Raw genomic sequence first — 115343 nt, forward strand, 5'->3', positions numbered from 1 at the left:
TATTCTGAAGGTTGATGTTGGTCAATTGCTGCAACTTCTCCGTAGAGGATGTCCGGTGCACTTGAGCCGACGATCCAACACTTGTAAACTGACTCAAATCATACGTCACCGTTGTATCACTCGAATCCGAATTGGTAGTCACCAGCACCACTTTACCTGAAGCAGCATCATAGGCGGCAAGTGTATTGGCATCACTCATACCAATGATCTTGAATCCAGGACGAATAAACTTGCTGTAGTTGCCCATGACATAATATTTCTGATTCACGGTGTAGCTGGTCGTTTGCGTGTTATTCAGTACGTTTTTGAAAAATCCCCAGCCATCCGCACTATCTACGGCCTGCCAGTACACCCATGCACTCGCCCCCATGTTGCGTATATCCTTAAGGATCGTGCGTGACATCGTTAGTCCGCTGGCATCTCCGTCTCCATATTCTGAGGTCCAGAGATGTTTCCCCGCAGAAGTCGCTGTATTCCGCAACGATGCACGGTTGCTTCCGCCATAGGTATGTGTGTTAATCTGACTGATCGCAGACTTCACTGCACTGCTGTAACTGTTGAAGGAAGTGGTTGTGTCATCCAGACTGTATTCTTCTGGCGCGCTCAGCTTTGTGGATAATCCCTTTGCATTGAGCGAGGCTTGCAGCTGACTCAGAATCGTGTTCTGGTCTGCCCGATCAAAGTGCATGCCCTCCTGATCGTTGCCCTGCTTCCACCAAGTGGAGATGGGTTCATTGAGCGGCGTTACGGTGTCGAACGTGATGCCCCAGTTATCTCTGAAATGCTTCACGACCTCTGTGAGATAATCAGCAAAATCATCATAGTAATCAGGCTTGAGATTGTTGCCACCATTCGCGGCACCGGACACATTTCCACTAATGGTCATCCAGTAAGGTGCCGAGTTCGCAAAGGCTTCAAAGACGTTGACTCCATATGATTTGGCGGCTTGGAGCATATAACGCTGATTGGCATCTGCATTCCAGTCATACACACCCGGGGAAGGCTGATATCCCGGCACGGCTTTGCGATATTCCAGAATATTCGATGAAGGATTATCGCCGCCTCCAATGTTGTAACGCAGGACGTTTAGACCTAGTCCGGTTGTTGGGCTAAACATCTTTTCCACATATTCATCCCGGTTGGAGTACTCTCCGACCACTTTCCCCCACCAGGCAAGGGACGTTCCCCAACCTTCGATGGTCTGATATTGCTTCGAGGGATCAGCGGTGGCTGTATAAGAACCCGCAGCGGAAACTTCTGAGCCAAGACCCAGACTGCCTGTCAGCAACCCTCCTGCCAGCAGCAGGGTGCCCAATCGTTTCAACCAGTTCATTCGATTCACTCCTTATGAATTTACACTTGCACTCCGATGTCAGAACAACTTTCCCCGGATTTTCCCTTTTAAATAATATTAAAAAATCTGGGGCCTACGCTTCCGATGCAGCTTTCTTTTAGAAAGCTTTTAGGCGCACGCTTCGCTTCTTCAAGTTATTTCTGACCTCTCCGTTATCGTGTAAATAGTGTAAAAAGTTTAACTTATTTATATCTCCTTAAACACGAACACCAATTATGGTGCAACCTCTCGGAAGGTCGCGTCTGACTTATCGAGTGCGGTAACGACAGCTTCCAATTTCAGCACATTATTGTAATGTCTAAGATACAAATTCGGGTTGCTGAAAGAAGCGTAAGATGTCCAGCTGGCGTTTGCGAGTCCACTCACTCGTTTGAACGTGGCATCATTGCGGAAGGCTGCGCTGCCGTCATTTTTCACCAGCACGATTGCACCGTTATTGTTGCGCAGATAATAACCCGGATAATTCATGGCCTCAAACGAAATTCCTGCGTTATTCGACAGACCGGGCACGATTCGGAACTGTGCGTCCTCTGCGGGACTGACACTGGCATCGATTCGGGCCACATAGTTGTAATGGCGAATGAAGCTGCCTGGCACATTATAGGACTCCAGCTTGCGGATATCGCCAGGCTGTCCGGTTTCTTTCAGGACGGTCATATGCCGGACGAGTCCAGTCAGACCGGCAAGCTCCTGCTTTGCACTCCAGGTCTGAAACCCGTCGGCAGAGTCGCTGTAATAATATTTTTGTGCAGAGTAACCATCAAAATAGATTCGCCAGGAACCGTTATCCAGCTGGACAAGCGCAGGTCCCTCTACCCAGGAGCCCCAGCCTGCCCAATCCCCTGTCCCTTTGAACGTGTAAGGTCCGGTGAGGGAAGCAGCTGTAGCATATTCGATATACTTGGTGGTCTCATTCTTGGTGAAAGCGTGATAGGTTGAGCCGGTCTTGACGATGAAGGTATCGATGTAGTTGGGTGCAATGCCTGCAAGCTCTGTGGCAGCAGACCATGTTGTGGAAGACAGGGTTGAATTGGTCGCCGTGATGACATAAGGTTTGAAGTTTTCATAGTTGCCTGGGGAGATGGACACGATGATGTTCAGACTGCCGTTGCTGTCTTTGAACCATTCCGGTGCCCAGGTATGTGCAATCGTGGTGGGTGCAGATAGGGTAATATTGCGGACAAACGTCCAATTCACCTTATCTGTACTGGATGCGATGCCGATCGTATTGCCTGACCAGTTCGTGGTATAAACGACATAATACAGCCCATCCGTATGCTTCATGATGCTGGGATCACGGATCAGATTGGCCGGGGGTGTATAGGCAGGCCCTTTAAGCAAACCGTAATTAGTCGCATTGTAGGATTCGTAGATATACAAATTGGATTCGCTCGTATTGGTAAAAGCCGAAATCGTGTAAACACTTGTTGCTGCTCTGGCTGTATTCGGGAACAACGTGATGAAGAGAAGCAATGCTCCAAGCAGCATGATCATGCCAGACTTACAAGTTTTGAATAATCTTGTGCTCCACCTTTTCCTTGTGTACATGGGTCATCTCCTTATCCAAAATGTGTGACAGGCATACCTTTTTGCCAAACATCACCCCTCTCACAGATCACGTAGCCATATAACACCTTCGTTATGTAAACGGTTTCAACAAACGATACAAGCTATCCTCGTCGTCCATTCCCCGTGCAAGAGCTGCCCGGAGGTTCAGAATCTATAGATTCAATCAACCGAGCAGCCTCCACAAGGAGAACAAATACGACGAGCTAGAACAGGACACGACTGATCAGAACAAACTATTTTCCATTATACAGGTACAATTAAAGGCGAACTATTCGACCACAACCCATGGATACTGGGACAGGTTATCATACAAGAAATGCACCCGTTCTGGCGTTCGGCCTTCCTCATCAAATAACAGCAATTCATTCTCATCCTGCAGCCAGGATACCGGAATTTTGTAATCCTCTTGCGGACCGATCTGCCAATAACGGCCCAGATGGTGCCCGTTCAGATGAAGTGTTCCCTTGCTCATCCCGGTAAGACGAAGCATCAGGTTCACTCGGAAGTGTTCCAGCACAGCTGACTTGGAGAAGCGCCACCGGTACCAGACGGGTTGACCGTACGAATCATTTCCCACAGAGATGGCATTCCAATTGCCACTATAATCCGCATCCTGCCGATAGGTATGGAGATGACCTGAATTGTTCGGTGGCTCATATAATCCCCATTGTCGTGGAAGCAAAGCATCCGTACCTGCCATGCGCCAATCCTGCAGCTCATCTTCACTCCGGTACAGGATCAGTTCCAGCCGGTTCAGCGGCGTTCTGCTATAAGGCATCTCCAGTGTATTGATCTCTCCAGGCCGCAAGTAAAGGGAAAGATCCAACGTGTTGAACGAAAACCAGTCCTGATACCCTTCCATTGGCACATCCATGCCATTCATGCGCAATCCCTGGCTCACCGCTCCAACGAGAATCGCACGGTTCATGCCATCCAGCGTAAAGCTTCTGCTCAGAAGCGGGGCCTCCTCAAGATGATTCACTTCATCGAGATGCACCACCCCATGCTCCGCATGCCAATTCCGGCGTATGTCCTGAGCGGAACCACCGATGTACACAGATCCTGTCAGACCTTTGCTTTCACCCAAATATGGAGAAAAATTCAGCCTGCCCATATGCTGTACCAGCACCTGAAGTGTATTCTTTCCTTTCGTCGTCTGCACCTGAACACCCGCTGCACCAACTTGACGAACCAATGCCTGTTCCACACGATTGACATATATTCTGGCCGTGTCCTGGAGATCCGGCAGAATAAGGGTGGTGATTCCATCCACCGAACGGTCGAAATCGCACTCGTATAACAGATACCCGAAATCCTGTCCGTACTGGGAAAAATGCTCTGGTTGACCACTCGAAGTACGCTGTTCCGCTGTTAATGTCACACGAGACAACTCTGGGGAATCCGACAGTTTCGGTGGCATAGGCAGCGTGGTGAACAGATCATGCTGAATTGCTGCGGATGACTTCTGAACATGTTCATCCTCTATACCGCCCTGTGAATCGTTTGCTTCTCCGTATATGAACTCACGTCCAGTCAACGACCGTTCACCATCCGCCCAGCTGCCGAGAAGCAAAATATTCCGATTTGGATCAGAGATCATACCGGTGACCTGCCCGGATAGAGAGACATCTAGATCATCGAATCCGATTGCGTAACGCAGCTGATACGGCCCTCCCTTTCCATCGATTCTCCACGTGCGATCCATCGTTTCCTTGTCCAGAACCACGAACCGAATAGGGACACCACTCGCCTCCAGATGAATGATGCCTGGTTCACGGAAATGTACCAGTTCGAAGCGATAGGCTCCATTTAACGGATCACGTTCAACCCGTACTTGCATGCTGCTGCCTTGTACATTCAAGACGTTCGTCTCCAGTTCAACAACCGAACGCTGTCCCGACTCCGCAACAATGAACAGGGTCAATTCTCCATTTACCACTTCATTGCCCGTAATCATCGCGCTACCTGTCAGGTATACATTCTCGGCAATCTCTACCCTGTCCAGTACCGGAATAATCTGTCCCGGGTTCAGGGCAACGGGAAGTGTCCGGCCTTCCTCCAGCGTGACGTGAAACGTCTCCCGCTCATCCTTGTGACTCTCCAAGAACCATATCTTCTCGCTGCCTTTAGATCTGCCTCGTACAGAGATGCCTTGTGGATGACGTACCTTGATCTGCTCTGATGGTACTTCCTCCGTCTCCATCAGCAATGCGCCAAATGCATGGACAAAATAGGATAACGTCTTCGATACAGCATACTTGGCCGTTGCCCGCCCGTACTCGTTAAGCGGCGCATCATAATCGTAGGAGGTAATCATGAAAATATCGCTGCTGCCCACGGTTCTGCCACCGTATCCGCCAAAGTTGGTTCCGCCGTAGAACATGTAATGACTGATTCCGGTATAACCGGTGCGAAGAATTTCCATCATACGTTTCTCAAACAGTGACGCCGTCTTCTGAATGGCAGAAGGGCCACCCCAATTCTCAAACCATCCCGTCCAAAATTCCGTAACGAGCTTCGGTGTATCCGGCTGCTTCTCCCGAAGCTTCGCATAATGCCCGTCAGCCCCTGACCAGAAGTTGGCCCCTTCAATCGTGCCCTCCGCACCACCTACACAGGTGATAAGCGGAACGTCGATCCCTCGCTGAAGCAGGCTGTCCCGAAGATGGTTCATATGGGCACTTGCTGCTGCATCATCCATCAGATACCCGTATTCGTTCTCGACCTGTACAAGAATAACAGTGCCTCCGGCAGATAGCTGGCGCTCACGAATGATTGGAATGATCCGGTCAAAATACAGCTCTACAAAATGCAGATAGACTTCATTATTTTGTCGGAACTTGATTCCCTGCTTCGTCTCCAGCCAATACGGAAAGCCGCCGAAATCCCACTCTGCGCAAATAAACGGACCCGGCCTCGTGATTACATACATGCCCAACTCTGCACACAGGTCCAGAAAGGCTCCACAATCATTGTCTCCTTCAAACGACCATTGCCCTTCCTCCGGCTCATGCACGTTCCAGGCAAAATAGGTATCAATGCAATTCATGCCAGCCAGCTTTGCCTTCATTAGAACCTCCCGCCATTCCTCCCTTGGCATACGGAAATAATGAATGGTGGCACTGTTCAGAAATACTCGCTCTCCATTCATGATGAAGCTGCGCTGATCGTAAGTCAGTTCAGAACGAACGCCGTGCTCAGCCCTCGTCTGTGTATTCTTCTCCTGCTCCTGAAGCAAAAGGGATGTTTTCTCTGTCAAAGATAAGCCCTCCTTCTCTGTGTTTGAGTTCATCACTGCGTTGACAGAACAACCTTCCAATCGCTGTTATCCCCAGATTTTTTTGATTCCTATTTCAACAGGCCCTCAGTTCGCCTGCAACGTTACACCTTCCAATACTACGGTGGTGATGGAATTGTCCGCAGTCGATACTTCCAATCCATTGGCATACACCGGAACATCTTCAAGCTGCTCCATATTGCGATCCGGCGACGTCTGATAAACCTGTGCTGTAAAAGTACTGCTGTGGTCAAACGCCTCCAGTTCAAATGCTGTAGTTCCGGCAGATAACTCATTGCGAATAACCAGTACCAGTCTTTGATTAGCTGCATCATAGGCAGCCAGTGTTCGCCCATCATCTGTTGGAATAATCGTTGCGCCTGGACGGATGAACTTCGTAAACTGGGCCATGCCATAATACTGTTTGGTCATCTCGTACTGCTCTTCTCCATTAAAATTGGCATGAATGAAGCCCCAGTTATTGTTGGCACCTTCATCTTCAACGGCCTGCCAATACACCCAGGCAGAAGGCTGCATGATTTTCAGATCGAACATGATGCGCTCCGCGAGCTCCTGCACGGAAGTCATATCTTCATGATTATGCGGTTCACTGCCACCTGTCCCATACTCGGACATCCACAGTTTCTTGCCATATCGCTCGGCTAACGTGCGAAGCTCTTCCATTTTGCTACCATTATAGGAGTGGGTGTTAATCTGGTCGATCACATCGAGCGTATCCTGATCATAGAGGCTGAAATTGTGCACCGTCTCGTCAATGCTATTATCGTCCGCAGCACTGATGACCGTACCGTCCAGCCCTTTACTTTTGAGCGATGCCGCAACCTTCTTGATAATCTCGGCCTGTTTCTCATTGGTAAAATGACTGCCTTCCTGCATGTTGCCTTTCTTCCACCAATCAGAGGAAGGTTCATTAAGTGGGTCAAGTGTACGGAACGTAATGCCCCACTCATCGCGATAATGCTTCACTACTTCGGTCAGATAATCGGCAAACGCGTCGTAATGATCCTCTCGCAGATTGTTGCTGCCATCTACAGCACCCGTGACCGAGCCGCTGATCGTCATCCAGTAAGGGGGTGAATTGGAGAACGCTTCAGCAATGTTGACCCCACGTTCCAGAGAGCCCTGTAATACAGCTCGCTGTCCTGCATCTGCCTCCCAGTCCCACACGCCGGGTTCAGGCTGGAAGCCGGGAACATCTCCTCCGGGCCGAAGCGCCTTCATGTCGGGGTTCTCCTCACCACCAATATTGTAGCGAACAATGTTCAGGCCTAGTCCTTTCTGAGCATCAAACACCAGATCCATGACTTCACTGACCTTTGCTTGATCCTTCCACCCTCCAAGATCGTTGGCCCACCACGCGAGCGACGTGCCCCAGCCTTCAAAATGATCATAGGATTGCTCCAGCTTCAGATGTACCGGCTCACCTTGGAATGCAAGTGTTTTGGATGATTCATTGGCAAAATGATTGATGATAATTCCTCCTCCCACGAGCAGCGCGGCCAGGGCCACACCCATCAGGATGTAGCTCCGGCTGCGCCACCTGCGCTGCTTGTGATGATTGTTGTCATTGTTGTCATGGTTGAAATGATCCTTGTTGTTATTCATAATTCATGCAGCCCTTTACCGATGTGCGATGTAGACGGTTCTTGGTTTTCACAACTGGCTTCAACACTGCGTTCACCTCCCGTTACTTGATCCCGCTGCTGCCACCACTGATATTCGCTTCATAGACATAACGCTGTCCGAACAGATATACCAATACCATCGGAATAGTCAGGAACAGAGAAGCAATCATAACGAGGTTCCATGGCGGCATCTGTCCGCCACCAACCGTGGTCAGAAGCTGTACACCGAGCGCCAGTGGCATTTTCTCCGGATCATTGATGTAAATGAGCGGCCCCATGAAGTTCCCCCAGTTATAGGAAAACGAGAAAATGGCGATGGCGGCAAGTATCGGATAGGTGAGCGGCATAATGATCTTCCAGTAGATTCCCGGATGTCCCATGCCGTCGATCATGGCAGCTTCATCAAGCGACTTTGGAATGCTCATGACGAACTGCCGAATGAGAAATACGTTGAAGGCTCCAGCGAAAAAACTTGGCACAATCAGTGGATAGAATGTATTGATCCAGTCCAGATGACGGAAGATGATAAACTGCGGCACCATCGTCACCTCACCCGGAATCATCATCGTACTAAGCAGTACAATGAACAGGAACCGACTGCCTCTCGCCTTGATCCGAGCGAAGCCGTAAGATACGACCGATGCTGACAACACCGATCCGATAATGGTAATGACAGTAATAATGACTGAATTTTTCAGATAAGTACCCAGATTATTATTCGTGAAGATCGTGTAGAAATTGGACCATTGGAATTCGAGCGGTATGAAGGTAAAGGCTGATTTTACGGTTGTAGCGTCACTCGCCAGTGCGATGGAGATCATGTACAGGAAAGGGGAAGCAAGCAGCACCCCGACCAGAATCAGAAAAATGTAAGATATCGTTTTCTCCACAGTGGATGGATTACTCATTTGCTTTTCCCTCCTCGTAATGCACCCATAGCGCCGACGAACGGAACACAACCAGGGTCAACGCCATGATGATGATGAACAGAACCCAGGCAATGGCCGATGCATATCCCATTTTGTAGAACTGGAACGCATTTTGGAACAGGTAAGGAACAACCATCTGGCTGGCATTATCCGGTCCACCCGCTGTAACGATGAATACCTGTGCGAACGTCTGGAGCGCCCCGATCATCCCGGTGACGAGATTGAAGAAGATGACGGGAGTCAGCATTGGAAATGTAATGTGGAAGAACGATTGCGAGCTCTTCGCCCCATCAATGGCGGCGGCCTCGTACAGCTCCTGAGGAATACCTTTCATACCCGCCAGCAGTAGTACCACGCCACCCCCGACGCCCCATAGCGACATGAGGATCAAGGCTGGTTTAACCCAGTTCGGATCAAGCAGCCAGGCAGGACCTTGAATGCCGAAGATGGCAAGTGCCTGGTTGATCAAGCCTTCCGTTGGAGCTAGCAGATGGATAAAGAGCAGTGAGCTTGCAACTACCGGAACCACAGATGGCAGATAGAACAGGATGCGGAAGAAGGTGATACCTTTGATTTTTTTGTTGAGGTAATACGCAATCCAGAGCGAGATGGACATGCCCAGCGGAATCGATATTAATGCGTAGAAGAAGGTATTGCCTACGGATTTCCAGAAGATCGGGTCATCGGTCAACAGGTTTTTGTAATTGTCTATACCGATGAATTCAGGAGACTGGAACAGATCCCAATTGGTGAAGCTCATGTAGATGGAAAACAGGATCGGACCCAGGGTAAGTCCAAGGAATCCAATCAGCCAAGGCGAGATGAAGATATAAAACCATTTCCCGTCCTTTTTTCTCACGTTAAGCCCTCCCATAACGAAGCGAGCAGACGAAACCCGGATTCATTCATGCCGAATTCCGTCTGTCCCCTGTCGATGCTATTTATGCATGTGAACAACCTCTATTTGTAGATTCTTTCCAGTCCGCTCTGAATTTCAGTCACGGTATCATCCAGTGAGGCTTTATTGTTGAAGTAGACACCCAGCTTGTCGTTAATGAGCTTCATCATTTCATTCCATTGCGGATTGAACGGCTCGGCGTAGATGGTGGACTCGCTGAAAGCAGCCATGTTGATTTTCTTACCGCCATATTCCGCATTCAGGAACTCATCACTGGACAGACCTGCCTTCGTTGCCGGAGCATCCTGACCAGCCTTGATCATCGGTAATTGTGCTTCTGGTGTAGTCAGCGCTTCTATGATTTTGAATGCCTCTTCCTTATGTTTGGAAGCGTTCGTAATTGTGAAGCCATTGAAGAACGCGTTGGTCTCTCCCCATATCGGAGAAATGTCCCAATTGATACCTTCCACCTTGGCAAGTGAACCGATATTCCAGAATCCCGTCGTCTCCATGGCAATCTTGCCTTGGGCGAACAATGGGTCAGCACCGATATTTCCCATGTCGGCAATCTCGGTTGGTGTTGGTCCCACACCATGGGTGAAGGTCAAATCATTCATGAATTGCAATGCTTTACGTACTGGCTCGGTATTAAAAGTAGGTTTGCCGCTCTCATCGAACAGGGAACCACCGTTTTGGTAGATCAACTGCATCCATTGCGGCCACCAGCTGCCTGGGTAGTACCCCCATTGAACCGTTTTGCCGTTCTCCTTCACCGTCAGCTTCTGAGCTGCAGCGAGCAGGTCTTCCTGAGTCCATTCCTTGGTCGGATATTCCACCCCAGCCTTGTCGAACAGATCCTTGTTATAGAAGAGCACCATTGCGCCTGCGCGGTCAGGCATTCCGAACTGTTTACCATCGAATTTCATCAGGTTGGCGATGTCGTCAGAATAACGCTCTGACATGTTCACATTGTTGGCCTGGATCATATCATCCAGCGGAACAATTTGGTTTTTGGAGGCGTACGCCTGATAGTTCTCGGCAATCATCATGATGTCCGGTGCGGTTCCTCCGGCGATCATCGTCTGAACCTTTTGGTCATAGTCTCCGGCAACGACGTTCAGTTTCACATTAATATCAGGATAAGTCTGCTTCACAATGTCGAGTCTCTCCTGATAAATCTTCTTCTCGTCCTCCGAGCCCCAGATCGTCATGCTCAGATCAACCTTGCCGCCAGCTGCACCGCTGTCACCCTTGCTGCAGGCTGTCAGACCCATTACCATGACCAGCATCATTAACGAAATGACCTTTAAACTTTTTCTCATACCGTGCGCCCCCTTGAAATATGAATGGAAGATCAGATAACTGAAACCCGTTTCATGAAATGGGTTTCATAAAGTTTAAAATTAAAACCCGTTCCAGTTTATGAAAGGGGTTTCATTTACGACCTCATTATATTTCACCCTCCGAAGGAATGTCAACGCTTTCTTTTTCAAACATTCCCCATTTATCTTGGTGCGGGTCCAGTACTCTGGCGGATAACAAGCTCTGGTTGCAAAATGGTCTGTTTCTTCGGGTTACCTTGATTAATCAATTCATGCAGCTTGTCCACAGCCAGCTTACCCAGCTGATACGTATTCTGGGACACAGTCGTCAGTTCCGGTATAACGGCACTGGCGAGCGGCGTATCATCAAAACCGACAATGGAAATGTCCTTCGGAATCGATAAGCCATGCTCAATGGTCGCCTTAATCGCACCAATCGCCGTGTAGTCGTTCACACAGATCACCGCAGTTGGAGGATTTCCACGGTCCAGCAGCTTAGACATCTCCCGTTTGCCGTCTTCAATGGAGAAGCTGCCAAGCAGTTGACGCTCTTTCGGAATTTCGAGTCCATGCTCACGCAGTTTTTTCTGAATGGCCTTGACCTTAACCATCGTGGTGGACAACTCCTTCAAACCGCCCACAAAAGCAATATCCCGATGTCCCAGTTCGAGCAAATGTTCAGCAGCCAAAACGGCTCCTGCTCCTTCATCCGTGTACACCCGATGGAATCCGCCTTTGGCAATGTTGCCATTGACCAGCACGATTGGCATACGTTTGCCCATATCAATCAATTCCTGAGCCATATCATCCGGACAGACCTGCATGTTGATTCGTCCACCGAGAAAAATAATGCCATCTACCCGCTTCTCGCGCAAAATGGACAAATACTCGGACTCCCGGCTGTAATCCCCGGCCGTATTGCACAGGAAGAACGTATATCCCAATCCACGTGCCTCGTTCTCAGCCCCCCAGAACACTTCCGGGAAGAACGGATTTGTAATGTCTGGCAGGATGATCGCAATGGTTCCCGTCTCTTTCTTGATCAGACTGCGCGCCTGCGCGTTGGGTTGGAACTGGTGTTTTTCAATGATGGACATGATCTTCTCTCTTGTGCTTGCACGCACAGGTGCCGTATCATTCAGCACTCGGGAGACCGTGGATACGGATACGTTAGCTTCTTTGGCTATGTCATATATGGTAATCGGTGTCATATGTGGAACCATCCTTTTTCTCTAATATTCCTGCTTATCATACCAGATAAGGAATCGGGATGAAATGGGTTTCATTCCGAGGCACCATCACAGCGTCTCCGCGATGATATTCAGGTAATTGAACCGTTCGGTCGGATGGTCCACCAAAGTTATAATTTTCATCGGATTCAGCCTGCTTTCCCTTCTATTTCACACCTTTGTTCCATATATTAGATTGTAAGCGAATTCTTAAGGTGATTAGAGGAGTGTGAACGACGTTATGATCATTCAGGTCAGTCCGCTGGCAGAATCAAGACTTAACGCGATGCTGGGAGATCGGCCGGGCTATTTCAAGCTGTTTTATGACACCGATGGATGCGGATGTGATGGTACTGCTGTGCTTCTGATCGTTAACGAGCCGGACAGTGATGACATTCGGATTGAATCCGATTCGCTTCCTTTCCTTATCAACAAACAGCAGCAGATCTATTTCGAGCCTTGCCTTCGCCTGCAATCAGAGAACAGTTTCCCTTCCTACCGATTGAGCAGTGATTCCATGATCTACGGCAATCATGTCAAGGTCCATGATCTTCGGGATACCGCAGACACTTCGCCGCAGCCGCTCAGTTGGTTCGTACGATAACCTCACTGATCTTGAAACTACACATAGGACAAAAGCCGGAACCCATAAGGGTTGACCGGCTTTTGTTGTGGATTTCTCATTATAATATCTTTCATGGAATTGATATTTGCCCCGCCCAATCCAAGGCATAGGTAGCAGAATCGTAAGCTAAGACTCCTATGGTGTAGTTACCCGTTGCAGTTGGCTTAAAACTGATCGTTTCCTGAGGAAGATCTCCTGCACTACTTTGGATAGCCAAATCTAGTCTTAGTTGACCATTCTGAATAGGCTCAACTCCCGGTTTCCATATAAACAAATCCAAATCTGCACCATTTTCATTATTAATAATCAACGTGTTGGCGAAATAAGCGTCTGTGCTGTTAACCTTAATATTATATAAATTAATGTTGCTCGCTGCTATATTGGTCTGTGCTCTAATATGATTACGATAGTTATCAAAGGAACCTGTTGAAGAACCAGAAGCAGCTTTAATAGTTTGATGTCCTAGGATGAGTCCATTGCCATATACTTTATCATATCCTGACATCCCATAATCTTCTATCTTAAAATCATAATTAAGACTCCCATTACTAGCTTGAAGCATAAGTGCTGCTAATCCGGCAATCATAGGAGACGCCATTGAAGTTCCAGAGTAGGTAATATATTCGCTAGTAGAGTTCGCCTTAGCCGCACGGATAGAAGTTCCAGGTGCTGCAAGTGTAGGACCTACCGATCCTGTTCCCCGGTTGGAGGAAGGATTTAGATACCAGCCTCCTTCGTAAGGGTCAGCCACATTTGCAACGGACAACACGTCTGAACATTTGGCAAAAAGATTAAGTGAGCCATAGTCAGATCCTCCTGATGTATTCCCGGCAGCAACTACTGTAAGTATTCCATTATTTGCTGCACTAGACACCTTATTGCAGAAACTTGCATTAGCCGAGCCTGAACTGCCTATACTCATATTAATGATATCAATTCCATATGTGTCCTTATTAGCAATAACCCAATCCATCGCATTCAGTATGTTCTGGGTAGAACAATTCGTATTACTAGAGCATACCTTGATTCCTACTAGAGCTGCTCCTGGGGCCACTCCGGTTTCTACTCCGGGATCTCCTGCTCCCGTTCCAGCTGCGATACTGGCAACGTGTGTTCCGTGACCCAGATCATCATAAGCTGTAGTTGAGGATGTATTCACAAAGTCCTTCCAGCCTAAAATTTTTCCTCCACTCAAATCAATATGACCACCATCAATACCCGTATCAATTACTGCAATAACTGAATCATTTTTGGAATATGACGCCTTTCCATCACGATTACCTGTTACGCCATAGTCACTTCTTCCCTTTTTGATTCCAGTCATCTCGGTCGCACCATTCAAATAGACCTCTGATTGATGTTCATCCGGCTCACCATATACAGAAACTACATCGTCCGGGGTTGAAAGGGATGCTATTTCCTCTAAGTGAACCAGTTGTTCAATTTCGTCTGTTGTTAATGCGGCAAAAAAACTGTAACCACCAAAACCATTCAAATCTGTGATATTACCATTGAATATTTCCCATTCTCTTTCTATGAATTCTTCCTTCGTTACAACTGCATCATATTTGAGCATGATACTTACTTCAATTTTTTCTTGTGCATATAATGCTTTAGACTGAAGTCTTTCTTTCAATTTGTCCAGAATTTTTGAAGGAACTGCCAAGGTGTTATATTCCATCCTATTAAGGTTGATAGACAGACTAGTCTCCGTCAGATCGGATTCAGAATCCATTAGATTGACTTGTACTTCAGGAGTGGGCAGAGATTTGATAAAGGGAAAATGATCTGGAGTAATTTGAACCCCATTCGCACTAACAGTTGCAGGCAAAACAAGAAGACAGGATAAGATGCAAAGACTAATACGCTTAACAAATTTCTTTGAATTCATGGACTGGACTCCTCCTTACTAAACATTTTGGAATTCAAGTACTATTTCGAAATAAAAACTAGAAAACCAGGGTTCCCTCCTTTCTTGTAAATGAGTTCAGTAATGATTTCCGTTCGATTAGATGTGTAATTAATTTTTTACAAAACAAGCATACATTAGATTTTTACTTTTAAATCTCACAATTTGTTTAGGTTATCAACAATTCTACATATCCTTCCTAAAATTCGTCAAACAAGGTCTTTCCAATCTAAATTCTATCATCTATAATACACTTATGGAAAATAATGTTTATAGATTATAACGAGGTGAACAATGGATATTTTATCGACCAAGCCCATAATCCTTGATAATCACTGTTATATTGATATCGATCAATCTATTCTCATGAAAAACGGTCTTCCTTTCTCCCTTTCCAGACTAGAACTCCGTCTTCTCCAACGTCTCGCTTATAACCTTGATGAAACAGTCCCCTTGCTTTCGATTTATAAGTTCATGTGGCTCTCAGAGGAAAATATAGATCTTCATCTGCTCTATGTATACATAAACCGAGTTCGTAAAAAAATTGAGGACCATCCAAGAAAACCTCGATTTATTATCTCTGTCAGAGGAACTGGATATATGCTGCGCTCCTATAGTTCTGAAAAATCATAAAAGAAGCCCTTAACTCCGCCAAATCCCCTAGAATCAGCGTAATAAGGGCTTCTCAACCTAATTAATAGATGGACACCGTGTCTGATGGGAGTGAAATGGTAGAGATCGCATCCCATTTACTCACTTCCTCTATTTCGGTGATCGTCAACTTGGCAAAAAAACTGTATCCTCCGAATCCCTCCCTGTCAGTGACAGCGTCCTTGAACGCAGAGAACTTCGTTTTCAAAAATTTTTGTTTGGAGATGTTCAGATCATATCTAAGCATAATACTCACTTCAATCTTTTCTTCTGTTTTATTCAGTTTATATTCGTCTATGAGCGTTTGAAGTGGTTCAAGGATCACTATGTCTTTCACGGTTCTATCTCCATCTTCTTTTTGTTTCTCACTTTTCACCTTATTTGAAGGGCAGTTTTTTTTCACTTTCACCGCTTTGACCACGGGTGCCCTCAGTTGATCTTCTTGAGCTGAAGCTACTGAAGGAATGAATAAGAGACAAGCGATGAAGCCAATGAATACTTTTCTTCGTGTTTGCATCAAGTTCCCACCTTTTCGCTCTAAATTTACAATACTTTCCTATTTAGACGTAGATATAACAGTAAATGTTTCGTTGTTAACCTCACTTTTCCCATAATAATTTTTCCTAATTGATGTCATTGGGTCTCTATTTTATAAAAAAAATAAAACCTCCTCGCCCTTAACTAAACAGGCTTGGAGGTTGAGTTGTATTCTGGTTCAAACTGAACCAAAATCGTTACGCTTTTATTATGCCTTCATGTCAAATGACATCATGCGCTTATTTACTTTGTTTTGAACCGGGAGGATGCTTCAGCAAGCTGTTTGGTCAACCCATCGATGGTCTGTACCATCTCTGCCAGATGCTCGGTCATGCCTGACTGTTCCTCCATCGTCGCGGTTACTTCCTCCACGGATGCGGACACTTCTTCACCCGAAGCAGACAAGTTCTGCGCAGCTCCAATGACGTCATCCTTATCGCGTTCAATGGATTCAATCTCGGAGGCAATGGCCTGAACCTGGTCCATCATTTCATTCATATTTTGGGTAACAAAATTGAACGTTTCCTTGGTCTGGCCTACACTGCTCTTATGCTGTTCAGCAATCGCCTCAATGGCTTGTACACTCCGGTTATTCTGCTCGACATGATCAATCGTCTGCATCACAATCCGCTTGATATCCTCCGATTGGGCTGTAGTCTGCTCCGCCAGTTTGCGGATCTCCGATGCAACGACGGCGAAGCCACGTCCATGCTCACCCGCCCTAGCGGCTTCAATGGAGGCATTGAGTGCAAGCAGTTTCGTCTGATTCGCAATCTCGGTTATCGTACCTGTAATTTGGTGAATGCCGGAGGAACTTTCAGCGAGCTGTACTGTGATTTTGGAAATGTTGGCTACTTCGGTCTCATTCTGTCCGTTTACCGCAATCAACGCATCAATGACCTCATGGTTGCTCCTGAATGCATCCGTGATTTCATCTGCCTTGACCTTCACCGACTGTGACATCTCATTGACGTTCTCAATTTTATTGCCCACATTCATGAACTTATCCACGATCGCTTCCGTATCATTGGCCTGCGACTCCATGGCTCGTGAAATTTCAAACGCCGTTGTCGTGGTTTCGGCAATAGAAGTCGAGGTCTGCTGGGTGGAGTGATCCAGTTCGGTTGTACTTGTTTTCAGCACACTGATGGAATGGTTCATGCTGGAAATCAGTTGTTGGTTGCCCGCCGCCATCGTATTAAAGCTGTCCACCAGTTGTTTGAATTCTCCGCTATATTTGCCCTTAGCCTGCACCGTCAAATCCCCGTCTGCAAGTTGTCTGAACAATGCTGTCAGTCTTGTAATGGGTTTGGTAACTAGCAAAGAGATCAGTATTCCTGCAATGACAGACACCGCTATCGCGCTGAACAGGACGATATACATCTGTTTCGCCATTGCCCCTAACGGCTTCTGCACATCACTTAGTTTATCTTCAACAATGATGGTCCAATCCGATCTTGGAATTTTGGAATAAAAGACGACTTTGTCCTCTGTGCTAACATCGCCTTGCTGCAACTGCTTGTTAGAGGGCAGATCAATCAGGGACTGATATTCATTAGACTCAAGCTTCTGCCCCGCCATCTTCTCATCCGCCGAATTGAACATCACTGTACCTACGCGGTCCAGAATAATGACTTTCCCTTCTTCATTAATGTTGATATTCTGAAGCTGGTCAACGAAAAATGAAGTCGAGGCAGTAGACGCGAGCACGCCTTCCACTTCCTTGTTATCATTGTAGATTGGCATTGCAAAGACCGTTCCCAGCGTCCCCAAAGATTCAGAGACTATACCCTCACTGATGACATTCTGTCCTTGCATTGCCTGTTGAAAATACGCACGGCCGGCGCGTTCTCCACCGACCACTTCGGGATTATTCGCTGCAACAACAACGCCGTTCCGGTCCAAGAGAATTAGAACGCTGTTGCCTTCCATCCCTGCGAGGCTGTCTGCCAATATCCCATTGGCTTTATCCGCGAGTTCACTATTTTCCGAGAAAAAAACATCATCATTCTGTCCTTCGCTATTTCGAATCTCCAGCAGGTCCTGGAATGTGCGATGTTTTGTAATTAGGAATGTGGACTGTTCTTCTAACGTCAATGAGGTGAACAAGCCCGCACCAATCCGGTCAGAAGTTGCTTTAATCTCATCCTTGCTTTTGTCGAGGGTAATCACTGCTGCTACAGTGTAAGATAATACCGCAGTTACCGCCAATACGAGGGTTACCAGTAAACTGATCATTAGCGGCAATTTGACTCTGAACGACATGTTGATCATGCGTTCTCTCGCCTTCGCGAATACCAAATGAATCCACCTTCCATTTCATCCTTGATTATGTCCAATATTGTTTGGGTTAACTTTATATCGGTAGATATCAAATATTCCATCAGCAAGGAAAGCGATTTCAAAAAAATATTATTCATGTAAATGGTAAGGTGTATATGTTATGTTTATATATTGATTCTCTCCCAATTTAGGCAAAGTGAAATTTTAAAAAAAGAGCATCTTATCGTAGCTTTATCGTGAACAGGTGAAAAGGATGATGAGTTATGAAGGAACGTTTTCCGATTCAAAAATGTATTCCAGTCTTCATTACTCTGCTTCTCTTCATTACGGGATGTAGTTCAGGAAAAGAAGCCCATGAATATCTTTCAATAACGAACACGGAATATGTTAATGGAACAGATCCCGAAGAGGGTATGATCATGCGAGTATACACATACGACATCCAAACGAAGGCTCTAGATAAAATGGCTGATTTGCCTTATAACTCTCAATATCCCTTAACTGTATCTTCCTTAGCAGATGACATCATCTATTATTCAGGAGCAGGAAAAGATAAGGGTAACGAGTTGTTTTCCTATGATATTCAGGCACAAACCACTCAACAATTAAGCTCAGGCTTATTTGCAATTAATTCAATGATTCCGAATACCGTCGATCATACTTTGGTTATGGCTGCTGTTAAAAAGGGGGAACGTCCCGTCAAAGTCATTTTCTTTGATCAGAAAACGCAAGAAATGAACATCTTGAACGATGATGATTCGGATACAACTACATGGGACATATCTTATAACCCAGATACGAATAAAACCTATGCCATCCAATATTCCGAAGAAGAGCAATATATTCATATGGAGCAGTCCAATAAGGCCCAAACACCGATGGTTCCTCCAAACCATACCATCATTGAAATAGATCCTATTTCCATGCAGACGCGTAAGGTCATTGAACTGGATGAGGAACAAATCTTAACTCTGTCCGCGCGTGCAGATCAGATCATGATTGCCACGGCAAAACATATCAATAAATATCCCATTGAATACAGTATGGTGAATATCAGAACAGGGGAAAGAACGAATATTCCCCTTCCTATCAAGGCCAGCAGTGAATTGTACTTGTCCAAAGATGGGCGAGGTTTTTATTTCCTTGGGCAATATGTAGATGCAAACGTCAAACATGAACGAGGAATCTATTACTATGATTTGAAAACGCAAGAAGTCGAAGCTATATTTCTTCAAAAAGAGGGATTCATTAATAATTTTATGCTTCTATCGAAGCCATAACCATTCTGTAATTAGGTTTTTACCAGAAAACACTAGTAAAATAGGGACGTGGGGCGTTCCTGAAAAATACAAGCCCCCCCTCGTTGAATAGATTCACCAATAAAGTGAATGTTCCAATTGTAATTGCAGCGAAGCTCGGTAAACTAATCAACTAATAGGCGTGAAGGAGATAACAGATGAGTAAGGAATCTATCACAGTACAACAATTAATAGAACAGACCATTAATCAGTATGTATCCTCGGATGCTCACATCCTAAACATGGAAAGTAACCCTATCCAATTGGGACTCCAGGCCGTGGAATTGCTTCGACATCATATCGAATTCCTAGTAAATGGAGTACAAAAGGACATTTCTCTCATTACGAAGAAGGCTACGTTCATTGAACGCTCTACATTGTCCAGATTATTTTCACAGGGCGCCAATGTGCCCTTTAGCCTATCAAACGAACCTCCTACTGAAGATCGCAGCTTGATCTGCATTCAGGATGTGGATTACCAAACCGATTATAGCCATCTGGATATGGATCTGCTTCACAATAAAGAATTACGAGCGCTGGCTTACATACATGGAACGAATATGGGGTTAAAAAAAGAAATGCCCTGGATACCCACTGTGGATCTGAATCATATCATCGACATGATGGAAAACCGTTGGAGACCTTCGTGGAACGCCGCCATAGAAAGCCCAGCGTTCATCGAGGAATTTGGATTACCGATCATATCGGAAATTGAAGCTGTAGCCAGTAGCATCTTAGATGATCTTGAAGTTCTAATCAGAGATGAACATATGCATACGATGATCCATAATGATCTGAATCCAGGAAACGTACTGGTACATAACAATGAGGATGTCTATTTTATTGATTGGGAGGAAGCAAGGTACGGTTCCTTGTTCTTCGATATTCCTCTACGCTGTAGCCATATGAGACAAGTAGATATCTATCGGGAGGCCCTAAGTTCCCACGGATACGATATTCCACAATATCAATTCGAAAACTATTTCTCCCTGGCATCCCGATACCTCGGCATCCGCTATATGAGTTGGAACCTTGGGGTATGGGAACAACACTCATATGCAAAAGATGACTTAAAAAAGTATATGAAGATGGTAACTCAACCTTTGTTTTCCTGATCCCCTCCTCATTCCAGGTTAAGCATAAGATGAATTCACTGTTTTGCTGGACAAAAAAGCTCCTGCCACCAGAAGTGACAGGAGCTTACAGGATAGGGATTCAGCATTAACATTGAACATCTATGTTTCCATGACCTACATGGCATACATTTTTCACAGATAATAATGAACTGATGCTTAACCCAGATTTGCAATTCGCTGTTTAATGCGCGGAAATAAACCAAAAGCATTCTCGTAGAATACCTTCTCATGATGCTGTTCCGGCACAAGTCGGCGGACGAATTCTGCATACAGATCGATCGGCGCAAGCGGCCAGTCGGTTCCGAACAGCATTTTCTCGTAATGATCCGAATACACCAGCGCCCGGCGGAAATGATCCATGAACAAGGGCTCGTTCATAAATCGTTCAAAATGGGGCCGATCACCAACAACAAGGCCTGACAAATCTGCGTAAACGTTAGGATTCTTCGCTACGACTTCAGCGGCATCCATCACCCAAGGATCACCCAAATGACAGATCATAAAATTCACACCGCGCTGTTGAAAGGCTAATTCGTCCACGGTCAGCGGATGTGCATACTTGAGCAATCCATTCATCGAATACGTATCCCCTGTATGAATGACCACCGGCACGTTATACTTGGCTGCGAGTTCATAGACTGGTGTGTAGATTTTGTCATACACGTAGTGATGATAGTACCCCGCATATAGTTTAATTCCGGCTACCTCAGGAGCTTGTAATCGTGCTTCAATCCGGTCCAGTTCGTCCTGAGCGTGTTCACCGCCAAGGTGGTTTGGATTAATGCCGACGCATTCCATGAGGAATGAAGGAACCTTTTCTTCCAAATCAAGTCCCATCGGGTTGGGAGAACTGGAATCCGGGAATGCTCCCTTCGTCTGCTCCGTAACCCCCATACCAATGCCAAGAATCACGTCGTTCTTATCAAACTCCGCCTTGAGGCCAGCGGCAGAGTAATCCACTTTCGATAAATCTATTGCCGTTCGATGAAAGCTGTCGATATCCGACAGATGAATGTGAATATCAATAATCGACATGTTAAGCCTCCTTTTTACCTTTTGAAGTTGCAAAGTCTAGCTGCAGAAGGCCGCGTACATCCTCTGGATTCAGAGGCATTTGCCCCAAGATTAGATAGGTCGGCTCTGTCCAGACTGTTTCCCCGTTCAGCAGTGGCAGATTTTGATACACATTGTGACCAAGCACCACATTGTTCACAAACCCCCCAGCGTTCTGATTAGGGTAACGATTCACTGCATGCAGCATGTCTTTACGCGAAACTGCACCCATTCGCAAGAAACCCTTGGCCTGAAAATATCCGTCTACCTTTCCGAGAGGGTACCGCCCTTGCTCGGGGTGTTCCAGCCAACCATCGGCAAAGACAGGCGAGGGTTTGAAGAAATGTTCCTCGGCTAGCGAGTAATCCAGCGCCAATCCACTTTCGTTCGTAACCGAGTGCAGCTCACAAAGAACAGGAACGCCGGGCAGCATGAGGTAATGCTGCTGTATGGTGATTCCCCGATTCGCTTCATGCTTCTCGATACGGGTCGTGAGCTGAATTCCTTTCCAGACGTTACCGAATTCATCCTTTCGCTCCGTCCATGCCGCGCTTCTTTGTTCCAACTGACGGCTGAAACCGTTCATACCTGGGATACCTACACCAAGTCCGCCGTACCACGGATTCCACCAGGAACGCGGGGCTGCTTCCGGATACGTGCTGTCCAGCCATTCTTGACCCTGGTACTTCAAGGAATGCACGACACTTCCGAAGCCGGGGGCAGCTGCCATCGAAAGAACTCCGTTGCTCACCGTGTACACAGGGCCTGCTGGACCTTCTTCAATCACGCAATCAACGGCTGTTCCTGTCTGAGGATACCAGAGGGCGGTACGTTCATGAATCCGATCCTCTCCTCGATATACGGCCCGAACCTTCCAGCCAAATTCACGTTCTTCTGTCGAATCCTTTTCCTCAGGGGAGAATTCCAATTTAGCGGAGCGCAGGTCCTGCTCTCGATTTAATTCCATATCAGCAGCTACGTGCTCTGGTGTGCCACCATTCTGCACGTACAGTTCCAGGTTTCCAGCGAGCGGAACCATTTTCCGTTCAATCAGTTCTGCTGTCAGCACATCCTGGGCGAACGGATTGCCACCACCCAATGCCAGCTCAAGATGGTTGTCCAGCTTCGGTACAATCGGGCTATGCCGTTTTTGGGCGAAAGATCGGAAATCCTGCCATTTGGCAAAGGTATTCAGAGCAAATACGGTCGCCTTCGTTTGCACAACGGCTCCTGCTGGAATACGGCCTAGCTCATGCTGTAACCCCAGCGTGTGTTCCGGACGAAGCAGCTTCAGGGAAGGGTCCCAATAGATACCGCAAGCACCGTACTCTTCCTTACAGAACAACCAGTTCTCTGTAATTTGGGCGCTGTCCCAGTGGCTCGGATCGCCAGAGTACGCATCGCCCATATCTACATAACGGCCTTGGTAAGGGAGAATAAGCCGATTGCCGAAGAAACCAAAGTTCGTCATCAAGAACATATTCTCTTCCAGTTCCGCACTGCGCTTATTCCCAATTTCATGGTGGAATTCCGCAATTCCGTTGGCAAACAGCTTGACGACGGTCTTGATCTCTATACCAGGGAAGTCTTCCGATTCATACAGTGCTTCGAGAACCTGGTTTTCTCCCTCCGGATAGATGTTGACTTCCTTGGCTTGTTTCTTGGAAAACTCTTCTGCAAATGGCTTACCCAGCTTCGGATAGGTCCACCAGAACGTGTGAACCGAGCCAGGGTATTCAATCCACATGTTGTTCTCTTGCTTGCTCATATGGAGGGAGAATGCACCGTTCACGGCCACCCACTGTTCCCCGTTTTCCCCACCATAACGTCCTTGTGTTCCCTTCATTAGAACAGACAGCTTGGTTGTAAAAGATACCGCTTGTCTATCCGTCGGAACAGCCGTTACCTCTACTTCTCGCGAATAGAGACCATACGAACGCAAGGTAAAGGCTACCGGTACAGAGGCTTTCCCTTTTGCAGGAACCGTGAAGCGCACCGAACGTTCTGCCCACTCCAGGAATTCTTCTTCTGGCAGGTCAAAAGTGAACTCTGCTTCGGCATCAAAATTATTCTCCACGTTCAGGTATAACTCAGCAGGAGTGCCTGTATAGAGCTCTCTTACGGGCAACACCGTGTTGATCTTGGCCGGGAATTTCGGGGCAACCCCCATACGAAACTCGGCTTTTCTGCCACCGATCAGCCATGTGCTTGTGACAACGGGATGGGTCTTATTCTGACTTTGCTCCTCTTGAACAGGATCAAGATGGAATTCGCCCTCCACGATTACCGTTTCTCCCGGAGCAACCGCTCTTGCAGCGTCCAGCGCAAAACGAATATTTTTGTTGTCCTGACCCTTGATCTCGAACTTCAGCTCGGATGCTGAACGGTTCGTGATCCGGTAGCGAACCTTGTATGCGGAACCAAATACGAGATCATGATCGTCGATCTCTGTGGAAATCTCGTAATCCGGTGTTTCGAGAGCTGTCAGCCCGCGACCCGATTTCTCGAATTCGGCTCGCAAGGAGATATCTCCCTTTTGCCAGGAATAATCAAAGAAATCGAAACCACGCTCCCGTCGGCCATCCGGCTCGATGAGGAGTTCGCGGGTGCTGTCTGCGTACCAATCCAGCTCCTCCAAATAAGGAGCAAGCGCTTCCGTCTGCAAGATGGTCGGGATGAAGTTCATCAGATGCACATTATCATCTTTTTTCTCCCAGAAGAATCCGCATTTCTTGTACATCGGTACAGCCTTGGTGTTACCTGCCCAAGTGAACAGATCCAGGCGAGGCCATCCCGCTTCCACGGTCTTGCGAACGGCATTCAGGATCAGATTACGTCCGACCTTATAGCCATGATAATCGGGACGAACATTCAAAAGCGGCACATACAGGGCATTCTCGTCATAGCGGTAGTGGGCAAAACTGCAGAAGCCAACAACCTCTTTCTCATGAACGGCCAGAAATACATGAAGATTGGACGAAGTCTCCATCTCCCGGCGAACGGTATCCTCCGTTCTCTGGTTGGTGCCACCTCCCCAACTTTCATTGCTGCGGTTCCACATATCAGCAAGTGCGGCAGCGTAGGAGGGATCGTATTCGATAATGCGGATTTGTTCGATAATCGAAGTTATAGTCATATTTGGATCTCCTTATCTTTATCTATAGGATGGTCTTCGTGGTCATTCGATATGGCCTTTGCCCGATAGCCGCAGAGATAATACAGGCCATGTTTGAAGAAGCTGGCGATAGTCTTATCATACTATAAATGGAAAGATTTTCAGAGGATTAAAAATCTTTCTTTCCAACTTATCAGTGCCTTTTGGAAGCTCTTGTTCGAAGCGTCAAGAATGGACGAATCTATTTAGGTATGAAAGAAAAAATCCACGTCTTTTAGTTAGACGTGGATTTAGGAATATGATCAGCTACTAATTTTCAATTATGCCAATATAGAACGGACATTGCGTAGAACTGATTTCATAAATTCAGAGGTTGATTCGGCATGCCCCGCAATTTGGATACGTCGTTGCCGCACATCAAGACTCTTCAACTGATCCGTCAAAACAACACCTGAAAATGGCAGGTCTTCTGGTAGTGTAACTTCAAAAGGATAATCCTTGGCTTGGCTCGTTATGGGACATACAACGGCAAAACCCGTTATTTCATTGAATTCAAGTTCTGATAGAACAATAGCCGGTCGTCTCCCGGCTTGCTCATGACCCGCTTGAGGATCAAAGTCAAGCCATATCAGATCGCCTCGCTTGGGAATAATCAAAGTAACTCGTTCCCTTCAGTGCCAAAGTCTATTTCTTCATGTCTTGTATCCTGTTTCACTTTAGAGAGCAAAGTCTTTAGATGGTTACGTAGTTCCTCATTGGACTCTACAGGCTTGGTTTTTGGACGCAACAACAATTCATTATCTTCTGTCACCAAAATCTCAATTTCCGAGCCTTCTTCCAGATTAAGACGTTTAAGCAATTGGTTAGGAATGCGAATTGCACTGCTATTTCCCCATTTGCTAAGTGTGGCTGTAGTCATGGCAATCCCACGCCTTTCGTTTGATTGATGCTCCAATTATACCTCACCTCCCTACAGTTGTATATCTATATGATATACATAAAACAATAAAAGGATACATTGTATTCAACCATAAAATAATGATTGTACAGCCTATGATTACGAATAGATATACCATTGCTATAAAGCAAAATGAGCATATACAAACCCTCGTTTGGTCGAAACGAGGGTTCCCAGTCAGATCATCCCCAACAATGAAAAACAGTTGTAAGCCTTAGACGAAAAAAATGAAGTCCAGACTGCCCCTGTTTTATGGAGCTATGTCCCTCGGTAGCTTACCCTTGTATAATGTGAATTCAATATAGGGTTAGTCACAGTCAATGTAGTGTGCTCAGGTACGTCAGAAACACCAAAAACGGCTCTTTCCGCCATATCGGACGGAAAGAGCCATTTTGATAATACCGGGGTACTTTGCCATCAGCTCGCCTTCGCGAGTTTCGTGCCGCGAATCGATGCCGTAGCGTATACGACGAGCGCTGTCCAGATGAGCGCAAAGCCAACGAGCAGAACCGGCGAGACCGATTCCTTGAATACGAATATGCTCAGTAACAACATGATCGTCGGCCCGATGTATTGAACGAAGCCGAGCGTTGAAAGCGACATCCGGGCGGCTGCTCGCGCAAAAAAGAGCAGCGGCAGCGCCGTGACTACACCGGAAAGAAGCAGTTCGATGAAGGTCGGCGCAGGCAGCGTCCATGCCGTCGTTTTCCCCGCAACTGCCAAATAGATCCAGTAGCCGAGCGCGACAGGCAGGACTACAGCCGTCTCCGAGAATAAGCCTATAGAAGCGTCCTGCTTGATCTTCTTCTTCGCCAGGCCGTATAAGCCAAATGACGCAGCCAGCGAGATTGCGACCCACGGAAACCGTCCATAGTCAATCGCGATGATAAGCACCGCTACGCCAGCAATGGCAATCGCGAGCCATTGACCGCGGTTTGGCTTCTCCCGAAGGAAGACGACCGCTAACAAGACGTTCAGCAACGGATTCAAATAATAGCCGAGACTTGTCTCGACGACATGGCCGTTGTTGACCGCCCAGATGAAGATGAGCCAATTGGAAGCGATTAGCAGTCCGCTCGCAGCGAGCGACAGCAAAAGTGAACGGCTAGTCGCAATCTTCTTTATATCACCCCAGCGTCGCTGGGCGGCGACCAGAATACCCATGAAAACGAACGACCACACAACCCGATGCGACAGAATCTCGCCTGCCGGCACTTCGCTAAACAACTTCCAATAGAGCGGGAGAACCCCCCACATGATATACGCAATAATAGCGTTGACCAACCCACTATTCATAACCTAATTTCCCCTCTTCTTGCTCTGATGTCTGAACTCGGATTATACGTCTTGATCCCTCTCAAGTAAAGGGAATATTGATTAGTTTGATTTAATTATTACTTATACTTATTAGTCAAGATTAATAATCTTATCAAAGCAGTATGAATCTTTGTCATACCCATTATGCTCATAGAAAGCATGAGCGTCGGTTCGCTTGAATCCGCTGCACAAAATAATACTAGATATTCCGAGTTCTTTAGCATAATTTTCAGTATGTCTTAATAGTTTTGTGCCTACGCCATGATGCTGAAATTCCTTTTTTACGGCCAGAGCTTGTATATGTAAATAACCAATCGTTACCCCTACAGATAATGCCTGAACTATCGTTACAAAACCAACCACATCATTTTCAAATAATGCAACAAATGTTTTGTAATTCCCGTCCTCAATCATTTTTTCTGTAGTAACTCGAAAGTTTTCATCATTAACATTGCGAATCTCAAGGACATCGTTCCATAAAAAAACAACTTCAGTATAGAAACTCCTTTCCCCATACTCTTATAGAATCGATGATACTCGACAATTTATTTCCTTGTTCAGTGAGGGAGTATTCTACTTTGGGTGGCACAGTGTCATCTACTATCCTCTTCACAATTCCATCCGCCTCGAGTTCCCTGAGTTGTAAAGTCAACATCCGTTGTGAAATCCCTGGTATTAATCGTTTAAGTTCATTAAATCTGACTGATTTTTCGGATAAAATGTCGACTATCCTCCCTGTTTATTGAACAAAGAAGCCGATCGTTTGATCAGCTGCTTTCTTTGTTTTATAACGCTATTATTTTCCTTTAGTTGAATTAGCTTGAAGCGTAGCGCTCCTGATACTATTTAAGTCTTTTTTGGGTAATCCATATGTGTTAATATCAAAAAATTGTTTTTTTCAATAAAAATGCTCCTTCTCCTTATATTCTCTGTATTATTCATCAACATATTTGTGGTTGAACTTTATATGGACTTTGCGATAGCTTCGCATTTTTGTATAGCCCAAATGTAATGATTTGAAGTGTTTGCTGCAAAATAGCTGTATAAATTACTTGTTTTGGTCCATTTATAGTATTTCTTTGTCATGATTTCTTCATTTGTATGTAATTTAATTAATTCCATCACTCTTTCATGGCTTAATTTCAATTTTTTTATAGCTTGATTCAATGTTACATCTTGATATTTTTCCCATATTTTCATATTAAGTATTTTAATCGCACTCCATTTATAACCAGCTGCCGGCATAAAAGGAATATCACCGTCCATACCTTCTCTATACCACCTCTCAAGCATGGCATGCCATTCATATAGATGCATCAATACATCCCGAAAATTCTTATCTCTCTCCTCAGTTTCAACAGAACTACTCCTTTTGCTTCTGGGTACAGATTCGATTATTGCAAGCATTGATTTAAAATTCATGTCGCTATTTAATAATAAAGTTTCTTTTTCATTTTGAGTCACTGTTACAAATACCTCCTTTTATCCGGTATATTAACATATGAATATTCATTCTGATACGTATCATTTTATAAACTGTTTTTACGCTAACCTGCCCGTTAGTTCAATAAGATAGAGGAGCAGTATCCGGGTCTGAACCAGCTGATCCCCATACTTCCCCCTCAACCCTATAACCGCCACCGCTCCATTGAAGCAAGTAGTCTCCAGTACGCATGCCTTGCGTGAAACCTTCATTAATATTTATCCAATCTAGAGATTCCCCGACAGCAATCGTTCTAGCGAAATACACTGTACTAGTATCTAAGTGCGTTAAACTAACATTGACTTCGTGTCTACTATTGTTCTTCATTAGAAGTTTTATATGTACAAATTCCGGATTTATTGAAAAGGGTTGCTGTACCGTTGCGCCCCCAGAAGCAATATAGTGGGAGGGTTTATCCTCTTCTTCACTTAAAGATAATAATACCAAAATTAAGATCCAACTACTCATGTTTGTCACATCATATCACCTCTCTCATACTACAACGGATTTATATCGAATTTGTTGCTCTATTTCAAGGATATAAGTCATTCCGCTTTCATAGTCTACTTAAAGTCAAATATAAAATAGGCCCCCATGTAAGGTGGCAGCCCTAATTGCTTTCGTTTTCCGTTAGTTTGAATTTTCGATTCCATTTATGTTAATTTTCTCTCCACGTTCATTAAATATAAATCCTCTTATTTCCACCTCTAATGTACTTTTCATCAGCCTCATGCGTGCAGAATTGATCACCGGGCTAGCGATTTGCATTGGCAATATTTACTCATTAAACTGTGTTCTCATCTTTGTTAAAGTGGATAAGCATTATGAACACAAAGACGGGAGCTTTAATAGACATGAATGTTCTTACCAAATCCATCATTGGTCTGCTCTGCGCGACGACATTAGCTGGCACGTATTTCAGTTATACGGAGCATCAGAATAATCGACAATGGGAGCAGCAACAACAGCGCAATACGCAATACTGGTCGCATATGCAATCGATCTACTTGCGCAATTTCGACTATGCGCTTGCGGAGTCCCTTGCGGCACCTAAGTTTGCAGATCGGCAAGTAGCACTTCAATCTGCGATTGAAAATGCCAATCTTATATTGCAATTAGTAAGGAGTGCATCCGCTACAACGAACTTTCAATCTTGGCCAGCGTACGAATCGTTTATCACGAACGGCAGCCGCTACTTGGCCTATCCCGCCAACGAGAAGGAAATTTCGCTCAACCCGGATCAATTAGACCAAATTCAGCGTCTGAGAAAGTTCGCGAGGACCGCCCTACCATATCTTGATCTGATGAGAGAGAAAGGCGATGGTACTTCTTTATCGGATATAGAACGGATCTCGACCGAAATGGAAGAGGCCTTGTCTCAACTCGACTCGGTCTCCACGTACGGCAATAAAGCCTTTAACGAGTTCGTGTACAATCAGAATCCTTACGCACCTCCGAAGCCAGGAACCGTTTTCGCCGGTGAACCCACTTATAAGGCTACGGAGCTTGCGGCCAAAGCGAAAATCTTCATGGGCGAAGCTTGGAATACAGGAGCAGGTAAGCAAATCGTCAACATGGTCTCAGGCGGGAGCAGCCCCCAATTAGGAGAAGTCATGGATTTTAAGTTATCAGACACCGCTGGAAGACCAACCAGCTCCTATATTGCAACACTGAGTAAAAGCGGACACGTGCTCCAAGTGACACGCGACGGCTCGACCTCCGAAGAAGAGGCTGTGGAGCAATCTATGGACTTAAAGCAGGCTATCACGGTTGCAGACACCTGGATGGCGCGTTGGTCTGACGAACGTCTGACAATAGTAGCAAAAGAAATAAAAGGTACCTCAATTCATATCACTTATATACCGGTTCGGGAGCAAGTTTCCATTCCGCAAATGCAAGTCTTATGGGAGTTTGATCGCCGTACTGGTGCGTTAAAGACCTTTAATGCGTATAATTATTTTTACAATTACAATAAAACCTTTCCACTTCACCCGAAACTGACAGCGCAGCAAGCCTCTGAAAATCTCGGACCAAAAGTAATCGTCTCGGGTAAGCCAAAGCTGGAGATCTACAACAGCAAGCTTGTATACGCATTTTCTGTCACTGGAATCGAAGGCGTTTCTCACGTGTACATAAACGCCCTCACAGGCGCTTACGAAGGCATCAATTACCGCTTGTAACCACAACAAAACTAGGCAACCCCACGACCACCTCGCTGCAGGTAGCCTTCTCAATGTACCACTTAATTCAACTATTTTGTCCGTTAGTTGAACAAAAAGCAGCCGATCACGTGAACTGCACCCCAATTGTTAGACACCATCTAACAATTGGAGGTGCAGTTTTTTTGTCAAAATTTAATTCAGACTTGAAAATAGAAGCTATTCATCAATATTTATCAGGAAATGAAGGGATTAAAAGCATTGCGAAATCCTTAGGAATTAATCATGAAATCCTGCGTATGTGGATCAAGCAATACGAATATCACGGTTTAAAAGCTTTTGAAAAAACCTATACAGCTTACTCTCTAACCTATAAACTAGACGTACTCAACTATATGAACGAAAATGGGACGTCTCCAAATGAAGCTGCGGTCATTTTCAATATCTCTTCTCCAGGGGTTATTCGAAGGTGGCGCAGTCAGTTCAATGAAAATGGGATCGACGCCCTAAAACCAAAGATAAAGGGGCGTCATTGTATGACGGATAAGAATAAAAAAGGACTTCAAAAGCAAGAACCTGCTGAGGGATCGACTGAAGCTCTACAAGCTGAATTAGAACGTTTGCGTATGGAAAACGCCTACTTAAAAAAGTTGAATGCCTTAGTTCAAAACAAGGAAAAATCACCAAACAAGACAAAGCGCAAGTCGTCTATGAATTAAGGCTTGAATTCCCGGTGGTTGCATTATTAGCGTTCGCTGAAGTCCCACGTAGTACCTTCTATTACTGGGTGAAGCAGTTTGACAAGCCCGATCTAGACGCAGACCTGAAACTCCTTATTCAATCCATTTATGAGGAACATCACGGGCGTTATGGATATCGTCGTATCTGTGATGAACTAGTTAATCGTGGACATCGAGTTAACCATAAAAAAGTACTGCGTATCATGAAAGAATTAGGCTTGAAATCAGTGGTGCGTATGAAGAAATATCGTTCCTATAAAGGAACTGTAGGTAAAATTGCACCCAACGTACTGGATCGTAATTTTCTAGCAAAAAAACCAAATGAGAAATGGGTTACGGATATTACAGAGTTCAAGTTGTTTGGAGAAAAGATGTATTTATCACCTGTTCTGGACTTGTATAACGGTGAGATTATTACGTACACAGTAGGGTCTCGCCCTACGTATTCCTTAGTCTCCGAGATGCTAAATAAAGCCTTTAAACGCTTGTCCAACGAGGATAAACTCCTCCTGCACTCGGATCAAGGCTGGCACTACCAGATGAAACAGTATCGACAGGCTTTAAAGGGACAAGCGATTACCCAGAGCATGTCACGCAAAGGGAATTGTTATGATAACGCAGTAATGGAGAACTTCTTTGGCATTATGAAGTCAGAGTTTTTTTATCTTCATGAATTTGAAAGTGTAGATCACTTCAAACAAGAGCTAGCACGATACATGGATTACTACAATCACAAACGCATCAAGTCAAAATTAAAAGGCATGAGTCCGGTACAATACCGGGCTCATGCCCAACAAATTGCATAAAATATTTGTCTAACTTTAAGGGGTCACTTCAACGTTGGTCAGCTGCTTTCTTGGTTTTATTAAGCTATCATTACCGTTAGCTCAATGAGTATCCCCCCATTTTAGTGGTTCATAACTCATCGATCAACGAGATACCTTTAGTAATCCTCATTCTACTATCCTGCAAGAAATCGCGGGTCCAATCATCTGGTTTGCTTAAATCCCAGCTCCGATGCATACCGACAACCACAATGATTTCGCGAAGTCTAAGGAAAAGCTTCAACAAATCCTTCCAGTTGTCTGGCATTCTTCGGCCATCCTCTGTATAGCCTAACTCGAAGTGCTTTATGAAAAGTTCATACTGTTCCTTTCGTTCGAACTTCGAATCTTCTCCGAATACATATAGCAAGTAATACAGCTGGATAGCAATATCCTCGACATACCAACTGTACTGGCACTCGTCGAAGTCAAAGAGAGTTAATCCCCCAGCTTCATCGATCGTGAAGTTTCCTACATTAATATCTCCGTGGATCAAACCAAAATTATCCGCATTAACAGGCAGACTCGCCAATTGTCCTTTAAGTTCATCAAGAGCAATAAGGATTGGTCGAAATTCTGACGGCAAATAATCCTCGGCTCGTAAAAGGTATTCATTAAACTCCCAAGTGTGCCTTTTGGCTTTGGTAGGCTTGTAAAGCTCCGCTAATTTATGAAGACGGCCCGTTATACGTCCACACTCTTCATAAAGTATAGAATTACCTAGACATTCTGGATATCCGATTTTACGGCCTGGTGCATATTTAAAGGAGGTTACGTAAAAATCAATTGAATTTCCTTGAATTAATTCGTAATACTCTCCATTAATTGAAGAAATCGGTTCTGACACTGATATACCACTCTCTGAAAGATAACGAATCCAATCTATTTCTGCTACTAGTACTTCCGATGTGCGAAGAGTGCTTGGAGTGAAACGGAGAATATATTTCAATTCATCGCGATTATAGGAATAAATAAAGTTTTGAAAACCTCCAATGAAAGTGAGTTCCTCTTGGCTGACCCCATAACGCGCGGCGCCTTCTGAGGCATGTTCGTCCAAGAACAATAATTTTATTTTGGGGTCCATTAGTTCTCCTTAGTAATAAAGATTAATTTATGGCCTAACTCGCTTAATAAAATGACAATAAAAGTTCAATGCCAATCTCATTCCAAGTAATAGTGAAGATTAGGCCCCGTTAGAGCCTCGCGAACGTGATGTAATCGACTTGGACAGGCTCTATCGATTCGATCCGAAGTGCCCGATTGATCTGTCCCCGGTGATATTGCCCATGTAAGAGGACCTGCAACAGGATGTCCCGGACGGATGTTCGGTATGAAACCCCGCTCTGATTCGCGTAGTCGATTATTTCGTTCAACTCAGATTCCTCAAGCCCTTCGATATAGACGCGATATTGCTCAGCGTTTTCTTTGAACATCGTCCGGATCGCCGTCAGCTCTTCCGCTTCCTCCCACAACGAATACTGCGCACTGCCCTTGCCCTGCAATCGAGACAGCCAGACTCGTTCCGCGACCGCAACGTGCCGAACGAGTTTCAGAAGGTCCATATTCTTCGTCTCACTCTCTTCCAGCGCGTCCAAGATGCGTCCGTCTGCCCAGTAAAGGTGGTCCATCATACACTTGATCGTCTTCATTTCGATTTCCCCCTCTTCGTCTCGTTGATTAATTTAACCTGTTGCCATCTGATAGTTTCATCAATGAAGCTTTTAATTTGTTTCGCATAAGCATAGTGCCGTGAACTAGCCTGCCCGTTAGTTGAATAATTTAGTTAGTTACATCAATGGGAATTGAACCATCATTATAACGATAAGAGAAGAAATACAGCTTAGTATTGCAATCAAAATATGAAGACAACTGAATGAGATTTTTTCTATAAAAATTCTTTCTTTTCTTTGAATGAAGCACGAGTAAATTAACACAGTGATCACAATGGGCAAATATTGATGAAGATTCGGTCCATCCTTACTCGGTAATACTTCATGAATATATCCACCTATAGTTTCATCAATGATCATAAATGTATATATAACTCCGATTAACGCCGAAATAAAAAACTGAGATGCTAACTGAACTAGATTCTTCTTTAAAAGGAAAGGACCCATTTTTCGGTATAGATCATTGACCATTATGTATTGGTTGCCTCCTCATTTTTTCTCGTTTCCCGTTAGTTCAATACACGATCCCTCGTACAACTAAACACTCCTTTGAAGCTTGACATTAAATTCTGTCGTTGACGCAGTGACATACTCCATATAATTCACAGAGCCATTAAAGTTCAAATAAGCTTCATAACGCATGCGGATTCCAGGTAAAGTAATCAAATCCAGAACATGTTCCTTTGGAACCCACCTGCATTCGCTCGTTTCATTAGAAGTAGCTAACGCTCCACCCACAGCTTTACATACGAAATCAAACATGACCTTGGTAGGGACATCAGTCACACCGTCATACCACTTATGGATTGCTGTATTCGAAACAACACTAATTAAATGGCTAACCGTGGCGTCTATTCCACTTTCCTCTTTGATTTCACGAATGACACCATCAATCAGATTTTCTCCAACTTCAGTTATCCCACCAGGATACACCCAACCGTCGTCATGGGCTTTTACTAAAAGGATATTTCCAGTTCCATCTTCTACAATTCCGCCTGCAGATACAATATGTGTCGGGAACCCCATTTTACAACCTCCAAATAAGATAAAGTTGTATATTTATTCCACATGATTCCCGTACTTCCCTGCCTTTGTATCATTCGGAATTAATTCATACAAGGCACGAACATCACAACCGATGGAAGCAGCGATTGATATGGCAATTTTGAGTGGCATTACTCTTTTGTTTTCAATAAAGTCGTAAACTCGTTCCGGTTTAAAAAGTAATTCTTTTGCCAGCCATTCCGCTGACTTTCCGGATTCCTTCAATCGTTCATTCAGTAAGCAACGCCCTAATTCAAATTTCAAGAAACGATGACCTCCCTTATAAGAACATATTTAACCTTAAGCGTAATCCATTGCCAGCGTGAATATACTTCCTTTTTTTACAATGAAAAGTGATTCTCAATCTGGTCTATATCATCTTTTTCTAATTCCCATCCTAAGGCATTTAGATTATCAACAATGTGTTTCTTGTTCGCAGCTTTTGGGATCGTAACTAATCCTTGCTGTCTTAACACCCAGTTTAATGCAACCTGATATGCTGTTTTACCGTACTTGTCCCCTATGGTGTCGAGTATATTTCTTTCTATTGAGCCCACTTCAGGAAAACCTTTCATACCAAATGAATGTAAATGAGGAGCAAATCCAAATGGTGAATATCCCATAATTGTGATCCCATTCTCTTCTGCAAAGGGTAAAATCTGATTCTCTATGCTTCTATCGTTTAAATGGTACGGTACTTGATTACATATCAAAGGCACATTTCCTAAATGGTACTGAGCTTCTTTCATTAATTGAATGCTAAAGTTACTCACCCCGACATATTTGACTAATCCCTTATTAACTAATTCAGTCATGGCCCCCATCGTCTCTGAAACATCATGTTGTTGACTAGGCCAATGCTGTAAATACAAATCAATATGACTTGTTTTTAAACGTTCTAAACTTGCCTCTGCCGCTCTAAGGACACCTTTGTAAGAACAATTTTTTGCAGAGACTTTAGTCACAAGAAAAACATCATCTCTAATACCATGGATGGCTTGACCAACAATTTTCTCTGCTCCACCATTCCCATATTCTTCGGCAGTGTCAATCAGAGTAAGTCCATTCCTAATACCAAAATGCAACGCCTCTACTTCCTCTTTTTCTTTCTGCTTATCTTCACCATATTTCCATGTCCCTTGGCCTATAACAGGAATGCTTACTTCCGTGTTACCTAGCTTACGATATAGCATCTACTAACCTCCTAACAATAATGAAAACTTATTCGCATAATAATATTCTTTGTTCACCGATCACAATGAATGCTTGGGCTGGAAGAGAGCCTGAAGATAAGTTAACCCTCATGCATCCTGAAAAGGAGCATTGAGGGTTAACTTAGTTTTATGACGTTTAAATTAAGCGCTGCTTGGGCAAATGCAAAATAACGTTGAATTGATCGCCATGAATTTCAATTTTGATCTCACCGCCGTGCAGCTCAACGATGCTTTTCACAATGGACAGCCCTAGTCCGGAGCCTTCTGTCTGGCGGGATACGTCTGCTCTTTTGAAACGTTCGAACAATTCTTCCGCAGCAAAATCAATTTCATAAGCAGCTGTGTTTTGAATTTTGAATAATACCAGATCATCAGACTCGTCCAAATAAATATAAATTCTGGTTCCTGGAAGCGAATATTTCTGCGCGTTGCCAATTAAATTTTCGAAGACACGCCAAATTTTATTGCCGTCCAAATGTGCATGGATCGGGAATTTCGCGATCCTCTCCCGAATCACGAGCGACGCTTGTCCCATACTGGTATTGGACTCGGCAATCGCCTGTGTTAACAAGGTTGCGACATCGACGTACTCCATATCCAGCTCTACTGTACCGCTGGCCATCTTTGAGATTTCGAACAGGTCTTCTATCAACAGCTTCAGCCGTAGCGCCTTCCGGTCCAGGGTTTCAATATAGGCTCGGGTTGTCTCCGTAGACAGATCTTCTTTTTTTAATAAATCGACATAGTTGATAATAGAAGTAAGCGGGGTCTTCAAATCATGCGATACGTTGGTAATCAGTTCAGTTTTTAACCGTTCGCTTTTCATTTGCTTCTCCAGCGCGCTTTGATATCCGGCTTTCATATTGTTAATATAGCCAGCAAGTTCAGATAGGGCGTCTTTCCCGGTATCTTGAATTGCATTTTGAATATTCCCTTCGGCAATTTCTTTGCTCCCGTTGATGATCGCGATAAAGCGTCTAATCTTGGAAAGTATATACGGAACCAGGAAAAGCACATACAGCAATACATAAAGTATGTGCCAGTCACGTTCGTAGTAATATGTGGCTGCCTGCCAAACATAAATACCCGCTATCGCGGTTAGCAGAAGCATAACGATGAGGCCTAACGTTAGTCTCCAGTTCTGCAGACTGGCTCTAAGACCAGTTCTCCAAAAATGAAAGTAATCCATCAGCACACTGCCATGCCAGAAGGAACGCCTACTAAGGGGTGCCTTAAAATAAAGAAACAGTCTGCTCACCAGCAAGCAAAGAATCGTAAAGGCAAGCAGTGCCTGGATGAAACTTGAAGTTGAATAGCTCAGACTCAACCCCACGTATGAATACTCGCTTATGAGTATGAGGCTCCATAAGATCGCGGCAACAATTATGACAATAAGGTCGATTCCAACCTTTCGATCTGCTTTACTTTTTCTCGATTTTGTATCCAATTCCCCATACCACCTTTAAATATTTTGGGTCTTTGGGATTGATCTCAATTTTTTCACGAATATTTCTCACATGTACGGCAACCGTATTCTCTGAAGCGAAGATCGGTTCATTCCACACGCGCTCATAAATCTCTTCAATTGAAAAAACTCTACCCTTGTTCTCCAACAACAGCTCCAAAATTTTGTATTCCTTCGCGGTCAGTCTGACGTCCTCTCCATCCACTTCAACAGTCTTCGAGCTTTTGTTCAGCACGAGTCCTCTTACTTGAATGATCTCTTCCCCGTTTGACTGGAAGGAACCTAAATTCGTAAACCGACGCAGCTGAGATCGGACTCTAGCGATCAGCTCTAGCGGATTGAACGGCTTCGTAATATAGTCATCGGCCCCAACGTTGAGTCCCAAAATCTTGTCGCTATCTTCCGATTTGGCGGAAAGCATAATGATCGGTATATTTTTGTTTTCACGAATTTTAAATGTCGTTTTAATTCCATCGAGCTGTGGCATCATGTTGTCCATGATAATAAGATGAATTGTTTCTTGTTCTAGGATTTCCAGCGCCTCCAATCCGTTAGAGGCCGTTAATACATCCACATCATCGCTTTTCAAGTAAATAACGAGCGCTTCTCGAATTTCCGGTTCATCGTCTACAACAAGAATGTTATTTATAGCCATTATTTCTCACCTTCATCACAATATTTCTTATACTTGCCCATCCGGAACTCATGTATCCCGGAAAATCAACATGGCCGGAGGGAACGTCTGCAAGCATCAGCTCTTCCGGTGATTCTTCCTGATCCGTGTAAAATCCATGCACCCCGAATCTGTCCAGAATCTGCATAACCGGTCTGCGATTGACGGTGTGAACATAGCTTTTAACCCCAAACTTATTTAGTGCTGGAACTAGATTGGGGTTGAGATACACACGGTATACGGGCATGGCAACCGCTGTCAAATGTTTGTCCCTTACGAATTCTACAATACTTTCGGCAGAGGCGCCAGTTTTGTAAAGTGAATACATTTTGTTTGGAAAGGGGTAGATTCCCATAACCGTGTCATACATTTCCGGGCTGAAAATTTCAGGTATAATCCGGTTGAGCAGTGCAGGATCCGTTCGGTGCGCCTCATTGACTAGATGCGCAAACTGCTGCTGAATTTGCTCTTTACTGCCTGCTTTCGTATCCACGATTAAGTCAAAATCAGGATATTGCTGCATCAGCTGCAGTATGTCCTGCAGTGTAAGCGGGTGGAATCTGCCCATGATAAGCGAGTTTGCAAACTGAAGCGTTGTTACGTTTTGTCCGCGATGAGCGGCCAAATCCGGCTGTAGCCTGTCAGACCAATCATGTCTGGCTACAAGCTCCCTGTCCGTCGTCTGCACAAGATCAACCTCGAACAAACGGTACCCTCTATTGTAATTGGTTATAAATGCCTCATAAGAATTTGTGTAGCTAGCGCCGTTGACTCCACCAAATGCATGCGCAATAAGCCTATTTCCCTGCCAGCCGCTGGTGCCAGCTGTAGAGGCAGGCTGATTCTGACCTGACCAAACAAAGCCCCAGCTGCACCAGATTATTCCAGCCGTAATGACTATGAATAAGCTTAACATAATCGTTTTCTTCATTCGTTCTGCCCCTTTGTTATCCCGATGTAAGTCATACTACAAGACTCAAATGAAGAAGGACTGGTATAAAAACGAATGAATTTATGAAGTTTGTATACATTGAAATCCATATAAAAAAAGAATCCCCGTTTGCCAAAACGAGGATTCCCATACCATCTTGCGCTATTCATATCCATTAGAATGATAACTAAATCAGTTCCTGCTTCCGCTTCAAATACACATACAACACTACGCCAGATACCGCACAGATCACTGCACATAAACCAATGAATCCATATCCCGCCTGAAGTCCGCGCAGCAGCCCTAACTGAGTGGTTGCCCCATACATATTCTTCACACCTTCAATCACCCAGCCGATCACATAGTTACCGATGACACTACCAACTCCCATCAGGGTAACCGTGAAAGTAATCGCGGTGTCACTGCCGTTTGGATATCTGCGTGCGATAAACGCCATAACTGTAGGATAGATCATCGCTATGCCCGCGCCAGATATCGCAAAGAAAATCGCAAGACGCTCTCCCCCTGCAAGCGCCACGAACGTACACACTCCCGAGAAAGCCGAGAACAGAATCAGCGACAATACAAATCCGATCCGGTCCGTCAATGGTCCAAGCAGCAGGCGGCCCAGCGAGAACGTGAGGAAGAACGCAGATAATAACCCGGAGGCTTTGACCGTGTCCCACGTATAGGCTTTCTCCAGGAAGTTAACGAGCCAACCCCCAACCGCCAGCTCCGATACCACGCCAAAAGAAAGAATGAGCACCATCAACCAAAGGGCAGGATCACGTGTTAACGTCTTCAGTGAAGTCCGATCTTCATGAGGAAGATCGTCCCCCGGAAACTTGCTGCGCAGTGCTGCAATAATCGGCAGCAGGCAGAGTGACAACATCACCAGATACATGCCGCGCCAGTCCAGCTCGTGTCCAAACACGCTCAACGACATGACACCAGTCGCCAGCAAAGGTGCTACCGTTGAACTCAGCCCATAGAAGAAATGGGACAGGTTCATCATCGTACCTGTGTTCTTCACAAAGATCCGCGCACCCAGAATCGCCAATGCAATCTCCAGCATGCCGTTACCGATGTACATGAAGAAGTACGATGAAGCAAAGAGTGGATAGGTATGAGACACATAAATGAACACACCCGAGAGGATCATCGAGGCAAACGAGATGATGCTAACCGCCTTGATGCCCCATTTGCGAACCAGAATAGCTGTGAAGGAGCAAGCGATCAGATAACCCAGTGCGTTTAGGGACAGTAACGTCCCGAGCTGTTTCTCATCCAGATTAAAGTCGAATTGAATGCGCGGAATGGCCGGCCCTTTAATATTTTCCGATATGCCAAATACGATAAATCCCAGAAAGATCGTTGCCAGTTGCATGGCGTACAGCTTGTTGAACTTTCGTTTGTTGCCTTGCGTACCTGCTTGCTGATTCAAAATAAGTTCCTCCATTGTGTTCAGGAAAATGATTGCACGTTATAACTACGATTGCAGTACCATCTTCCGACCGCTGTTATCCCTGTATTTTTTTGAATCGTTCCTAAAGGTGAAAATACAGTGATAAAGGCGTTCTTCAGATTGGTTCTGCCCTCTCCGTTATCGCATCAATGATTTGTACATTTGAAATAGGTAACATGGTTAAGCTTTATTCCTAAAAATAGAATACTCGTAAAAGCTCCTTTTTCCTTTACCACTGCTTCTCAACCACCTGAATGCGGTAGGTCAGGCTCTCTAGCGTTACCGCGACTAGCCCAGTCACATATTCGCGCCGAGTGTCTCTTTGGATGATTAACTCCGGCATATGCTCCTGTGGGATCAGGTGATCCAGACAGCCTTGTAACAGGTCATCCCGCATAGCCGGGTCCATTGTATCGCCCGTAACAACAATCGCTGCCGGGTTAATAATTGCAATGATGGAGATCAGCGTCTTTGTGACGAGTTCCTGCAACCCTTCCGTCGATTTCAACATTCGCAGCTGCTCTTCCCGTGACACGCCAAAAGGTAAGAAGGACACCTCGCCCCCAAATTGCGTATTCCCGGTCAGCGGCCGACCATCAATGATAAATCCTGCACCCGGAAAATGGTTCTCTGGAAACGTCACCACCGCAAAGTTCTTCTCTTCCTCAAATTGCTGCTGGTTATACAGTCCATAGACCGTGAGGTTCATGTCGTTGCCAATGACCACTTCCACGTCTTCATATTGTTCCTTGAGCCTTGGCCCGAGTGGCTGATACATCAGCTCCGGTAAATCGCAAATCCCAATAACGCCGTTGTGTGCCACACCAGGTATGCCGATACCAATCGCCTGCACATTGTGGTGTTTTTCAATCAGGTTTGCAATTAGATCCTCTACCACCGGGACATTAATCTCATCCAAAAAGAGTGTCTGTTCGTCCGCCATCTCTCCGTTCAGATTGGCATATGTATGTGTGATTGAGTGAATGCCGCCCTCTGTTCGAATAATCAGGCAAAGTACGCTGGCGTAGTCTGCATTAAACTGATACCTACTCGCCGGTCTTCCACCGCTCGATTCATCTGGACCCAAGTCGATAATCTCACCCGTTTGGAGTAATTCGTTCAGGATCGTGCCGCATGTCGCTACGCTAAGTTTGGTCAGGTTCGCGATGGAAGCCTTCGTGCCTACGCCCATGGATCGGAGCGTGTTCTTGACCAGTTCAACGTTAATGCGCTTCACCTGCTGGGTGTTGTGTGATGTGGGTAACATGGTAAGTTATATGCCTCCTTTCGTTCATTTCGAACCATTCAATGAATGTTTTTAAAAGTATTTTAATAATTGAAGTGTAGGGGGATTTGGGAGGAAAGTCAATGCTTAATTGGGAGAGGAAAACGTTTGGATGGGAAGGCAAAAGGACAGTAGAAGATCATTGGTTACGATCCTGCGCTGTCCTTTGGTTAAGGTGGTTTTATGTAGACTGGCTTAGTTGATGGGCCAAGATGCTCTTCTCCAGCCGGACTTTAAATAACTTTCGGTTCAGATCCTGTTCCATGGAATGAAGGTGATATGCTGCTTGCTTCACGGTACTCATGTCTAGCACACCTGCCTGCTTTGCGATGATGTCCATGGCGTCCAATATGAGTTTGTTGCATGTGACCAGTTGATCGACGTAATCGTCTTCTTGTTTGATGAGTTGTGCGTACTGCGAATTCAGGTCTTCGCTGTTTGTACTTGTCATGTCACCACTCTCCTTTGTTAAGGAGAGGGTAACATAACTATAGAACAGATGTGGTACGCGTAAACGTACCAGTATATTCCTATTCACATCATTGTTTATTAAAATAATCATCTATTTGACTGAATTTATAGTAATCTTTAAGTTTTGCCTGCTACACATGCGGCTTTATGAAGTATTATTAAAAATCATTAATTAAATTTTTTTATATAAAAATGTTAAACATTTCTATAAGTTCCACCGTCTAATTATTGGAAAGTACATAAATTTAGATTGGAGGTTAGCTTTATGAATAAAAAATTAGTTTTTTCAACAGTCATACTCTCTTTAATGGCAGGTGGAATGATTTACTCAGGTACACTTGATCAAAGGAATTCAGGATCAGTCGTTAATGGGGATGCCCAGACTTCAGGACCTATTAATAATCAAGAAACGGATGAAAAGAAAACCTTCAAAGGTCAACTAGAGGTTTTTCCCTTCGAGGATGGGGTTATACAAGCAGATTTAATTGTCAAAGTAGTATTACGTGAAAACCTTGGTGAACTTACCGAACCCGTGCCTAAAAGTATATTTAATGCTCAAATTCTAAGTACACAAAAAAGTGACCCTACACTAGTATCAGAAACTATTAGTATCATGCAACAAGGTAATAGTGAAGTCTTGTTTAATGATAATCCGTTATTCCAAGAAAATGAAGAATATATTCTATTCTTGAAAAAAGCTGTTGGTTCTGTGGCAGAAGAATATCCAAACCTTTATTGGATACTGGGTGAAGATACTAATATGTATAAAAATATTAGAAATAACACTGTTGAAAAATTAGGGTATATTGACAAAGAACTTTATGATGTTGAGAACAACCATACTTTAAATCTCAATGAAACGACTAACACTCAAGTGCTCAACGAAGAAGCATTCATTAAGAGAATAGAATCAATAACTAAATAATTATTAACAAAGAGAAAGAAATGGGTTATAGATTATGATAAAATTCCTAGTAAAGTTGTCGATAACTTCTCTTCTTTTATCAACTCTTGTTCCTATAAATGCATATGCACATAAGTCTCCTAATACTTGTCACTCGAATGGAGAATCTTCTGGATACTCTGTTGATTGTAACAATCATCAAGGTTCTTCAAGTTTCACTTATAAAGCTGCTTAATTTTTCTTGTATTCGAGTCCGACAATATAAAAAATATCCACTTAGCTACAACTTAGATAGCATATTTGTTACATTATTGTTGGCATTTCCTCCCCTATTTGACACCCACCTCAAAAAGGTCTATCCTAATAACGAATAATCCATTCACTATTAAGGAGTCGTTCCCGATGGTGCAAGCCAAGAAAGACGAAGTCAGGAAAGAGATTGAATACGCCGGCACTCAAAGTCTTTTTTGAAAAGGGCTATGTGGATGCCAAGATGAGCGATATCGCGAATGAAATCAATATTTCCGTGGGCAATATCTATACTTATTTTAAGAACAAGAAAGAACTATTCTACGCCGTCGTGCCGCCGGATCTAGTGGATTATCTGAAAAATGTGCTGGTGGAGACGATTCACTTTGATAACCAGACCTTGTTCGAGGAAACGGATAGCGAGCGAAAGTCGGCGCTGTTGCAGGAACAGGTGGACGTATTACGGAAATACCGGAATCAGATTGTCATCATCTTTGAAAAGAATAAAGGCACCATCTACACCAACGCCAAGAACGAGCTTGTCGAGCTGATGATCGAAACCAAGAAGGCCTATCTCAAGAATCAATATAAACGGTATGAGATTGGCACCGAGGAGAACTTGATCTTACTGAACATCCTCGCATACAACGTGATCGACATGAACCTGGATCTATTGAAGCGGGATATGAGTGAAGACAGCCGGAAGCAAATTTTCGAAGCTTTGTATGTATACAGACTGTATGGTATGAAGAGTCTCAACGAATAACACTCCATCTCATCATTTATGCCGGATAGACAAAGCGTGCAGATCAGATCAACTTCACTTGGTTTGCACGCAAAAAACTTCATCATAGATCAGCCTATTTTTTTAACCTAAAAATGAATTAATTATTCACTATTGAAAAGAGTATCTTTTTTACCCCAACTACTCACCTCACCCACATTCTAAGGAGGAACATACATGAACACCGCTTACGCATTGAAAAATGTCAATCTGATTCACGGCGACTCCAGCCGCAATCTGCAAAAAAACATGACCATTCTCGTCAATGAGCAAGGTCTCATTCAGGATATCGGCCGAGATCATGAGTTGCATATCCCAAGTCACTACACAACCATCGACCTCGCTGGTAAATACGTAATGCCTGGACTGATTAATGCTCACGTGCACCTCTTTGCAGATGGTAAACCATTCAGTCTTTCGGTCAGTGAAGGTTTGTTGCAGTTTGCCTATGATCGGATATTGAACACGAAGTTCGGCAGAAACGTTTTGAAAAAACGCATGAAACGCAACGCGCTGACCGCACTCCATGCGGGTGTAACGACGATGCGCAGTGTAGGGGAATTCTTTTACACGGACGTCCAGCTGCGGGATGAGATTAATAACGGCGACTTTGTCGGCCCTAATCTGCTTGTCTCCGGGTTTTTCCTAAGTGTCACAGGCGGACATGGTGCTCCATTCCTCACTCTGATGGGCGACTCTCCGTGGGAAGCACGAAAAAATGTACGCATCAACGTGAAACACGGTGTGGATTTGATCAAAATCTGTGTGACGGGAGGCGTGACGGATGCGAAAATGGTGGGCGAAGCTGGACGTTTACAGATGACGGTGGAGGAAGTTGCGGCGATCTGCGATGAAGCGCATAAGATTGGCCTGCGGGTGGCAGCCCATGTGGAGAGCACGGAAGGAGTAAGAGTTGCGTTACAAGGTGGCGTCGATACCATCGAGCACGGTTCGGAGATGGATGACGAAATCATTCGTTTGTACAAAAATAATCCCAATGCCCTGAATGGCTATACCGCACTTATCCCCACCCTGCAAGCCGATTATCCATCCGCCACACTGGATACCAGCATAACGAAGGTAAGTGCAACGGTAAAAGAGAATTCCAGACTCGTCTACGATTCCATGCTCAAAGGCGTGAAGCAAGCGATCGAAAACGACATCACCGTTGGTATAGGCACTGATGCCGCCATGCCTTACGTGACTCACTATGATATGTGGAGAGAGATGGACCACTACATGAGACAGGCCAACCTGAACAACAAACAGGTCATCGACATGGTGACCCGAACCAATGCGAAGATCTTAGGCGTTGATGATGTTACAGGGACGGTGGATATCGGGAAACATGCTGATCTGATTATGATGGAGCAAAATCCGCTGGAACATATCGAAGCCTTGTCTGACATCTCTATGGTCATGGTCAAGGGAAATCTAATTCAAACACCATCTGTCACAAGAATCAAAGAAGTCGACGATGTTCTAAACTCAGTTTGGTGAATTCAGAAGTGAAATCATGCTTGGTATACTGATCAATTGTTTTTCCATTATATGTGCGGGAGTACCCTTGGGGCCATCTCCAAAAAGTTCATGAATGACGGTTATAAATCCATACTCAATCAAGTGATTGGGATCAGCGCACTCATCATAGGCATGAGTACAACCATGAGCAGCATATCCACCAGCCAATATCAGATTATGTTTATCATCTTCCTCACCTTAGACGGGATCATTGGGCAACTGATTAATTTCGAGAACATCTTGTCCAACATCATGACCAAATTCTCGTCGGCTTAAATGAATGATTAACGGTTGCCATCTCGTTGTTGTGCGTAGGATCGATCCCGATTCTGGGGCCACTACAAAGTGCATTACAGGGGGATAATACCTTTTTGCAAATTAATACGATTTTCTCGGGCATTACGTCATTGATTCTGGCATCCACCTTCGGGATCGGCATCATCTTCTCAGCGTTCATTCTATTGGTCATCGAAGTGCTGGTCTTCTTCTCGGCTGATTTCTTATCCGTTTTCATGACAACGAACATCATGAATGAAATCACTCTGATTGGCGGCATCCTGGCGCTTTGCACGGGGTTAAACATCTTGAAGATTACGAAAAGATCAAAGTATTGAATCTGCTGCCTGCCTTATTTATTCCGATATTTTTGCTATAAGTTCGGGTTGAGAATGATATGTAAGAACAAAATTAACTTTTTCGTGTCTGTAGCTTAAGACAAACTATCACAGAAATATATAAAAGTCGACAACATTTAATTGTCGACTTTTTACGATAATTATGATTGGGTAATTCCACTGTATGAATGCTTATTAATGCAGTTAATGGTGACTTTCCCGTTCTCAACATGAATATATTTGGCTAAAACAGCTACTTTGGTTTCCCTATTTAAGGTATTCCAATAAAAATCAAGCGTTTCGTTGATATCGTCAAAGACGCTGACTATAAACGGCTCGCCCTCAAAAGAAGGAATCGGGTCTCCATTTGCCGCATAGGTTGTTATACAGTGGCCAAGCCCAGGAATGGCTTTTTCGTAATTATAGATATTTCTTATACAGTATTGCGGATCATTATAAAACGATTTTAATATGGATAACTTATAACGAGGTACGGCTGTTCCGATTTGCAACAATCCAGATATTCTCGGAGTAAAATTAGGTGGGTCCGGCTCAAACTCTCGTTCATCCAGGGCATTCTCGAAAGTTTTCCCTGCACTCAGAGCATGATAAATGGTTTCTGTCTGATCTCCATTCGATATAATATGATGATCTTCATAGAATTTTATCGGAGAATAAATAATTAATGATGGATCTGTCAGTTTGGAGGAATCAAAAGCCTCCGTCCGAACGAACCCATTTTCCTCCACGAATATACGATTCTGGCTGTTCTCGCTTCTCCCCATTATCCAATAAATCTGAACGTAATGCAGCTGATCAGGCGTAAGACCGATGACGATACCTCTTCCAGGATATTGGTTTTCTCTAAGATTGTTTAAATTACGTTCCAAAACTTCATTAACATGACTACTCATTTCTGATCTCCTTTCGAACGTATGTTAAGGCAAGAATGTAAATTGATAATTAGACAAACTTGTATAAGCTTCTTTCAGTTGCTTGTCCGGACTAAACGTATACGAAAAAGTCCCTTGATCCAAATTAAATATCTTAGCTCCCTTTTGCAATGTTTTACCTCGGATAAACAACGTTATGCAATGCTCATCATCGCTATCATTAATAGTTTGATGTGCGTAATCAAGCAATCCCGAATTGGTATCCCCTGTATTTAACATATATTGATCTAACAGTTCCAATTTTGCTTCCATCGTATCTTCATTGGTTTCAAGAACTTTCCACAGTTTTTCTCTGTACGAACCGGCAAGAATGATGGTTGAATAGATCCACTTATGACTGTGTACTTTAGGGACAGACTCTCCATTATGCTTTTTGGATTTGAACCTGTGCAGTCTCACACGAAAGCGATCTTCAGTATCCATATGCAACATGAATTTATCCATCGTTATCCGTGGATATTGATTATGGGGTTTATAATCGTTAAAGAGTTCTTCATTCGTTGCAATTTCCCGACAACGTTGCTGAATTTCCTCAGGATATTTAATGATTTTTTTTAAAGCTTCTTCCACTTTTAAGCACTGCTCTTGCGTAGGTTCATCCCAATTAATCTCCGTTTCCAGATAGGCGATAAATTCATTCCAAGTTGTCAACTTCATCGTCTCCTTTACAAATGAACTGGATTTGCCCTGATTAGTTATTTTTAACATCCATTTTTTTGGATAAAACCGCATGACTTCCCATTCCAAAATACTTAAGTATCGGATGGTAACTAAACCTGTCCAATTTTCTCATTAAAGGCAACCAAGCATTAAACCATGGCAGTGGAATCGCATCCGGACCAAATTGGACAATTTCAAACCCGCCCTCTTTCAGGCTCTTTCTCATCTTCCATGGAAATCTCCACAAATGCTTGTTAACCCTCCCGAATTCCTCCATGTCTTCCGCCACCCCCTCGTCACCTTTTACCGCATGGTATAACAATCTCCATGAACCATAAATTAACGAGAAGGGGCTCTTCCAGGAAAACTCGAAATAATGGGCACCACCGAGTCGTGATATTGCACAGAAATTCAAACATGTTGGAAGCGCAACGATAGCTTTGTTTTGACTGACCCTTCTTATTTCTTCCAGACCTTGTTTGAAGTCGGGGAGGTGTTCCAAAATATGCAATGCAATTACGTTTTGAAACGATTGATCCTTAAAAGGAAGTTCAAAAGGTAACGCTTCCACAAATGTGATTTGTTCTTTCACACCTTGAATCTCTGCAAATTTTTGAATCACTTTCAGATTTTTCTCCGACACATTACTTATGGTCACATTCAATCCTTTTTTGGCTGCTAATACGCCAAGTATACCATCTACAGAGCCGCCTCTCCCAATATCAAGCAGACTCTCTCCAGTTGTTAGGTGAGATAGTAACTTGTCAAATTTAGCTCGATGAATATATTTTTTCAACTCATGGTTTGAATTCCACCTACTGTCCAATCGCTCATACAAGCTTTCGAAACTGATATTGTCGAATACTCTTAAATCCACAACATGTGCAACTCCTTTTCTTATCGTGTATTGAAGATGGGTCTATCTGCGTTAATTTCATCGACCCATGACAGTATTTTCTCAATATCACTGTCCGTATTATCTTCAATATATAAAATGTGCTCCGAATCTCTTAAGCCGGAAAAGAATTGGCATATATTTTCTATGAACTCATAGGAGTCCTCACTCAAAAATACGTCGTCCCTTGTTTTTCTTGTTCCCTCTTTTCGTCTTCCATCGAGCCTTCCAGCCACCACTTCAGGTGGCGGATTTAACACAATGGTATACGGTTGATAACCACTATGCTCAAGAATGAACTTCAGTCTCTCAAAATGTTGCTCTTCGAACCAGTTTAATTTCCGATAAGTCGATATATAAGCAGCTGAATCATAAATTCCCCGAGATGTAATGATTACGTTTTCAGGTTTGGAGGCAGCTAATGTGTCTGCATAATTAGTCAGGTAGATTCTGTGGTAAAGTCTGATTAAGCAACGCTCAAAATCAGACAAATTCCTGATGTTGGGAAACTCTTTGAGAAAATCAATGTCAAAATCGTTTTCGTAGAAAATATCATGTTTTTCATTTAATTTGTTTAACAACGTCGTTTTGCCTGACCCGTGCGGACCTGATAAAAAAATGGGATGCTTCATTTTCGCCTCAAACCTCCAGTGTAGATTCTCTTATAAAATTTCATTCAATATGTCGATCTTGTTGAATTCAGCAGAGTTTGGTCGTGATCTTTGAACAAATTCAAACTTTCTGTCCCCAGATGGAACCATGTCTGAGCCAATCACTTCAAACAGATCATTTGCCGTAAGAACCAAAGCATCAACCACCTTAATTTGGTTGTTATCCGAAGGTTTCATTTTTGATGTATATCCGTTATATTCAATTTCAAATTGGTACTGAAATTGATTGTATGCTTCGCAGATTGTTACTGCCAATGAATATATCCTTCCATCCGTTGTATTGAGCAAAAAATCTTTGATACGCCTCTTTGTCATACACCCCATATAGTGAACATGGTTTTTCTCCAATTCCGATTTGATAGCATTTAAGTCATATAGAAATGTCTCATCATTACAATAGACCTGGAACGATTGCAAATGTAACACTTCGTGTCTCTTTTTCTTTAACATCAACCTGTTTTCATATTCAAAGATGGAGTACTCTACGTCGTTATCAGAAAAAAAATGCGTTGTCATTGTGCTTCGTACTTGGACGGGATCAATTACATATCGACCACTTCCTTTAAGTGCATTCTCTATAAGCGCTAAATAATGAGATAATTCCAAACCCTTTTGCTGAAATTCAAACTTAATCTCAAATTCCCTGTCGGGGAATTCTCTTCCAATTCGTTGGCAAGACAAAAAATCTTTTTCTTTTTCCAAATCATCACCTCAGGAAATTATTATTTTGATTACATTTTCAGATTCATCCCTCCTTCATATAATCAACACTGGTAAACAATATCAATAAAATAAAAATTGCTACTAACGTGTCTCTCTAGATGGTGTTCAACAAACAGAATGATATGATCATAATGATTACTCATTAGGTCAGGAATATCCTCTTGGCTGATTTTGAATTCCACAGCATATCCTCTATCCGTCCGATCATATTTGACAACATCCCTAGAAAAATATGCAAATTTGTTTCTCGTCAGCGTTTTTCTAAACTTCCCTATTTGGATATGAATAACATCATCGTCTATGTCTGAGTCCGTATTCACATGTACAGTGACGGATAATATATCTTTCATTAGGACTTCCATCTCTATCTCAGGTGATTCCCCGCCATTATTTTTCTCAATTCCCAATAATGGATATTTTATACTCTTATTGGAATATACATTACGTGCATGACATGAGACCTTAGCCTTCGAAGAATCCATAACCCTGAAGATAGGGTCTAACTTATCTGTCACTGTAATATCCTGAATTCTTTCAGGAATAAACCATGTGTTAAATTGCCAGAAAAATATTTGTGGGTATTTTGAGTAAGTTCTTAACCCATCCATATAAACTAGCTCCATGCCGAATAATTCCTGGGTGATATAATTAGTGAAAGACACAGCATCTTGAGCCCCATAAAGATTAACCAACTGTGCAAAAACACCTCTGTTAAAATTCTGATGATCTATTAACTCGATAACTTCAATGACCTCGATCAGCTTCATGGATGGAGCTTTGGCGAAACCCGTCACATAATCATTGAATATATTAATGCAAGCGATTAAAGCTGACATCGTTACTGTAGGAATCAGACAATCCGGCAATTCTACCGTATGATGAATGATCGAATCGTAATCCAAATAATTTACGAACTGCAATGGTTCATTCGTAGTTAATTCTTTGTTCAACTCCCTCTGCCCCAGATCTCTCGGATATGAAGCAATCGGAAAATGCCGATGCAAATCAATTTCAATAGAATCTTTAGTTAGCATGGAATATTCATGCGGATTGGGTGACTTTATTTCATTGAAACCATCCTCCAACAGAATCCTGACAAATTCGGAAGGATCTTGCGCAAAAACATCAACATCCTTGCTTTTCCTTAATAAAGCGGTATTCCCGGTCAAGTAAAACGCTGTAAACCCCTTGATAACTAATGGTTTTATTCCTTGTCTTGAATGAACTCTTTTCAAAAAAGCTAATTTATCCTCATTCAACTTCTTGATGTTATACAGATCAATTTGTAACTCTTCTGTAAAATCACCATCGAATCGATCACTAACGAAACTCTCTAATCGATGTTGCCTGACAAATTGGATGGCCCCCATTTTGTCCGTTTGAGGTATAAGATTCGAGATGGCCTCCTTTATTTGTTCCACAGACTTAACCTCCTGCACCTTGATATTTATTCACGCTGAGCATCCACAGACGGTAACCGAGTAAATAAACCAGAGGACCTATCACAGGTACAATCCACATGCTCCATGATGACAACAGCGCTGTGCCTTTGGTAAGCAAGAATGCAGCTGGATAGAAATTGATGAACGCAAATGGAATGACAAACGTTAAAAGTACTTGTATGAATGTGCCAAATACAGGGAGTGGATACGATATGAACTCCTTAAATTTAAAAAATAAGGTGAACAAAAAATTTGTTCTAATCCAAATAAAAGATACGGCTCCGATTACCGACATGAATCCAGCCTGAATCATGGCCCCGCCAATAATACAGAGAATAAGGTACAGCACTTCAACCTCGGATAAATTCAGATTTAACTTAAAAAGTGCCCAGAGCAGCACAGACCCGGATATCGCCACATGTGCAAGGTATCCCAAGTTGAATCCCCTGCATACCAAGTATAGGTATGGATTAACGGGTTTGATCAATATGGAATCAAATGTCCCATTCTTCACTTGATTCTCAAGATCCCGCATTTGCACAAATGAAAAAGAGGCTCCTAGTGCATATGTGAACAGCCCCAGACTGTACAACAACGCAATTTCAGGCCAAGACCAACCTGCCAGAGTATCAAACTTTCTTAGGAAAAGCCAAATAATAATATAATCTCCGGTATAATTAATGATTTGAGCGATAACTGCAAGGAGGAAGTCCCCGCGATATTCCATTCTTTCTTTGGTTAACAAAAAGACTAATTTTCCGAAAAGTTTTAATGTCATTTAGTTCAACCTCTCTACAGCTACATTATCCACCTTGGACCACCAGACGTTTGATCGCCCTATTCCATAACCAGCACACCAGAAGAGTCAGCCCCGCAGTCCATGCTAAACCTGTGAGAATAAAAGTTCCTATCTCCTGAACCTTGATTGTTCCTAAATAGATTGCAGCAGGAAGATATCCCAGGTACAGGAAAGGAAGCATTTTGGTTATGGTCACCCACGATTCCGGAAAAAACCATAAGGGTAAAAACGAACCAGAGAAAATCGTGATGAATCCGCCCAACATCCAATTTAATGCAAAGTGATTCATGAGCCAAAAAGCCAGTAAAGATATAAGGTACCCCAACAAAAACGAAATGGCCAATGCCAGGATTAAAGCAATCAAAAAAAACAGAAAATGAGTTGCCGAAGCTGGAGGAAGAAAACCAAAGAAAATCCATGCGATGAATAAGGAAGGAATAGAAGTAAACACCAACTGATAGAATGAATTCCCTAGTCCCTCAGATAATAGGTGAAGAGGATAAGAAAGAGGTTTAATAAGTTCCGAAGCGATGGAACCTGTTTTGAGGCTGTTATCCACTTTTGTACTAATTCCGGTAAGTAACAGGGCAGCAAGCAACGTGTTGATAATGCTATATGTAATCATTTGCTCTACACCTACGCCTTCAATCTCTCCATTCCCTAGAACTGCTCTCCAGATCTCAGTCAGAATCAAAATAGCCACAAAATTCCCCAATAATCTTAGCCATACTTCAGAACGATATGAAAGTTGATTCGAGAATGTTTTTACACCGAACATAATATACGTTTTCAACTCAGGCCCTCCTTTCACAACTCATTCGTTCTATTATCTTCGTCCAATTTTCTATAGAGTTTCCGAATGACTGTATCTATGTCTGCGCTTTCAATAGAAACATCTTCAATCAAATGTTCACTGGCGATCTGATTTACGCAATCAAATACGGTCCTGTCGCTTTTTTCAAATAGGTACGTTTTCCTTAGCCCTTCGTCCTTTATAAGTTTAATCCCTGGTATTTCAATCACTTTTGGCTCTTCCCGGAAGTAAATGATCACCTGCCGCTGATCACCCAACGTTGTTCGAAGTTGTTCGACAGATCCGTCATAAACCATATTGCCTTTGTTCACAACAATCATTCGATGGCAAATTTCTTCAATATCCTTCATGTCATGAGTCGTCAGAACAATGGAGACTTTCTTCTCACGATTAATCATCCGAAGAAATTCCCTAATCTGTTCTTTGGCAATGACATCTAGACCAATCGTTGGTTCGTCTAGAAACAAAATTTTGGGATCATGCAGTAAGGCCATTGCGATTTCCACTCGCATTCTTTGACCCAAACTTAATTGTCTAACAGGCTTTTCAATAAATGAGGATAACGCTAGGAGGTTGGAATAATAGTTCAGATTTTTTTGATATGTAGAGTCTGAGAGCTTATATATGTATTTATGAAGATCGAACGAATCACGGACAGGAAGGTCCCACCATAACTGACTCCTTTGTCCAAAAACAACACCAATATGTTGAGAATTGTGCTGCCTGGCTTCATGCGGGGTCAAACCAAGAACCCTCAGCTCTCCAGAAGTTGGAACCAGTATTCCCGTCATCATCTTAATCATGGTGGATTTGCCCGCACCGTTTGGACCTAGATAACCCACTGCTTCTCCTTCCTTTATCGAAAAAGTAATATCACGTACCGCTACTTCCTCCGTATACTGCCTAGTAACTAGACTTCTCAGAGAGCCAACTAATCCCGGAAATCTTTTGTATTGCCGATAAACCTTTGTGATACCGTTTACATCAATGATGCTCATCAATCACACCTCGTCCACTTCATTTAATGTAACACAACACAATTTATTACAATTTCCACCATTCTTTTTAACATATTACCTTTTTGTAAAATGAAAAAATACCATGTTTATTAGATATTTTTCCATATAATAATTAGATGTATTTTATGTGTGCAATTTTTATTGTAAATATAATATATATATCTACTCACTTTTTGTGCTATCCTTCAACTCAGATTGCGTTCGCCTTCACCAAAGTCATCTCGTTAAAGCTAATAACGCTATAAGGTCGAAGTTTACCTAGAAATCCCCATTTGACACCCATCTCAAAAAAGCCTATTCTAATAACGAACCAATTATTCACTATTAAGGAGTCGTTCCCGATGGTGCAAGCCAAGAAAGACGAAGTCAGGAAAGAGATTGAATACGCGGCGCTCAAGGTCTTTTTTGAAAAAGGCTATGTGGATGCCAAGATGAGCGATATCGCGGATGAGATTAATATTTCTGTGGGCAATATCTATACTTATTTTAAGAACAAGAAAGAACTATTCTACGCCGTCGTGCCGCCGGATCTAGTGGATTATCTGAAAAATGTGCTGGTGGAAACGATTCACTTCGATAACCAGACCTTGTTCGAGGAAACGGATAGCGAGCGAAAGTCGGCGCTGTTACAGGAACAGGTCGATGTCCTACGTAAATACCGGAATCAGATTGTCATCATCTTTGAAAAGAATAAAGGCACCATCTACACCAACGCCAAGAACGAGCTTGTCGAGCTGATGATCGAAACCAAGAAGGCCTATCTCAAGAATCAATATAAACGGTATGAGATTGGCACCGAGGAGAATTTGATCTTGCTGAACATCCTCGCACACAACGTGATCGACATGAACCTGGATCTATTGAAGCGGGATATGAGTGAAGACAGCCGGAAGCAAATTTTCGAAGCTTTGTATGTATACAGACTGTATGGTATGAAGAGTCTCAACGAATAACACTCCATCTCATCACTTATGCCGGATAGACAAAGCGTGCAGATCAGATCAACTTCACTTGGTTTGCACGCAAAAAACTTCATCATAGATCAGCCTATTTTTTTAACCTAAAAATGAATTAATTATTCACTATTGAAAAGAGTATCTTTTTTACCCCAACTACTCACCTCACCCACATTCTAAGGAGGAACACAACATGAACACCGCTTACGCATTAAAAAACGTCAATCTGATTCACGGCGACTCCAGCCGCAATCTGCAAAAAAACATGACCATTCTCGTCAATGAGCAAGGTCTCATTCAGGATATCGGCCGAGATCATGAGTTGCATATCCCAAGTCACTACACAACCATCGACCTCGCTTGTAAATACGTAATGCCTGGACTGATTAATGCTCACGTGCACCTCTTTGCAGATGGTAAACCATTCAGTCTTTCGGTCAGTGAAGGTTTGTTGCAGTTTGCCTATGATCGGATATTGAACACGAAGTTCGGCAGAAACGTTTTGAAAAAACGCATGAAACGCAACGCGCTGACCGCACTCCATGCAGGTGTAACAACGATGCGCAGTGTGGGGGAATTCTTTTACACGGACGTCCAGCTGCGGGATGAGATTAATAACGGCGACTTTGTCGGCCCTAATCTGCTTGTCTCCGGGTTTTTCCTAAGTGTCACAGGCGGACATGGCGCTCCATTCCTGGCTCTGGAGGGCGACTCTCCATGGGAAGCACGAAAAAATGTACGCATCAATGTGAAACACGGCGTGGATCTGATCAAAATCTGTGTGACGGGCGGCGTGACGGATGCGAAAATGGTGGGCGAAGCTGGACGTTTACAGATGACGGTGGAGGAAGTTGCGGCGATCTGCGATGAAGCGCATAAGATTGGCCTGCGGGTGGCAGCCCATGTGGAGAGCACGGAAGGCGTAAGAGTTGCGTTACAAGGTGGCGTCGATACCATCGAGCACGGTTCGGAGATGGATGACGAAATCATTCGTTTGTACAAAAATAATCCCAATGCCCTGAATGGCTATACCGCACTCATCCCCACCCTGCAAGCCGCTTATCCATCCGCCTCACTGGATACCAGCGTAACGAAGGTAAGTGCAACGGTAAAAGAGAATTCCAGACTCGTCTACGATTCCATGCTCCAAGGCGTCAAGCAAGCGATCGAAAACGACATCACCGTTGGTATAGGCACTGATGCCGCCATGCCTTACGTGACTCACTATGATATGTGGAGAGAGATGGACCACTACATGAGACAGGCCAACCTGAACAACAAACAGGTCATCGACATGGTGACCCGAACCAATGCGAAGATCTTAGGCGTTGATGATGTTACAGGGACGGTGGATATCGGGAAACATGCTGATCTGATTATGATGGAGCAAAATCCGCTGGAACATATCGAAGCCTTGTCTGACATCTCTATGGTCATGGTCAAGGGAAATCTAATTCAAACACCATCTGTCACAAGAATCAAAGAAGTCGACGATGTTCTAAACTCAGTTTGGTGAATTCAGAAGTGAAATCATGCTTGGTATACTGATCAATTGTTTTTCCATTATATGCGGGAGTACCCTTGGGGCCATCTCCAAAAACTTCATGAATGACGGTTACAAGTCCAGACTCAATCAAGTGATTGGGATCAGCGCACTCATCATAGGCATTAGTGAGGTCTTTTATGTCCAACCTGAGACTGAGAACAAATTCAATCTGGCGTACGATTGGAATCAATGACGAGTCAAGTAAGATAGAGTTATGAGTTTATGAACAATAATCACTTCAAGACATTGAACCAGAGGAGACATATCCTATGAACAAAATGAAAAAAACAGGTTTGTGGCTTGGCATTACGACTCTAACCCTATCACTCGCAGTTCTTCACTTTCCAACATGGACGCCAAAAATAAAAGGAACAAACCCTATTCATGTATTGGAACAAGTTAAAATCAACGGTACGGGACATGAAATCATGATCAGAGGGCAGGATCTAGACAACCCAGTTATCCTTTATTTACACGGTGGACCCGGTGCATCTGAACTTCCGTACGCCAAAAAGGTCCAAGATTTATTAGAATCTCAATTTACGATTGTGAACTATGATCAGAGAGCAAGCGGCAAATCCTATCATTTTTTCGAGGATTATTCCAATCTCTCAGCTAACTTGCTAGTTGAAGATGCACTGGCCGTCACGGATTATATTACTCAACGTCTGGGGAAGAAAAAGGTGATCCTGATGGGTCATTCGTACGGAACATACATAGGAACTCTTGCTGCGCATCGAGCACCCGATAAATATGAAGCCTACATTGGGATCGGGCAGATGGCAGATACACAACAGAGCGAGATGGATGGATGGAATTACGTTATGGAGCAAGCCCAGTTGGCTGATAATCATGAAGACGTAGACCAGTTGGCTGATAATCATGAAGACGTAGACCAGTTGGAGCAGATCTATGAACCGATCAAACAAGGACAGGCATTCACGCCGCGAGATATCGTTAAACGTTATGGGGGCACATCAAGGTTGATGGACAGCCCTGACACCAGCTTTCTGGGAATGACGTTCAGTCATGAATATAATATGCTGGATGCCATTCGTTATAATAAAGGAATCATTTATTCGCAAGAAATACTGATAAGTGAAGCCATGAGCCGTCCTTTGCCTTCCTTGATTACGAAGCTGGACCTTCCCTTTTATTTTGTCATGGGAGATTACGATTTAATGACTTCATCCCATGCCGCCAAGGTGTTTTTTGACCAGATTGAAGGAAATCAAAAGCAATTCATTGCCTATAATAACTCGGCCCATTACCCACATTATGAAGAGAAGCAAAGATTTTTGGATTGGATGGTAGATACCTTTATCAAGTGAACCGAGGTGATCAAAGGACTTTCATTGGGAATCCAGCGTCTTCGAAAATGTAATATCAACGGTGGAGGATTTGATTATCCGTAAAACCACTACTGAAAGGTGTATGTCAGTAGTGGCTCAAGATATTTTTGGCTACTTCCTGCATTCGGAAGCGTAAAGACTCCGGCTCCAAGACCTCGATATCCCCACCCCAGCCAAGTAAATAATGCAATATTTCCTCCGGATAACGGACACGAAAATGAAAAACAACACCTTCCTCCCGCTCCTCAAATGCATCCATATAAAAATGAACTGCCTCCATAACTTTGTCAGCAATTTCAGGTTTAGCCCTGATTAATACTTGTTCGTTACGGTCGTCAGGAGGTCGATAACTATTTAGATCAAAATCCGGCGGCAAAAGGAACTGATCCTCCAGCACGGAAAGTTCAGTCATGCGTGACAAACGAAAATGACGGATGTCTTGTCGCATATCACAACGTGCAATCAACATCCAATTCTCCTGAACAAGTGAGAGTCCATAGGGAGAAACCTCACGCATGTTATATCGATTGCCATCCGTTCCTGGCATTTTTTTCAGGTACATGAAGCTGATTTTACGTTGCTCCAAAATGGCATTACGTATTTGGTTAAGGTATGTTTTCACGCTCGCTCTGGTTAAAGGTTCAGCCGCATGAAGCAGTCGCATCGTTTCACGAACACGTGTTGATTCGTTACGAACGACTTCAGGTAAAATCGCTTCAATCTTTCGTTGAGCGGACTTAGCCTGCATAGCATATTCTGTATCCAATCTCTGTTCGATAAAATCGGATCCCATGAGCAGGGACACAGCTTCTTCTGCCGTGAAGCTTACCGGGGGTAAGAAATATCCTTCCATTAGAGAATAACCATGACCCGGAGCTCCCATAATCGGAACACCAGCCTCACTTAATGCCTGGATATCGCGATATATTGTACGTACACTTGTCTCAAATTGAGATGCCAGATCCTCAGCTCTGATCATCTTACTTCTCTGCAATTCAAGCGTAATAGCAAGCTGCCGCTCCGTTTTGTTCATGTTCTAAGCCCCCACCATTCATCATCCAAACCTAACTCATTCTATCACAGTAACTGGTCCTTTAGTTTCGTGAATTCAAGCAATGGAATGTCTTAAATGTCACCCGAAGATGAGAAAGTCTTAATCCCCCAAAAAAACTGATATCCCCAAAAGGATATCAGTTTTTTATCTACTTTATATACGGTTAATTCTCTTCTTCACTTCTAGATCATTGTCGCAGCTTCCGCAGGGGTAGTCATATTCCCTGAACGAACTGTATTGTCCGTATATCCGCTCACAATTTTGGCCTGAACGGCTGTATTCAGTGCATCTTGCTCCCAAGCCGGAGTTTGCGACTCGTCAGTGAAGTTTGGTTTAATGGACGTATTGTCAGACATTCGGCTGCATGGCAGCGGCCATTCCTTTTTACCCAGTCTGGCAGACTACTGACATCCGTGTGTACAGCTCTTAAACTGGGTTTGGACCATTGTAAAATATAGATACAATTCTCTATCTGTATAAAAATAGTAGATTAACAATAATTAGAATCTAACTAATTTATCGATTTTATATACAAAAACACTTTAACTCCGACTTAAAAGAAGGTAATATATTCACATATAGGAACTAGCGTTCCCTTTTTTGGCGAAATTGGTTTCAAATTCTTTAGATATAGTTCCTAGATATTAGGTATCATTACACTGCACATGAAAGGGGGAGAATCCAATGAACGAAGTACAAATTAAAGAAATAATTGATGTCGAACTCCAGCGGATGGCATGGAGACTCCAGTATCACGGTAGGAAAGCAGCGAAGCAATATCCCTTCACTTTTGATTTCACAAGACAAGAATCCTTTGAAGATGAAATTATTGATGAGTTAAACGTCAAAGATATATTAAGCTTGATCGATAAAGAGAGTGGAAGAAAGATAATACATTCACTTTACGTGGAGGACAAAAGTGCTAAGAAAGTCTCGGTTGAAATGAATATTAGTGTTCAGGGGGTGAATAAATGGAAAAGAAAAACACTAGAGGATCTACGAAAGAAGATCTCACCCAACTACTTTTCCAAGCTAGAGCTGGAGAAGAACAGGCGATACTTAAAATATTAGAACTTTATCACCCAGAAATGGAGAAATTAGCAGAAACCATTAGAATGCCAAAAGAAGATACCATACAAAGCTTACGGCTCGAACTAATCGAGTTTATTAAAATTTTTCCAACTCAATAAAATTCAAGAAAACAATACTATGGATATTTTTAGCCATAGCTTCTTTTTTTGTAACTTTTTTAATTATTGGACGTCTACATACTATAGTACATTGAGGAAGGATGAAAAATTTGAAAGCAAAAAAAAAATGGCCCTTCGTCGTAATAAGCAGCTTTGTCGTAATACTTCTGGTAATCGTCTATTTCGTTTTCTTTTCGGATTATATGAAAGGATGGTCTTCACCAGCAAAGGAACAGCAATATTACACTGGCACCATCGTTGAAATAAAAGAGCAAAACAGTAAAGTAGACGGAGACAAGGTACTTTACTCAATCGTACTGGATAATGGAGAATATCTGAATGTAACGAAAAATTCGAGGTTTTATGTTACTTCTAGTGATTTTTATCAAGCAGATGCAAAATTTAGTAAAATGCGAATCGAGGCTGATTTCGATGAAGTTAATGTAGGTGATAAAATTGAAAGTTGGACGAGACAAGTAAATAATCATTTATTTGAAATATATGAGTTAACTATCAAATAAACCATATTCCATACATATCTTCCCGGGCTCGGATCTGTACCATCTGCTTTGATCAGCTCACCATTAGCGTACACTTGCATCTGAACGGAACCATCACCATCCAAGAAAACAGCGTTATTACAACCAAGATCATCTTTAAAGAAATCTCTTAAATTGTACAGGGTTTTCCATACTGTTGATGTCACTAAGTATGCATACACACCATTGCTTTCATTTTTAAAGCCTAGTCCAGCCCGTCTTGTTGCAGCAATACCAGCGTGTACGTTCCACACTTCATCTTCGTGGATGGTCTTAAACTGGTCTTCTGTTCCAGTTAGATGAAGGCTTCCCCCACCAATAATTGTTTTGAACTGTAAATTACCAACTTGTTGCTTCAAATTTGGAATAGTTGTACAGCGGGTAATTCCTGCTTTAGTAACACCATTATCGAGGTAAGTAAAAAACGTACCACGATTCCGTGTCCCCCCAGCATTGCTTCCAGGATCTTGGGTTGCGCCATCATAACTGATTGAGAGACCGCCAGTTGGAGGCGCAGTATATAGATTTGATGCAAAAAACCCCCCATTAATACCATAATTGTTTGTAGAACAAACGGGTTTCTTAATAACTTCTGAGACAATATTACTAACATGAGTCTTGATTACACGATATCCACTACTTTCAAAATAAGTATAGTTAATAGCCATTTTCTTATCCCTCATTCTTAATTTAGTAAAGACGGGGAGCAAGAGGAAACGACCGTCCCAAGCCTTTCTATCCTCTTCGTCTTTCACTAACTAAGGAGTTTTTACTGTGTAATTTGAAACCTATACTCAACTTTTTTTTAATTAATAGACTGTACTAAACGTTGGAATAAACAGAGACCATCCCTCTCAGGATGGCCTTTCATTCATTCTATTGAGATTAAATGTACATTGCGAGCAGCAGCTTATAGATCATTGCCGCGGCTTCCGCACGGGTCGTCATATTCCCTGCACGAACCGTATTGTCCGTATATCCGTTCACAATTTTGGCCTGAACGGCTGTATTCAGTGCATCTTGTGCCCAAGCCGGAGTTTGCGATGCGTCAGTGAAGCTTGGTTTTACAGCATCATTGCTCGTTCCCGACTGTACATCTGTACTTAACTTCAATGTATTTGCCATCATTACAGCCATCTCGGCACGAGTGATTGTTTGATTAGGTTTGAACGTGTTGTCTCCATAGCCCTTCACGATTCCGGCTTGCATGGCTGCGGCAATATCACCTTTCGCCCAGTCTGGCAGACTGCCTTGATCTGCAAACGTCGTATCCGACTGCACGGACTTCAAGGCCAGTGCCTTACTGATCAACGTAACAAACTCTGCTCGTGTAATCTTCTTGGATGGTTGGAATGTATTATCTGTATAGCCCTGGATAACGTCCATGCCAATCAAGCGGTCTGCATAGTCGGATGCCCAGTGTCCGTTCAGATCGGACAGATTTGCTGGTGTGTAACTGGACACAACAAAGGTACCCAGATGATTCACATTTGCCGATACTGTTCCTGCTGCATTCATCTTGCCACCGATGAATACCCAGCTCTGACGGGCTTCATTATAATAGTAGATTGCTGGCTGTGTTCCTTGAGGCAGCTTGGAAGCGTCATATTGCAGGATCAGTGCTACCTGATCGTTCAATGTCCGTCCTCCGCTGCGAGTAATCTGTACGGCTTGACCCAGTACATTCAGCGAAACTGCATTCTGCAATTGGTTCTGGGATACAACAGACAGTTGCAATGTATCTTTTTCTCCAATGGCTCCAGCTGGAGCGTTGAATTGCACGATGTCTTTCAGACCCGTTTGTACTGGCTGATTCGCTTCGACCCCTACCTTCACTTCAGTCGTTGAATCTGATCCCGCATCCGGGTTGGTTGGTGTGGTTGGAACGGTAGGCGTTGTTGGCACGCTTGGTGTGCTTCCACCGGAATTCCCTCCAGCGTTGCCTCCATCACTGCCTGAGCCCCCGCCGCCATTGACCGAACGGGCTTGTACGGTAACCGTACGTGTGACTTCCTGTGCAGCATTGCCGGCAATATCTTTCACATTATAACGAAGGGTGTAGATCCCCGCTGATTGTGTGTTCACTGTCCCGTCCATCTGCACGGAACCACGGATGCCCACATTATCGGTAGCCTGTGCTCCAGGCTCGTTATACGTATCTCCCACGGTTAATGTCATCTGGCTGCTGCCTTGCAGGGTGATGACAGGAATTTCGCGGTCTATTTTGACCAACAAAGGTAAAGTATACGTTTGTTCCAGATCGTCTGTCGCTCTGAATAAAAGGTTGTGCTCTCCCGGCTCCGTTACCTCCAGAGGTGTATTCTCCGTATATGGTTCGTACGTTTGTCCTCCATCACGGGATAACTCAATCGTCGCCGAAGTGGCTGGCGCGTATACTGCGCCGGTTACACTAACCGTTACGGACTGATTCGTCCATGTATCCGTATGATACGGCTGGCTGTCAGCAGTGGTCATGTTGCCTTTTAACACCAATACCTGATTATTCGTTCCTTCCACAATGACAGTGAACGTTCTGGTATCCGTTTCGCTGCCACGTTGTACCGTTGCCGTCAATTCCAGTCGCTCATTATTCTCAGGCTGTGTAAGAAGTTTCCCCTGTGCATCCATCAATTCCGGGTTGGAGCTGGACCAGCTAATCGTGGCTCCATGTTTCCCTTCCACAGGAAGGGTAAGGTCGGAAGTGACCGTGTTCAGATTACCCAGATCAATTGCTTGAAGCGTATCTTTTACCGCCTGTGCATCACTGTAAGGTGTGGCACTCACGAAGATCGGATTGGAGTAGAACCACAGATCGCCATAGTTCTTGTCATTGATCTCATTGAAGCGAGTCGTTGCATCAGCTGTTGTAATTTTCGGATCAAGCTGTGGTTCACCATTTACGGTTTCACCTGTAACGTTCATACCCAGATTCGTACCGCGCAGACGGAAATACTTATCCTGGTCTGTGGCTTTGATCTTGTACGTAATAACATTGTAACCTTCGGCGTCTGTCGTCCAATCGTTGGACGTGAAGGTAGCCAGCACTTGGGTGGAGTCGTTGGTGTCTTTGTTATATGCGGGTGTGCCCTTCTCAGCCTTGCCCGTCACATCTCCGGCGATGAGATCTACGTGATCCACCACTGGAACTTGTCCAGCAGACGTGCCGCTGTTGATTGGTTTTTCATAATTGTTGCTCGTGGTTGGACTCTTGAAACGGATTTTCAGTTCCACTTCGTCACCTTGGGTCACACCCAGGTCTCCGCCCATTTCAGCCTGATTACCCGCTCCGGAAGCCGTGAAGTCCAGTGCGTTGATCAGATCACCGAATACGGAAAATGATTTCCCCGAACGCAGTCCTTCCAGCACGGCTTGCATTCCTGTACCATCAACCCACGAATAGGTCTTGGCATATTCGCCCGGAAAATAACCGCTGGAATTCGTGTCAATCGTCTTGAAATGGTAATCCGAATTACCATAGTTCCAGAAGTGACGCCCTTCTCCCAACAATGCATCCCACAGACCGCCCACCTTGGCGACCATATAGTCCACACCGCCGTATGTACGATATTTGTATCCATCATCTGCGGTCGGATTGGCTACGTTGTAGCTTGTGTTATACCCGCCACGATCCGGTTCCATCTGGTTGCCCAGCATACCTTCGATACCAAAAACAACTTGTGGAGCCAGATCGTTGAACTCCCGGAAGTCCGCGATGGTATATTTGTTTTTGCCTCGTGAAGGGTGATTGATCATTGCATAACTCGTCGTTGGATACTTGGTTGCCAGCCAATTGATAGCAGCTAGTGCATCCTGATGAGTTGTATAGGCACGTCCACCGGTCTGATCCCAATTCGCTACGTCAGCCGCATTGAACAGGTTCGCTGCGCGATTCGTAAAACGATATTCAAATTCGTTCGCAGCTTCCAGCGCTTCGGTCGAATTCGGCTCATCTGTGAGAATCCCTACCCCAACGTGTTCATGTGTCGGCATGTCCCATTCGAAACCGGAGAAAATCGTTTTGCCTGCGTATTTGCCTGCTTCCTGAAGGGCCTTGATCTGTGGCACCTGATATTCGTTCATCCCTTTGGACATCGGAATCGATCCGCCTGGAATGTCTACTCCGTTGTGATCCCGCTTGGATAACCGCAAATGATCCGTAAGCGCGATCCAGTCCAAACCATACTTCGTCAGTCCCGCGTCAAGTACATTTTCAAGCGAATTCTGCGCATCATCGGACTCAAACGTATGTACGTGCAGATCGCCCGTTTGCCATGAACCTGTTGCCGAGCTGTTGGTTGGTGTATTATTTCCCGCATCCGCATAGGTTACCGCAGCAGGGAAAGCTCCCATGACAAGGCCCGTAGCCAGTGGTATAAGCGTAAGCATAGCAAGCATTTTCTTTCCTTTATCGTTGAACAAAATCATCCCACCACCGTTCTGAGTTGTTGTGTCGGGAGTAAATATAAGAAACTTTGAGGGCAGGGTCAACGCAATGAAAGCGCCTATTAAAAATTTGACATATCCCTGCATTGCTTTACATTTCGTTAACGATTTCGTTTACTGTGTCTATAAAGATCATGCTCTATCTTCCTCCATATTGAGATGCTGAAAAGGACTAGAGAACGGTTGCAAGAGGGTGAAGAAAAATTCAGATTTTGTTCACCATTCAGGAAAGTTCCACCATAGCTAGTGGAGCATTAGGAAGAGAATTAGCATAACAGGGGTGATAAAGAAGTATAAATGAAGGTCTTTGTAAACATCTGAGGACGGAACATTTGCCGAATATAGAAAAAAGAACCCACGAATGCACAGGCGTAAGCGCCCTGAATCCGCAGGTACTCTGGGCTTGACTGGGTTTTGATTTAGCTTTTACATGTTTACTTTTGTGAAGGGGAAGTTAACGGGTTGTGAAATGGCATCTCTCCCTAACCATTAAACCCATTAAACCGCCGAAGCATAGTGGTGAAACGTTCCAGTTCCTCATCATTCCATCTCGATATGCGTTCATAAAAAGTTGACTCCTTCTCCTTGAGCGCACCCACCGTCGATTGTTGACCAAGCTCCGTCAAAGACAACAAAACGCCGCGTCGATCTTCGGGGTCCGGCTCCTTGCTTACATACCCTGCCTTCTCAAGTTGTTTAATCAGACGGCTTACCGAACTGCGGTCCATAGCCGTCGCTTCTGCCAAAGCTGCTGCGCTTGTAGGACCGTAAGAGTACAACCACCGCACCAGATGAAAAGCGGCAGGCTGCATAGTCGCATCAAAACGCTCGGCAGATCGGACATTAAGCGCATGCGAGGCACTAATTAGTGCATGGATCTGCTCACCAAGTGCCAGTTCCAGAGTTTCTCTATCTTTGGTTTTAACCGGGTTTTCACTCATTATTGTTGTTCCCCCTCTCCTCGATACATCAAAACAGGATTTTGAATATATAGTTGACAAATATCAATTAAATTATATAGTTGATTTATGTCCATTATATAATTCGACCCTATTCGTGTCAAAAGGAGACCTCATTATGAAAACAACACAACCCATTATTGTAATTACCGGAGCAACAAGTGGACTAGGGCAGCTTGCCGCCATTGAACTTGCCAAACGCGGTGCACATCTTGTGCTCACAGCCAGAAGCGAAGAACGCGCCGAGACGACCAGAAACAAAATCAGGGAGATCGCACCATCCACCAAGATCCGTGTTTTCTTCGGAGACCTATCCTTACTGAGCGATGTCAAACGTATGGGGCTTGAAATTGCAGCTGCTTATCCGCGTATCGATGTTCTTTTGAATAACGCGGGACTTCATGCTTTTGAACAGAGAGTCACTTCCGAAGGGTTTGCCGAGATGATGACCGTAAACTATTTGGCACCTTGGCTGCTAACACACACATTGCATTCTTCCCTGATTCGGGCAGGCCACGCCCGAGTCGTCAATGTTGCCTCTGAAGCCTCGCGGAATCACGGCAAACTGGTGCTGCCCGATGATTTGACGGATACCGATCCCTTTACTGCACGCGGCTCCTCTGCCATCTATGGCAAAACTAAACTGCTCAATATTATGTTTACTGGCGAACTTGCCCGTAAATGGGAAGGAACAGGAATCCGAGTGAATGCTTTGAATCCAGGTTTTAATGTTACGGGTCTTGGTCGGAAGTTGTGGTTTGCGAGTGTGCTTGAGCGCATTTTAACCTTTTTACACATCGGCGACCCACGGCGGGGTGCGGACATTATGACCCGGTTGGCTGTGGAGCCGAATTTCGGAGAAGTTACGGGAGGGTATTTCAATGTTGGAAGCGGGGCTTCCATTACTCCTGTGTATCCGGGTGGGGATGCTGGAATGGAAAACAAGCTGTGGAAGGTTACGACACAATTACTGGAGCAACGCAGTCTGTTGAAATAATCGAAAATAGAAAAAGCCTTTCAGATCATATCTGAAAGACTTCCACCTCTTGCCGATCCACCCTCAACCAAACCGACCACTGATATAATCCTGCGTACGCGAATCGACGGGCTCGGCAAACATATCTTGGGTCGCAGAGTATTCCACGACCTCTCCATTCAGGAAAAACACCGTCTGCTGGGAGACCCGAGCGGCTTGCTGCATATTGTGTGTGACCATCACAATGGTATAACGTTCCTTCAACTCATGAGCCAACTCTTCGATCTTGAAGGTGGAGACGGGATCAAGCGATGCCGTAGCCTCATCCATCAGCAGAATGTCCGGCTCCACTGCCAGTGCCCGTGCGATGCAGAGGCGCTGCTGTTGTCCTCCGGACAGACTTAACGCGGAACGCTTCAGGTTATCCTTTACTTCATCCCACAGGACAGCAGAACGCAGGCTCTGTTCCACGACTTCATCCAGCTTCTTTTTGCCATGAATGCCATGTTGTCGTGGGCCGAAGGCCACATTATCGTAGATGGATTTCGGAAAGGGATTTGGCTGCTGAAAAACCATACCGATCTTCTTGCGAATGGTCTCCACATGCACTTCGCCGCTGTAGATATCCGTCCCCCATACGGCCACTTTACCATCGATGCGTGTTCCGGGTATCCGGTCATTCATGCGGTTGAGGGTCCGCAGCAGCGTCGATTTCCCACAGCCGGACGGTCCGATAAAAGCAGTAATGGCCCGCTCCGGAATTTCAATGGAAACATCCTTAAGCGCCTGAAACTGACCGTAATATAAATTCAATTGGTTGATCTCAATGATTGGCTGCACAATAGTTCCTCCCGGTGTTGAAATTGATCTTGTTACTGGATCATTCTGATCTATCAGGCTCGATTTTTGCGTGCATTCAGCCACAGTGGCACACGGAACAGAACATTAATGAGCAAGGCCACAAAGATCAGTACAGCCGTTGTCTTTTGCGCAATCTCCTCGGCATCTGGAACAATCGCTTCGGATTGGATGTACCACAGATGTACCGCAAGGGTTCCTCCCGGCGATAGCAAATTGAAGTCCCACATTTCCCCGGAAGTAGACACCCCTGCGGTCAGAATAATGACGGCACTCTCACCAAATGCCCGACCTGCTGTGAGGCAAATACCTGTCATGATTCCGTTTATAGCTACCGGCAGCAATACATTACGGATCGTCTGCAAATGGGTAGAGCCAAGGGCAAAGGACGCATTACGAAGTTCAACGGGAACCGCCCGTACTGATTCCTCGGTTACCCTAGTCAGCACAGGCAGATTCAGAAAGGCAAGGCTGACGGCGGCTCCCAGAATGGTAAGACCAATTTCGAAGAACTCCACAAACAAGGCAATACCAAACAATCCAAAGATGAGGGATGGAACAGATGACAGTCCCTCCACGCAAATTCGTACGATCTCCATAAGTTTGTTGTTTGGAGCAAATTCCGCCAGATAAATCCCGGCCGCCATGCCAATGGGAATGGAGATCAGGAGGGATAGGATTAGCACATAGAACGAGTTGAACAGCGCCGGCCCAATCCCTCCTCCTTCTTCAATCTCGCTTGGAACACCATATAGAAAGTCCCAGCTCAGCAAGGGCAGCCCTTTTTCCAGAAGAAGAAATAACAGTCCAACAATGAATAAAATGACGACAATCCCTACACCCCATACCATGCCCGTAAAAATCCGGTCCATCAGCGTGGATGCACCTCTGCGTTTGCCGAACGAATAGGCGGGGACAGCGTTCGCCTGCTTCTTCATACTCATGAGTAGCGTCCCCCTTTCTTCTGAAGCATTCTTACAGCTACAATCATCAAGATGGAAATGGCAAGCAGGATAAAGCCCATCATGTATAGCCCGTGATTCCAGGTGGAATCGAATTCGACACTTGAGATTTGCATAACGATATTACTTGTCAGCACCGCTGTTGGCGTAAACAGACTGTTAGCGAGCTGCGCCGTATTGCCGATGACCATCACCACCGCCATCGTTTCTCCAATGGCACGAGTCATCCCGAGAATGACGGCGTACATGATTCCGCCTCTTGCAGCAGGCAAGACCACACGAGTTATGGTTTGGAATCGGTTTGTACCCAGCGCATAAGCTGCATCCCGGTATTTGTTCGGCACAGCAGATATGGCATCATCACTGATCCGGCTAATGGTAGGCAGCACCATAATCGTCAGAACGATGGACGCTGCGAGCAAACCGTCCGCCAGATCATGTCCACTGATATCCCTAAGCCAGGGGATGAGAATCGTCAGTCCCAAGAAACCGTATACCACAGAAGGAATCCCCACCAATAGATCCAATACGGGTCGCAAAATATGGCGAAGCCATTTTGGCGTCATTTCGGCCAGAAACACGGCAATAATGACGGAGATTGGAATAGAAAACAGCATCGTGAGCCCCGTCAGTGCCAGCGTTCCCAGAATAAAGGTCAGTGCACCGTAATGCTCATTTTCCGGGTCCCAGTTGGTAGAGAAAAAGAATTCGCTGAGCGAAACATCCGCAAAGGTCAGAACGCCCGTACGAAGCATAAGGACCAGAATGCATAACAGAACGAGACAAACGAACAATGTACTGCCAATACAGACCATGCGAAACAGTTTATTGGACCATCTTAAACGCGCCTTACGGTCAAACCGGGTTCCCGATCCGGGAGCCTTGCCGATGCTTGAACCAAGCTCACTCGGAGCAGGGCTGTTCGAAGATGGATTCAAATCGATCATGAAGGGCTCTTCCTTTCACATAGAGAAGCCAGCTTGGCGACCGTGCGCAGAAGCTGGCTATCCCTTTCCTTATGAAATGCGAGAATGATAAACGTTCGCAGCTTTCGTTATTTAACGGCAGCAAGCGGAATGAATTTCAGTTTTTTCAGGGAACCGTTCTGGAACTTGCTGCTTTGGATATACTCGATGAACGCTTTGGTTGCTCCCGTAGGCTGACCTTTGGTCATGTAATATCCAATGCCCCATACTTTGTATGTTTTGTTCAGGACGTTTTTCTCTGTTGGTGCCACGCCATTGATGGATACAGCCTTCATTTTGCTAGTCACGTACGGAAGGTCAATATAACCAATTGCATTTGGTGTTGTTTCAATGGTTGTTTTCATATCACCGCTGGAGCCAACCTCTTTGTAGTTGTCCCCTTTGCTCATGAAATCCTTGCCATCCAGAGCTTTTTGTTGGAAGTTAACCCGTGTACCGGAACCAAATTTACGGTTAACCACAACGATGTTGGCATCCGATCCGCCGACTTCCTTCCAGTTGGTCACTTTGCCGGAGAAGATGTCCTGCAGTTGTTTTGTTGTCAGATTGCTTACACCCACATTGGTATTAACGACAGCCGTGAAGACTGTTACAGCTACCGGATTGGCTACCAAGCCATCAAATTTTTTGAAGCCAGGTACATCTTTGGATGCATCCCAGTCTACAGCGCCAATGTCCGCGATCCCTTTACGAACGGATTGAGGACCTGTGATGGAACCTGCTGCAGAAGCCGAGATTTTAACTTTTGGATTATCTTTTTTGAATTCGCTGGCAGCTTGAAGTGTCAGCGGAAGCAATGCCGAGGAACCGTTAATGACAATTTTACCTTTCTCTGTGCTCTTGGCAGCTGATGCTGTCGTTGCGCCACCAAGTCCACCAATCAGAGATACAGCCATAAGCATTGCTGTGAAGGGTTTGATCCATTTTTTCATGTTAATTAAACTCCTCTCGAATTAAAAAGCTTGTGATCATATTTGATATCAAATATTACTTTGTAACGGCTCTCCAGCTTCCGCCAGCTTGTACCAGAACACGGCCGTTCTCAACCACAGAGATTTGTGATCCGGCAACCGCGATGGATGATACATCGGAAGATACCGTGTACAGCTTGGTTTGTTTTCCGGTTACCGGGTCGATTGAAAGGATCACGCTGTTGCTGTCATCCTGAGCCGCCAGTACATACAATATGCCACCCGACAGAATAGCTTGTTCTACATCGTACTCGGTGTACACCGGCGTAGACTTTTGGGATGAATCCACAGACAGCAATGATGCTTTACCGTCTTCGGAAGGTACACTCACGTAGTAGGCTTTTTGTCCATCAGCAGACCATACAAATACCTTGTCGTCGGTTGAAGTTGTGAGCTTCACAGCCTCTGGTTTTGAATCTGCTGTGTTATACGAAAATATTTGCTGTTGATTGGATGAGAAATCAATGGAGACATTGTCTTCATCCACATTCGTTGTATCCGAAGTTACGGTACCAAGGGTGGTTACGGTATAGATGAATTTCTTGCCGTCAGCAGAGACATTCAGGTTTTCCTTATAGTCCACCTTGTCTTCGACCACTTTCGTAATCGCGCCATCTGCCAGATTCAGCTTGGCAATCACGGACCCTTTATCCCCTTGCAGGAAGTAGATTGCACTCCCGTCAGCAGACCATACCAATTCAGGCTTGATGCTGTTGTCGCTCGTGATCAGTTTGGAAGCCTTGGTCTTCAGATCAATAACATAAACGGCTCCTTCGGCATTCGTGTAAGCCGCTTGATCACCACTTGGCGAAATAACGAGATCCGATCCACCGTCTGTCGTTAACAACAACTCATATTTGCCGCTTGTTGTATTCACGAGATAATCGTTTCTGCCATTGTTGTCACTCTTGGAGACAATCAGCTTATCCGCTCCGGCAAAACGAGGATTCTCGACTTCATCGATCAAGGATACCGTACTGATCTCAAGCAGTCCGTTTCGCTTGACAATCGTACCGCCAACGCCCGACACCAGTGGACGAAGAGCGATGTAACTTGTACCACCGATGATGGTGACCGGTTGATTCAAATTCACTTTGACGTCATCTACAACGATTTGTTTGCTATTGTTTTGGAGCGTCACGCTGTGATCATTCAGCTTGATCACCGTCGTTCCGCTATGTACTTCGGCTTGTGCACCGATGGCTTTGATCACATCACGAAGGGAAACGAGTGTCTCGCCATTTTTAACGATGGAACGAACGACGACGCTGTTACCGTTTATTGTAAGCGTGGAATTTTGCACCTGAGCTGCATTAGCCGCAGGTTTCACTGCAGGAGCAGCCGATACTGCACTAACCACAGAAGTACCTAACACTGTTGCTACCATGGACACCACTAACACCTTTTTCATTGACATTGGCTCTTGTCACCCTTCTCTGTTCCATTTAGATTGCCTTGTTTTGTCATGCCCTGCTGTCTGGTATTCTGCATGTATCGTCTTTATGAGAGCTTGTCCGGCTCATCCCCCCAAACTTCCACGTTCATAGTAAAAATGACCTATCACGATTGTAATTATAGGAGTGATTTGTAAACGGGAAATCCTGGAATTGTTAACGAATTGTCAATGTTTTCATAAACACAAAAAGAGTCGATGGAATATGATCCATGACTCGTTTTTTTGAGAGTTAAAATGCGGCTCCAGTATCAGAACATTTCCATTCTTCAGACCTCAATCTGTTCATATAACTGTCTCGTGACAAGGGAGGGCTGAATGTTAAGCTCGGTCAATCTTTCTTTGAGATTGCGATAGATCCGCAACACATGATCGTGTTTGCCCATGTACAAGTACGCCTGCATGGCACGACGATAGGCTTCTTCTTCATATGGCGATTGACTGATTGCACGTTCTGCTGCCTCTGCTGCTTTTCTGCCGTTATGGGAATCCAGATATTTCTCGGAAAGCTTCAGATTAAGCTCCAGTGAAAATTGCTCCAGCCGATGACTTAGCTCCACTATCCATGGGTAATCCTCCTGAGGTAACAGTTCGTCTTGATACAAATGTAAGGTTTGCTCGATTAGAGATATCGGCATATCTACTTCCTGCTCCATCCTGAACGAAATGTCCAGAAAATCATATACGTCTGCTCTGATCCGTTCCTTATCCAGGATATAGTGCTCACTTTTATATCTCAACAAATGTTCAATACCCATGTTACGTAAGTTTTTCCGTAACAGGCTCACACAGGTGTGCAAATAAATTTTGGCTTTCTCATAAGGTTCATCAGGCCATAACTTCTCGATAATGCGATCCCGGTGAACTGCACTTGTCGCAGGGTTATTCAGCAGCAAATAGGCAAAAAGCTCCTTCTCTTTGGCTGTTCGCCACATCATCGTCTTTCCATTAGTAATTGCAACACGGAAAGTTCCAAGCAATTGGACAAATAACTTGTCCGTATTATCCGTGTTGACGACAACGGGCTCCGAGGGTCTGTTCTTTTCCTTTGTCAATCGCTCAATGGTCCGTGACAAGCGCTCCATCTCGATCGGTTTGAGCAGGTAATCCAATGCTTCATGTTCGAAAGCGGCCACAGCATACTGATCATAGGCAGTCGTGAACACGATCAAGGCATCCGGTTCCACCTCGTGTATGTTTGCCGCCAACTCCAATCCGCTCATTCCTGGCATCTCAATATCCAGAAACCAGATGTCCGGGTGAATGTTCCGAAGTGCAGCAAGCGCATCGAAGCCATTTGCCGCACGCCCTGCGACGTGTACTTTACCTGTTCGGGCAAGGAACATTTCGAGCATATTCAAAGCATGCGGCTCGTCGTCCACCAAATAGGCCTGCAACACGGTACGTCCCCCTCTGTTTTAGTTATCAGCATTGTGCATAATTCGTAATTCGATTCCTACCGCTCTCGGGTAAAAAATAGAGACGAACAAAATCATTTCGATCTATATCTTTCTGATTGGAAGACGCTAGGGGATTGATGCAAAATGCTCTCAATATTGATATGGAAATCTAATGGTCACCTTGGTACCTACACCTTGTTCACTCTCGATCACAGGCGCTTGTCCATTCATATGTTTCAGTCGTCTCTGTACATTTTGCAGGCCAATGCCTTGTTCTGCATGACTTCTGTTCATCATAAAAGCAACCTGCTTACCAGACATGCCAACACCATCATCCTCAACCACCACCTGAACGCTATCCTCATATCTTCGAATGAACAAGTGGACGGTTCCGCCGTCAATCTTCTTGGATACGCCATGTCGAATGGCGTTTTCCACCAGCGGTTCGATCAGGAGCGGCATGACTTTACAGGAAGATAACGAGCTGTCCACGTCCAGTTTAACCTGAAGTCGTGAACCAAATCGCTCCTGCTCTATCTCCACATAGGCTCGAATTAACTCCATCTCTTTACTAAGCGGAATCAACTCCTCCGTGTTATCCAGATGGAAGAGTATACGCAGATAACGACTGAAGCTGCCTAGCAATTCCCCGGCTCTCGGTCCATCCGTAAAACATAACGACATGATGGTGCCTAGTGCATTATATAGAAAATGCGGCTTAATCTGTGAACGCAGAAAGGCCATCTCGTTATTCGCCGCTTCTTTCACCAGTTGCTTCATGCCAAGCAAGGTATGTATCCGGACAAGAATTTCGCCAGCATCCAGTGGACGGGTAATAAAATCATTGCCGCCGGCCTGAATGCACGCCTCGATATCTGCTGGTGTACTGCGCATGTTAATAAACAGAATTGGTAAATCTACCTGACTGAACTCCATCCGAACCTGCTTGCACAGCTCATACCCGGTCACCTCAGGCAGCATGGCGTCGACAATCACAAGATCGGGCAACTTCCCACCAGCCAGAGCAGTCCGAACCTTGACATCAGAGTCTGCGAAGCTCAGATGAAAGCCTTCTGTAGTAAGCAATGTATTTAATTGTTCCATATCTACGAGATCAGATGTCGCAATTAATACGTGGGCTGAAATCACGCTTCCCACCTTTTTCTCCTCCTTCCCATCAGTCTCCTGTGTTGCGGCTATCTCCGCCAAATTTTCCATATTGGTGCTAGCTGCACAAGGAAGCTCAATCATGATTGATGCAGCTTCATCGTTCATCACGAGTTTCCCTCTCATTGCACCGACCATTTCCGCTGCAACAGCAACCCCCGCTGCAAGCTCATCCGCTTGCTGTAGACCAGGGTCTGCACCCTGACTATGTCCAGTACTCCGATCTGAATCGGCTTCCATACGAAGAATAATTCGCACATGATCCAGATGCCTTTCGCACGCCAGTACCAGCTTACCATTATGATGTTGTCCCATCATGTGGTAGACCAGGTTATACAGCACTTGCAGCAGCCTGCTCTCATCCGCCATGACGTAGCGTGCTTCAGGCTCCAGCCTGCGAATCATAACAATGCTTTTGCCAGAAGCCAAAAATCCTAGCACTTCCGTAACCAGTGAAAGGCAGGATACCAAATCAACGCTCCCCATGGAGAGCTTTATGCTGCCATCCCTGAATCTGGATATATCGATCAGATCATTGACCAGATTGGACATCCGGTAAGCCGTATTGCGGATAAGCTGAAGCTTGCCCCGGATCTCCGATTCATTGGTACGTCTCAGTGACGTTGTCAGAAGGGAACGGGACAGATGAATAATGCTATGGAGCGGCGAGTTTAACTCATGCGAAGTCAGCAGCAAGAACTCATCCTTGGCTTTGTCCGACAGTTGAAGTTGATGGGTCAGTTGCTGCATTGAAGCATATGCCTGCGTGTATTGATAGATCAGTAACATGGCAAAGACACACAAAATCACAAGTGTAGTACAGTTCAGCAGCACCTGGCTGATCGGGTACCATGTCACAATGATTCCAAGCACATAATTGACCAGCATAAGCCAGATGCAGATGATCAGCAATTGCGCCTGGGAGCGCCTCCGGTTACCGTACCTTGCCCGAACATACTGATGTATAATAACCATGAAAGCCACTGCATAGGCACACAGATTAATCGCGTACATACTCTCCTGAATATAGGAGTAGACACGAAATGGTGCCAGCGCAATAAATGCCAGATAGACAGTCAGTACCATGCTGGGTACCTGAAGCCACCTTTTTAACACGGGCGCGAGATCAGGAGTAAGTCTCCAGGTAATCATGCTGACAATCACAGACACTCCGTATACCGATATGTATTTCAATTTATACGCCAACTCAAAAGGAATGTCTGGCAGCAGCTGCAACAGCAAACGCTCCCCATTGGTCACTACCGTCAAGGCAAAACCGATGAAGAACAGCGCATACAACAGCTGATTTCCATCCCGATGCAGGCGAACATACAGATACAGAAACAACAATCCAAAGATCACCACAACGCCTATAATCAATAGCTCAAGTCCGGATTGAATGATCGTTCTTGCTTCCATGTGACTGCCTGCTCCCAGATCCATCGAATTATAGATGCCGCCACTACGAAAATCAAAATTGGCTACCTGCAGCACAACTTCAATCTCTGTACGTTCAGGGTGAAAATAGATCGTATAAGGTTCATTGCGCGGTACGTACGATGTGGCAGATGTTCCCGGCTGACCGGAACGACTCATCAACTTGCCATCCACATACATCGCATCCGCGAAGCGAACATAACGTTTGGCAATGGCCAGCATTTCATCTTGCGGCACATTTCGCACAATCAAGCGGTAGGTTCCATAACTTTTGCCTTTCATGGGATATCCATGACTGTTTCTCTCGTCGTCCCAATTACCTGGCACTTGCATCATGACAGGTTTATTATGCGTGCTATGAATCTGCTGTGGTGAGAGCAACTGTTCCGGATAGAACTCCCACTCTCCATCCAGCGGTATGACGGATTGGCTCGTCCACTCCATACCTGCCAAGTCCAGAATGCCCTGCCTGGCCACAGGCTTTTCGTGTCCACCTGAGATCTTCCATGTAACCACTAGCGCAAGCAGCAGGGTCATGAGTCCGATCCCTAACATAAATCGATCCGTTCTGATGACTGTCATCTCTCTTTCTCCAGTAAACGTCTGTCTTGCAGCATAGCGTTATTTTCCCACTCACACCTGAAGCTGTCCATCCTTTTTGCAAACCACAATGTAACGATGAAAAAAAGGCATCCGCAGATGCCTCCTGGACTTCATCTGATGCTGCTTGTCCCCAGTTGAAGAGGGGCAAGCAGCATCAGCACTCACCATTTTAATTCTGAGATGCAGCCTGAATTGCGCCGTAAGCCCAATGACCCACAGGTACATCCTTCCATCTCGATGCACCGGACAGATCAGGCTCGATCTTCACCAAACGATTCAGCAAAGTAACGGCCTCCGCTCGTGTCACAGCATCGTTCGGACGGAATGCTCCGTCTTGCGACACACTCATGATCCCTGCTGCCAATACACGCTGAACTGCTTCGCGTGCCCAGTGCTGTGTAAGATCCGCAGCTTCATTTGGCACAGCCGTTGTTGCTGCAGTTGCTTCTGCATCTACATCTGCAGCTGATTCCTGGGTTTTCAAAATTCGCTCAATAATGACAGCCATCTCGGCTCGTGTAATGGAACGCCCTGGCATGAAATCCCCGGCAACATTGCCACGCATGTAACCTGCCGCAGTAGCCTTTGTAATCGCTTCGCGTGCCCATTCAGCAACCGGCATGTCCCGATATGATGTATTGAGCGCAACCTCGTCGCTGCCAGACGGCAGTATCCGAGACAATAAGGCAGCCATTTCAGCACGCTGAACGGCTTGATTCGGTCTGAACGTGCCATCCGCATAACCTTGAATGTAGGCTGATGTATTGCTGCCATTCATGAGAACAATGGAAAATGTGCTGAACTTGGTGACTTCAAACTCAATTCCCGGTTGATCTGTTCCATTAAACTTAACGATTTTCCCCTTAACGAGCTCCTTCGTTCCATCGCTATGTTCAATAAATACTTGCAGCTTGTCCAGTTCCTTCTGCGTCAGGTTCATATCTCTGATGGGCAGCACAACCGTCACTGGACGACTGCTCATATTCGTCTCGATGGTCATTGGACGACCTATCAAGCGGAAATCAGCGGTATTGGTTGACTGTTTGACGAATAATGGATCTTTGTGGATACGTTGCTCTACCACTTCACGTCCTGCTGCATCCTTGATCGGCACAAGGTGGAAGTATACTTCCGAGTCCAGTCCCTGTAAAGTATTCGGCGAAAGTTGCAGGGATGCGTTATCCGTTTCAATATACAGATTCATCTTCTCGTCTGCCATCAGTGAAGCAGACTTGGCAGGCAGCTTCACATTCAGCTCGGATACCTCGTCCTTCTCATCCGGAATCAGGATTCGGGCAATATTCGAACCGGCCTTCTTCAGGCTTGCAATTGCACGAGAAGTCTGCTCGGCAGTTAGATTCACCTCGTCTTTTTTGCGTCCATCTGCCCCAGTTGTTCTTTCAATCGTTGTTGCCGAGACAACGGCAGTTGCATTCCGCTCATTGGTCACATTTACGGTAATCTTCTCGGAAGTGCTTGCAGGCGTGGATGGTGTTGACGAACCACCGGATGAACTTCCTGAACCGGACGAACCCGGATTGGATGGCGTTGTTGGCGTTGTTGGTGTTGTTGGCTCACCAACGACCGTGATATCGCCTGATACTGCCTGTTTCATCATTTCAATCCCATCGGTATCCGTCACGGTGAAGTTTTCGAGTAGCGTCTCGTTGACGAACTGCACCGGATACACACCTGCGACAGCACTGGAGGTGATCTTGAATTCAATATTGAACAACGTTTGGTAGTTCTCGGATGCTGGAATAGGACTCAGTCCTCCATTTTCATCACTCCAGCCCACGATAAGCGATCCTGTCTCATTATTCGCATGATGTCGTATTCCCGGACTGCCTGTAACATCAGTCACCTGCAAAGCTGCAGGGTTGAACTTCAGACGTACCCCATAAGAGCCAATCGGTTGAGAAAGCACCGCCGTATCAACCGTTAGCGTTACCTGGTCACCTGCTTTTCCTTCTTCTGATCCGATATAGACAACACCATACCCAACCGGCTTCTCATCGGCCAGCACAGTAACTTGCCCATTTTCCCCAGTCACCTGAAACGGATCATATTCCACTACCAATGCGCCCGTATGCAAAGTTACTGAACTTGGACCGGTAGTCGCATTCTCCTTGATTTTGAAATGAAGGGAATATAATGCCGCAGATTCCTGAATGAAATTTTGTGTCGTCATGATCACTGAAATATACCCTGGAGCAGACGTATCTTCAGTCAGGCTGACCCCCTGATAATTTTCATAGGCTTGGCGGTTTACAACCTCGTCCCCTTCAACGAGTTCAAGTACAGCCGAATCATAGGCAAAGGACAATTCAGAGTGAAAAAAAGAAAATTCTGAGCCTTTTGAATCATAGGATACAGGTACTTCGACGATGTCTCCTGGTTTACCGGATACTTGACCAATATGAATTACAGGATCTACACTGGCCTGTGCCTGAGGAAGCCACGAAAAGATCATGGAGACCATAAGCAGCGCAGCCAGAATAGCCTTGATGGATCGTTTCGATTTTGCTGAAATTAAAGATGAGTTATGATGTGACAAAGTATTCACCCCTTCCTAGTTTTATGAGTTGATCCCCAAGTAAACGCCCATAATCAGCGCTGAATCCTTCGCATCCAGTACACCATCATCATTCATGTCCAAAGCTTCAATCTGACCCGGTGTTAACGTGATTAAACCTTTGATATATTTATTCACCAATAAGGCATCTGCAGGTGTAATCACACCGTCTCCATTCGCATCACCTTTAATTCGCAGCATGATCGTTACCGTTGCTTCTTCGGAGAAATCACGGCCATCCTTCGCCTGCCAATTGAACGTAACTTTTTCTCCCACCGTTGGAGCTATAAATTTCAGGTGAGCCAATTCAGTGACAGGAATCACTTGATTTTGCGTTACGTCTGTATCATTCAACTGTAACTTGCCACTCAAGGGCAAGGAAGTAATACGAATATCAGACAACGGTTCCCCATCGGCATCGGCAAAGTTATATTCAAAATCCTGCTTTGAAAAGATAACGGGCTGCCCTACCTTTATCGTTTTTGAGAACGAGCTCACGGTCGGGATCTGATTAATGTCCCACGCAAGTTCCAGAATTCGATTAAAGGTTCCGTTTGGATTGAATACAACAATCCGGTCATCCGCTGTATCCGCCATATAGACTTCCCCACCCGGACCAACCGCAATTGGGTTCCCTGCACGAATTGGATGTTCTGGGCTTGAACTTAACCACGGGCTCAGTACAGGCCGATTAGTATAGGTCGCTCCTTCGTAGCTTGTCCGCATAATTTGATCGTCGGTCACAACGTATAATAGCTTGTTTGCTGAATCTGCGGCCAAATCTCCGTAATTAATTGAATTGTTAAAAATATTGGTTATATCCTGAAGGATAACCCCTCCTGATTGGGTATACCACCTTGACTTATTGTCTCCTCGTATCACACTAGAATTTTCTGTGTAACCTCCACTGCCTCCGCTCGTTCCTGAACCATCTAAATAAATGGTGGATAACCAAACAGAGCTCTGTGGATCATTTCCATTCTTACCATATGAGCTATAAGCCATGATCAGATTATTCTTATTATTTTGCTCAATCATAGCCATACTTTTTATGTACGGTTGCTTCGCATCATCTGCAGCAGGTTGAAGTGAAAATTTGGACATCACATCGATGTATGGCGAGTGCACTGTACCGTCGGGGTTAAAAATATGTACCTTGGCCGCTGCTCCTGATTCCGCTGCATAGATTAAACCATTGGGTTCTACGGTGGCAGCCGTCAGATGGTTGACCACCATGGTGGATAAAACCACACCTCCCGCTGTTGCACGGATGACACGATCGTTCCCGCTGTCTGCGATTAGCATTTCGGTTTTCCCATCAGCCGTTTTATAGAACTCAATGTCCTTAGGTTGACTTAGCGAAATAGGAACCGCAGCAGCCAGTGCCGATGAAGATGGAAAACTCACGCTTGTGAGTAATGTAATGACAAGGGCAAGTACACTCCATTGTGTAAAATTCACTCTTACATCTTTTCCAGTATATAGATTCAAATGGTCTCCTCCTTAACCTTTCTAATTACGTACTATTTCAATATACATAGCAGTTCTTAACAATCACTGAAAACTTAAGAAGCAAAAGAATAGGAAGGAAGCCCTATTTCTTCATATAAAAACGATAGGAATTAACGGAAAATCCGTTTATCCCTATCGCTAATGTTTTTTCATATAAAATTAGATATGCCAATGCAACTGATTGCTTCGTTTTACCTAACGAAAAGTTTCATCAACACATTAAAAATCGGATTCACAATATAACCTGTCGGATGGATCGAATACCTCTTACCCGAGTTTAGGCTATTGATCTTCTCCATTTCCTCAGCCGACAGCTTAAAATCAAAGATTTCACTATTCTCTCTGATCCGCTTTGGATTGGATGATTTGGGAATCAGGATAACGCCCCGTTCCAGGTGCCAACGCAAAATCACTTGAGCCACCGTCTTATGGTGATGATCAGCGATTCCCTTCAATACCGGATGCTGCAATAACACTTTATTCCCCTGTCCCAACGGACCCCACGCCTCATGCAAAATCTGATGTTGATTCATATAGGCACGCAGTTCGTTCTGCGGAAATTCCGGGTGCGTCTCGATCTGGTTGATCATCGGCAAGATTTTCGCATGCTTCCTTAATTCTTCCAGATGCTGAATCTCAAAGTTCGCGACCCCGATGACTCTGATCTTGCCCTCCTCATATAATTCCTCCATGGCTTTCCACGTTTCGATATACTTGGGCGAAGCAAAATGGATTAAATACATATCGAGGTAATCGACACCCAGCTTGTTTATCGTTTTCTGGAAAGCTTTCTGGGTCGCTTCATAGCCATGATCCGTATTCCAGACTTTCGACGTGATGAAGAATTGCTCGCGCGGAATTGGACTATGCCGGATTTCTGCTCCCAGCGCTTTCTCATTCCCATAGATCCGGGCAGTATCAAAATGTCGGTACCCGACCTGAATGGCCTCGCGAGTCGCTGTTGTAAATTCTGCTTCTTTCGTTATTTTGTAAACCCCAAAACCCAGTTGAGGAATGGGAACCCCGTTTCTGGCTTCAATCACTTTAGTATGCAAATTCATTTTGATTGCTCCTCTCAAAATAACGAAACATACTTGATATTTCTTATATCTAGTTTAGTCCAAAAAAAGAGGTTAACCCTTTCTTTCTTCATGAAACAGATCGGTTAACCGTATGTCTTTTAAATAATTCTGCATGGCGATCTCCGTGCCATCAAGATGGTGAATAATCTTTTGTTTCACGTCGTCCACATCTTGTCCCTGGAGTGTTACATCGGTATGAACTTTAAACAAGTCTTTGCCGGGTTCAACCGCCAGGAATACATCCAGCATCGTGATTTCCGATAACGGCTGAGCAAGCAAGATGCCGCCCTTGGCACCTTCTTTAGCCATCGTCAGTTTGGCGTTATTCAGGTTGCGAATGACTTTTACTGTCGTAGGAACCGGAATATTTAGCTGCTCCGATATCAACTTGGTGGACAAATAATTCGAACAGTTCTCCTCGGATAGAGCGTGAATATAGAGCAGAATCGAGATTCCCTGTGATAAGGCTGTAGAGTATGCCATAGCATTCATCCTAACTATTTCTTTTCTAAATATACTATATATCTTTTATGTTTAGTTAGCAACTATCAGCCTACTCCCACTCTACCCTCGATTTCATCGCTGCATATTTACTGGGAGTGATACCTACAGCAGCCTTGAAAGACCGACTGAACAGATGAATACTCGAAAAGCCAACCTCCTCGGCAATCCGGGTTAAATTATGTGTTCCTTCAATAATTCTTTTCTGGGCCTGCTCTATTCGGATATGTGTCACATATTTGTGAAGGGTAATGCCCAGCTTGCTTTTGAACAAATGCGATAAATGGTTCGTCGATACACCGACATATCTACTGATGGCAACATTATTTAATTGAGGATCGGCGTAGCATTCATGAATATAACGAATCGACTTTTCAATGAATGCCCATCCCTTGGTCATGTTCCCCTCTTGGTCCTGATCAGCGGATTGATTTTTGAAAAACAGATGCAGCAACTCCAAACATATGGATTTCGTGATTAAAGAAGATCCTCCCCGCTTTTCCTGAAACTCCTTATGCATGAGCGCAAATCTCTTTTTCCATTCGATTCGATCGGCTAACTGCAAATGAGATATTGGGCGTATGGAAGCCAGCATCATTTCCCTATCCGCCAGATCGGGACTTTCACGATGAGCTGCACTCGTATTCTTCAATAAACTACGCTCTTCCTCATAGTACAGATCAAAATGAAAAATATACTGAATCAATGGCTGCGTGGAGGTGGACCGAATGATATGAGACATGAATGGATGCATCAGCACAATGTCGCCTTCTTTGACCAGGTATTTCACGCCACTCAAGAAGAACTCCGCTTCCCCTTGTTCGATGTAGGTATACACATGATCGTGGTCTATCCATTCCCCTGCCAAAGAAAATGATTCCGTCACTCTTGCCGCTCTTACGAATGGCGAAATGCTGTTCATCCATGCCTCATACACATGTATTCCTCCCCGCTGACTTCTCACTGATCCGGTTATATTGTCGCAAACACTTTATCGAAGCCCGCCTTGGACTTGGCAAACAATTCACTTGAATCGACGGTTGGCGTTGGTGCCAGCACCTCTTGAGATACAACGCCATTGTATCCAATGGTCTTCAGGTTCTTCAAGAATCCCTGCAGATCAATTACTCCCTCGCCAGGGTATAAACGCTCATGATCCAGCAATTCTTCAATGGGCAGATCATAAGCATCATTGATATGAACATGGACAATCTGTTCCTTCTTAAGATCCAACACCTCTTCGATCTTTAATCCATTTGTATGCCAATGATAGGAATCCACCAATAAACCTACATTCGGAGCATGAATTGTTTCGATCCAGTCAAGCGTATCCTCCACACTCCAAATGAATGGATTCTTCCATTGAGTGCGCAGATGATGGCAACCCACAAACTCCAGGCCCAGTCGAATTCCATAAGCGTCCAGAATATCTGCACACAATCTCAATCGTTTGGTAGCTGCCGCCATAAATGATGCTGCTGGCTGATCTGTGGAAGGTAAAATATAGGTACAACAGCTGTAACAGTTCAATGCAGCAGAGGCTTCTGCCATTTGAACCAGCGATTGAAGTCCTTCACGAAACTGTTCATCTGTGGTTCTCCAGTCTACGGTCAGATCGGATGAACCGATGATCACCTGATTGCTTTCCAGCAGGTGTATAGCCTGTTCCTTGCCAACCTCTTCAATCAATGAGAGCGGATTCAAATCTACAGACTGAAATCCGTATTTTGCAGCATTCGTAATATATTGTTCATTGGACTCGATGTTCCCCAAGCCTGCTCTTGTTAACCCTCTAATCATCCCAATCTCCTCCTAGGACCAGTCAAACAGTACACCGTTATACTGGTCTTTATTCATTCTCAGGCCCTCGTATGCTTCCTGCGCTTGATCCGGCTTCATCACATGACTGATCAATGGTTCGATATGCAGCTTGTTCTTTAACATCAGTTCAAATACAATGTTCGAATTTCTCACCAGGGAATGCTTCACGAATTCGTTCGGCTCAACCGGGAAGCGCCATTCATGTGCCCCCTTAAACGTAATGCAGCCTCGTCCATACAGGTGGCAGTAGTTCAATATATCGGTGACATCCGTGTTATATTCGCCTCGTGGACTGCCCAGGAAAATAATCTCTCCCAGCTTCCCGATCCACTCCAGACTCTGAACACCTACACTGGGTACACCCGTCGCCTCAATATGAGTGGATACCCCTGCTCCATTCGTTAGGGCATGTATCTTTTCTTTTACTTTATCTTCTCCGCCATGGAGCGTATAGTCAACCCCACATGTCTGGGCAGTTCGAATTCGTTCTGGTGAGAGGTCCACGCCAATCACAGTTGCCCCTTGAAGGCGTGCCAATTGAGCCGCCAGATTCCCTACCAATCCAAGCCCCGTCACGCCAACAACATCCCCAAGTTCAATATTGGATACACGAACGGAGGTGAATGCCACGGTTGCCATACGGGTGAAGGGAACCCACTTCAAATCCAAGTGCTCAGGTACCTTGATGAACACATGATCTGTGGATACCACTTGATATTCAGCATGTTGACCATAATGGAACACAGCGTCCCCGGGCTGAACATCGTGTACACCCTGTCCCACCTCGATCACTTCACTTACACTTGCATACCCCGGACATACGGGGAGCTTGGCCCACTCTTCTTTTCCCGATAACATGGCCAACTCCGTTCCCGGACTGATGAGGGAATAGATCAATTTTACCAATACGTCCTTCTCCCCTAGAGCTGGCAAAATAAAATCCTCTTCTACCGTTTCCACTTGCAGCGGACGAGCAAACATGATCTTTCTATTCTTCATCACCTTCACTCCTTTCTTATCTTTTCAACTACAATATAAGACTTTTCATTAACATTGTCTTTGATTGCAAAACCGATTTTTTATCTAAAACAACGATTTTAAAACCTTTGTAAGCGAATCCAGCATAAACGTAAAAAGACTCACAAGATCCAATGATCTGTGAGCCTCATATTCAATCCTATTCAGTCGTAGTCTGATACAATGCGGTACACCCGTTAGACGACGGGATATTTCAGGGATATCCAGCCGTCATTGAAACCGGATTGGCCGCATGGTTCCTTTTTTGCTAATTTCACAGCTACACTTGTCACTTCTCAACCGCGAACTACGGCTGCAACCCACGAACCTCAAACTCATAGATTCGGGCTGCCGTATCGCCGCCCTGCGTCGGTTTCAGCACATTCAGCTTCACATAACGAGCCTTGACCAGCGCAATTGCATCCGAGGTTTCGGCTGCGGTATTCCCCTGTACATGAACTACATCAGACCAATTCACGCCATCAGCGCTGACCTGGATCGAATAGTCGCTCGTATTAAAACCAGACCATTCCCCACCGCTCTCCGCATGTTTGATGACAAAACCACTGATCTGATGTTCTTTGCCAAGATCAACCTGCAGCCAATGCGGCTGGTTCCCCAGTGCGCACCACTTGCTGTTGCCCGTCACCTTGCCGTCAATGGCCTTTCCCGCATCTTCAGCAGGTCCGCAGGCATGGTCGGCAGTGGCCGTTTTGCCAAGTGCGACATTTTTGATTCCCGAAGCGCCCTTGCTGACGGTGATCAAAGCTTGCTTCGTTACCGTATCCTGCCCCGAACTGTTGGTAGCTGTAAGCGTCACATTGTACGTGCCTTCCTTGTCATACGTTACCACTGGATTTTGCTCCGTGCTGACAGCCGGACTGCCATTCTCAAAAGTCCAAGACCAGCCTTCCGTCACCTCGGAAGAGAGATCAGTGAAATGCACCTGCTGACCCGGTGTGATCAGGGTTACATCGGCCTTGAATCCTGCTTCCGGCTTAGGATACGCCGGCCATTGGATGGTCACGCTGGCAGCCTGGCCGCGCTCATATTTTGCATTCACTGCCACGACTTTCAGTACAGTTGCCTGTTCCGCGTTGATTCTCTTCATCTCAGGCACATAGAAGACGTTATTGGTGGTCGCACCCACCCAAGTCTCTTTGCCGTCGGGCAGAACACGGTAAATCTCATATTGTTGAACTTCCTTGTCGTTGTCCAACGCGTTCCATTTCAACCTTGCATCACCGTATATACCGCCGCGGAAATCGGATTGGATGACATTCAATGCTTGAACTGCTTCAAGTGGCTTCACTGGATTAGCATTCTTCTGAATGGATATCTGACCAATATGGATGTCATAATCCGATATGATTTCCTTGCTGTCAAAATACAAAGACAATGCCACAATCCGCTTTCCTTTGTAAGGCGTCAGATTCAAGATGTCCGTCGTCCAACCCGATGCCTTTTTGTCTTTTACATCCAAAAAGACGAACTGATCAGGACGGTCTGCAAAAGCCAGGCCAACCTTCATGCTTGGCTTGTTCTGCGTTTTGTACGTGATCGACAGCTTGGTAGCTGGCTCAATCTTCAGATCGGTTTGATACAGCTTCAGGTGGGTTGCATTTGCCGAACTTAGCGTACCCGCTACCTTAAGGGAACTGCCACCATAGTAGGCATCTGACCAATCCAGGGACGGCGTAAGTGCTTTACCCTTACTCTCTGTCAGCCAGCGCCATGTCGGAAGCATATCCTGTAAACTGCGGTTATTCCAACCGCTATCCCGTACCTGCTGGCCATGGACATAGAATTTCTCGCCACTGCCCGTGTTGAAATTGGTTGTGAATGGCAGTTGGTCCACCGGCGATGATTCAACCACATTGTTCGCAATCCCTTTCCAGGCCTGGCTTGTCGCCGTATTGGCCGGGTTGCCGTTCTGCCCTACCCAGAATTTATTTTCACGGGCAAAGAAATCGGTCATGCTGTCCGCGCTGTTGTACGACCAATCCGGTCGATATATGCCTAGGGAAGTCACAGCCGGTTTCCCCTCAGGAAACAGCAAGTTCCATTTCAGACTGGTATCGTATCCTTTCGCTTCCACATCAATACCTGCGAACAGTTCAAATGGTGATCTGCCCAGGCTTTTGGCTTTGGCCGCAGAACTGCCAAGATCATTCCACCAGAAATTCAGGAACATGCTGTCTGATACCTTGTTCCCGTTATCCTGAAGGAACATTGCATTCCGGTCCGTCAGCGCATTTTGCCATGAAATATTGCCTTCCTTCGTCATGGAGTCATACCAGATGATCTCCATACCCGCGGGCTTATGATCCTGAAGATAACGGAGGAATGTCTTCATTAACTGTGCGTCAGTGGCCGTTCCACCTTCAGTCTCCTGGTTGATAAACCAGCCGTCAAAACCGTAATACTCCGCTACCTCAATTAATTTATCCGCGGCAGGGAAGGAGCCATCGCTGTTCTGCTGAAGCATTTGCTTCACCCACTCATATTTGCCACCGTATACGGATGGCGGGAAGAACACTGTGCCCATGATGGGCACTCCGTTCCGGTGTGCCGCATCAATCGTGTCGGCGCTTGGTGGCACAATAATACCTTCTCCCGCCGAGCCACCCCAATATATGAGCTTGTCGACATACTGCCAGTAAGAGAACGTATTTGCGGAAAATGTATCCGATCCCTGCGATGGAACGCCGCTGGTTCCCTGATTCAGTGCAGACAAGGCCATCACTTTGGGATCTTTCGTTGCGTTCGGGTTAACTGCCTCTCCTGTGAATCGGCTCTGGAGCGGAATGGTGCTCCGGTTGAATGCCGCATCCGGGTCGGAAGCTGGATTCCAGTGAAGCAATTGTTCAGGCAGCCAATAGGATGAATAAGGTTGCTTCGCCAAGGCCGCCGAGGAAAGAACAGCGCATACCAATATTACAAATAGGAGACTCGCACCAAGTTTTTTCATACCATACCCTCCAATCCATTTTCGGCAAACTAATCAGGGTAAAAAAGAAACGCCCGTCAAACCAGGACAGACGTTTCCATGTCTACTTTATAATTCAGGTTATTTTTGATTTGCAGCTTTCCATTCGTCGTACTGCTTTTGCGCTTCTGCAATCACTTTATCCAGACCTGCCGCTTTCAACTTCTCGATCGCTTTCGGCAGATGCTCATCCGGATCAACAGCTCCCGTCATGATGGATGGGTAGAATTCCTTCACGATGGCGGAGATGGAAGCCACTTCCGTCTTCACCGGGTCAGGATTGAAGTTGAAGCCAAAGCTTGGAGCAACCTTCGCGGAATTGTTGAATTCCTTGAACGCTTCCCACTTATCTGCTGGATCTTCCTTGTGCATGTAGGTCAGGAACAGGTTACCCAGTGCAAAGCCAGGCATTTGGAATCCGTCCTTCATTGCTGGCAGATCCTCAATGACATTATCTGAAATCTTATTGTAATGTGTTCCTTCAATGCCGTAGTTGATCAGGTTACGCAGATATGGATCGGTATTGAGCAAGTTCAGGAACATCATGGCCCGTTCCGGGTTCTTGGAGTTCGCCGAGATTGCATGCATAGCGCCTGTTGCCGAGCCAGTAAAAATAACCGGATCCTGCATCGGTGTAGTCACGATATCATAGCCCGCACTTCTGGACCATCCCAGTTCGGCGTACGGCTGCGTCTGTTCACGGTCAACAAACCATTTGCCTGTTTTGATGTTGTCGATGCCTTCCAACGTTGCTACATCCTTGCGCAGATAACCAGCCTGATAGTATTTACGGATGGTTTTTAACGAGCTTTTCAGCTCTTCGGATTCCAGCACATTAACGTATTTACCGGTGTCACCATTCATGTTGATACCCACCGGGAATTCGTCACCGAGCAGGAAGTCGAACGCCAGATAAGGCTTAAAGCCCTTCGGAACAGCCAGCGGAGTAATGTCGGCTGGTTCATTGTCCTTGATTTGCTTCAGGTAAGGCTCCAGATCTTCTAATGTACGAATCTTGCTGATGTCCATGTTGTATTTATCAACGTACTGCTTGTTGAAGCGCCATACCCATTGCGAAGCCAACTCTTTGTTCACTGGCACAGCATAGTTTTGGCCATCGATCTGCGATCCTGTGAGGAATCGTGGATCAAGCTGCTCTTTAATGCCCTGACCATACTTATCCAACAAATCATTGATTGGCAGGAATGCTCCTCTGGTGGCATTTGGCAGATAGTCATAAGCCCAGGAAGAGGTGAAAGCGATATCATAATTTTCGCCCGAAGCGGTAATGACTGGCATACGTTTGGAATAATCACCCCAGTCAATCATCGTGATGTCGACAGTTGTATTTATTTTCTCCATTAAGTATTTGTTCATTTCTTCCTGCACCATTGGCAGATCGCGCTGTGGACCACCAATCAGATATACCTTGAGCTTCACTGTGTCCTTATCGCCGGATTCTCCCCCGGATGCCGCATTCCCGCTTGTATCATTGGTATTACTGCCACCGCAACCTGCTAGAACAGTAGAAAAAGCAAGCAGTAAAGTAACCATGAGCAGAGCGATTTTTCTTGTCTTCATGTGTATCCCCCTTATCAATGTTATTGTTACTGCCCTTTGAGGGCAGGCACAACCAGACTTATTCTTTGACCGAACCAATGGTCAGGCCTTGTATAAAATACTTTTGGAAAAACGGATACGCCAGCGCAACCGGCAGTGTAGCCAAGACAACCATCGCCATGCGGACGGTCTCCGTTGGCAGTGTCGAGGCAATGTCGTAGGACACGACCCGGCTGCTGTTTTGCACAACAAAATCCATATTGTTCTGTATTCGAATCAGCAATGTCTGGAGTGGAATCAAATTCGCATTGTCGATGTAGAGCAGCGCATTGAACCAGTCATTCCAGAATCCTAACGTACTGAACAATCCAATAGTCGCGATGCCCGGCAACGAAATCGGCAGTACGATGCGCGTATAGATACCGAACTCAGTAGCTCCGTCGATTTTGGCCGACTCAATAACCGCATCCGGCACAGTGGTCGTAAAAAATGTACGCATAACGATAATGTAAAAAGCGTTCATGATTGACGGCAGGATCAGTGCCCAGATCGAATCCCGCAAGTGCAGCACCTGCGTAACCACGATGTAACTGGGAACGAGACCGCCGGAAAATAGCATGGTGAAGAAGGCCAAAAAGCTGAAAAACCGACGCTGCGCAAAATTTTTGCGCGAGATGGCATACGCATACGTGGTGACCAAATACAGTGTTAGCGCGGTTCCGACAACCGTCACCGTTAAGGTAACCCCAAACGATTGGGCCATCTGCTGCCCGGATTCCATAAGGAATCGATAGGCATCCAGCGTCCAGACTTCAGGGAATAACTTAAAGCCATTGATCGCCAGCGTCTTCTCATCGGTAAATGAGATGATCACGATGAACAGAAACGGAAAGATACAAGATAAGGCAAACAGACCGATAGCTATATTAAAAATCACATTGGATAACGGCGAAATGGCATTCAGATCTCTCGATTTCTTTCCGGTCCTCCTCGTATGGGCAGATGCCCGCTTTACCGGTTCGCTTAAATTACTCATGGAAGCACCCCCTTGCCGCAGCCTAGAATACGGCATAATCCTTTTCAATTTTACGCACAGCATAATTTGCCAGCAGGACAAGAATCAAACCGACAACCGATTGATACAATCCTGTAGCTGTACTCATTCCTGTATCACCCATAATGGTCAAGCCGCGGTATACAAACGTGTCGATGACATTGGTGACCGGATACAGCGCACCAGAGTCCCGCGGAACCTGATAGAACAGTCCAAAGTCGGAACGGAAGATCCCGCCGATCGCCAGAATGGTGAGGATGATCATTAGCGGTCTGAGCAGTGGCAGCGTTATGTACCGGATCTGTTTCCACTTCGTAGCACCGTCGATCATCGCTGCCTCATAATAAGAACGATCGATACCTGCGATTGCCGCCAGATATACTACACTGCCATAACCTGCACCTTTCCACAGGCCGAGCAGAATGAGAAAATACGGCCAATACCCTGTCTCACTGTACCAACTAACCGGATCTCCACCAAAATAGGTAATGATCTGGTTGAACACACCCTTTTCCACACTCAGAAACGAGAAGACGAAATAACTGATAATAACCCAAGACAGGAAATAAGGCATAAACATCGCGGTCTGGTAAATCTTCGCCAGCCGTTTGTTCAACAGTTCGTTCATGATGATCGCAAGCGTCACCGCGAGTACCAGCCCGAGAAAGATCAGACCCAGGTTATACAGAATGGTATTACGTGTGATGATATAGGCGTCACTGGTGGAGAACAGAAACTCAAAGTTCTTGAACCCGACCCATTCGCTTTTTAGAACGCTTTCAAGAAATCCGCCCGGATGAATCCGGAAGTCCTTAAAAGCAATAATCGTTCCGAACATTGGCAAATAGGCAAAAATGATAAACCAAGCTGCTCCCGGCAGTACCAGCAGAAGAAACGCCTTGTTCTTCATCAGACTTTTGAAGATGCCCTGCACGGCTGTCCCTCCTTATAATCTCGTTCATTATTGCTTTAGCTGCATCCAGCATTAATCCCCTATAATCAACACTGGATCTAAGCCCTTTTGGTGCTTTGGATTTCCTCGTTCACTCCTACTTCCATTATGCAAGCGCTACCAATTTTGAGATAGTTGAAAAACCCAATAAATTGATGGATTAATTAAAGATCGTACATTCATTCCATAACAAAAAAGACACCCCCACATGGGGAGTATCTTCATTCAGCCGGAGCCCCGGCTTACTTTTTCATGTAGATTGAGCGCAGCTCCGTAGGAGAAACGCCAGCATATTTCTTAAACTGTCTGTAGAAATAAGTAGAGTCCCAATAACCCACCTCGCCCGCTATTTCTGCCGTCTTTTTGTCCGAATATAACAGCAAATGAGTGGCACGCTCGATTCGGTACTGGTTCACATAATCAGAAAAGGTGGTACCGACCTCTTGCTGGAACAATTGGCCGAGGTAGTTCGGATGAAGCTCCAGCCTCTGACTGAGCGTCTTAAGTGACAGCTCATCCTGATAGTGATTTTTCACCACCTCCAGCACAGACATGATATGCGGGCTGTACGTTTTCTCGGCGGTATGATATGTATCCAGCGTGCGATGAACAACCTTTCTGACCAATTGTTTCAGTTTGCTGAGCGTATGAATTCTGGACAGGGGCCCGAAGATGTCCCCATAGTCAGGCGTTTTCTCCAGTTCCTTGGCGGCCAGCATAAGCTGGATCGCTGAGTTGAAGAACGGTGTTCTCGGGAGGCAGGGTTCATTACCCTCAACAATGAAGAATTCGTCGATGAACCGGTCCACCTCAGGACCTTCTCCATCCCGCAGCAGCTTGTGGAACTGCTCCATCGCAGGCCCTGGCTTCTCTTGATACTCATTGACAGCTTCTTCGTTCTCCACTTGCATGATGAAGGTATCGCAATCCATAAACAAATGATTCTGAAGCCACAGCTTTACGGACTTGCAGCTCTTAGGAAAACCCAGATAGGTCGACTCGGATTGACCCATGATCCCCCATACACGTGCACCTGTGTCCTCGGCGACCGCTTGCTTCATCCTGGTGAGTGCCTGAATCTGCCATTCAGCACTACTTTCCGTACCGGCTGAAACGAACAGCAGCATGATGTCTCCTTCCTGATCGGGAAAGCAGATAACACCACAGCCATCCGGGAGGCCTTTGTTTCCAATCTGCTCACACTGCTCAGCAATTCCCGGCAGATACATCTGGGGATCATCTCCCTTGTCATCCCCTACAATCCGCAGCGAAGCCGCACAATATGTGGACTTGTTCATCGGAATCTCAAGCATCTGCGCACGCTCACGGAACTCTTTGGCGTCAATGGTCTCGTTCGCCCAGCGCTGCAAAATATTGTTGCGCAGAATCCTCCAGCTCTGATCCATTTGAATCTGGCGCATCTCTTCGTGCTCCCAATCCCGCTGCATATGCTTGATGGTCGCTTCCAGTTCATCCATATTGACTGGCTTGAGCAGGTAGTTCTCGACGCCCAGCGAGATGCCCTCCCGCACATATTTGAATTCTTCGTAACCGCTCAAAATAATGAATTTGGTATATGGATTGTGCGCTTTCGTCTCCCGGATCAATTCAAGTCCGGTCATTTGTGGCATCATGATATCCGTAATAATCAGATCGACAGGAACCTCGTCCATCATTGCTAGCGCTTCCAACCCATTGCATGCCGTTCCGGCAATCTGCATGTTATTCTGATCCCAATCAATGATGGCTTGCATTCCTTTCACAATAAGCGGCTCATCATCGACCAACATTACACTTCTCATCCCGTTTCCTCCCTTGTAACTGGAATGCTGATGGTCACCTCACATCCTTCGCCCTCCACACTGTTCAGGTGCAGTCCATAATCACTGCCATAATTCAGACGTATGCGGTCGTGCACGTTCTTAAGACCCAAAGATCGGTCAGATGTCTCAGCAGCTTCATCACCCTTATGCAACCCATGCTGCAGTTCAAGCAATCTCTCTGCGGACATCCCCTTTCCGTTATCCTTCACACGGATGTGAATCACGCCGTTCTCTTCTTCGGCTGTGATGGAGATCCGGTTATCCTCATCATTCGTACGAAAACCATGCACAATGTAATTCTCAATAATCGGCTGGACAAGCAACTTGACGACCATGCTTCCCGCCGCTGCATTCTCGATATGGGTCTCCACGTGCAGCTTGTCCTCATACCGATATTGGACCAAAGCCAGGTACATGCCGCACAGCTCTATTTCCTCCGCCAAAGTTACATGGGTCTGCTTTTTGATCAAATGACGGAACATCGTGGCGAGAATATAAATCATCTGCCCAACATCCCTGGCTCCCATACTGATGGCTTTCATGCGGATGCTTTCCAGCGTATTGTACAGAAAATGGGGATTGATCTGGGCTTGCAAAGCGACAAGCTGCGCGTTCTTTTGCTTGATCTCTGACACATATACCGTTTCTATGTAAGACTCCAGCCGATCACACATATGATTAAATCTCTGCGAAATCTGCTGCAGCTCATCTTCCCCCTCCATCTCGATACGTTTACTTAGATCCCCCTCCTGCCAGCGACGCATGTAAAGCACGAGTCTGTGAATTTTTTTGGAATAACGGCGGATGATGGTGAACGTCACCGCGATGCTAATCATGATGCACAGAATCACAATCCCAATGAGGCTGAAACGAATCGCCTGAAGGCTCTGTTTGATGTGCGACTCCGGAATAATAGAAGCCACGACCATGCCCGTATTCCCGATATTCAGCAGCTGCACCTTGGAGCGCTCCTCCAGATCCACCCAATCCTCCGGCAAATTCATCTTCCCCCAGTATGGGTAGACGGTGTTGTCATACTTGCCCTGCGAATCGAAAATCACCTCACCTTCCCCGGTCATCAGCATGATCCGACTGTTCTTGCCGCCCGGTCTGTCTCGAAGAAGCCCTTTGATACGGTCTGTATTCAGCTCAAACATAATTGCTCCGTACTGCTTCAATGTCACGGAGTCCTTGAGCACATTCGCGTAGCTATATGGAGTAGGCTCATCATCCATTTTCCCTTCGAAAAGCGGTTCGCTGCCCATGTACTGCCAAGGTGCACTCCTCAGCCGCTGGAACCAGTCCTGATGCCCTGCAGACAGCTTGGGATGATCGTAAAAGTGCTGGGTCTCCCGATTAAGAACATAGAAGAAATCCTGATCCGTGCTGTATAAGACGACATTTGCAATCGAAGCCTCATCCTTTAACAGCAGACGTAATTGATAATCGAAGTTCCCTCGCTCCGTGCGGTAGCTGTAAGCATATTGATTCAGACGCCAATTGAGAAAATCCTCGTATTCATGAGTCAAAAAATACTTCAGATCATCGCCGATCATGGCGTCGGTATAAATCTGCTGCACGGCACTATACAGCCGTTCGTACTGCTGATTCAGGTTGATGCTGACAATATCCAGCTCCTGCAAACTCGCATCCATTTGTTCCTGTACCACTCGCTGTTCATAGTAGCGGTAGGCCAATACCGCGATGCTGATGAACAACAGGACCATCACCATGGAATAAAACAGCAGAATTTTGTTGAACATTTTTTTCTTCAAGTAGTTCTTATACATGGTTCGTATCCTGGACATTCGCGCCTGAACACCTCCTCCAGACCCATTTCCAACTCAGTGTATCACCGTTTGGTTAAATTCGACAATCACCAGCGCATAGAACCAGTAATCCATATTATGATTTGTCAAAATTGAATGGAAGCGCTATAATGGGCGCATTCCCCTATAAAAGTTATGTAATACATACTCGCTTTGGATGCTCTCTATATATGAATCACTCCCCGATAAAATGAACTGGGGGTTTTTATGATGTTTCTTACTGAAAACAAACTACAAGCACGTATTCATGAATTATCCGAGCTCCGTTACCGGGATCGTCTGCCTTTAAATCATTTTCTCGCCTGCGAAGACCGCAGGGAAGAGATCAACCCGGTCCTGCCTGGAGACGATAGCCATTGGAAGCCTATGCATACAGGAGAAAGTTGGTCCGGTCGAGATCTCTATTTGTGGCTGCGTACAAAAGTCGAGTTCCCTGCCTCCTGGGAAGATAAACGGATTGTCGGCCTGTTTGATTTCGGCGATACCGGGGGTGGTAACAATTCCGGCTTTGAATCCCTGTTCTACTGGGATGGCAAGCCGTTTCAAGGCGTGGATTCCAACCACAAGGAAGTGTTCTTTCCAGCCTCTGCCGCAGGCAGCACCAACGAGCTGGTCTTCCGCTTATGGTCCGGTCTGGAAGGTGGCGGTCAGCCCCGCAACCAGACGCATACGTTCAGACAAGCAGAACTGTGCTGGCTGGATGAAGCTGTTGATGATCTTGTATTTACAGGGTCAGCAATTCTGGAAACGGTCAACATTCTGGATGCCCATGCACCGGAGCGCACAAAGCTGCTTCATGCACTCCAGCAGTCCTTCCGACTGATTGACTGGTCGCAGCCTAAGTCCGATGTCTTCTATTCCTCTGTGCACGAGGCAAGGGATGACTTGAGCACCCGACTAAGTGCGATGGACAAAGCCTCTGATGTGACCGTTACTTGTATCGGCCATACTCATATTGACGTTGCCTGGCTGTGGCGGTTGAAGCACACGCGCGAGAAATGCGCCCGCTCCTTCTCTACGGTCATGCGTCTGATGGAGATGTTCCCGGAGTATGTTTTCCTTCAGACACAGCCGCAATTGTACGAATATGTGAAAGAGGACTACCCGGAACTGTACGAATCCATCAAGGAACGTGTCGCTGAAGGTCGCTGGGAAGCGGGCGGTGGCATGTGGCTGGAGGCTGACTGCAACCTGACCTCGGGTGAATCCCTGGTCCGACAATTGCTGATTGGCACTCGTTTTCTCAAAGAAGAATTCGGGACGGATTGCCGATATCTATGGTTGCCCGATGTTTTCGGCTACAGCTGGTCCTTGCCGCAAATTCTGAAAAAATCCGGCATTCATACGTTCATGACAACCAAAATCAGCTGGAACCAATACAACCGCATGCCATTCGATACATTCCACTGGCGCGGCATTGACGGCTCAGAGGTGCTGACCCACTTCATTACTACACCCGAGCCTTGGTCCGAGCCAGGTTCATGGTTCTATACCTATAACGGGAAAATCATTCCGAAGACGGTCAAAGGCATCTGGGATGCCTACCGCGATAAGGAGATGAACCAGGATCTGCTGCTGTCGTACGGATACGGAGATGGCGGGGGCGGCGTTAACCGCGAAATGCTGGAGATGAGACGACGGCTGGATCAACTGCCCGGATTGCCCAAGGTCAAGACAGGACGTGCAGATGATTATTTTGAGAAGCTGCAGGAGACGGTGGAGAAAACCGATTCGTACATCCATACATGGGATGGCGAACTGTATCTGGAGTATCATCGCGGAACGTATACCAGTCAGGCGTACAACAAACGGATGAACCGCAAGCTTGAGCTGGCTTACCGCGAAGCGGAATGGCTGAATGCATTGCAAAGTATTGTGCACAATGACTGGAATCTGTATCAAGCGAAGTCTCTGACTGCGGGTTGGAAAATCATTTTGCGCAACCAGTTCCATGACATCATTCCTGGTTCCTCCATCACTGAGGTGTATGAGGATAGCCGAATTGAATATGCAGAAGCTGAGCAGATTGGCAGTCACGTGGACACGCAGGCTCGGATGGCTATCGCTGGCAGCGGAGGATCTCCGCATACGTACACCATTTGGAACTCTTCCCCATGGGTCGTTACAGAAATCGTGAGCATTCCTGCGGCATCAGGTGAATTGGAAATAGGAACTTGGCTGAGCGATTCCGGAGAGATCCTGAACGCTCAATACCAGGATGCACGTTGGTCCGTCGAGGTGAATAATATTCCTTCGCTGGGGTATACCACCATTCACTTCCAGAGCAGTACGGTAAACGACATCCCTGAGCAATCGCCATTCATCCACACAGTCAATGGAATGGAGACACCGTTCTATCTGCTCGAGTGGAATGAGAATGGGCAGTTGACTCGCCTTTACGATAAAGAGTCACACCGTGAGGTGCTTGCCAAAGGCGCCAGAGGCAATGTGCTTCAGGTGTTCGAGGACAAACCGCTTGCCCACGAGGCCTGGGATATTGATATCTTCTATCAGGAGGATATGCGAGAGATTACGAAATGCACCAGCATTGAAGTCGTAGAGACTGGACCACTTCAGGCCGTGATTCGCTTTGCTTGGGAATACCTTGGCTCCATCATTACGCAGAGCATGACTGTATATACCGGGCATCGACGAATCGATTACGCCACTGAGGTGGATTGGCATGAACAGCAGCAACTGCTGAAAGTTGCCTTTCCTGTCGGCATCCGCTCTACGGAAGCCACCTACGATATTCAGTTCGGTAACGTTAAACGGCCGACGCACTGGAACACAAGTTGGGACTGGGCGCGTTTCGAATCCGTTGGCCATCAATGGGCTGATCTGTCCGACAGAGGTTATGGCGTCAGTTTGCTGAACGATTCCAAGTACGGTTATGACATTAAAGACAACGTCATGCGGCTGACCCTGATCAAGAGCGCGACGCACCCTGATCCACATGCCGATCAGGGACTGCACAGCTTCACCTATGCTCTTCTTCCGCATCAGGGAGATTGGCTCGTTGGCGGAACCGTGCAGCAGGCCTGGCTTCTGAATGCTCCAGCTCGATATACACAGGGATTATCAGAGCAGCCAAGTCGCTCCATGCTCACCTTGTCCGGCAGCACAGCCATGATCTCGGCAGTTAAGAAGGCGGAGGATTCCGATCGTGTCATCGTACGCGTTCATGATTATTCCGGCAGCATGAATACGCTTGAACTGACAAGCGATCTACGGATTCATGCGTGGAGAGAATGCAATCTTATGGAAGTGCCGGAGGGCGAACTCCTGTATGATACACCGATAACTTTTGCTCTTGAACCTTATGAAATCAAGACGTTTGAGATTGATCTGAGAGTATAATCGTATAAATGCAGCATCTTAACCAAAGAAACCAGCAAGTCCCCAGATGATGGGCGACCTGCTGGTTTTTTTGTGTCAATCGTTAGGATAGGAGCTTTCTGGAGCGCTTATAAAGCATTCTGAACTGGAAGCAAGTTCGATGCACCATCATTGTGATTTTATTTATTTTACCGTCTCCAATGTATATCGATTGCGTGGAATCTCAAGACCCAGATTACCGCGCAGTGTCTCATGCTCATACTCGGTACGGAACAGGCCGCGCTCTTGTAAGACAGGTACGACCAGATCCACGAAGTCCGCGAGTCCGTTCGGCACAACGGTACGAATGTTGAAACCGTCCGCAGCTCCGCCTTCGAACCACTCCTGAATCTGATCAGCGATCTTTTCCGGTGTACCGATGAAGGATGTGCGGGGCGTTGATGCAAGCAATGCCACTTGGCGGAGGGTCAGTCCCTGTTCTCGGGCCTGCTGCTTGATCTTGTCTGTTGTACTGCGGAAGGTGTTACTGCCCAAATCACCAATCTCCGGGAAAGGCTCATCCAATGAGAATTGGGCGAAGTCATAATGATCGAAGTAACGTCCCAAATAATTCAGTGCATGGTCAATATCGACCAACTCCGCGATTTCCTGATACTTGCGCTCCGCTTCTTCCTCCGTTCTGCCCACAATGGGACCGATGCCAGGGAAGATCAGGATATCTTCTGCCTTACGACCATAAGCCACCGCTCTTGCCTTCACATCCGAATAGAACTCCTGGGCTTCCTCCAACGTCTCGTGCCCCGTGTATATAGCATCGGCCGATCGGGCCGCCAGATCCTTGCCGGATTCGGAAGAACCTGCCTGGAAAACGACAGGATGTCCCTGGTTCGAGCGTGCCACATTGAGTGGACCTTGGACAGAAAAGTGATCTCCCTTGTGGTTCAGCGTATGCAGTTTGGATGGGTCGAAGAAAACACCGTTCTCTTTATCCCCGATAAACGCGTCATCCTCCCAGGAATCCCATAGCCCTTTAACCACATTCAGATGTTCTTCTGCAATTTCGTAGCGCAGCGCGTGGTTCGGATGTTCACCTTTGCCAAAGTTCAGCGCCGAGCCTTCCAGAGGTGAAGTAACCACATTCCATCCGGCTCTCCCTCCGCTTAATTGATCCAACGAGGCAAATTGTCTTGCCACTGTGAATGGTTCACTATAGGAAGTAGACAATGTAGCAACCAACCCAATGTGGGAAGTTGCCCCAGCGAGTGCGGATAGAAGCGTCAGAGGTTCGAAGCGATTGAGAAAATGAGGATTGGACTTCTCGTTGATAAAGAGACCATCTGCAATAAAGAGCAGATCGAATTTCCCTTCCTCCGCCTTAATCGCCTGCTTCTTGTAGAAATCCAGATTTACGCTGGCATTGATCGGAATATCCGGGTGTCGCCAAAAAGAAATGCTATTTCCGACTCCATTCAAGTTTGCTCCCAATCTCAATCGTCGTTGTGACATATGAATTCCTCCCTATGGTGTGGTGATGAACAATTAATTCAGTCCGAGTACCTTTTTTCTCTGAGAGCCGTTTCTTCATTCCTCATTTCGTTATGCTTTTTGCGCCTGCATCTGCTGCTGCCATACCCAATCCCGGTTTATTCGCCTGGTTCCTTTCGCTTGCCCGGACTGTCCAGGCTGCTCCCAGAAGGACAATGCCTGTCAGGAGAAAAACAAAAGGAATCCCCGTCCATCCGCCGAGAAAACCGCCGAGTAACGGGCCGAGTACAATACCGAATTGATTCGCAGTCTGACTCAGACTGACAGCCCTCCCCCGGAAATCCCGGTCAGCATATTGGATGATTAACGCATTCAAGGCCGGATACACGGCAGCAAAGAACAGGCCATAGACAAATCGCAGACTTCCAAAATAAATGAGGTTAACCGCCGTTAGTTGCAGTAAACTGCCAATGCCACCGCCCAGCAGGCCGATAAACAGCGTTTTCTCGTATCCAATTTTTCCGCCAATTCTTCCCCAGCGCGGCCCCATGATTACCGTTGCCACGCCGATGGCCGAGAAAACGATTCCTGCACTAAGTGTTGCAGTATTGACATCTCCACCAATCTGGACCACATAAAGCGTCAGTACAGGTTCAATAATGAGCACGGAAGTTGAAACGAGCAAAATCAAACCATAGATCCGCATTAATCCCGGAGTGGAGGCTGCTTTTTTTAGATCACCCAGAATACTTGTGCGAACCACAGTGCGGGGACCGCGGGCTTCTTTTACCCATATCACCATCACAGCCGAGAGCAGCGTAATGATTCCCGAGGCGATAAAGCATCCGCGCAGCCCGATCCAATGGCTTAGTACTCCACCCACAAGTGGTCCCAGAATTCCTCCGGCAGCCGTGGATGTGGAGATGACACCAAGCGCATAACCTACATGCTTTTCCGGAGTATTGGTGCCAACCAACGTAATGGATGCAGGATTGAAGCCGGCCATGAGTCCCTGAAATATCCGCACAGCGATAAACGTGTAAGGATCATAAACGAAATAGTTAGCCAGGTGAGCAATGGCGAGACCAACGCCTGAACGAATCAGCATCAGTTTGCTGCCGTATCTGTCAGCCAGCGATCCCCAGAAGGGAGCACATAGTCCGCTAATCAGAAAGCTAATCGAGATCGAAATGCCGGACCAGACTTCCAATCCACTCTGAATACCGAGATCATTTTGCAGAAACAGCGGAAAGAACGGCACAGACAAGGTGTAAGCCATATGATTGAAAAATAGGCCAAACCACAGAATATACAGATTTCGCTTCCAATGCGGCATCTTGGCATTCTCCATACTATATAATTCCTATATAAAAAGTAGGTTATTATCCATATTAGGATACCGTAACTGGAAAGTATAATAGAAAAGTTCAATAGACCCATTCAAGAATTAAATGAATGGATCTGTTATATGCTGCTTTTTTGACAGTAACGATTACTGCACTTGAACGGACATGAATACATCCACCTCATCTTCACTGTCCAAAACAAACCCAAAGCGTTCATACAATCGCCGAGCCGGACTGCCCTGCAACACATTTAAAATAACACGTTTGCCCCGGACGTCATCCCGTTTCAACAGCATATCCAGCACTTGGGTCCCTATTTTCTGACCTTGATAATCGGGATGTATGTAGAAATGTTCCAGCAGCATCTCCTCCAACTTGGGCTTCAACGCTACACACCCCACCCGTGCACCGTCGACTTCGATCATCCACGTGTGGACTGGGTCGAATGTATGACGGAAACGTTCACGTACCTTCACCTCGTCGTACCTTCCCAACCTGTGTAGATCATCATATAGAACCAGGGCACGCAGCTCTGCAAGGTGCTCCTGATCTGCCTGCTTGGCTTGACGCATGGTTATTTGGATCATTGTAAAGGCTCCTTTTATGCGTTAATTTATTCTGAACTCGTGCTCCTACGTTCTATCTTCCTCATCCTTTTCTTCTATACATTTCTGAATAAATTCAAATAATCCCTTAGCCTCAACCGAACGATGTCCCCAATCATGCCAAAAGTACAACACCTGTCCTACCGTTCCCGCACTGGATGGGTCAGTGTCCAGACATAGATAATCCCCACCACCATTTTCCGCGATCGGAATCCATTTGCTACTCCACAGTACTGGCTTAATGGCATCATCCTCAATCTCGGGCTCCATCTCGTCCGGGTCGAATTCTTCCTGCAAAAAGGCCCAGTTCTCCTTCACCTGATCCAGAGGTGACAACGTCAGGTTACGAACAAAGGAATCTACGCCAACATTCCAGGCTTGTCCGTTATGCACACGATAGAGAGCCTTCATCTCCTCAGGCAAGGTCACACCAAGTTCGTTTTCTACGGATCGAAAATCTTCATCGCTCACACCAGGTTGAAGATTGAGCGCTGCTTCAACGTCTGCATTTGCACCCGTCCCTTTTTCAATAATACGTTGCCACAGCAGCTCTGCTTGCTTGATCATTCTACATCCTCCTTCTTGTGCGCTTTATAGTCGCCTCATCCGTTCATACAGAAAGTCTATACTTCACGCTTCTCCCCAGATATAGATGATGCGCTGATAATCATGATAATCCTTATCTTTCAACAGTACGATAAGAGGTCTGAAAAATACAAGGGAGCTTATGCCCATCTTGCCAAATAGCCTTGTCCACCAAAGAAAAAAAAGCACTGCCCAACGGATCACTCCGTCTTGGACAATGCTCAATATAGTTGTGCTTTGAAAGGAAACATCCTTCTCGATTACGGATTACATCTCTTTCAGAATACCTTTGACCAGCCCAATGAAGGTTGTTTTCACTTTTGCCGCGACTTCAATGACTTCATCATGACTTAACGGCTGATCCAGTATGCCGCAAGCCATATTGGTCAGACAGGAAATGCCCAGCACCTTCATGCCGCCATGAATGGCTACAATCGCTTCAGGTACCGTCGACATCCCCACAGCATCTGCACCCATTGTACGAATCATACGAATCTCGGCTGGAGTCTCATACGCCGGACCACTCCACCATGCATACACCCCTTGCTGCAAACCAACATTCTGCTCCTCCGCTACCTTCAGGGCGATACTGCGAAGTTCGCGATTATATACCTGTGATACGTCCGGGAAACGCACACCCAGCTCAGCATTATTCGGCCCCATCAGCGGATTATTGCCTACCAGATTGATATGATCGGTAATCAACATAAGCTGTCCGGGTTCAAAGCTGGTATTAATTGCTCCACAAGCATTGGTGATGATCAACTGCTCGACACCCAGTGCTTTCATAATCCGGACAGGGAACGTGACTTCATCCAGCGTAAACCCTTCATAATAATGAAGACGTCCTTTCATCGCTACGACAGTCTTGCCCATCAGCTCTCCGATGACCAATTCGTTGGCATGACCAATCGCCTCGGATTGAGCAAAATAAGGAATGTCCGTATATGGAATGACGGTAGCATTCTCGATCTCGTCCGCGAGCGCTCCCAGCCCTGATCCGAGAATCATGCCCACGACAGGTTTGTCATTAATACGGTTTAATATGTAATCTCTGGCTTCCTGAATATGTGCGGATTGATGCATAAATATATTCCCCCTGAATATCTGAGTTTGGATTAAATAAGTACTATAAACCAAGTGTAATGAACAATAGCGATCATGTAAATGGGAGCCGGATAAAGAGATATTCGTTTCGGATCACGAAAAGCTCCCCCACCTTCTGACTCAATCAATATTCAAGCTATTCATGCTTCAACTGTACACAAAAAACCGATCCTCTGTCGAGAATCGGTTCTACTATTAAAATACGGATAAGGTATTCCGAATGACATGTAATGATATGCTGGCTTACTGCTGCTCCAGCGAATGCTGATTTTTGCTTTTCATGAAATCCATTCCCATGCTCAGCAGCAGCATCAGTGAAGCAAACATCACGGATTTACCAATAGTTCTTTCTGGAAAGATTATATAGGCAGCTAGAAAATTGCCTGCGAAGACAAACAGGTAATTGCGGATGCGATCCATCTTCTCATCTCATTTCGGAATCAAATTTAGAATTCACTATATCTGCTGCTTTACTCTATCACATTATTCCATATTAATCCATAACACCACTTATCTTTCTCGCTCAATCCCCTCATAGACAGCCTCGCAAAGTTCCGTTGTGAACCTGCCCGACATGCCCTCCAGAGCTGTATTGGTAAACGCGACAACGCTCAGTTTTTCTGTTGGATCAACAAACCACGAGTGACCATACGTTCCTCCCATACGCCACGTTCCAGCAGACTCCGGTGTACCTGCTTCTACCGGATCTTTCAGCAATGTGAATCCGAGACCAAATCCTCTGCCTGGCCAATAAGGCATCTCCAGATCGCCAATCTGATTGGTCGTCATTTCGGTGACCAGCGCTTTAGGAAGCAGCGAGCCTCCACCTTGACGCAGCGTTTCAAGCAATACCAGAAAGTCTCCCGCACTTCCTACCATGCCCGCACCACCCGAGAGATAGGCCGACGGATCAAGGTATCTACCTGGAGCGAGTTGGAAGCCCGCCGTTCCTTCAATAAAAGGAACCTGGTCTTCATCACGCAAGCGACGAGGTTGCCCCGCACTGTCGGAACTGTCCGCATAGGCAGCCGTCATTCTCATCGAATCCACAGCGACAAAATCCGTATCCTTCATGCCTAGTGGATGAGTCACGAGCAGTTGTACGGCCTCTCGCAGTGTCAGCCCGGTCACTTTCTCAATGACTGCACCGAGTACATCAGTTGCAATCGAATATCTCCACATCTTCCCGGGCTCATACAGCAGTGGAGCAGAAGCAATCCTCTGCAAATTTTCTTCCAGCGTAATGCCAGCGATATCCATCCCATCTGATACTCCGGCAAGTTCGTAAGTCCCCCCGTTCTCCTGGAAAAAACGATACGTTAACCCCGCCGTATGTGTCATCAGATGATGAACCGTCATGGAGGCCACTTCCCCATTTGGCTGTTTGGGACGGAATTCAGGCAGCCATTTCATAACCGGGTCATCCAGCTTTAATTTACCCTCGGATATCAATACCATTGCAGCGGTGGATACAATCGGCTTGGTTACAGAAGCATACCTGAACAGTGCATTTTCTTGCATGCGTCTGTTCTGTTCCCGATCGGCGAGGCCATCTGCGCTGGTATAGACTACCTCCCCTTTCCACGCAATCTGAACAACGGAACCTACAATTCTTTTTTCTGCCAACGTACGGTGAATCACTTCTTCCACAAATGCAGGGTTAAACCTCATATCTTTGTCTCTCATTTCACTCTTCTCCTCCATGTGTCACGTGCTTGATTATTTAAAGTAAGTGTGCTTATTATATAAATGATCTCATCCGTATTACATAAGACAACCAAGTTATCCACTATAATCCGCGAAGAATATAAAGGCATTTACAAAACATTTCCTATAATTTAAAAGGAGGCCATCTTATGGACCAAATCGATACTAATATCCTCTTTCATTTGCAAAATCAGGCAAGGCTGTCCATGACGGAACTGGGTAAGCTGGTCGGTTTATCTCAACCCGCCGTAACGGAACGCGTGAAGCGCTTGGAAGAAAGCGGCGTAATCGAGGAGTACCGTACCATCATTTCCCCGCAGAAAATAGGGAGATCGAGCACTTCCTATGTTCTTTTTCGCACACGGGATTGTCATGCCTTTCTTGATTTCTGCCGTTCGTCACCCGAAGTGGTCGAATGCCATCGCGTCAGTGGAGAACATAATTACCTGTTGAAAATCATGACGGATTCGATTGCTGGTCTTGAAGCATTTGGGGACCGATGCGATCAATACGGTACTTACACCACCCTCGTCGCGATGTCCTCACCTATTGCAACCAAAAATCTCATCGAAGGAACGAATCCGGTGTAAATGTTTCATCGATCATCGGTCCTTAACCTGCCTTGGGAAACCATGTTTACTGGCGGACCAGGCGACGAGTAAGGCCATAACGATCAACAGGATCAGGGAAATCGGCAGGAAACGAGCGCCTGTCTGGTTCAGAAGGATGGCTCCGACGATCCCTCCCCCTCCGATCCCCAGGTTCCATGCTGTCACCAGCATGGATTGGGCAACATCGGCACTTTGGCCGCCCGCCTGCGCAATTGCAGTCTGTAATAACGTAGCCGCCCCTCCAAATGTAAGCCCCCAGGCCACTACTCCCAGAATGATCATCATCGGTTGATGGATAAAGATCCCCATCGCCAGCGAGGCCAGCGCAAATAGAACAAGGCTAACCAGAATCAATAATCTCATGTAACGATCAATCAACAGCCCAATAATCCAAATACCAATTACCGAAGTCACTCCAAAGATCATCAGAACCAGATCTACCCGTTCGGACAGCATCGTCTCGCCCAGATAAGGTGAGATATACGTGTACAGAATGTTATGGGCCAGTACCCAGGTCAGAACAACAAACAATATGGGACGAACCCCTGGTATAACAAAAATCCGATGAAGCGCAATCTGATGACGTGCAGGCTCTCCCTCATAGTCAGGTACTTTCCAGAGCACCCACAATACAAGCACTACCGTCAATAATGAGACTGTTCCAAAAATAAGACGCCATCCTGCGTAATTGCCCAAAAAGGTACCCAAGGGAACGCCCAATGCAAGCGCGAGCGGTGTGCCTACCATAGCGACAGCCATCGCTTTTCCCTTTAACGAGTCTGAAACCATCCGGCGCGCATAACCCGCAGTCATTCCCCACAACACTCCAGCAGATACGCCCGCCATGAAGCGTGCAGCAAGGGTCAAACCATATACCGAGGATACGGCCGTAATCGTGTTGAAAATTAGAAAACCGAAGATGCATAATAGCAGCAGCGGCCTGCGTCTCCATCCACGAGTTGCTGTCGTCAGGGGAATTGCCGCCAGAAGAGATCCCACCGCATATAAAGTGACGAGCTGTCCAGCCAAACCTTCCCCGATCTCCAGATCTTGTGCTATCTGCGGCAGCAGCCCCGCCGGCAGGCTTTCTGTAAGAATGCATATAAATCCCGCCATGGCCAAAGCGAGCAGAGCTGACCAGGGGAGGCGTTCTTTTGCCAATGTGTTCTGGTTCACGAAGACTCTCCTTTATCCTTTAATTTGGTATAGTCCAAAAAGGTGTGGCCTACAAAATAAGCTTATAAAATCGGACCCACATTTGGCATACATAATCAACGGCAGATCAATCGTTATAGGAGGATAATCCATTTAATTTCGGTGTTTCACTTCGAATTTCAATGTAAACGCTATTAAACAGTTATCATCGCATGCTGGATCATGAAAGAGGATGGAAGAATAACGAAGGGAACATCGAAGATGATTGATAGCATTTCTGTTACTCGCTAGAATGATAAGATAATACATAGGCTTTGACTCCAATGCCTTTAAACACACACTCCAATCGGCTACATAGAGAGGGATATGCCAATGTACAATCTTACATCCATTGAGCACCACACCAGGCTGCCCTCTAACGGCAACCCGTTCACTCATACCGAAGGACAACTATTGTTGCTGCTGGAGGATGGAGAGATCTGTCTGACTGTGAATCGTCAGCATCGCGATCTTAAGGCAGGATATTTTATTTTTCTCCAGGATGGCAGGCAGCTGCAGATCAGGCAGACTTCCGCAGATCCATTACGCATTATCGCGTTGGAGATCGAGGGGCAAATCTCGCATGTAGAGGAGGCCGAAGAGACTCTTGTTCTGCCTCCCCTTTTTAAGCATAACCGTGTGGGTATTCTCCAAACCCATGAACGCGAGTTAATAAAAGAGCTGCATATTCTCTGGCAGGACCATAATCATTGGCAGCGGATTCGTATCCAAGGACAATTTCTGCAATGGGTCGCAGATGTAGGAGAGCGGCTTGAAGCCACCTCCGATTATGACTCGGCCAGTCTTCTACTGGACGCGCTGCGTTACATGGAGCAGAACTATTCGACGCAGATTACTCGCCAACAGCTTGCTGAACGGGCAGGTTTCTCCGAGGGGTACTACTCCCGTTTTTTCAAGAAAAACGTGGGTAAAAGTCCGCAGGAATATCTGACCGACATTCGAATGCATCACGCCAAACGGCTACTCACAAGGCAACAAAGCTCCATACAGGATGTAGCCGCCCAAGTGGGTTATAACAACCCGTTATACTTCAGTCGCATATTCAAAAAAACCGTGGGCCTCTCGCCCACCGTCTATATTCATTCGAATCCACGTCAGATCAGGGTGGCCGCTCTGAATAATCAATATACAGGGCATCTGCTGGCACTGGGACTTGAGCCTTGCGCCGCAACGGGTCCTTCTTTCAAAGCGGTAACCTCATTGCTGGATGATACCCTTTTTATGAAGGCCTATGAAGGTGAAGCGCCCGATTCAACTACACTGTTCCGGGCTGAACCGGATCTGATTCTGACCAGTGAATATAAACACGATACACATGTTCAGCAGCTGCACCAGATAGCGCCTACACGGACGATTGCTTTTCAATCCCAGGACTGGCGCAGTCAGTTTCTTGAGATTGCCGAGGCTACCGGACAAAATCAACAAGCTTACAGCTGGCTGGATGAATATGATGAGAAATCCCATCAGGCTGCAGCCCATCTTCGTCAGCAGATCGGTTCTGCTTCCATCGTGTCATTACTCGTTCGAAGTCAGGATTGTTTTGTGGCCGGCTACCGCCATATGGGTGCGGTCCTGTATCAGGATCTGCAATTGTGCACTCCCTCCCTGATCCATGAACAGCAGAGCCATTATATTGCTGAGGATTGGAAGATGGACGATCTGGACGCCGATTACATCATGCTGGTGTTCCACCCTTCGGTCAGTGAGGCCGAGCGGCAGAGATGGTTGAACTCACCCTGGTGGAAAGGGCGAGAAGCGGTGAAGAGGGGGCGGGTTTATTTGGATCAGATGAATTATGTACTCGGCAGCTATAATGCCTTCTCGCATGATCTGTTATTACGGGAAATTCCCGCGCGCCTTCGGTCACAATCATGCATGTGAATGGTTCCTTTTGTGCCTCGACGCACGGAATCTTCTCTCCTATACTAGTAATTGAGAATGATAATCAGTAAAGGGGAACATGCACATAATGAATACAGATCGAAGTAACCAACGAGGATTTAAACCCCATTTGAAGGCAGGCATCCTACTAATGCTGCTGCTTATTCTGGTCGCCGGGTGCGCCAAGGCCGAACAGACCTCTACGGGAGAATCCACTTCCGCAGCCAGTGAGTCTACAGAGAGCAGCAGTAGTACTCCATCGTCGGATAGTGAAGCAACCAGTACGGTGACACGCACCGTTGAAGGTATTAAAGGTCCTGTTGATATTCCTGCTGAACCCAAGCGGATCGCTGGCTTGACCTATGCGTATGCCGATCACCTCGTGGCATTGGGCATGAAACCATATGCCATGGTGACCCAAGTCGGTCAGGAGATGCCTGCCTATCTGAAGGACAAGCTCGAAGGCGTCGTACCGCTTGGTTCTGTCAATGAATTCAACAAGGAAGCACTTCTGGACACAGAGCCGGATCTCATTCTGTCCAATGAGGTACTTGTTGATGAATACGACGCGATCAGTGCCATTGGACCGGTCTATATGAGCAGTTACTTCAGCAATTCGCTTGAATGGTTCAAGGACACAGCCAAAGTATTAGGCAAAGAAAAAGAGGCAGACGAAATCGTGAGTCAGCTGTATCAAAAGGCGAAGGATCTGGGCACCAAGGTTGCTGCCAGCGATGCCGCAGATGATACCATTCTGATTTTTCGTTTGACTGATAAGCAGATTCAGGTATTTGCCCCAAGTGACAAATCACCCGATGCCTTCTATTCTCCGAACCTGCTGTACGATATCGCCGGACTCCATGCACCTGATCTTGCCAAAGCAGGCATCGTCATGAATGAAGTTATTGAAAATGTGTCGCTCGAATTGCTGCCCGAACTGAATCCGGATCGTATTTTCATGATCATCTCCGGCAGTGAAGCAGATAACGAACAAGCGCTCACCAAGCTGCGTGACAATGCGGTCTGGAAAGGCTTGAAGGCTGTGAAGAGAAACCAGGTTTACCTGGTGGACAACACGGTCTGGGTAGCTGGATTTGGACCGATTGCCTACGGTCAGGTTCTGGATGAAGTAGAACAAGCTTTGCTTGGAAACTAATTTTATTTTACTTTTAAGTACGATAGGTCTGTCGGAGATAACAAGCCAGCTGCAAATGGAGCATATGCTCCTGGTTATTCAGGGACATGCCTAGAATCTCTTCGATTTTATGAATCCGCTGATATAGTGTATTGATGTGAATATGAAGGGCGGTTGCAGCCTGAACTGCCGATCCTCCGCAAGCCATGTACGTCATCAGTGTTTCCTCAAGTCCGCCGGCCTGCCCTTTGGCAGGCCTCAGCGGCTCAAATACCTCCGCGATAAAAGCACTCAGATCCTCAGCAGATTGCCGAATAAACAGACGATTTACGCCGATGTCTGTATAACGGATCATACCCTTTTCTCCCCTGGTCTTCTGATACGCAAGTGCCTTATCCGCTTCCTGATAGCCCGTATTAATTGCATCCACTCCAGACCTTACAGAACTTAATCCTCCAAACAGTTTTACGTGGTTTCGACTCTCCCAACCAGGTAACAAAGAGCTGAGCTGTTGTTCCAGCATGCCCGGCTTGTTCGATTCATTTATCATAAGCAGCACGGTAACCCTTCTCTCGTTGCCAAAGGCAATAGGCAGCGTTCCCGTGGGCATTTTCTCCCTCAAGTACGAAATCAGTTGAACAGATAACACACTAAGCGTCGAAGGATTGACCTGATCCGCGAACTCCATCAAACCCACGACAATGGATGTTGAAGGACCTATCCCGATCTCTCCAGATTTATTCCAATAATCCTCTGAAGCCTGACTAAGTCTCAAGTCGTTGAACAACTGCTGGGTTTTCTTGAAATAAAACTCGGCTAACGACTGCTTGCGCATCAATTCAAGTGCCAGTATGGAGCTCCCCTGTTCCAGTGCGACGAGTTGCAAAGGTTCCAGTAAAGTATTCATCTGAATGATGAGATAACCGAGACATTGATTGGCCGAAGCGATTGGATATAAATATTGATGGGCCTGCTCGTCCTCACCCTTGATCCATGTTAGATAGTCCGGGTGCTGCAACGATTCGTACAAGCTGCGCAGCTTTTCAACACTCCAGCCATGGATAACCTTGCCCCGTTTCGGGGTCCATTCATTGTCAATAAAATCCACAAAGGTAAGCGCCACGCCAATGACACGAGTCAATTCACTTACGATGGAGACGGCTCCCTTATTTTGCAGTGACAGGCGCATGAGTGAGGAATGGATTTCGTCCCGCTTGATAAGTGTTTCATTTTGTCTGCTCAGGCTCTCGTACAGCTTGGCATTCGTAATCGCGATCGAAACCTGATCGGCAAAGCTTTGCAGGAGCCTTACATCCGACTCGGTAAATATAGGGACTCTCCCTTTTTGATACACGATGAGAACACAATCCGGCTGACCTTCCACCTTGATGGGGACTGAGATGATGGAACCTATATTATGAAAATCGTACGCTGAATTCAGATGATATTTATTCTCCAATGTCATGTTACCAAAGTCGTCTTCCACGTTGGAAAGACTGTTGTAGAGCTTGGGTGTACCTCGTTTGAACGTGCTCCCGATAATCCCTTCACCCGGCTTCAGCTTCATTCTCAGCATACCCTCGCCCATCTCCCCTGCTCTGGCCTTGACCGTTAACGCATCGATCGCAGGATCATATCTCCATAGAACACCAATGCATTCATAAGGAATAACCGATAGAGCACTTACAAGAATCCGGCCCAGCAACTCATTCAAATCCAGCAGTTGAGTCACATCCCGAATGCTGTTCATAATTTCATTCAATGCTCGTTCATGCTTGCTCGCCACAGCCTCCGAATAGTACGGGTATAACAGAGACGACAGTGTAACTAAATCTTCCGCAGAATATTCCCAGCTCTTAAACAAGCGAATAGCCACACATATATTGTTGTTATATGGAAGAAAAACTAACATACAGTCTTTTGATTCTTGATCTACCTTAGGATGTTGAAGTGGCAGGATTTCAGTGAATCTTGGCGGTGTACTTTCCCTGCTACCCACTACCTCAATCAGAACCCAATCCGCCCAATTACTGCTGCTCCATACCTCATAATCGCAGTCTCCCAAACGTTCTCGCAAAATTTCATGTAAGATTCCATTCAACATTGCCGCCCCCAAGTCAATGTAGGTTTTCACATCATCATACGGATAATTATACAGAGATATACATTGTGTTGAAAGCCTTCATCCTGTAACTTTAAACCAACAAAGAATTTTATATGACAATCAATGAGAAAGAAGGTAACACAATGTCCAAAATCATGCAAAGCAAACACTTCAAGTACATTGTTCTCGTTCTCTTGTTTCTTGGCTGGTGCCTCGGCAATCTGGATCGTTTCGTGATTAACTATGCCATCGTTGGTATTACGCAAGACCTGGGGCTGAGCGCTTCTGCACAAGGGGTCATCCTTAGTAGCTTTTTTCTCGGGTATGCCATCATGCAAATTCCAGGCGGAGCACTTGCTGACCGTTTTGGCTATCGGAAAGTCATTCTCGTCTCCCTGTTCTCCTGGTCTGTGTTCACCATTCTGACCGGCTCCGCCTGGTCCTTGTTCTCTCTCATCTTTGTACGTTTTCTCTTTGGTATTGGCGAAGGCAGCTTCTTTCCATCCGGCTCCAAAGCCATCGCGACCAACTTTCCCGTCAATCAAAGGAGTGGAGCCATGTCCATCATGCTGGCATCCGGAGCCATTATGGGCGTAGTCACTCCACTTGTTACCGGGCCCGCGCTTGTCTCTATTGGCTGGCGAAACTTGTTCTATATCATTGGTGCTGTGGGCATTTTCATTACAGCTCTGATGTTCTTCCTGTTAAAAGAGCCTGCTGTCAAATCCAAGCTTGCGGATGGAACCTCAGGCCAACAACCTAAAATGTCGCTAAAAGCCGTCCTAAAAACGCCCATGATCTGGAATCTGTTCATCAGCTATTTCAGTATCTATGCGGTGAACTGGGGACTTCAATCCTGGATGCCGACCTATATGGTCAATGTCAGAGGCCTGGATATGACGCAGATGGGCGTGCTCGCCGCCATTCCGGCTTTGGTCAGCATTTTCACCATGCTCCTCAGTGGATACGTGCTTGACCGAATTCCGGCAGGCAAAGATCGCATCATTGCTTCCGTATTCGGTGTACTGGTTGCGGTGTTCCTTTATCTCATGAGTCATTCCGGTACGATTACAACCTTCATTACGTACATGACCATCGTCACAGTTATGGCTGGATTCATCTCCACACTGATCATTTCGAAGTCGCTCAAAACGATGCCCGAATCCGTGGTCGCTACCGCCAATGGATTCATTAACACAGGTGCTCAGCTTGCAGGTTTTCTGACCCCCATGTTGATCGGATTTCTGGTTCAGGCTTCCGGAGGATCTTATGCTACAGCCTTCATCATGCTGATTGGCTTTGCCTTGATCTGTTCCATCACCCTGATGTTCTCCCGTCGTACTAATTCGGATCAAGATACCACGCCAGAGGTGCAGGCCACAGCCGTTTAGAGATAAGGGTATAGCGCTATAATGTCGCTTCGTCAATCGTCTGTCGCTTATATCAACAACACAACAACTATACAAAAAAGAGGTGCCCATTCTTATGACTACAACCCTAAATTTAACCCAATATATATCCAATGTTATTGAAGGAAAAAGTGCACTGTTTACCGATGCCAGTGATCGTATCTGGGAATTCGCAGAGACACGTTTCGATGAGTTTCAATCGGCAGAACTGCTTATGGAGCTATTGGAATCCGAAGGTTTCACGATTGAGCGTGGGGTAGCCGGTCTAGAGACTGGATTTGTCGCCTCCTATGGTACAGGCCTGCCTGTTATTGCTCTATTAGGTGAATATGATGCACTGGCCGACCTTAGCCAGGAAGCTGGAATCAGTACCTATCATCCGGTTCAGCCCCGCGGAAATGGTCATGGCTGCGGGCACAATCTGCTCGGGATTGGTGCTTTGGCTGCGGCGGTGGCGGTCAAGGATTATCTAGTTGAGCACCCGGAGACAAAAGGAACGATTCGTTTTTACGGTTGTCCTGCAGAGGAAAGCGGATATGGCAAAACGTATCTGGCTCGCGAAGGTTATTTCAAAGATGTGGATGCAGCACTCTCGTGGCACCCTCATTCCTTGAATGCAGTGATGCACGGAAGCTCCAATGCCGTCATTCACGGAACGTTCACCTTCAA

At 45.6% G+C, this 115343-nt stretch carries 97 protein-coding genes and 1 pseudogene (2 of these 98 running past the window's edge); 24 read left to right on the plus strand and 74 right to left on the minus strand.

Annotation, left to right across the window (positions count from 1 at the left end; genetic code table 11):
- The 8 genes from MKY42_RS24705 to MKY42_RS24740 all read right to left on the minus strand — a co-directional run.
- Window positions 1-1333 carry the 5' portion of an RICIN domain-containing protein gene (locus MKY42_RS24705; RefSeq protein ID WP_090903791.1) on the minus strand. Its footprint begins 512 nt before the window's first position, so only the first 1333 of its 1845 coding nucleotides appear in the window; it begins with the start codon at window positions 1331-1333; the stop codon falls past the left edge of the window.
- Between the two features lie 234 nt (window positions 1334-1567).
- Window positions 1568-2848, minus strand: coding sequence for a glycoside hydrolase family 43 protein (locus tag MKY42_RS24710; RefSeq protein WP_339845450.1), 1281 nt, complete (start codon window positions 2846-2848; stop codon window positions 1568-1570).
- A 343-nt stretch (window positions 2849-3191) separates the two neighbouring features.
- A complete protein-coding gene (locus MKY42_RS24715) occupies window positions 3192-6182 on the minus strand; it encodes a beta-galactosidase (protein ID WP_339845452.1) in 2991 nt (996 codons plus the stop codon).
- 105 nt (window positions 6183-6287) lie between these two features.
- The gene (locus MKY42_RS24720) at window positions 6288-7826 is read right to left on the minus strand and encodes a glycoside hydrolase (RefSeq protein WP_339845455.1); all 1539 of its coding nucleotides are present in this window, start codon (window positions 7824-7826) and stop codon (window positions 6288-6290) included.
- Between the two features lie 82 nt (window positions 7827-7908).
- Window positions 7909-8754: a carbohydrate ABC transporter permease gene (locus MKY42_RS24725; protein ID WP_072734634.1), complete on the minus strand. Its 846-nt coding sequence runs from the start codon at window positions 8752-8754 to the stop codon at window positions 7909-7911.
- The gene (locus MKY42_RS24730; protein WP_063565348.1) at window positions 8747-9634 is read right to left on the minus strand and encodes a sugar ABC transporter permease; all 888 of its coding nucleotides are present in this window, start codon (window positions 9632-9634) and stop codon (window positions 8747-8749) included. Before MKY42_RS24730 ends, MKY42_RS24725 begins: the two co-directional genes overlap by 8 nt.
- Window positions 9635-9735: 101 nt before the next feature.
- Window positions 9736-10995 (minus strand): sugar ABC transporter substrate-binding protein, encoded by a 1260-nt coding sequence (locus MKY42_RS24735; RefSeq protein WP_090903794.1) that lies wholly within the window; start codon window positions 10993-10995, stop codon window positions 9736-9738.
- Window positions 10996-11177: 182 nt separating this feature from the next.
- Window positions 11178-12206: a LacI family DNA-binding transcriptional regulator gene (locus MKY42_RS24740; protein ID WP_090903795.1), complete on the minus strand. Its 1029-nt coding sequence runs from the start codon at window positions 12204-12206 to the stop codon at window positions 11178-11180.
- A gap of 247 nt (window positions 12207-12453) precedes the next feature.
- Between MKY42_RS24740 and MKY42_RS24745 the strand changes: the two genes are divergently transcribed.
- Entirely contained in the window at window positions 12454-12828 is a 375-nt protein-coding gene (locus MKY42_RS24745; RefSeq protein WP_244192784.1) for an iron-sulfur cluster biosynthesis family protein, read from the plus strand.
- 91 nt (window positions 12829-12919) lie between these two features.
- Here MKY42_RS24745 and MKY42_RS24750 read toward each other — a convergent pair whose 3' ends face one another.
- From MKY42_RS24750 to MKY42_RS24760, 3 genes are all read right to left on the minus strand, one after another.
- Entirely contained in the window at window positions 12920-14740 is a 1821-nt protein-coding gene (locus MKY42_RS24750) for a S8 family serine peptidase (RefSeq protein WP_339845460.1), read from the minus strand.
- Between the two features lie 712 nt (window positions 14741-15452).
- The gene (locus MKY42_RS24755; RefSeq protein WP_090903799.1) at window positions 15453-15926 is read right to left on the minus strand and encodes a hypothetical protein; all 474 of its coding nucleotides are present in this window, start codon (window positions 15924-15926) and stop codon (window positions 15453-15455) included.
- A 263-nt stretch (window positions 15927-16189) separates the two neighbouring features.
- On the minus strand, window positions 16190-18247 hold the full coding sequence (locus MKY42_RS24760; RefSeq protein ID WP_090903800.1) for a methyl-accepting chemotaxis protein: 2058 nt from the start codon (window positions 18245-18247) through the stop codon (window positions 16190-16192).
- Window positions 18248-18492: 245 nt separating this feature from the next.
- Here MKY42_RS24760 and MKY42_RS24765 point away from each other — a divergent pair, with 245 nt between their 5' ends.
- Both MKY42_RS24765 and MKY42_RS24770 read left to right on the plus strand, forming a co-directional pair.
- A complete protein-coding gene (locus MKY42_RS24765; protein ID WP_339845464.1) occupies window positions 18493-19509 on the plus strand; it encodes a hypothetical protein in 1017 nt (338 codons plus the stop codon).
- Between the two features lie 176 nt (window positions 19510-19685).
- Window positions 19686-20642: a phosphotransferase gene (locus tag MKY42_RS24770; protein WP_339845466.1), complete on the plus strand. Its 957-nt coding sequence runs from the start codon at window positions 19686-19688 to the stop codon at window positions 20640-20642.
- Between the two features lie 177 nt (window positions 20643-20819).
- Here the strand turns inward: MKY42_RS24770 and MKY42_RS24775 are convergent, their stop codons facing one another.
- From MKY42_RS24775 to MKY42_RS24815, 9 genes and pseudogenes are all read right to left on the minus strand, one after another.
- Window positions 20820-21698 carry a TatD family hydrolase gene (locus MKY42_RS24775; RefSeq protein WP_090903802.1) on the minus strand — a complete coding sequence of 293 codons (879 nt, stop codon included), beginning with the start codon at window positions 21696-21698 and terminating at the stop codon, window positions 20820-20822.
- Between the two features lies 1 nt (window position 21699).
- A complete protein-coding gene (locus tag MKY42_RS24780) occupies window positions 21700-24852 on the minus strand; it encodes a GNAT family N-acetyltransferase (RefSeq protein ID WP_339845471.1) in 3153 nt (1050 codons plus the stop codon).
- Between the two features lie 299 nt (window positions 24853-25151).
- On the minus strand, window positions 25152-25487 hold the full coding sequence (locus tag MKY42_RS24785) for a type II toxin-antitoxin system PemK/MazF family toxin (protein WP_090903804.1): 336 nt from the start codon (window positions 25485-25487) through the stop codon (window positions 25152-25154).
- Window positions 25484-25786, minus strand: coding sequence for an AbrB/MazE/SpoVT family DNA-binding domain-containing protein (locus tag MKY42_RS24790; RefSeq protein WP_017687001.1), 303 nt, complete (start codon window positions 25784-25786; stop codon window positions 25484-25486). Before MKY42_RS24790 ends, MKY42_RS24785 begins: the two co-directional genes overlap by 4 nt.
- Window positions 25787-26206: 420 nt before the next feature.
- On the minus strand, window positions 26207-27085 hold the full coding sequence (gene rarD, locus MKY42_RS24795) for an EamA family transporter RarD (protein WP_090903805.1): 879 nt from the start codon (window positions 27083-27085) through the stop codon (window positions 26207-26209).
- 111 nt (window positions 27086-27196) lie between these two features.
- Window positions 27197-27565, minus strand: a complete 369-nt coding sequence (locus MKY42_RS24800; protein ID WP_179265805.1) for a GNAT family N-acetyltransferase — start codon at window positions 27563-27565, stop codon at window positions 27197-27199.
- A gap of 31 nt (window positions 27566-27596) precedes the next feature.
- Window positions 27597-27836: pseudogene (locus MKY42_RS24805) on the minus strand (winged helix-turn-helix transcriptional regulator); the annotation flags it as partial.
- A gap of 233 nt (window positions 27837-28069) precedes the next feature.
- Window positions 28070-28570: a ClbS/DfsB family four-helix bundle protein gene (locus tag MKY42_RS24810; RefSeq protein ID WP_090903807.1), complete on the minus strand. Its 501-nt coding sequence runs from the start codon at window positions 28568-28570 to the stop codon at window positions 28070-28072.
- Window positions 28571-28670: 100 nt separating this feature from the next.
- Window positions 28671-29057 (minus strand): hypothetical protein, encoded by a 387-nt coding sequence (locus MKY42_RS24815; protein ID WP_256222346.1) that lies wholly within the window; start codon window positions 29055-29057, stop codon window positions 28671-28673.
- 386 nt (window positions 29058-29443) lie between these two features.
- Between MKY42_RS24815 and MKY42_RS24820 the strand changes: the two genes are divergently transcribed.
- Window positions 29444-30769: a hypothetical protein gene (locus MKY42_RS24820; RefSeq protein ID WP_339845480.1), complete on the plus strand. Its 1326-nt coding sequence runs from the start codon at window positions 29444-29446 to the stop codon at window positions 30767-30769.
- 164 nt (window positions 30770-30933) lie between these two features.
- Window positions 30934-32294 (plus strand): IS3 family transposase gene (locus tag MKY42_RS24825; RefSeq protein ID WP_339845483.1). Its coding sequence is split into 2 segments (ribosomal slippage): window positions 30934-31390 and window positions 31390-32294, totalling 1362 coding nucleotides; the frame shifts between segments, so codons are not numbered across the junction.
- A 109-nt stretch (window positions 32295-32403) separates the two neighbouring features.
- Here MKY42_RS24825 and MKY42_RS24830 read toward each other — a convergent pair.
- From MKY42_RS24830 to MKY42_RS24880, 11 genes are all read right to left on the minus strand, one after another.
- On the minus strand, window positions 32404-33396 hold the full coding sequence (locus MKY42_RS24830) for a phosphotransferase (RefSeq protein WP_339845486.1): 993 nt from the start codon (window positions 33394-33396) through the stop codon (window positions 32404-32406).
- 109 nt (window positions 33397-33505) lie between these two features.
- Window positions 33506-33961 (minus strand): DinB family protein, encoded by a 456-nt coding sequence (locus tag MKY42_RS24835; RefSeq protein ID WP_090903810.1) that lies wholly within the window; start codon window positions 33959-33961, stop codon window positions 33506-33508.
- A gap of 558 nt (window positions 33962-34519) precedes the next feature.
- Entirely contained in the window at window positions 34520-35008 is a 489-nt protein-coding gene (locus tag MKY42_RS24840; protein WP_090903812.1) for an NUDIX domain-containing protein, read from the minus strand.
- A 33-nt stretch (window positions 35009-35041) separates the two neighbouring features.
- Entirely contained in the window at window positions 35042-35290 is a 249-nt protein-coding gene (locus MKY42_RS24845) for a transcriptional regulator (RefSeq protein ID WP_090903813.1), read from the minus strand.
- A gap of 77 nt (window positions 35291-35367) precedes the next feature.
- Window positions 35368-36219, minus strand: coding sequence for an aldo/keto reductase (locus MKY42_RS24850; protein ID WP_339845490.1), 852 nt, complete (start codon window positions 36217-36219; stop codon window positions 35368-35370).
- A gap of 157 nt (window positions 36220-36376) precedes the next feature.
- Window positions 36377-37687, minus strand: a complete 1311-nt coding sequence (locus MKY42_RS24855) for a HAMP domain-containing sensor histidine kinase (protein WP_339845493.1) — start codon at window positions 37685-37687, stop codon at window positions 36377-36379.
- Window positions 37662-38360 (minus strand): response regulator transcription factor, encoded by a 699-nt coding sequence (locus MKY42_RS24860; protein ID WP_179263449.1) that lies wholly within the window; start codon window positions 38358-38360, stop codon window positions 37662-37664. Before MKY42_RS24860 ends, MKY42_RS24855 begins: the two co-directional genes overlap by 26 nt.
- Window positions 38347-39309, minus strand: coding sequence for a phosphatidylinositol-specific phospholipase C/glycerophosphodiester phosphodiesterase family protein (locus MKY42_RS24865; protein WP_339845495.1), 963 nt, complete (start codon window positions 39307-39309; stop codon window positions 38347-38349). The genes MKY42_RS24860 and MKY42_RS24865 overlap by 14 nt, the downstream gene beginning before the upstream one ends.
- Before the next feature lie 187 nt (window positions 39310-39496).
- Window positions 39497-40696 (minus strand): MFS transporter, encoded by a 1200-nt coding sequence (locus tag MKY42_RS24870; RefSeq protein WP_339853071.1) that lies wholly within the window; start codon window positions 40694-40696, stop codon window positions 39497-39499.
- A 307-nt stretch (window positions 40697-41003) separates the two neighbouring features.
- Window positions 41004-42041, minus strand: coding sequence for an ROK family protein (locus MKY42_RS24875; protein WP_339845497.1), 1038 nt, complete (start codon window positions 42039-42041; stop codon window positions 41004-41006).
- Window positions 42042-42240: 199 nt separating this feature from the next.
- Window positions 42241-42510 carry a hypothetical protein gene (locus MKY42_RS24880; protein ID WP_090903818.1) on the minus strand — a complete coding sequence of 90 codons (270 nt, stop codon included), beginning with the start codon at window positions 42508-42510 and terminating at the stop codon, window positions 42241-42243.
- Window positions 42511-42795: 285 nt separating this feature from the next.
- On the opposite strand from MKY42_RS24880, the gene MKY42_RS24885 reads away from it, so the two are divergent.
- The 5 genes from MKY42_RS24885 to MKY42_RS24905 all read left to right on the plus strand — a co-directional run bounded on the left by MKY42_RS24885 (window position 42796) and on the right by MKY42_RS24905 (window position 46602).
- Window positions 42796-43455 carry a hypothetical protein gene (locus MKY42_RS24885; protein WP_339845500.1) on the plus strand — a complete coding sequence of 220 codons (660 nt, stop codon included), beginning with the start codon at window positions 42796-42798 and terminating at the stop codon, window positions 43453-43455.
- A 418-nt stretch (window positions 43456-43873) separates the two neighbouring features.
- On the plus strand, window positions 43874-44449 hold the full coding sequence (locus MKY42_RS24890; protein ID WP_339845502.1) for a TetR/AcrR family transcriptional regulator: 576 nt from the start codon (window positions 43874-43876) through the stop codon (window positions 44447-44449).
- A gap of 195 nt (window positions 44450-44644) precedes the next feature.
- Complete coding sequence (locus MKY42_RS24895; protein ID WP_339845504.1) at window positions 44645-45967, plus strand: amidohydrolase family protein; 1323 nt, start codon at window positions 44645-44647, stop codon at window positions 45965-45967.
- Window positions 45968-46018: 51 nt separating this feature from the next.
- Complete coding sequence (locus MKY42_RS24900; RefSeq protein WP_339845507.1) at window positions 46019-46264, plus strand: DUF554 family protein; 246 nt, start codon at window positions 46019-46021, stop codon at window positions 46262-46264.
- Between the two features lie 26 nt (window positions 46265-46290).
- A complete protein-coding gene (locus tag MKY42_RS24905) occupies window positions 46291-46602 on the plus strand; it encodes a DUF554 family protein (RefSeq protein WP_339845510.1) in 312 nt (103 codons plus the stop codon).
- Window positions 46603-46763: 161 nt separating this feature from the next.
- Here MKY42_RS24905 and MKY42_RS24910 read toward each other — a convergent pair whose 3' ends face one another.
- The 9 genes from MKY42_RS24910 to MKY42_RS24950 all read right to left on the minus strand — a co-directional run bounded on the left by MKY42_RS24910 (window position 46764) and on the right by MKY42_RS24950 (window position 54557).
- Window positions 46764-47516 (minus strand): IMP cyclohydrolase, encoded by a 753-nt coding sequence (locus tag MKY42_RS24910; RefSeq protein ID WP_090905532.1) that lies wholly within the window; start codon window positions 47514-47516, stop codon window positions 46764-46766.
- Window positions 47517-47540: 24 nt separating this feature from the next.
- On the minus strand, window positions 47541-48206 hold the full coding sequence (locus MKY42_RS24915) for a hypothetical protein (RefSeq protein WP_090905534.1): 666 nt from the start codon (window positions 48204-48206) through the stop codon (window positions 47541-47543).
- A gap of 40 nt (window positions 48207-48246) precedes the next feature.
- On the minus strand, window positions 48247-49092 hold the full coding sequence (locus tag MKY42_RS24920; protein WP_339845517.1) for a class I SAM-dependent methyltransferase: 846 nt from the start codon (window positions 49090-49092) through the stop codon (window positions 48247-48249).
- A 20-nt stretch (window positions 49093-49112) separates the two neighbouring features.
- The gene (locus tag MKY42_RS24925; protein ID WP_090905537.1) at window positions 49113-49742 is read right to left on the minus strand and encodes an AAA family ATPase; all 630 of its coding nucleotides are present in this window, start codon (window positions 49740-49742) and stop codon (window positions 49113-49115) included.
- Window positions 49743-49772: 30 nt separating this feature from the next.
- Complete coding sequence (locus MKY42_RS24930; protein WP_090905539.1) at window positions 49773-50483, minus strand: hypothetical protein; 711 nt, start codon at window positions 50481-50483, stop codon at window positions 49773-49775.
- A gap of 62 nt (window positions 50484-50545) precedes the next feature.
- Window positions 50546-51925, minus strand: a complete 1380-nt coding sequence (locus tag MKY42_RS24935; RefSeq protein ID WP_090905541.1) for a nucleotidyltransferase family protein — start codon at window positions 51923-51925, stop codon at window positions 50546-50548.
- A gap of 4 nt (window positions 51926-51929) precedes the next feature.
- On the minus strand, window positions 51930-52724 hold the full coding sequence (locus tag MKY42_RS24940) for an ABC-2 family transporter protein (RefSeq protein ID WP_090905543.1): 795 nt from the start codon (window positions 52722-52724) through the stop codon (window positions 51930-51932).
- A gap of 25 nt (window positions 52725-52749) precedes the next feature.
- A complete protein-coding gene (locus MKY42_RS24945; protein WP_090905545.1) occupies window positions 52750-53538 on the minus strand; it encodes an ABC-2 family transporter protein in 789 nt (262 codons plus the stop codon).
- A 14-nt stretch (window positions 53539-53552) separates the two neighbouring features.
- Complete coding sequence (locus tag MKY42_RS24950) at window positions 53553-54557, minus strand: ATP-binding cassette domain-containing protein (RefSeq protein WP_339845520.1); 1005 nt, start codon at window positions 54555-54557, stop codon at window positions 53553-53555.
- 362 nt (window positions 54558-54919) lie between these two features.
- Between MKY42_RS24950 and MKY42_RS24955 the strand changes: the two genes are divergently transcribed.
- The 4 genes from MKY42_RS24955 (at window position 54920) to MKY42_RS24970 (ending at window position 58411) form a co-directional block, all read left to right on the plus strand.
- Window positions 54920-55531, plus strand: coding sequence for a TetR/AcrR family transcriptional regulator (locus tag MKY42_RS24955; protein ID WP_090809647.1), 612 nt, complete (start codon window positions 54920-54922; stop codon window positions 55529-55531).
- A gap of 196 nt (window positions 55532-55727) precedes the next feature.
- Window positions 55728-57050 carry an amidohydrolase family protein gene (locus MKY42_RS24960; RefSeq protein WP_090903821.1) on the plus strand — a complete coding sequence of 441 codons (1323 nt, stop codon included), beginning with the start codon at window positions 55728-55730 and terminating at the stop codon, window positions 57048-57050.
- Between the two features lie 16 nt (window positions 57051-57066).
- Entirely contained in the window at window positions 57067-57273 is a 207-nt protein-coding gene (locus MKY42_RS24965) for a DUF554 family protein (RefSeq protein ID WP_339845525.1), read from the plus strand.
- 76 nt (window positions 57274-57349) lie between these two features.
- Entirely contained in the window at window positions 57350-58411 is a 1062-nt protein-coding gene (locus tag MKY42_RS24970) for an alpha/beta hydrolase (RefSeq protein ID WP_339845528.1), read from the plus strand.
- A gap of 106 nt (window positions 58412-58517) precedes the next feature.
- Here MKY42_RS24970 and MKY42_RS24975 read toward each other — a convergent pair whose 3' ends face one another.
- Window positions 58518-59465, minus strand: a complete 948-nt coding sequence (locus MKY42_RS24975; protein WP_339845531.1) for a YafY family protein — start codon at window positions 59463-59465, stop codon at window positions 58518-58520.
- Between the two features lie 203 nt (window positions 59466-59668).
- The gene (locus MKY42_RS24980) at window positions 59669-59842 is read right to left on the minus strand and encodes an S-layer homology domain-containing protein (protein WP_090903824.1); all 174 of its coding nucleotides are present in this window, start codon (window positions 59840-59842) and stop codon (window positions 59669-59671) included.
- A gap of 328 nt (window positions 59843-60170) precedes the next feature.
- On the opposite strand from MKY42_RS24980, the gene MKY42_RS24985 reads away from it, so the two are divergent.
- From MKY42_RS24985 to MKY42_RS24995, 3 genes are all read left to right on the plus strand, one after another.
- Complete coding sequence (locus MKY42_RS24985; RefSeq protein WP_177185843.1) at window positions 60171-60557, plus strand: sigma-70 family RNA polymerase sigma factor; 387 nt, start codon at window positions 60171-60173, stop codon at window positions 60555-60557.
- Complete coding sequence (locus tag MKY42_RS24990; RefSeq protein ID WP_090903825.1) at window positions 60458-60676, plus strand: helix-turn-helix domain-containing protein; 219 nt, start codon at window positions 60458-60460, stop codon at window positions 60674-60676. Before MKY42_RS24985 ends, MKY42_RS24990 begins: the two co-directional genes overlap by 100 nt.
- Window positions 60677-60786: 110 nt before the next feature.
- On the plus strand, window positions 60787-61197 hold the full coding sequence (locus MKY42_RS24995; protein WP_090903826.1) for a hypothetical protein: 411 nt from the start codon (window positions 60787-60789) through the stop codon (window positions 61195-61197).
- Here the strand turns inward: MKY42_RS24995 and MKY42_RS25000 are convergent.
- The 3 genes from MKY42_RS25000 to MKY42_RS25010 all read right to left on the minus strand — a co-directional run bounded on the left by MKY42_RS25000 (window position 61161) and on the right by MKY42_RS25010 (window position 66599).
- Window positions 61161-61883 (minus strand): phosphodiester glycosidase family protein, encoded by a 723-nt coding sequence (locus MKY42_RS25000; protein ID WP_177185851.1) that lies wholly within the window; start codon window positions 61881-61883, stop codon window positions 61161-61163. The two genes, MKY42_RS24995 and MKY42_RS25000, sit on opposite strands and share 37 nt — an antisense overlap.
- 217 nt (window positions 61884-62100) lie before the next feature.
- The gene (locus tag MKY42_RS25005; RefSeq protein ID WP_339845541.1) at window positions 62101-65634 is read right to left on the minus strand and encodes an S-layer homology domain-containing protein; all 3534 of its coding nucleotides are present in this window, start codon (window positions 65632-65634) and stop codon (window positions 62101-62103) included.
- A gap of 506 nt (window positions 65635-66140) precedes the next feature.
- Window positions 66141-66599, minus strand: coding sequence for a MarR family transcriptional regulator (locus MKY42_RS25010; protein WP_339845544.1), 459 nt, complete (start codon window positions 66597-66599; stop codon window positions 66141-66143).
- Window positions 66600-66735: 136 nt separating this feature from the next.
- Between MKY42_RS25010 and MKY42_RS25015 the strand changes: the two genes are divergently transcribed.
- The gene (locus tag MKY42_RS25015; protein ID WP_339845546.1) at window positions 66736-67614 is read left to right on the plus strand and encodes an SDR family NAD(P)-dependent oxidoreductase; all 879 of its coding nucleotides are present in this window, start codon (window positions 66736-66738) and stop codon (window positions 67612-67614) included.
- Window positions 67615-67677: 63 nt separating this feature from the next.
- On the opposite strand, the gene pstB is transcribed toward MKY42_RS25015, so the two are convergent.
- From pstB to MKY42_RS25115, 20 genes are all read right to left on the minus strand, one after another.
- Complete coding sequence (pstB, locus tag MKY42_RS25020) at window positions 67678-68433, minus strand: phosphate ABC transporter ATP-binding protein PstB (protein ID WP_177185852.1); 756 nt, start codon at window positions 68431-68433, stop codon at window positions 67678-67680.
- A 53-nt stretch (window positions 68434-68486) separates the two neighbouring features.
- A complete protein-coding gene (gene pstA, locus MKY42_RS25025) occupies window positions 68487-69395 on the minus strand; it encodes a phosphate ABC transporter permease PstA (RefSeq protein WP_109998970.1) in 909 nt (302 codons plus the stop codon).
- The gene (pstC, locus tag MKY42_RS25030; protein ID WP_339845551.1) at window positions 69392-70360 is read right to left on the minus strand and encodes a phosphate ABC transporter permease subunit PstC; all 969 of its coding nucleotides are present in this window, start codon (window positions 70358-70360) and stop codon (window positions 69392-69394) included. The genes pstA and pstC overlap by 4 nt, the downstream gene beginning before the upstream one ends.
- Window positions 70361-70467: 107 nt before the next feature.
- A complete protein-coding gene (locus tag MKY42_RS25035) occupies window positions 70468-71331 on the minus strand; it encodes a phosphate ABC transporter substrate-binding protein (RefSeq protein WP_063565318.1) in 864 nt (287 codons plus the stop codon).
- Between the two features lie 55 nt (window positions 71332-71386).
- Window positions 71387-72781: a stalk domain-containing protein gene (locus MKY42_RS25040; protein ID WP_339845554.1), complete on the minus strand. Its 1395-nt coding sequence runs from the start codon at window positions 72779-72781 to the stop codon at window positions 71387-71389.
- Window positions 72782-73092: 311 nt separating this feature from the next.
- Entirely contained in the window at window positions 73093-74223 is a 1131-nt protein-coding gene (locus MKY42_RS25045) for a response regulator (protein ID WP_179263408.1), read from the minus strand.
- Window positions 74224-74373: 150 nt separating this feature from the next.
- Window positions 74374-77409 (minus strand): histidine kinase, encoded by a 3036-nt coding sequence (locus MKY42_RS25050; protein WP_339845557.1) that lies wholly within the window; start codon window positions 77407-77409, stop codon window positions 74374-74376.
- A 190-nt stretch (window positions 77410-77599) separates the two neighbouring features.
- Window positions 77600-79987, minus strand: coding sequence for an S-layer homology domain-containing protein (locus MKY42_RS25055; RefSeq protein ID WP_339845562.1), 2388 nt, complete (start codon window positions 79985-79987; stop codon window positions 77600-77602).
- Between the two features lie 21 nt (window positions 79988-80008).
- Window positions 80009-81496, minus strand: a complete 1488-nt coding sequence (locus MKY42_RS25060; protein ID WP_339845565.1) for a dockerin type I domain-containing protein — start codon at window positions 81494-81496, stop codon at window positions 80009-80011.
- Between the two features lie 212 nt (window positions 81497-81708).
- Complete coding sequence (locus MKY42_RS25065; RefSeq protein WP_179263402.1) at window positions 81709-82578, minus strand: aldo/keto reductase; 870 nt, start codon at window positions 82576-82578, stop codon at window positions 81709-81711.
- Between the two features lie 72 nt (window positions 82579-82650).
- On the minus strand, window positions 82651-83082 hold the full coding sequence (locus tag MKY42_RS25070) for an Rrf2 family transcriptional regulator (protein WP_339845570.1): 432 nt from the start codon (window positions 83080-83082) through the stop codon (window positions 82651-82653).
- 70 nt (window positions 83083-83152) lie between these two features.
- Window positions 83153-84037: an AraC family transcriptional regulator gene (locus MKY42_RS25075; protein ID WP_179263398.1), complete on the minus strand. Its 885-nt coding sequence runs from the start codon at window positions 84035-84037 to the stop codon at window positions 83153-83155.
- A 35-nt stretch (window positions 84038-84072) separates the two neighbouring features.
- The gene (locus tag MKY42_RS25080; protein ID WP_179263396.1) at window positions 84073-84900 is read right to left on the minus strand and encodes a sugar phosphate isomerase/epimerase; all 828 of its coding nucleotides are present in this window, start codon (window positions 84898-84900) and stop codon (window positions 84073-84075) included.
- Between the two features lie 12 nt (window positions 84901-84912).
- Complete coding sequence (locus MKY42_RS25085; protein WP_179263394.1) at window positions 84913-85920, minus strand: zinc-binding alcohol dehydrogenase; 1008 nt, start codon at window positions 85918-85920, stop codon at window positions 84913-84915.
- Window positions 85921-86245: 325 nt separating this feature from the next.
- The gene (locus MKY42_RS25090; protein WP_339845576.1) at window positions 86246-88909 is read right to left on the minus strand and encodes a discoidin domain-containing protein; all 2664 of its coding nucleotides are present in this window, start codon (window positions 88907-88909) and stop codon (window positions 86246-86248) included.
- Window positions 88910-89008: 99 nt separating this feature from the next.
- Window positions 89009-90508, minus strand: a complete 1500-nt coding sequence (locus tag MKY42_RS25095) for an ABC transporter substrate-binding protein (protein WP_339845579.1) — start codon at window positions 90506-90508, stop codon at window positions 89009-89011.
- Window positions 90509-90566: 58 nt separating this feature from the next.
- Window positions 90567-91523 carry a carbohydrate ABC transporter permease gene (locus tag MKY42_RS25100; protein ID WP_064635967.1) on the minus strand — a complete coding sequence of 319 codons (957 nt, stop codon included), beginning with the start codon at window positions 91521-91523 and terminating at the stop codon, window positions 90567-90569.
- A gap of 22 nt (window positions 91524-91545) precedes the next feature.
- On the minus strand, window positions 91546-92475 hold the full coding sequence (locus tag MKY42_RS25105) for a sugar ABC transporter permease (protein ID WP_063565309.1): 930 nt from the start codon (window positions 92473-92475) through the stop codon (window positions 91546-91548).
- 260 nt (window positions 92476-92735) lie between these two features.
- Window positions 92736-94295 carry a response regulator transcription factor gene (locus MKY42_RS25110; protein ID WP_339845582.1) on the minus strand — a complete coding sequence of 520 codons (1560 nt, stop codon included), beginning with the start codon at window positions 94293-94295 and terminating at the stop codon, window positions 92736-92738.
- On the minus strand, window positions 94292-96106 hold the full coding sequence (locus MKY42_RS25115; protein WP_339845584.1) for a sensor histidine kinase: 1815 nt from the start codon (window positions 96104-96106) through the stop codon (window positions 94292-94294). The genes MKY42_RS25110 and MKY42_RS25115 overlap by 4 nt, the downstream gene beginning before the upstream one ends.
- A gap of 249 nt (window positions 96107-96355) precedes the next feature.
- Here MKY42_RS25115 and MKY42_RS25120 point away from each other — a divergent pair, with 249 nt between their 5' ends.
- The gene (locus MKY42_RS25120; protein ID WP_339853074.1) at window positions 96356-99505 is read left to right on the plus strand and encodes an alpha-mannosidase; all 3150 of its coding nucleotides are present in this window, start codon (window positions 96356-96358) and stop codon (window positions 99503-99505) included.
- Between the two features lie 162 nt (window positions 99506-99667).
- Here the strand turns inward: MKY42_RS25120 and MKY42_RS25125 are convergent, their stop codons facing one another.
- The 7 genes from MKY42_RS25125 to MKY42_RS25155 all read right to left on the minus strand — a co-directional run bounded on the left by MKY42_RS25125 (window position 99668) and on the right by MKY42_RS25155 (window position 106298).
- Window positions 99668-100990, minus strand: a complete 1323-nt coding sequence (locus MKY42_RS25125) for an LLM class flavin-dependent oxidoreductase (RefSeq protein WP_339845586.1) — start codon at window positions 100988-100990, stop codon at window positions 99668-99670.
- 82 nt (window positions 100991-101072) lie between these two features.
- A complete protein-coding gene (locus MKY42_RS25130) occupies window positions 101073-102320 on the minus strand; it encodes an MFS transporter (RefSeq protein WP_256222351.1) in 1248 nt (415 codons plus the stop codon).
- Window positions 102321-102461: 141 nt separating this feature from the next.
- The gene (locus MKY42_RS25135) at window positions 102462-102902 is read right to left on the minus strand and encodes a GNAT family N-acetyltransferase (protein WP_090903850.1); all 441 of its coding nucleotides are present in this window, start codon (window positions 102900-102902) and stop codon (window positions 102462-102464) included.
- Window positions 102903-102947: 45 nt separating this feature from the next.
- Window positions 102948-103487, minus strand: a complete 540-nt coding sequence (locus MKY42_RS25140; protein WP_090903851.1) for an SMI1/KNR4 family protein — start codon at window positions 103485-103487, stop codon at window positions 102948-102950.
- A gap of 285 nt (window positions 103488-103772) precedes the next feature.
- Window positions 103773-104591: a purine-nucleoside phosphorylase gene (locus tag MKY42_RS25145; protein WP_079697326.1), complete on the minus strand. Its 819-nt coding sequence runs from the start codon at window positions 104589-104591 to the stop codon at window positions 103773-103775.
- Between the two features lie 264 nt (window positions 104592-104855).
- Complete coding sequence (locus MKY42_RS25150; RefSeq protein WP_177185853.1) at window positions 104856-105032, minus strand: hypothetical protein; 177 nt, start codon at window positions 105030-105032, stop codon at window positions 104856-104858.
- Window positions 105033-105122: 90 nt separating this feature from the next.
- A complete protein-coding gene (locus MKY42_RS25155; RefSeq protein WP_339845598.1) occupies window positions 105123-106298 on the minus strand; it encodes a serine hydrolase domain-containing protein in 1176 nt (391 codons plus the stop codon).
- A gap of 170 nt (window positions 106299-106468) precedes the next feature.
- On the opposite strand from MKY42_RS25155, the gene MKY42_RS25160 reads away from it, so the two are divergent.
- Window positions 106469-106909, plus strand: a complete 441-nt coding sequence (locus tag MKY42_RS25160; RefSeq protein WP_109998991.1) for an Lrp/AsnC family transcriptional regulator — start codon at window positions 106469-106471, stop codon at window positions 106907-106909.
- A 12-nt stretch (window positions 106910-106921) separates the two neighbouring features.
- On the opposite strand, the gene MKY42_RS25165 is transcribed toward MKY42_RS25160, so the two are convergent.
- Window positions 106922-108046, minus strand: coding sequence for an MFS transporter (locus MKY42_RS25165; protein ID WP_090904018.1), 1125 nt, complete (start codon window positions 108044-108046; stop codon window positions 106922-106924).
- A gap of 411 nt (window positions 108047-108457) precedes the next feature.
- Here MKY42_RS25165 and MKY42_RS25170 point away from each other — a divergent pair, with 411 nt between their 5' ends.
- Window positions 108458-110026, plus strand: coding sequence for an AraC family transcriptional regulator (locus tag MKY42_RS25170; RefSeq protein ID WP_339845602.1), 1569 nt, complete (start codon window positions 108458-108460; stop codon window positions 110024-110026).
- A gap of 88 nt (window positions 110027-110114) precedes the next feature.
- Window positions 110115-111182, plus strand: coding sequence for an ABC transporter substrate-binding protein (locus MKY42_RS25175; RefSeq protein WP_177185855.1), 1068 nt, complete (start codon window positions 110115-110117; stop codon window positions 111180-111182).
- 13 nt (window positions 111183-111195) lie between these two features.
- Here MKY42_RS25175 and MKY42_RS25180 read toward each other — a convergent pair whose 3' ends face one another.
- Window positions 111196-113265, minus strand: coding sequence for a helix-turn-helix domain-containing protein (locus MKY42_RS25180; RefSeq protein WP_339845607.1), 2070 nt, complete (start codon window positions 113263-113265; stop codon window positions 111196-111198).
- Window positions 113266-113408: 143 nt separating this feature from the next.
- Between MKY42_RS25180 and MKY42_RS25185 the strand changes: the two genes are divergently transcribed.
- Together MKY42_RS25185 and MKY42_RS25190 are read left to right on the plus strand one after the other, a co-directional pair.
- A complete protein-coding gene (locus tag MKY42_RS25185; protein ID WP_256222352.1) occupies window positions 113409-114656 on the plus strand; it encodes an MFS transporter in 1248 nt (415 codons plus the stop codon).
- 94 nt (window positions 114657-114750) lie between these two features.
- Window positions 114751-115343, plus strand: partial view of a M20 family metallopeptidase gene (locus MKY42_RS25190; protein WP_339845611.1) — the 5' portion only. It continues 850 nt past the right edge of the window; the window shows 593 of its 1443 coding nt (coding positions 1-593); the start codon lies at window positions 114751-114753; its stop codon lies beyond the right edge, outside the window.

The sequence above is a fragment of the Paenibacillus sp. FSL W7-1088 genome (assembly GCF_037969855.1).
GTDB lineage: Bacteria > Bacillota > Bacilli > Paenibacillales > Paenibacillaceae > Paenibacillus.

Coding starts and splice junctions, on each gene's coding strand:
- MKY42_RS24710 (WP_339845450.1), bottom strand. CDS start 2,848: ATGATCATGCTGCTTGGAGCATTGCTTCTCTTCATCACGTTGTTCCCG.
- MKY42_RS24720 (WP_339845455.1), bottom strand. CDS start 7,826: ATGAATAACAACAAGGATCATTTCAACCATGACAACAATGACAACAAT.
- MKY42_RS24725 (WP_072734634.1), bottom strand. CDS start 8,754: ATGAGTAATCCATCCACTGTGGAGAAAACGATATCTTACATTTTTCTG.
- MKY42_RS24735 (WP_090903794.1), bottom strand. CDS start 10,995: ATGAGAAAAAGTTTAAAGGTCATTTCGTTAATGATGCTGGTCATGGTA.
- MKY42_RS24740 (WP_090903795.1), bottom strand. CDS start 12,206: ATGACACCGATTACCATATATGACATAGCCAAAGAAGCTAACGTATCC.
- MKY42_RS24750 (WP_339845460.1), bottom strand. CDS start 14,740: ATGAATTCAAAGAAATTTGTTAAGCGTATTAGTCTTTGCATCTTATCC.
- MKY42_RS24755 (WP_090903799.1), bottom strand. CDS start 15,926: ATGCAAACACGAAGAAAAGTATTCATTGGCTTCATCGCTTGTCTCTTA.
- MKY42_RS24765 (WP_339845464.1), top strand. CDS start 18,493: ATGAAGGAACGTTTTCCGATTCAAAAATGTATTCCAGTCTTCATTACT.
- MKY42_RS24770 (WP_339845466.1), top strand. CDS start 19,686: ATGAGTAAGGAATCTATCACAGTACAACAATTAATAGAACAGACCATT.
- MKY42_RS24775 (WP_090903802.1), bottom strand. CDS start 21,698: ATGTCGATTATTGATATTCACATTCATCTGTCGGATATCGACAGCTTT.
- MKY42_RS24780 (WP_339845471.1), bottom strand. CDS start 24,852: ATGACTATAACTTCGATTATCGAACAAATCCGCATTATCGAATACGAT.
- rarD (WP_090903805.1), bottom strand. CDS start 27,085: ATGAATAGTGGGTTGGTCAACGCTATTATTGCGTATATCATGTGGGGG.
- MKY42_RS24815 (WP_256222346.1), bottom strand. CDS start 29,057: ATGAGTAGTTGGATCTTAATTTTGGTATTATTATCTTTAAGTGAAGAA.
- MKY42_RS24820 (WP_339845480.1), top strand. CDS start 29,444: ATGAATGTTCTTACCAAATCCATCATTGGTCTGCTCTGCGCGACGACA.
- MKY42_RS24830 (WP_339845486.1), bottom strand. CDS start 33,396: ATGGACCCCAAAATAAAATTATTGTTCTTGGACGAACATGCCTCAGAA.
- MKY42_RS24835 (WP_090903810.1), bottom strand. CDS start 33,961: ATGAAGACGATCAAGTGTATGATGGACCACCTTTACTGGGCAGACGGA.
- MKY42_RS24840 (WP_090903812.1), bottom strand. CDS start 35,008: ATGGGGTTCCCGACACATATTGTATCTGCAGGCGGAATTGTAGAAGAT.
- MKY42_RS24850 (WP_339845490.1), bottom strand. CDS start 36,219: ATGCTATATCGTAAGCTAGGTAACACGGAAGTAAGCATTCCTGTTATA.
- MKY42_RS24860 (WP_179263449.1), bottom strand. CDS start 38,360: ATGGCTATAAATAACATTCTTGTTGTAGACGATGAACCGGAAATTCGA.
- MKY42_RS24865 (WP_339845495.1), bottom strand. CDS start 39,309: ATGAAGAAAACGATTATGTTAAGCTTATTCATAGTCATTACGGCTGGA.
- MKY42_RS24870 (WP_339853071.1), bottom strand. CDS start 40,696: ATGCAACTGGCAACGATCTTTCTGGGATTTATCGTATTTGGCATATCG.
- MKY42_RS24875 (WP_339845497.1), bottom strand. CDS start 42,041: ATGTTACCCACATCACACAACACCCAGCAGGTGAAGCGCATTAACGTT.
- MKY42_RS24880 (WP_090903818.1), bottom strand. CDS start 42,510: ATGACAAGTACAAACAGCGAAGACCTGAATTCGCAGTACGCACAACTC.
- MKY42_RS24885 (WP_339845500.1), top strand. CDS start 42,796: ATGAATAAAAAATTAGTTTTTTCAACAGTCATACTCTCTTTAATGGCA.
- MKY42_RS24895 (WP_339845504.1), top strand. CDS start 44,645: ATGAACACCGCTTACGCATTGAAAAATGTCAATCTGATTCACGGCGAC.
- MKY42_RS24900 (WP_339845507.1), top strand. CDS start 46,019: ATGTGCGGGAGTACCCTTGGGGCCATCTCCAAAAAGTTCATGAATGAC.
- MKY42_RS24910 (WP_090905532.1), bottom strand. CDS start 47,516: ATGAGTAGTCATGTTAATGAAGTTTTGGAACGTAATTTAAACAATCTT.
- MKY42_RS24925 (WP_090905537.1), bottom strand. CDS start 49,742: ATGAAGCATCCCATTTTTTTATCAGGTCCGCACGGGTCAGGCAAAACG.
- MKY42_RS24940 (WP_090905543.1), bottom strand. CDS start 52,724: ATGACATTAAAACTTTTCGGAAAATTAGTCTTTTTGTTAACCAAAGAA.
- MKY42_RS24950 (WP_339845520.1), bottom strand. CDS start 54,557: ATGAGCATCATTGATGTAAACGGTATCACAAAGGTTTATCGGCAATAC.
- MKY42_RS24955 (WP_090809647.1), top strand. CDS start 54,920: ATGGTGCAAGCCAAGAAAGACGAAGTCAGGAAAGAGATTGAATACGCG.
- MKY42_RS24960 (WP_090903821.1), top strand. CDS start 55,728: ATGAACACCGCTTACGCATTAAAAAACGTCAATCTGATTCACGGCGAC.
- MKY42_RS24965 (WP_339845525.1), top strand. CDS start 57,067: ATGCTTGGTATACTGATCAATTGTTTTTCCATTATATGCGGGAGTACC.
- MKY42_RS24970 (WP_339845528.1), top strand. CDS start 57,350: ATGAACAAAATGAAAAAAACAGGTTTGTGGCTTGGCATTACGACTCTA.
- MKY42_RS24975 (WP_339845531.1), bottom strand. CDS start 59,465: ATGAACAAAACGGAGCGGCAGCTTGCTATTACGCTTGAATTGCAGAGA.
- MKY42_RS24980 (WP_090903824.1), bottom strand. CDS start 59,842: ATGTCTGACAATACGTCCATTAAACCAAACTTCACTGACGAGTCGCAA.
- MKY42_RS24985 (WP_177185843.1), top strand. CDS start 60,171: ATGAACGAAGTACAAATTAAAGAAATAATTGATGTCGAACTCCAGCGG.
- MKY42_RS24990 (WP_090903825.1), top strand. CDS start 60,458: ATGGAAAAGAAAAACACTAGAGGATCTACGAAAGAAGATCTCACCCAA.
- MKY42_RS25000 (WP_177185851.1), bottom strand. CDS start 61,883: ATGGCTATTAACTATACTTATTTTGAAAGTAGTGGATATCGTGTAATC.
- MKY42_RS25010 (WP_339845544.1), bottom strand. CDS start 66,599: ATGAGTGAAAACCCGGTTAAAACCAAAGATAGAGAAACTCTGGAACTG.
- MKY42_RS25015 (WP_339845546.1), top strand. CDS start 66,736: ATGAAAACAACACAACCCATTATTGTAATTACCGGAGCAACAAGTGGA.
- pstA (WP_109998970.1), bottom strand. CDS start 69,395: ATGAGTATGAAGAAGCAGGCGAACGCTGTCCCCGCCTATTCGTTCGGC.
- pstC (WP_339845551.1), bottom strand. CDS start 70,360: ATGATCGATTTGAATCCATCTTCGAACAGCCCTGCTCCGAGTGAGCTT.
- MKY42_RS25035 (WP_063565318.1), bottom strand. CDS start 71,331: ATGAAAAAATGGATCAAACCCTTCACAGCAATGCTTATGGCTGTATCT.
- MKY42_RS25040 (WP_339845554.1), bottom strand. CDS start 72,781: ATGAAAAAGGTGTTAGTGGTGTCCATGGTAGCAACAGTGTTAGGTACT.
- MKY42_RS25050 (WP_339845557.1), bottom strand. CDS start 77,409: ATGACAGTCATCAGAACGGATCGATTTATGTTAGGGATCGGACTCATG.
- MKY42_RS25065 (WP_179263402.1), bottom strand. CDS start 82,578: ATGAATTTGCATACTAAAGTGATTGAAGCCAGAAACGGGGTTCCCATT.
- MKY42_RS25070 (WP_339845570.1), bottom strand. CDS start 83,082: ATGGCATACTCTACAGCCTTATCACAGGGAATCTCGATTCTGCTCTAT.
- MKY42_RS25080 (WP_179263396.1), bottom strand. CDS start 84,900: ATGATTAGAGGGTTAACAAGAGCAGGCTTGGGGAACATCGAGTCCAAT.
- MKY42_RS25085 (WP_179263394.1), bottom strand. CDS start 85,920: ATGAAGAATAGAAAGATCATGTTTGCTCGTCCGCTGCAAGTGGAAACG.
- MKY42_RS25090 (WP_339845576.1), bottom strand. CDS start 88,909: ATGAAAAAACTTGGTGCGAGTCTCCTATTTGTAATATTGGTATGCGCT.
- MKY42_RS25095 (WP_339845579.1), bottom strand. CDS start 90,508: ATGAAGACAAGAAAAATCGCTCTGCTCATGGTTACTTTACTGCTTGCT.
- MKY42_RS25100 (WP_064635967.1), bottom strand. CDS start 91,523: ATGAGTAATTTAAGCGAACCGGTAAAGCGGGCATCTGCCCATACGAGG.
- MKY42_RS25110 (WP_339845582.1), bottom strand. CDS start 94,295: ATGAGAAGTGTAATGTTGGTCGATGATGAGCCGCTTATTGTGAAAGGA.
- MKY42_RS25115 (WP_339845584.1), bottom strand. CDS start 96,106: ATGTATAAGAACTACTTGAAGAAAAAAATGTTCAACAAAATTCTGCTG.
- MKY42_RS25120 (WP_339853074.1), top strand. CDS start 96,356: ATGTTTCTTACTGAAAACAAACTACAAGCACGTATTCATGAATTATCC.
- MKY42_RS25125 (WP_339845586.1), bottom strand. CDS start 100,990: ATGTCACAACGACGATTGAGATTGGGAGCAAACTTGAATGGAGTCGGA.
- MKY42_RS25130 (WP_256222351.1), bottom strand. CDS start 102,320: ATGGAGAATGCCAAGATGCCGCATTGGAAGCGAAATCTGTATATTCTG.
- MKY42_RS25135 (WP_090903850.1), bottom strand. CDS start 102,902: ATGATCCAAATAACCATGCGTCAAGCCAAGCAGGCAGATCAGGAGCAC.
- MKY42_RS25140 (WP_090903851.1), bottom strand. CDS start 103,487: ATGATCAAGCAAGCAGAGCTGCTGTGGCAACGTATTATTGAAAAAGGG.
- MKY42_RS25145 (WP_079697326.1), bottom strand. CDS start 104,591: ATGCATCAATCCGCACATATTCAGGAAGCCAGAGATTACATATTAAAC.
- MKY42_RS25150 (WP_177185853.1), bottom strand. CDS start 105,032: ATGGATCGCATCCGCAATTACCTGTTTGTCTTCGCAGGCAATTTTCTA.
- MKY42_RS25155 (WP_339845598.1), bottom strand. CDS start 106,298: ATGAGAGACAAAGATATGAGGTTTAACCCTGCATTTGTGGAAGAAGTG.
- MKY42_RS25160 (WP_109998991.1), top strand. CDS start 106,469: ATGGACCAAATCGATACTAATATCCTCTTTCATTTGCAAAATCAGGCA.
- MKY42_RS25165 (WP_090904018.1), bottom strand. CDS start 108,046: ATGGCGGGATTTATATGCATTCTTACAGAAAGCCTGCCGGCGGGGCTG.
- MKY42_RS25170 (WP_339845602.1), top strand. CDS start 108,458: ATGTACAATCTTACATCCATTGAGCACCACACCAGGCTGCCCTCTAAC.
- MKY42_RS25175 (WP_177185855.1), top strand. CDS start 110,115: ATGAATACAGATCGAAGTAACCAACGAGGATTTAAACCCCATTTGAAG.
- MKY42_RS25180 (WP_339845607.1), bottom strand. CDS start 113,265: ATGTTGAATGGAATCTTACATGAAATTTTGCGAGAACGTTTGGGAGAC.
- MKY42_RS25185 (WP_256222352.1), top strand. CDS start 113,409: ATGTCCAAAATCATGCAAAGCAAACACTTCAAGTACATTGTTCTCGTT.